Raw genomic sequence first — 112,937 nt, forward strand, 5'->3', positions numbered from 1 at the left:
GACCACGGATGGCAGATCGATCACCTCCCGCCGGAGACCGGCCGTGCCGGCGTCGAACCGGGACACCTCCATCAGATCCTCGACCAGCGCCACCAGCCGGTTCGTCTCCATGATGGCCAGCGTCACCGACTCGCGGGCGTCGGCGTCCATCGCGTCGGCGGCGTCACCGAGGACCTCGACGACGGCGGTGAGCGTGCTCAGCGGCGTACGCAGCTCGTGGGAGACGTCCGCGGCGAACCGCCGCGCCTCGGTCTGCATCCGATGCATCGTGGCCATCGATGTCTGCACCGATGCGGCCATCTCGTTGACGGTGACGGTCAGCTCGGCCAGTTCGTCGGCGCCCCGCGGCGGCGTCCGGGCGCCGAGGTCGCCGTCGGCCAGCCGGCGCGCGGTGTCGCGGAGCTTGGCCACCGGGCGCAGGACGCTGCCCGCGGCCACCAGGGCCAGCAGGACCGCGAGGGCCAGCGCCAGCGCCGCGGTGCCCAGGGTGGAGCGTACGAGGCGGTCGACCTGGCGGTCGACGGCGGTGAGATCGCGGGCCGCGTACACCTGGATCCCGGAGGCGGAACGCGCGCCGTCCGGCGCGGTGATCATCACCGGGGTGCCGATCAGCAGCCATGGCCGGTCACCGGCGACGATCCGCTGGGTCACCAGCCGTTCCCGGGCGGCGACGGCGCCGCGCAGCTCGGCGGTGATCAGGCCGGGCCCGTCGCCGGCCGAGGAGCGTAGCGAGCGGTAGACGACCACCGTGTTCGCCCCGACCGCGGCCCGCAGCCGGTCGAGGCTGTCCTGGGCCGGGGGATAGGTGAGGGTGGGTGCGGTCGCGCCGATCTGCTCGGCGACGCCGCGGACCAGTTGTTGCTGGGCGGAGGCGACCAGGGCGGCACGGGCCGACTGGGCACTGGCCCAGGCCGTCACCACCACGCTGAGCGCCGCCACCAGCGCGAAGGCGACGACCAGCCGCATCCGCAGCCCGCGCGGCCTCACAACGGCCCGAACCGGTACCCGAAGCCGCGTACGGTCTGCACGTAGACCGGTGCCGCCGGGTCAGTCTCGATCTTGGCCCGGAGCCGTTGCACACAGTTGTCGACCAGCCGGGAGTCGCCGAGGAAGTCCTGCTCCCAGACCTCGCTGAGCAGCTGCTGCCGGCTGAACACCCGGCCCGGGGCCCGGGAGATGGTCAGCAGCAGGCGCAGCTCGGTCGGTGTCAGCGCCACCGGCCGGCCGCCCACCGAGACGGCGAGCCCCACGGTGTCGATCACCAGCTCCCGGAACAGTTTGGTGCCGTCCGGCGCGCCGACGCTGCGCCGCAGCACCGCCCGGATCCGCGCGTCCAGGACCGTCGGCTGCACCGGCTTGATCACATAGTCGTCCGCGCCCGCCTCCAGGCCGTCGACCACGTGGAAGTCGTCACCACGCGCCGTGAGCATGATCACCGGCACCTCGCCGGCGGACCGGATCCGCCGGCACACCTCGATGCCGTCCATGCCCGGCAGCATCAGGTCGAGCACCACCAGATCCGGTGGCGCGGACCGGAACTCGTCCAGCCCCGCCTCGCCCGAGCCGGCCGTACGCAGGTCATGACCGTGCCGGGTCAACGCGAGCCGCAGCCCTCGCCGCACCAGCGGATCATCCTCGATGAGCAGCACCGATGCCATCCAGGCAGTATGCCGCCGGCGTGCCAGTCCGCACCGATCCCGGCCGCCGCTGCGACACACCTGCGACATCATCCCGGACCGGCCGGGACACGTGCTCGGCACGCTCGACGCCATGATCAGACGCGACAGGCTCATGCTCGGACTGGCGGCGCTCCTCGTGGTGACGGCGGGCTGCTCGGCCGGAGACGACCGACCGGGCGCGCCGTCCGCCGCCCCTCCGGCCGGACCGACCCGGGTGATTCTGCTCGGCGACTCCGTGGCCGCCGGGCAGGCGCTGCCCCTGAACGTGGCGCTCGGCGCCGCCGGGGTCGAGTTCCACTCGATGGCCTCCGACGGCGGCGGCACCGTGGTCGGCCCCGTCTCCGAACAGCTGTGGCGGACGCTCCCGGACCGTCTCGCCGGCGCCCGGCCCAGCACGGTGATCTACCAGATCACCACCTACGACTGGGGCGGCGAGCAGGAACAGCAGGCCGCTTACGAGCGACTGGCCACCACCGTGGCCCAGTCGGGGGCACGGCTGGTCTTCGTCACCATGCCCCCGATCAAACCGGACGACTTCTACGAGCCACACATGGACGAACTCGCCAACGCGGCCGGTGCCGCCCGGGCGGTCGGCGCCGGCACCGTCGTGCTCGACGCCGCCGAGGTGTGGGGCACCACCTACCAGCGGACCCGCAACGGCGTCGCGGACCGCAGCTCCGACGGGATCCACACCTGCCCGCAAGGCGCCGCGCGCTTCACCAGCTGGCTGCTCCGCGAACTCGCCGAGCTCTACCCCGGTTTCCGCCCGCCCGACCCGGCGACCTGGGCCAACTCCGGCTGGTCGGGCGACCGACGCTTCATCGGCTGCTGACCCGCGCCTGCTTCCTACGCCGCCTCGGGCAGCACCAGGTCGTGGGCCGACCGCACGAATTCGGCGACCAGCGGGTTCGGGTCGGCGGCCCGCACGGCCACGACCACCTGGCACGGCTCGACGTCGTCGAGGGCCACGGTGGCCAGGCCCGGGCGCAGGGTGTGGCGGCGGTCGCCGGCCGGGACGACGGCGATGGCGGTGCCGCCGGCGATGGCTTCGAGCTTGTCCTCGTACGTCTCGGCCAGCGTGGGACCGAGCGGTGCCGGTTCGCTGTCCGGCCGGGGTTCGAGCCGCCAGAACGTCGTCCACCCGGCGCCCATGCCGGTGCAGCCCACCAGCGGCTCGGCGGCGATGTCCGCGGCCGTGACCGCGTCCTTGCCGGCGAACGGGTGCGACGACGGCACGAGCAGGACCCGGGCCTCGTCGTACAGGACCGTCACCTCGATCTTCTCGGCCGGGATGGGCAGCGGGGTGCGGGTGACCAGGGCGTCGACCCGCCGGTCGAGCAGGGTGGCGGCGTCCTGGGCGGCGAGATGACGGGTACGGACGTGCGCGTCCGGGAAGCGGTGGCGCAGGTTGCGGACCGCCGGTGTGACGACGAGATCGTCGGCGTACCCGATGGTGATCGTGCGCGCCGGCGCCGCAGCCACCGCCGCCTGGATCGCCCGCCCGGCGTCATGCAGCAGGCGCTGAGCCTGGGGCAGGAAGGCGGCGCCGGCGGCGGTGAGGCGGCTGCCCTGGGTGGTGCGCTCCAGCAGCCGCACGCCGAGCACGTTCTCCAGACGCTGGATCTGCCGGCTCAGCGACGGCTGGGCCACGCGCAGCTCTTCGGCCGCGCGGGCGAAGTTCAGCCGCTCGGCGACGACCGTGAAGTACCGGACCAGCCGCAGGTCCAGATCGGGAGGCATCGCTCCAGGGTAGCCCCGCGTCATGCGTTTCCCGCATCACGAGGTGCGATACAGGTCTTGGACGACGAAGCCGGCCCGTTGATGTCATTCCCGGTATGACCATCGACAGACTTCTGGCCGGGCGATGACCATGCGCATCCCGGATCAGACGGGCCGCACCGCGATCATCACCGGTGGCAGCAGCGGCATCGGCAAGGCCGCCGCGGCCGCGCTGGCCGCCAAGGGCGCACGGGTCGTCATCGCGGTACGCGACCAGACCCGCGGCCGCGCGGCCGCCGCCGAGATCGGTGCCCGCGCCGAGTCCCGCCCGCTCGACCTCGGTTCCCTGGCCTCGGTGCGTGAGTTCGCCGATACGCTCGACGGCCCGATCGATTACCTGATCAACAACGCCGGCTTCATGACCGCCACCCGCCGCCTGACCGCCGACGGCTTCGAAGGACAGTTCGGCGTCAACCATCTCGGGCACTTCGCCCTGACGAACCTGCTCGTCGGCCGGATCACCGGGCGCGTGGTCACGGTGACCTCGCGGAACTACCGCGACGCGCACATCGGCTTCGATGACCTGCAATGGGAACGGCGGCCCTACCGCCCGTTCGGCGCCTACGGCCAGACCAAGCTGGCCAACATGTTGTTCACCCGCGAGCTGCAACGCCGCCTGACCGAGGCCGGCTCATCGGTCCGGGCCACCGCGGCGGAACCCGGCTGGGCCGCCACCGGATTCACGATGACCACCGGCCGGCGGATCGTCGACCGCGCGCTCGTGCTGGGCACGCGGCTCCTGGCCCAGAGCGCCGAGGGCGGGGCCCGGCCGACCCTGCTGGCCACCGTGGGTGAGGTGCCCGCGGCCAGCCTCTCGGGTCCCAGCCTGTTCGGCGTACGCGGCCCGGCCGCCCTCGAAAAGGTGTCCGGCGAAGCGCTCGACGACGACATCGCGAGACGATTGTGGGACATCTCCGAGAGCCTCACCGGCACCGGATTTCCGCTGCCGGCCGGCATCTGACCGGGAGCGGTCGAGTTCGCGCGCCCACGCCCCCGCAGCTCGCTACCAAGACCGCCGACCAGATCTTTCGACTCCATCAAACGCTACGGCACACGCGTTGACGACTCACGACAATCGGTATCGGTGCGGGTGGCTTAGAGACTCATGCCGGCAAGGAGGGCCGCGGCGGCCACGGGGAGAGCGAGCACAGTCAGGACGGTGAAGGTGAGGATCCGTTCCCGGCGGAGGAGTTTGCGACCGGCGACGAGGAGCGAGTCCACCTCCTCGTCACGGAACTCAGTCCGTGCCGTCGGCAAGCTTCCGAGGTGCTTTCGCAATTCGCTCACTACGATGCTCTCGCTCTCCGGTCCACCGGTGAACTCGTCAAGCGCCGGCAGGTGATGAGCGACGCGAGACGGAGCGCCGGAGGGATGAGACCAGGAGCGCGTACGCCGCCTCCAGGGCCGAATTTTTCCAGTCATATCCCCTTGACGGACCTCGCACCGGAAAGGTTGCTCTCCGCCGGCTCGATCGAGCGCCTGATCGCATCGTGAAGGTGCGTCGCACTCATGCGGTCACTCACGCGCCGCGCAACGGCCTGATCTGGCCGCGGGGCCTTCGCCGCCAGCTGAAGTCACCGGCCGATGGCTCGGCATCGATGGCTCGACCCGGCGGCGTCTACGATGCAGGCGAGAGATCAACTTTTATGGAGGTTCTGTGGACGTCTTCCTCACCGGTGGATCGGGCTTCGCCGGTGCGGCCATCATTCGCAAGCTGGTCGCCGACGGGCATGTGGTGCATGGTCTCGCAAGGTCCTCCCGGGCCGCCGAGGCGGTCGCGGCGGCCGGAGCGTTGCTGGTACGCGGCGATCTGGAGGAACTGGTCGAGCACGATGAGGCCGATTCCGGTGTGCGCCGGCCGAGCCTCGGGGCCGGCTGGGTGGACGTCCTGGGCAAGGTCGACGCCGTTGTCCACGCGGCGGCCCTCATGGCGTTCTGGGGGCCTGATGAGCTGTTCATCGACCGCAACCTGAGACCGGCACTGGCTCTGTACCGTGCCGCCGTCGCCGCCAAGGTCAAGCGATTCGTTCTGCTCTCGGCGGCGAGCGTCTCCACCGGCGGCAACGACGCGAGCGTCGTCGACGAGATCTCCGACACCGGCCGGCCGAACATCGCCTACAGCCGGATCAAACTGCGCACGGAGCAGGAGATGCTGTCACAACCCCATGAGGACACCGCCCTGGTGATCCTCCGGCCGCCGTTCCTGTGGGGCCGCGGGATGAATCTGCGGGGATTCATCGACACGGTGGAGGCCGGCCGGTTCTCCTGGATCGACGAGGGCCGGCACACGATCGATTTCTGCCACGTCGAGAACCTCGCTCACGCCGCCGCCCTGGCGCTCACCCGGGGCGAGCACGGCCTGGTCTGCTATGTGACCGACGACAGCCCCCGTGCTGTCCGGGAGTTCTTCACCCCGTTGCTCGCGACCCAGGGCATCGACGTGAGCAAGGCGGCCAGCTACCCGCGGGCAATCGCGTCGCCACTCGCCACGCTCATGCAGACCTTGGCCAGAGCCCGGCGCAGCGCCACCGCACCGCCACTGACTCAATGGATCATCTCGTTCATGGGGCGGGACCGGGCCTACGACATCACGCGGGCGCGCACCGCCCTGGGTTACACGCCGGCCGTCACCGTGGACGAGGGCCTCCGTCAGATGACTGAGACTCCGACGCCCGGTCAATAGGCCGGTGGCACCGCATGACCGGCGGGCGTGAACCTTCCCGTGACTATCCGGTCCATGTGTTACTGACCGTAGCGGATAAGCCTCCTCGTCAACATCCGGCGCCGCCGCGGGTGGGGATCATTTGGATGATGTCGGCGACCAGGCGGCCGTCGCGGATCTCGATCCGGCGCGGCAGGGCCGCGGCGATGTCGCGGTCGTGGGTGATCACGGCGATCGTGCTGCCCTCGGCGTGCAGCTGCCGCATGAGTTCCAGGACGGCCCGCCCTGTCGCGGTGTCCAGGGCGCCGGTCGGTTCGTCCGCCAGCACCAGCGCCGGTTTGTTCACCAGCGCGCGGGCGATGGCGACACGCTGGCGTTCACCGCCCGAGAGCTGGCCCGGGCGGTGACTCATGCGGTGGGCCAGTCCGACCCGGGCCAGCGCCTCGCGGGCCATCGCGGGACGGCGCCGGCGCGGGATCCCGCAGTAGAGCGCTCCGGTCGCCACGTTCTCCTCGGCGGTCAGCCCCTCGGCGAGGTGGAACTGCTGGAAGACGAAGCCGAGCATGCGCCCGCGCAGCGCGGACAACTCCCGGTCCGTCATGCGGGACGTGTCGTGGCCGCCGAGATGCACCGTGCCGGTGGAGGGGCGGTCCAAGGTGCCCATCAGGTGCAGCAGGGTGGATTTGCCCGAGCCGGACGGTCCGACGATGGCCAGCAGCTCACCGGCTGTGATGCGCAGGGAGACGTCCGCGAGCGCGTCGACCCCGCCCGGGTAGCGCTTTCCGGCGCCGTGCACCGCGAGGACGGTGTCTGCCATCAGGTTGTCCCTCCGGCTCGATCGTTGCTACTGGAACTTGGTGAGCTTCGAGCAGTTCTCGGTGATCTTGGTGACCCGGTCATCGAAGCTGTCACCCTCCTTGTTGAAGGTGATCAACGGGCCGTCTCCGCGGACGGAGACATCGACGCCCGCGTCCTGAATGCACTTGACGAACGCGTGGTAGCGGTCCGCGTACTCCTCGAAGTTCTGTCGTTTGAGGCGCTCCATGGCAATTTCCGGTTGTTTGCCGTGACATGCCGCGAACGCCTCGGGGTGCGTTCCCGACTCCTCCTCCACGGTGGGCTTCCACATGCCGTGGCCCAGGTCCTTCCCGGGCAGGCCGTGGTCGCGCAGGCATCGGTTGTAGACCTCACCCATCCTGCCTACCTCTTCCCGGGAGGTGTCCGCCCTGATCAGCGGGCGCTTGTCCTCCTCGTCGGCGGGCGGTTTGGCCGACGGGGCGGCGCTCTGCAGGGTGGCTACCTTCGGCTTGGCCGACGGTTCGGGGTCCGAGGTCCCGCAGGCGGCGAGGGCCAGAGCCGCGACGATGATGGTGACTGCTTTTCGCATGCGCCTCAGCCTGGACCAGAGGTGTATAGAACCTGTCAATTCGCGGCGAGGGCCTGGGTGGGGGTCAGCCGGGAGGCCCGGACGGAGGGATAGACGCCGGCCACCATGCCGATCAGTACGGCGCCGCCGAGGCCGGCCAGCACCGCGGCGCCGGGTATGACCACGGGCCACCCCTGATACGTCGCATAGCCGAACGTCGTCAGCAGTCCCAGAGCTGTTCCGGCGGCGCCGCCGAGCACCGAGAGCACCACGGACTCGGTGAGGAACTGCCCGCGAATCTGCCCACGGTTCGCCCCCAGCGCCCGGCGCAGCCCTATCTCGGACCGTCGTTCCAGCACCGAGATCACCATGGTGTTGGCCACCCCGATCCCGCCGACCAGCAGGGCGATGCCGGCCAGCCCGAGGAACAGCGCCGCGAACGCGGTCTGGGTGAGGCGTTTGGCCGCCAGCGCTTCGGAGGGCCGGGTGACGATCGCCTTGCCGGGACTCTGCGGGTACACGGTGGCCGGCAGCACGGCGCGTACCGACTCGATCGCGTCCTCCTGCGACTGGACGTACACGACGGTGGGGCGCCCGTCGAAGCCGAGCCAGTCGCGGGCCGCTTCCCAGCCGACCAGCACCGAGCGGTCGAGCTCGGCGGAGAGCGGTATCGGGGCGAGGATGCCGATGACGGTGAACCAGGTGTTCCCGATCAGGATCAGCGGGCCGGGGGAGCCGTCGATCCGGTTGATGCCGAGCCTGGTCGCCGCCACGGCGCCGAGCACCGCCGTGGGGAACGCCGAGGCGGGCGGGGCCAGCCACCGGCCCCGGGCGATCCGGGCGTTGACGCTCTCCGGCAGGTCGAGGCTGCTGGCCAGGACCGCCAGCCCGGAGCCGGCGGCGCCGGCCTGATCGGAGCGGCGGACCACCGCGTGGGTGTTGCCGACCGCGCCCGAACGCAGGATCGGGCCAATACGCTCGACCATGCCGAGCGCCGTGGGCGGGAAGGCGACCGGTGGATCGGCGTCGGGCGGGGTTCGCACCTCCAGCACGTTGGTGCCGAGCGCGGACAGCTCGCGCACGAGCGAGGCCTGGCTCGACGCCGGGATGCCGATCACCACGATCATGGTCGCGATGCCGATGGCGATGCCGATGGCTGACAGCGCCGCCCGTCCCCGCCGGGTCCGGATGCCGATCAGCCCCAGGGCCAGCAGATCAAGCGGTGACAGGCGTACGCGCCGGGTGTCGGTCATGACGCCGTCACCACGCGCATGCCGGCGGTCAGGCCCGCGCCGGTGATTTCGACGTAGCCCTTGGCGTACAGGCCCGTCTTCACCGCGAAGAGCCGGCCGTCCTCGGTCTGTACGGCGTAGCCGCCCTCGGCGAGCGCGAGCAGCGCGTCGACCGGCACGGCCAGCACGTCCCGATGCGTCTCGGCGGTGAAGGTGACCTGCACCTGACCGGCGTCCAGCGCGGCGACCGCCTTCGGATCGTTCACCGTGACGACCACGGTGAAGCCGGGCTCGTCGCCGGATCCCTCAACCGGCGCGGTGGCGCCCACTGAGCTCACCGTGCCGGGGACCTCGTCGTTGTCCGGCATCGTGATCGTGACTCGGTCGCCCTTGTCGATCGCGGCCGCCTGTCCGGGTTCGGCCGCCACCGTGATGACCTTGGCGGTGGTCGAAACGGTCAGCAGAGGCCCGGACGCCGGGGCACCCAACTGCACCGACAGCGAGTTGACGCGGACAGCGCCCGGGAAGACGACGACGTCGGCCGCCTCGATCCGGCCCGTCACCGGCAGCCGCTCGGCGCGCTGCCAGCTCTTCACGGCAGTGATCAATGACCGGGTGTACACGCCCTCACCGCGCCCGACCACCACCGAGCGGGACACCGGCGCGGGAGCCGCCGCCGGCTCCGGCGAATTTGACGGTGCCGGTGACGAAGCCGTGGGTCGGGCGGGAGACTGCTGTGTCACGCGCTCGCCACTCTTCGGCTGACGGCCGATCGGATAGCCGAGCGCCTCGAGGTTCTCGGCGACGACCCGTACGTCGCGGCCCACCGTGCCGGGCTCACTCAGCGTCCGATAGAGCGGCATGCCGCCGAGGAACAACGACACCGCTTCGTCGTCGACCCGGAACATCTGGTCGCCCCGCCCGATGGTGGTGCCGGCCCGCGGCAGCCAGGTGACGACGCCCTCGCGGGTGCCGATGACCGGTCGCGTCGCTCCGAAGCCCAGCTTGCCGGGCAGCGACTCGCTCGTCGACATGGTCTGCTCGACGACCTCCGTGGTGTTGACCGCCACGAAACCGACCGGTTCGCCGGCCGGGGGCTGATGATGGGCCAATCGCATCCCGATGACCACGGCGCCGCCGGTCACGGCGAGGGCCAGTGCACCGTACAGGACGCGCCGGGCCTGGTGAGAAGAGAGCATGACCGCGATTGTGGATGGGAATTGTCCGCTTGCTGTCAACGCGGCTGTGTGATCATCAGCGGCTCCGGCGGTGGGCCGCCCCGACCTATAGTCGCCGCATGTGCGCGTACGTATTGATCGCCGAGGACGACCCGCGGCAGGCCGAGGTCCTGCAGTGGTACCTCGACGCCGAGGGCTACGACACCGCCGTGGCCCTCGACGGCCGGGTCGCGCTCGCCCGGGCCCGGGACCACGAACCCGACCTGCTGATCCTCGACGTGATGATGCCGCACCTCGACGGGCTGACCGTCTGCCGCACGCTGCGCCGCGAAAGCGACGTGATGGTCCTCATGCTCACCGCCCGCGCTGGGGAGGACGACCTGCTGCTCGGCCTCGACGTGGGCGCCGACGACTATCTGACCAAGCCCTACAGCCCACGCGAACTCGTCGCCCGGGTGCGGACCCTGCTGCGCCGCCGGGCACAGATTGCCACGGCCGGCACGCTGCACCGGATCGGCCGGCTCGTCGTCGACCTCGGCCAGCACCGAGCCACCGCCGACGGCGCGGCGATCGACTGTACGCCGGCGGAGTTCGCCATCCTCGCAGCGATGGCGGCGCACCCCGGTCAGGTCTTCAGCCGGGCGCAGCTGATGGAGCACACTCGCGGGTTCGACCGGGAGTCCAACGCCCGCACCATCGACATGCACGTCATGAACCTGCGCCGCAAGATCGAAGCGAATCCGCGGCGCCCGGCGCACCTGCTGACGGTGTACGGGGTCGGCTACCGCCTCACCGACGGCACCTGATGCGCCCGCCGCGGCTACCGCTGCACCGGCGGCTGACCACCCGGCTGCTGACGACCTCGATCCTGATCGCCATCTGTGCGACCCTCTCGACAGCCTGGCTCGTCGCTCGCACCGCGACCAGCGCCGTCCGCCAGGAGCAGGGCCGCTCGCTGGGCGAGGAGAAGAGCGTCTACGACCTGCTGCTCGGCTACGCGGCCACGCATCGTTCCTGGTCCGACGTCGAACCCGTGCTGCGGGAGCAGTCCGCGCGACTCGACCGCCGGATCACCCTGATCGGCGAGGACCAGCGCCTCATCGCCGACTCGGGGCCGGGCCCGTCGCTGCGCACGGCCCGGGCGGCGGCGACCATCGACCCGCTGCACGTCGACGCGGCGCTCACCGACGGCACGGACCGCATCGACCCCCGGGCCGTCGGCCCGTACGCCCTGCCGCCGCTCGAGCGCCTCCAGTTGCGGACCACCGCCGACGCCGAGGTGGCCTGCATGCGCAAGCAGGGCTTCGACGCGACCGTCGATGTCACGCCCAGCGGCCGTCCCGTCGTCCGGCTGCTGAGCGCCGACGCCAAGAACGAAACGGCCGGCTGCCGTACCGATCATGGGCTGGGCTTCGCCACGAGAAGCGAGCAGCAACTTCTCACTGTCCTCGAGCGACAGACGCGGAAGTGCCTGGGAGCGCGCGGCGAGGAGTTCGTGGCGATCCAGCCCGATTTCACCGTCTACGCCGTGCTGCCCGGTGCCAGCTCGGAGCAGATCAGCGACTGCGTGGATCGGGCCCGCCGGGCGCAGTTGCGGCCGTACGTCGCACCGCCCGCCCAGATGTTCGTCACGGACTCGGACACCGGCGCCGCGCAGCCGGCGTTCAACCTCTCCCGCGGCAATCTCGCCACGATCACCCTCGGCACCGCCGCGGTGCTGCTCGTCGCCGTCGGCGCGACCGTCCTGGCGGGTCGCCGCCTGGTCCAGCCGCTGCACGCGCTCACCGAGGCCGCCCGCCAGCCCGTCGACCGGCAGAGCCCGGTGGCGGTGTCCACCCGTGACGAGGTCGGTTACCTGGCCGCCGCGTTCAACGACTTGTCCGAGCGGCGCCGGCAGGTGGAAGAACAGCGCCGGCAGCTCGTCGCGGACGTGGCGCACGAATTGCGTACGCCGCTGACCGTGATCCGTAGCCGGGTCGAGGCGGCGCAGGACGGTCTCACGCCGCTCGGCCCGGCATTGCTGGGCGTGATCCTGGGCGAGGCGAAACTGCTGCAGCACGTGATCGACGATCTCCGCGACTTGGCTGCCGCGGACGCGGACACTCTGCGGCTGCACCCGGAGCCGGTCTGGATCGCCGACAACCTGGAGCAGGTCGTCGAGGCTCACCGCGCCACGGCCGAGCAGGCTGGGGTGACGCTGCGGCAGGACACCGCCGGCGCGGAGCTGGTGCTGGTCCTCGACCCCGTACGCCTGCGCCAGCTGGCCGGCAACCTCGTCACGAACGCGATCCGGCACACCAGGCCGGGCGGTAGCGTCACGATCAGCACGAGGCTCGCCGACGAAGCGCTGACCATCACGGTGGCCGACACCGGGGTCGGCATCGCCCCCGACGACCTGCCCAGGGTATTCGACCGGTTCTGGCGCGCGGACGCCTCCCGCAGCCGCAGCACCGGCGGCACCGGTCTCGGCCTTCCGATCGCCCGCAAGCTCGCGGAGGCGCACGGCGGAACGATCACGATCGAGAGCCGGCTGGGTCACGGTACGGAGCTGACGGTCACCCTGCCTGCGCACCTTCCTGCCAACGGTTCGTGATCCGGCACGAGGCTCAACCTCGTCCCGCGGCGATGAGGCTGTGGCTGTTTCCTGTAGCGCTTTCCTGTAGCGCTGACGAACCCGGACCGTCCGTGCGGGTCCGACAGGCTCAGACGTGTCCGCCGTCGGCGGACAGGTCGATGCCGTTGGCGAGCGGGTTCTCCAGCAGGAACAGGCTGGCGTTGACGATGTCGTCCATGCGGGCGAGTTCGCCGGTGAGTGCTTGCTTGCGCCAGAAGTCCACCATGTCCTTGCGGCTTTCGTCCTGCCAGAACGGGCTGTCTTCGATCGGCCCGGGGTGGATCGCGTTGACCCGGACGGGGGCCAGTTCGACGCTCAGGGTCCGGACCACCCCGGTGACCGCACTGTTGACCGCGGTGACGGTAGTGGAACCGGGGTAGGGGTAGGCCTTGGCCATACCGCCGAAGATGAGGATCGAGGCGTCCTTGGCCATCCGTGGGGCCAGTGCGCTGACCACGGCCGTGTAGCCGACGATCTTCGTGACGGCCAGTTCGGTGGCTTTCGCGATGTCGTATGTCGCCAGCGTGTTGCGGTCTCGGACCGCGCCGACGATGGCGAGGCGGTCGATTCGCTCGGTCGAGGCCAGGACACCAGCTAGTTCGCCCGGCACGCTCAGGTCCAGGGCCATGCCCGAAACGGTCCCGGTCACGTCCTTGGACAGCTCCGCGGCCACGTCGGCGGCCCGCTGCGCGTCGCGCCCCGTGATCACCACGTTCGCACCTTGGCGCGCGTACTCAGCCGCGAGCTGGAGACCGGTTCCCTGTGTTGCTCCGACGATCAGTACTGACTTCATGAATCCGCGAGTCCTTCTGTGGTTGTGCCGGCGGGAGCGACATGTTCGCCGCCGCGAACTGACGTCGGCCGAGTGGTTGTCCGACGAAGTCACGCCGCACGGGCGGCCGGGCCGGCAGACTAGTTAATGTGTGAACCTAGTTCAGTACTGGTTAACGTGTCAACCATCTTCCGGTCACTGAACGAACACAGGGGTCCTGGCGTGCGCTTCACCGGGAGCTCCGTCAGCCCTGCGGACTCTCCAACCCGATTACGAGGTCCGGGCTCATCTCTCGGAAGCGCCCGAACGCCGACTGAGGTCGTTCGAACTGGATCGATTGCTGCCGCGGCGACGAGCGGCGAGATCGCGCCAGCGCCTACGCCGAAGCAGCCTGGACCGCCGCCCTGGAGGCGGTGTAGGTCGCCGGCCGGTTCCACCTCTGGCAGAACCTCGCCACAGAAGGTTGTCCGGTCACTCATGCTCGCCGAGTCACGGGACTCGCACGCGGCGACGAACCGAGCGACCCTGGTCGACGTCTGATCCGACCTCCAGACCAGCCGGACCCGTGCCGGAACCAGGCCGTTGACCCGGACCAGGCGAACCCCGGGCAGCGACGGGATCTCGGCCACCATCGGCAGCGGCACGAACGCGATGCCGTTGCCGGAACGAACGTGCACGATGAGCTGGAGCAGGTCCTCCACCTCGGGCCCGGCCAGGGGCGCTCCGTCCAGCCAGTGATCGCGCTCCGGTCCGGTGGTGCCGGCCCAGCCCAGGACGTGATCCGCGAGAAGCCCGGCGCGGTCGACGACGTCCCGCCCGGCGAACCGGTGGTTCGCGGGCAGTATCGCCACCCGTTCCTGGACGGTGACCAGGGCGGTTTCCAGGGCGGTCTCGTCGAACTCGCCGCCGACCAGAGCGATGTCCACCGCCCCGGAGCGCAACGATGCCAGTTGCGTCCGCCAGTGGGCCATGACCGGCTCGACCTGATGGCCAGGGTTGGCGGTGATCAATTCGCCGAGCAGCTCGTAGTCGCATGCGCGGGCGCTGACCCGGATGGGTGGCTTGCGCACACCGACCTCCCGGGACTGTCGGACGGCGGCGGCGACCTCCCGGTCGATCGCCCGGGCCCGGTCGGCCAGGATGTCGCCGGCGGCGGTCAGGACGGCCCCGCGCGGCAGCCGGTCGACGAGGGCGACCCCCACGGACCGTTCGAGGGTGGCGATGGCCCGGGTCAGGGCGGGCTGGGTCATCCCCAGGCTCGCGGCGGCACGGGTGATGCCGCCCTCGTCGGCGACGGCGATCAGGTAGCGCAACTGGCGAAGCTCGACGTCGGCCACCCCGCCAGTCTGACATGCCCGCCCGGCATGGCCGCGCATGCCGGGATCGGCCTGGCCATGGGGCTCGGGGGCACGAAGGATCGTTGGTCATGACCACAGTCTTCGTTCATGGTGTGCCGGAAACGCCGGCCCTCTGGGACGCCGTCCGGCGTCTGCTCCCGGGTGACAGCGTGGCCCAGCGGCTCCCCGGCTTCGGTTCGCCCCGGCCGCCGGAGCTGATCGACAAGGACGCGTACGCCGTCTGGCTCGCCGACCAGCTGAGGGAGCTCGGTGACGACATCGATCTCGTAGGCCACGACTGGGGCGGCCATCTGGTCATGCGGGTGGTATCTGCCTTCCCCGGCGTACCCGTCCGCAGCTGGGTCTCCGACGTCGCCTACGGCTGGCATCCCGGCTACCGGTGGCATCCGATCGCCACCATGTGGCAACAGAGCCCGGAGGGTGAGCAGTCCCTCGCGTCCGTCCGCGCCGGCACTCCCGGCACCTTCGGTCAGCTGCTGGGCCCGCGCGGCCTGACGGCCGAGGTGGGAGCCGACATCGACGCGGCGCACGACGAGACGATGGACGCCGCGATCCTGGCGCTCTACCGCTCCGCGTGGCCGAACTTCGCCGCCGACTGGAAGGCCGGGCCGATCGACGCTCCCGGCCTGATCCTCATGCCGACCGGCGACGTGATGGACGGCGTCGACCCGGACGAGGTCCGCGCCCAGAACGAGGAGGTCGCCGCGACGACCGGCGCCCTCCTCCGCGAGCTCGACGGTGTCGGCCACTACTGGATGCTGCAGGACCCCGAACGGGCCGCCGACACCCTGCGCGCGTTCTGGGCAACTGTGGCGCGCTAGGGTCCAACGGCCTGAGGCGGTCTGCGCGCCGCTCACGCATGGTGACTGGTAATGGCCCCGTCCCGCAGGCGTCGGCCCGCCCCGCCGATGCCAGGATTCCGGACCTATCTCCGCGGCCTGACGCGCAGGCCGTCGATCAGCGCCGTGAGCCCGAACTCGAAGTGGGTGGCGAAGCCGGGATCGGTCAGTGCCGCGCCGGCGGTTGCCAGCGCGGGATAGGTCCCGGAGTCCAGGGCGGCCCGCAGTCGCATGACGTCGGCCGGGTCGCCGGCGGCCGCTTGCTCCTCGAGGGTGTGCCCGACAGTGAAATGCACGATGGCGAACATCGCCCGTGCGGCGTCGCTGGGCGCGAAGCCGGCCTTGATGAGCGACGCGACGGCGGTCTCGGCGAACTGCAGCGTGTTCGGCCCGACCGAGCGGGTGCCGGCGTAGACGCGGGCGCCGTCGCGATGGGCGAGCAGGCGGGCGCGCAGCCGATGGGCGAGCGCCGTGACGGTCTGCTTCCAGTCCGGGCTGTCGGCGACGTCCCCGCAACCGGCCAGCATCCGCTCGGCCATCGCGGTGAGCAGATCCTGCTTGGTGGCGAAGTACCGGTAGAGGGCTCCGGCCCGCGCGTCCAGCGCATCGCCGAGGCGACGCATCGTCAGCGCGTCCAGCCCGCCCTCGTCCAGGAGCCGCAACGCCTCGTCGATGGTGCGATCGCGGTCGAGCCTGGGCGGCCGGCCGCGGGCGGGACCGGACTGCGGTTCGGGGGTTGCCAAGGAGGCCATGCTCCCCACTATAGTGAACGCCGTTCACGTGAACGCTGTTCAATAATTCAGACGGAGGGGGCATCGGATGGATGCCGAGGTGATCGTCGTTGGAGCGGGCCCCACCGGCCTCATGCTGGCCGGGGAACTGGCCCTGGCCGGCGTCCGCGTGCGGGTCGTGGAGCGGCGCGACTCGCCGCAACGCCACTCGCGGGCCCTCACCCTGCATCCGCGTAGCGTCGAGGTGCTGGACCAGCGCGGGCTGGCCGATGCCTTCCTGGTGGAAGGCAAGCCCGTTCCCGGATGGCACTTCGCGGGACTACCGACGCGGCTGGACTTCGCCGCCTTGGACAGCCGGCACGGCTACACGCTGTTCCTGGCCCAGGCGCAGACCGAGCGGCTGCTGACCGAGTGGGTGCGCGACCTGGGCGTACCGATCTCGCGTGGCTCGGCAGTAACCGGAGTTTCCCAGGACCACGGCGGTGTCACCGTCGCGGTCGGCGACACCGAGCTGACGGCCAAATATGTCGTCGGCTGCGACGGTGGCCGCAGCGTCGTCCGGCGAGCAGCCCGGATCGAGTTTCCCGGAACCGACGAGACCCTCACCGGCATGCTCGGCGACTTCGCCGTCGTCGACGCCTCCACCCTGAGCCGGGCCGAATCCGGTGGCGTGCTGGCCGTTCCGCTCGGCGACGGGACAACCCGCTTTGTGGTTGTCGACCCGCAACGGATGCGGGAGTCGTCGTCGACGCCGGTGACCCTCCACGAATTCCGGACCTCGCTGCTGCGATCCTGCGGAACAGATTTCGGCGTCGCCGAGCCCCGCTGGCTGTCCCGCTTCGGCAACGCCACCCGGCTTGCCATGCGATACCGGGCCGGCCGCGTCCTGCTGGCCGGCGACGCCGCGCACATCCACTTCCCGGCGGCCGGGCAAGGCCTCAACGCCGGGCTGCAGGACGCGGTGAACCTCGGCTGGAAGCTGGCCGCGGCGGTGCACGGGTGGGCGCCGGACGGACTGCTCGACACGTATCACGATGAGCGTCATCCGGTCGGTGCCGCCGTCACCGCCAACACCGAGGTGCAGACCTTGCTGCTGGAGCTGACGCTGGTCGGGCAGTACGAGCGGCCGGCCACAGCCTTGCGCGCTTTGCTCGACGATCTGCTCGGCATCGACGTCGTCAACCGGCGGATCGCCGGCGCGGTATCGGCACTGGACACCCGGTACGGCACGTCCGCGGAACCATTGATCGGCGCCCGTATGCCGGATATCGCGTTGTCCTCCCACGCCAGCGTTTACGAACTGCTCCACGGGGGCTCGTTCCTGCTGCTCACGATGTCCGGCGTAGGTCCGGCGACGGGAGAGGTCGCCGGCTGGGCCGACCGCGTCGTCCTCGGGACCGCCTCGTCCGGATCGCACCCAGCCCTGGCCGGCGTCACCGAAGTCCTCGTCCGCCCGGACGGCCACGTCGCCTGGCTCAGCCGCGACGACCGGCCGGTTGTCGAGCGCACGAACGCGCTGATGGCCTGGGCGGGTCGGCAGACGGAACGTACGGATGGCCGCGGCCAGATCTAGCGACCCGCTCTCCGGCCCCGCCGAGCCCGGCGACGTCTTCCGGGCGACGACGCGTGATCAGCCTGCCACCGGAACGGGAGTGGTCCCGATGGTTCCGCGGTCATCGGTGGGCTCCCGAGGAGATGACGTGGGGATGGCGTTGTCGATGAGGACGGCGGCGATGGCGGCGGCGGTGGGGAAGGAATCGCTGTTGAGGACTCGGGTGCGGGCCGAGGCGCCGTCGATCAGCAGCGCCAGTTGTTCGCCGAGCTGTTCGGGGTTGGTGGCGCCGGCTTCGCGGGCGGTTTCGGTGAGCCGCGCGGCGATGGCGGTCTTGTAGTCGCGTGCGTACCTGGACGCGGGGTGTTGGGGGTCGTGGAGTTCGACGGCCGCCCCGATGTAGGGGCACAGCGGCGTGGACGCGGGCATCTCGAAGGCGGCGAGGAGTCGTTCGCGGGGTGTGAGGTCGGTGCGGTCGAACACCCCGGGCATGACGTCGGGATCGAATCGGCGCAGGTATTCGGCGACGAGTTCGTCCTTGCTGCTGAAGTGCTGGTAGGCCGTGCGCTTGGACACCTGGGCGGCGGCGCAGAGTTGGTCCATGCCGGTGCGGTTGATGCCCTGCTCCCGGAACAGCTGCTGTGACGCGCTGAGGATGCGCTCGTGCGCGCCCCGGCCGCGGCGCCGGCCCAGGGGCCCCTTCTCCAACTCCGTCATGGCCGCAGCATAGCTCGTTCGGTACCGATCGGTCTACATAGATCGCGTTAACCACACCCTGCGCCTGGACCGTGCCCGGCGTCTCACGGCCGAGTGCGGTACCGATCGGTGTACGTAGCTTGTGCTCCCGCCGACCGTCGGGTACGTTACATAAACAGAACGGTGTACCTAACTCAACTCAACGGAGTGATCGTGGGAAAGCTCGATGGCAAGGTTGCGGTAATCACGGGCGCGACAAGCGGGATGGCGCTGGCCGGTGCCAAGCTGTTCGTTGACGAGGGAGCTCATGTCTTCATCACCGGCCGGCGGAAGGACGCGCTGGACGAAGCCGTCAAGCTGATCGGCCGGAACGTGACCGGCGTCCAGGGTGACGCGGCCGACCTCGACGATCTGGACCGCTTGTTCGACACGGTCAAGCGGGAAAAGGGCCACATCGACGTGCTGTGGGCAAGTGCCGGGATGGGAGAGCAGGGCGGGCTCGGCGAGATGACGGCGGAGCACTTCGATGCCCTCTTCTCGCTCAACGCGCGCGGCACGCTGTTCACCGTCCAGAAGGCGCTGCCGCTGTTCAACGATGGCGGCTCGATCTTCATGACCGGGTCGAACGCGTCGCTGCGGGGCTACCCCGGCTGGAGTGCGTACGCAGCGAGCAAGGCCGTGCTGCCCGCCTACGCGCGGGTGTGGGTGTGGGTGTTGCGGGACCGGAAGATCCGGGTGAACGTGCTGACTCCCGGCCAGGTCGCCACGCCGGTTCTGGAGCAGGTGATGGACGCGGAGATGAAGGCGCAGTTCGAATCCGTGATCCCGCGGCGAGAGATGGGCCACCCGGAAGAGATCGCGTCGGTCGCCCTGTTCCTCGCCTCGAACGACTCGAGCTATGTCAATGGCATGGAGCTGGTCGCCGACGGCGGCACCACAGTGATCTGAACCGAAGATTCGCGGTCAACGGGGATGGGCCGCATCTCCTCGACGCGGACGGCAAGGACGCGGACGGCAAGGTTGCCGAGGTGACCATGGTTGGCGTCCGCTGCCGTCCGCCGTCGAGATTCCTCGAGAACGGAAAGAGAGAACACTCATGAGCAGCATCACCCTCATCGGTACGGGAAACATGGCACGCGCCATCGGCACGCTCGCGGTGGCGGGCGGCAACACCGTCGAGGTCATGGGACGTGATCAGGCCAAGGCCGAAGGGCTTCAACACCATCTTCCGTAATGTCCTGGAGAATGGCCGGCCCGACGTGTTCATCGCCGGCGACAACGCGCAGGCCAAGGCGGACGTGGCGGCATTCATCCAGAGCCTCGGGCTGCGCCCGCTGGACGTCGGCGGTCTGAAGATGGCGCACTGGCTGGAAGGAATGGGTCTGGCCACGGTTGGCCTCGCCGGCAACGGGGTCGGCCACTTCGACTTCGCTCTCGGCGTCAACGAGTTCGCCGGCTGAGCGCCCGGGGGAGCAGCCGGCGAACAGGTCGCCGTGCGCCCCGGGCGATGGTTGATGGATCACCGATCCATTGATGTCGGATGTCGAATGTTGGCCAACGATTCTGCCCGAGGAGACTCTCGCGATGAAGCTCGGTTTCGTGATTCCCATTGTCGGGCCCGCCGTCAGCGGCGCCCCGGGCCTGAGCGCGTTCTGCCGCGGACTCGAGGACCTCGGCTACGACACCCTGTGGGTCGGCGATCGCCTGGTCACGCCGATTGATGTGGGCGATGACTACCTGGCCCTCGGGCCGCAGATGACCCGCTCCCTCGATCCGGTGCTGCTGTTGACCGTCGCCGCGGCGGCGACCAGCCGGATGCGCCTGAACGCCAGCACGCTCAGCACGTTCTATTACGAGCCGCCGCACCTGGCCCGGCTGCTGACCACGCTCGACGTGGTCAGCGACGGCCGCCTTGGCGTTGGTGTGGGGCTGGGATGGATGAAGCAGGAGTACGACGTCAGCCGCAGCGCCGACTGGCACCGGCGCGGCAAGATGCTCGATGACATGCTGGCGTTCCTGCACGCGTGGTGGACGACCGATCCCGTGGCCTGGACCAGCGAGTTCTTCACCTTGCCACCGGTACACGCCGGCCTGCGTCCGGTCCAGGTGGGCGGCCCACCCATCTGGATCGGCGGTGCCAGCGAGGCCGCCATGCGCCGGGTCGGCCGCAGCGGGGTCGGTTGGCTCGGGGTCGAGGGGCCGGCGCCTGCCGCGGCCGGCGGGCGGGATGCGGGCGCCGACCGCCTGTGGTCGATCGCGCGCCGAGCGGCGCAGGACGCCGGCCGCGATCCCGACGCGCTGAAGACGGCCATGCGGATCAACCTCGAACCGGGCACGTCCGTCGGCTCGCTGGCGGACAGGTTGCAGCGGTACGCCGAGTCCGGCGTTGACGAGGCGTACTTCGATCCGTTCAGGATGTTCACCGGCCTTGACGAGATGCTCGACTTCGCCGGCCAGGTGATCGCGCGTACCGGCAGGTTATGAGCCCGCGCTCGGGCTGGTCACCGCGTCCACCGCCAGGCGGCTGCGCAACATCGCGGTGTCGCGGCCGGGTGAGATCCCGTACTGCCGGTTGTACTCGCGGTTGAACTGGGTCGCGCTGGCATACCCGACCGCGCCCGCCGCCCCGGCCGCGGTCACCTGCCCGGACACCAACAGCCGGCGCGCCTCCTGCAGGCGCAGTAGTTTTTGGAACTGGACCGGGCTCATCCCGGTCGCCGCCTTGAAGTGCCGATACAACGACGCCACGCTCATCTGACCGGCTGCGGCCACGGCCTCCACTGTCAACGGCTCCCTGAAATGCCGGCGAATCCACTGTGCCGCGGTTCGTACCTGCGCGACGCGCGAGTCGGCCAACGTGAACTGGCGCAGCGTCGGGCCCAGCGGCCCGGTCAGCAGCCGGTACAGGATTTCGCCCTCGATCCGGCCGGCCAGCGCCGGAATGTCCTCCGGCGTGTCCAGCAACCGCACCCAACGCAGAACGGCGTCGATCAGCGCCGGCGTAACCGGCGCACTCGACATCCCGCCGGCGTCGGGTGCTTCTCGCGGCGGCGTGCCGCCCAGTTCGAGCAGGAGGTCCGAGAGCACCCGGCCGTCGAGCCGGAGTACCACCGAGCGGTACGGCACCTGGTCGAACGTGGCCGTGATCGGCACTTCCAGCGAGCTCAGAAACATCGTGCCGGCGCCCGTGCGCCAGCTGAGGTCGCCCGCCTCGATGCGTTTGACGCCCGCGGCCACGAAGCAGATCATCGGCTCATACAGCATGTCGTGGGGGTCGGTCGAGCTGTCCATCCGGACGAGCGTCAACCGGGGAATCATGGTGTCCACCCAGATCGGGACGCTGTGCCGGGCGACAACGTCGGCCAGTTCGTCGAGCATGCGCCGAAACCTTTCGCCGAGAGAATCAGGCAACACTACGCACGTACTGGCCCATGCCGCGGCCGTGAGTCATGCATAGCGTTGCGGCCATGACTAACGGGCAGATGCCAACTCGTCAGCTGGGCTCGCAAGGGTTGCGGGTCGGAGCTGTCGGGCTGGGCACGATGGGCATGACCATGGCTTATGGTCCCGGCGATCCCGGCGGGAGCACTGCGGCGATCCATCGGGCGTACGAGCTGGGGGTGACGTTGTTCGACACCGCGGAGCTGTACGGGCTGGGCACCGGCAGTAGTGAACAGCTCCTCGGCCGTGCGGTCCGGGGCTTCCGCGGTGAGGTCGTGCTGGCTACGAAGTTCGGCTACGACCTCAGCGATCCGGCCAAGATCGGCACGGCGCTGAACAGCCGGCCGCACCACATCCGCGAGGTCACCGAGAACAGCCTGCGTCACCTGGGCACCGACCACATCGACCTGCTCTACCAGCATCGGGTTGACCCGGCCGTGCCGATCGAGGACGTCGCCGGAACGGTGGGTGAGCTGGTTGCCGAAGGGAAAGTGCGGTGGTTCGGCCTCAGCGAGGCCGGTGAGGACGAGATCAGGCGGGCCCACGCGGCTCATCCGGTGTCCGTGCTGCAGACCGAGTACTCGGTGTTCGAGCGCGCGGTAGAGGCCGATGTGCTGCCGGCGTTGCGGGAACTCGGCATCGGCTTCGTACCGTACTCACCCCTCGGTCGGGGATTTCTGACCGGCGACGTGCGGCCGGCGGCAGCGTATCCGCCGGACGACATGCGCAGCTGGGACGATCGCTGGCAGCCCGGAAACTACGAAAGCAACGTGTCGGCCGTCGGTGAGCTGACCGCGATCGCCCGGGAAAAGAACGCCACCGTCGCGCAGCTCGCGTTGGCCTGGCTCCTCGCCCAAGGAGACGACATCGTCCCGATCCCCGGAACCCGTGACCCACGACGGGTCGAGGAGAACGTCCGCGCGGCGTCGCTTGCCCTGACCGACGGGGATCTGAAACGTATTCACGCCGTACTGCCGCACGGCGCGGCCGGCGCCCGCTATCCGGTAGCGCTGATGCCCCACTGGTGATGTGGTGACGCCGGCAGGAGATGCGCCGGCCGCCGCCATCGAAAGGCCTCGGACCGCCCGGGTAGCGGTCCGGGGCCTCTCTCCTCCCCACCGGTGCGCCTGACGGCGCTGTTGCCGCCCTCAGCTCAGCGGAATGGCCTTGGCGAGGGAAACGGCGAACAGCCCGTCGTGGTCGGTCCACCAGTGGTCGAGGGTGAACCCGGCCTCGGTCAGCTCTCTCTGCACGCCTGAACGGCTGAACTTGGCGGACACCTCGGTGCGGACCTCCTCGCCGGCCGCGAAGTCGACGACCAGGTCGGCGCCGGGGATCGTCACGCGCATCGGCCAGCGGGCGCGCAGCCGCATCTCGATCCACTCCTGCTCGGCGTCCCAGAGCGCGACGTGGGTGAACCCGTCCAGATCGAAGTCGGCGTCCAAGCTGTTGTTGAGGACCCGCAGGACATTGCGGTTGAACGCCGCGGTGACCCCTTGCGCGTCGTCGTACGCCGGCACCACGACGCTCGGGCTCTTCACCAGATCGGTGCCGAGCAGCAGGTGCTCGCCGGGCTCGAGCACCGCACGCACCTCGGCGAGGAAAGCCGCCCGCTCGGCCGGCAGGAGGTTGCCGATCGTGCCGCCGAGGAACGCGACGAGACGGTCACCGCCGACCGGCAGGTGCTTCAGGTGGCGGGTGAGGTCGCCGACGACGTTGTGTACCCGCAGACCGGGATAGTCGGCCGTGATCCGGTCGGCGGCCGCGGCCAGCGCGGTGGGGGAGACGTCCATCGGCACGAAGGTCTCGAGGACGCCGGACGCGGTGAGCGCGTCGAGCAGGAGGCGCGTCTTGGTGGAGTAGCCCGAGCCGAGTTCGAGCAGTGACCGCGCCCGGGTGTGCCGGGCGATCTCGGCGGCCCGGTCGGTGAGGATCTGCCGCTCGGCGCGGGTCGGGTAGTACTCGCGCAGCTCGGTGATCTGCTCGAAGAGTTCGCTGCCCCGGGCATCGTAGAACCACTTCGGCGGTAGCCACTTCTTCTCGGCGGTCAGTCCGGTGATCACGTCACTGCGCAGGCTACGGCTGATCTCGTCGTCGTCGAGGTGGACGTCGAGGGCGGGTACGTTCACAGTTCTCCCAGGGTCTTCGTGGTGAGGGTGGCGGCCGTGGCGATCAGCAGGGTCCGGTCGGGGACGGGCTGCCAGCCGGGATCGTCGTCGAACGGCTCGGAGGCCACGACGACGTCGGCCGCGCGGCGCCGGACCGACAGCGAGTGACCGGCGGTGGTGGCCGCGAGCGACGTTCCGTCGGTGAGCAGCATGTTGAGGCGGGAGCCGGGCGCGGCCGGTTCGACCTCGGCCACGACCGAGGCGAGGGCGTCGGCCGGGGTGGCGCCGGCCCGCAGCCGATCGCGGACGAATGCCCAGAGCAGGGCCGCGTCGGTGGGAGCGTCGAGGGTGAGCAGATCGGTCGTGGGCAGGGCCGAGGCCGGTTTCGCCATCGAGCCGGGCCAGCCGGCGACGATCCCGTTGTGACTGAACAGCCACGGGCCCTCACCGAACGGCGCGGCTGCGGTTTCGGTGACGGGCATCCCGACGGTGGCGCTGCGTACGGCGGCGAGCACCGTGGTCGAGGTCACCGTCGCCGCCAGCCCCGCCAGCGTGAGGTCGCTCCAGATCGGGGTGTGCCGCCGGTACCTGACCGCACCGTTCGGCGTGTACCAGCCGATCCCGAACCCGTCGGCGTTGATGGTGCCGCCCCCGCGCATGTCCTTGGGCGCCCACGACTGCCGCACCAGCCCGTGCGGAGGATCGAACAACACCGCCGACAGGGGTACGGGCGGTCCGAGGTACCCGAGGTGACGGCACATCAGGCGTCCCGCGCGCAGCGGAATCCGCTGAAGATCTGCCGGCGGATCGGGTAGTCCCAGTTGCGGAAGGTGCCGCGGCAGGCGGCCGCGTCGGTGCCGAACGATCCGCCGCGCAGCACCTTGTACTCCGGGCCGAAGAAGACCTCCGAATACTCCGAGTACGGAAACGCGACGAACCCGGGGTAGCCGAGGAAGTCGCTGGACGTCCACTCCCAGACGTCCCCGACGAGCTGGTGCACCCCGCTCGGCGAGGCGCCGGCCGGGTACGCGCCCGCGGCGGCGGGCCGCAGGTGCCGCTGTCCGAGGTTCGCGTGGTCGGCGGTGGGTGGCTCGTCGCCCCATGGGAAGCGCCGGGAGCGGCCGGTCGCCGGGTCGAACCGCGCGGCCTTCTCCCACTCGGCCTCGGTGGGCAGCCGCTTGCCGGCCCACGCCGCGTACGCCTCCGCCTCGTAGAAGCAGACGTGCACCACCGGCTCGTCCGGGATGATCCGCGAGATGCGCCCGAACCGCGTGTACGCCCACTCGTCGCCGTCCCGCTGCCAGTGCTGCGGCGCGCTCAGCCCGGCCGTCTGCCGGTGTCGCCACCCCGCCGGGCTCCACCAGCGCGGATCGTCGTATCCCCCGGCGTCGAGGAAGGCGGCGTACTGCCCGTTGGTGACCGGCGCCCGGTCCATGAAGAACGTCGCTACGTCGACCCGGTGGGCCGGGCGCTCGTTGTCCAGCGCCCACGGCTCCGTGCTGGTACCCATCGTGAACGCACCGCCGGGGATCAGCACCTCGCCGCCGACCGGCACCGCCGCGCCGGGCGGTGGTGGCGCCTGCAGCACGGGCGCGCCGGCCCGCAGCTGGTGGGTGGCGAGCATGGTCTCGTCGTGCTGCTGCTCGTGCTGGACGATCATGCCGAACGCAAACCCGTGCTCCACCAGCGGCGTCCCGTCCAGCCGCGAGTGGTCGAGGACGTCGAGCACCTTGTCCCGCACCGTCGCCACGTAGCGGCGGGCCTCGGCCGGCCCGAGCAGCGGCAGTTGCGGGCGGTCGCGGCGCGGATGCTTGAAGGCGTCGTACAGCTCATCGATGTCGTGTCGCACCGGCTCGCGGCCGCCGACGTCGCGGACCAGCCAGAGCTCCTCCTGGTTGCCGACGTGGGCCAGGTCCCACACCAGCGGGGACATCAGCGGTGAGTGCTGCCGGATCAGGTCTTCCTCGTCGACTGCCTCGGTGAGCAGAACGGTGCGGTCGCGGGCCCGATTCAGTTCGGTGGCGACCAGGCTGCGCAGGCGTTCGGTCTCGACGCTCATCGCTGCTCCTCGGTGACATCGGCGCGGCGCAGACGCCGCTGGACGGTCTCGACGACGTGGGTGCTGAGGTCGGCGGGCAGGGACAGCCGGTCCGCGGCCAGCTCGGTGAGGGTCGCGGCGGAGCGGCGCAGTGCCGGGTCGGCCAGCCCGCGGCGGTACGCGCTGCGCCAGCGCCCAGCCACCGGCTGAGCCAGCTCCAGCGCCCGCTCGGTGGTCCGGTGATCGGCGAAGAGGGCGGCGAGCATCGCCACCGGCGCGATCCATTCGTCACCCGGCTGCGCGTCGAGATAGCGAACCTCGAGGTAGCCGTGCGGGCGGACCGGCGGGAAGAGCGTGCTCAGGTGGTACTCGACGTCGCTCGCGGTGGGCGGCCGCGGGAGAACCCCGGTGACCCAGTCGGCGAGGGTCGCTCCGGGCGGTGGATCCCAGCGGCCATCGCCGCGGCGGACGCAGACCAGGGGAGCGGCCAGCGCGTACCGGACCCAGGCGGTGACCGGGTCACCGACCGGCTCGAGCGGCGGATGGGTGAGGCGGGGATCCATGCCCCACCACGCCGCCATGCGGGCTGAGGCCAGGCCGGTGTCCCGACCGGCGTGGCGGGCGGAGTTGGCGAAGAGGGCGATCAACGGCGGGCCGAGCGCGTGTGCGGTGGCCCAGCGGACCCCGAGTTCGGCCGGGGTACCGGCGTCGAGACAAACCTGCAGGCCGGCGGTGCTGCTCATCATGACGCGCCCGTGCGGGCCGCGGGTGTCGAAGGTCCGCTCCATGGCCGCGTAGCGCGGCGTGTCCAGCAGACGGCGGGGTGGGCGGTGCGCATCGATACCGTGCTCGCCGAGGCGCAGACCACCTTCGCTCAGCAGGCTGGTCAGGTGGGCGACGTCGGCGGTCACGGCCGCGTGCAGCGCGGCGGTCGACGGGGCCGGGGCCGAGGAGATCTCTAGTTGCCCGCCCGGCTCGAGGGTGACGCTGCCGCCGGCGGGCAGGGGATCGGGCGAGTGCTCTGGTCGGATGGTGGTCGGTGCGTGCGGGCCGAGGACGCGCCGAACAGCTGCCGGGTGGAGAGGCGCCTGAGGTGCCGTCGCATGGTGCACGGTCCACTCGAGCTCGGCGCCGATCAGCTCCGGCGGTCCCGTCTTGAAACAGATGGCGCGGATGTGTCCCTCGACGGCCTCCAGAGTGCGCAACTCATGGTCGGCGTCGATGGTGTCCCGGTCGAGCGTCGTCATCGGACCGACCCCCGTTACGAAGCTGAACTGCCGTCTACAACATCGGACGTTAGGCCAGAGGTACGACGGAACCCAGCGGACAGCGGCTGATGTTGGGGCGGATGGACCGGCCACAGCCAGCGGATTCGTGCAGAAATATGAGCTGTGTCACTGTGTTCTCGGGGGCGCGTTCCGGAGGTGCCGCTCGAACGCGAGGTGGGCCGGAAGATCCGTCGGTGCCCGTGCGACCGGTGCGCGCGCAGCGGGGTGGCGTCCACGTTGTGGAGGTCGGCACCGCGCGGGACGGCCAGGGAAACGGGCTGCTCCGGTGGGTCACCGCCAAGCCTTTCCTTCTCGACAAAACGTACATTCTTCGGGGTGCGGGCGGCCATGGCCGCGTCGGATCAGGGTCTGTCCCGGGCGTTCGCGGCTAGGAAAGAACCATGCGAATTGTCATCGTCGGCGGCGGCCTCGTCGGGCTGACGACCGGCGCCACCCTGCAGGACGCCGGGCACGATGTCACCGTCCTGGAGCAGGCGGCCGAGATCCGATCGAGTGGCGCCGCCATCAGTCTGTGGAGCAACGCGATGCGTGAACTCGACAGGATCGGGGTCGGACCGGACATCCGCAAGGTGGGTCACGAAATCGTGGGCCGGCTCTTCGACACCGACGGGCGAGATGTTCTCGGTGAAGGACTCGGTGTGTCCGATCGGGCGTTGATGGTGCCGCGATCCGTTCTCATCAAGCTGCTTGCTGAGGCTGTCGGTCCGGCCAGCATCCGTCTCGATGCTCACGTGACCGGCTTCGACGACCGCGGCGACGAGGTTGTCGTAGATGTGGCGGGTGGTCCACATCGCGTCGGGCGGCACACTCGGCATCGAGGACGCCGGTGTGCTGCGCGCGGCGTTGGCGGAGGCGCCGGACACGGGCACGGCGCTTGTCCGGTACGAGGAGGCTCGCATGGCCGGGTTCGATCGTGTCCGCGCGTTCTCGCTCGACCTGGAGCGCGCGTCCGACGCCGCGGAGTACGCCCAACGCTGGGCCCAGTTCAGCCACTGGATGCTGACGACCGCCCCGGTCGCCTGATTCAGGCTCCGCTCCTTCGCAGCAAGCAATGGACATCGCCCGCATCGGAAGTGATACCGCGGTACCACGGCGCCGGCCGAAGACGGTACCGCGGTACCACGGATCGGTGATCACCCGGACCTAGCGTCCTTGGCAGGACGCCGACGACATCGGCGGCGGAACTCCGATGGGGGAGCGATGATCGAGGCGCGACAGCTGACCAAACGGTACGGCGACAAGACCGCTGTGGACGGCGTGGACTTCACCGTCCGGCCGGGCGCGGTGACCGGCTTCCTGGGGCCGAACGGCGCCGGGAAGTCCACCACCATGCGGATGATCATCGGGCTGGACGCGCCGACCTCCGGGACGGTGACGGTCAACGGCCGCCGCTACGCCGGGCATCCCGCCCCGCTGCAAGAGGTCGGCGCGCTGCTCGAGGCTCGGTCGATCCACCCGGGGCGCTCGGCGTTCGACCACCTGAAGGTCCTCGCGTACACCCATGGAATCTCCCGGGCCCGGGTGACCGAGGTGATCGAGCTGACCGGGTTGCAGTCGGTGGCCCGCAAGCGCGCCGGCGTGTTCTCGCTCGGCATGGGCCAGCGCCTGGGTATCGCCGCCGCGCTGCTCGGGGACCCGCAGACGGTCATGCTGGACGAGCCGGTCAACGGGCTCGACCCGGAGGGTGTGCTCTGGATCCGCAACCTGCTCACCGGCCTGGCCGCCGAGGGCCGCACCGTCTTCGTCTCGTCCCACCTGATGAGCGAGATGGCGCTGGTCGCCGACCGGCTCATCATCGTCGGACGGGGCCGGGTCCTGGCCGACACGACCGTGCAGGATCTGGTCCTGCGGGCCGGTGGCGACACCGTCGTGGTCGCCACCGACGACCCGGCCGAGCTGCGCCGGGTGCTGGCCGCGCCGGGTGTCGAGATCTCCGGGCGCCCCGGGTCCGAGCAGCTCAGCGTCACCGGTCTGTCGGCGCGGGAGATCGGGCGCAAGGCGGCCGGCCGCGGTCTCACCCTGTTCGAGCTCACCGCCAAGACCGTCTCCCTCGAGGAGGCGTTCATGGACCTCACCAAGGACTCGGTCGAATACCACGCCACAAACACCCCTGCGAGGGCAGCATGAGCATCGTCACCGACACCCGACCCGCCGGAACCGCGCCGGTGCGGCACGTCGATCGCCACCTGAAAGTGACCGGCCGGCGGGTGCTGCGCTCCGAGTGGGCCAAGCTGTGGTCGTTGCGCTCGACCTGGATCACGCTCGGGCTGGGGCTGCTGTTCCTGCTCGGCTTCGGCGCCATCGCGGCGCTGCGCTACAAGTCGCAGATCGATTCCGGCCAGCCGATGGACCCCGATTTCGCCGACGCCACGACCTACAGCCTGGCGCTCTTCGGAGTCCCGTTCGCCCTGATCGCGCTCGGCGTGCTGGGCGTGCTGACCGCCTCCGGCGAATACACGACCGGCATGATCAGGTCGACGTTGGCCGCCGTGCCGCGACGCCTGCCGGTGCTGTGGTCCAAGGCCGCCGTCTACGGGGCACTCGCCTTCGTCGTCGCGACGGTCGGGGTCTTCGCCGGGTTCATGATCAGCAGTGGGGTCCTGTCCGGCACCCCGCTCGAGATGAGCATCTCGGACGACGGTGTCCTGCGCGGCCTGTTCGGCGCCGGGTTCTACCTGGCCGTGATCGGTGTCATCGGGGTCGCGCTGGGCGCCCTGCTGCGCTCGACCGCGGGCGGCATCTCGGCCCTGGTCGGCACATTTCTGCTGGTGCCGGGTCTGATGTCGCTGCTGCCGAAGTCCTGGCGCGACGATCTCACCCCGTACCTGCCCAGCAACGCCGGCGAGTCGATCTTCGCCCTGCACCACTCCACCGGGACGCTGTCGGCGGGCGCCGGGCTGCTGGTCCTGCTCGGCTGGACCGCGCTGGCACTCGGCGGCGCCGCGTACCGGCTGAAGCGGTCGGACGCCTGATCGCGGCCGGAACACTCGCGCGACGGCATCCGGCCTGACCGGGTGCCGTCCGCCGCTTTGCTGGAGGATGGGCCGGTGAGCAGCGAGGACAGCGCGGTCGGAATCTTGGTCGGGCATCCCGTTGCCGTCCGGTTGCTCCACGCCGCCCAACGCGTGCGGGAGTGGCACGCCAGGCATCGGTGGGTGCTCGACACCGCCACGGTGGTGGTGGTCTTCCTCTGGTTCTGCCTGCCTGACCTGGTTCCCGACCGGGGCCGGCCGGACGACGCGCCGATCGCCTTCACCGAGCGTCCGCTGCCGCAGATGCTGGTGTTGCAGTCGGTGCTGGTGGTGCCGCTGTGGTGGCGGCGCCGCACCCCGCTGGCCGTGTTCCTCACCGTCCTGACGTTCTTCGTGGCGCAGTGGGCGGCGGGGATCATGCTGCGGGCGGACGTCGCGCTGTTGGTCTCGATCTACAGCCTGGTGCTGTACGGCCGGCTGAGCCGCCTGCCCTGGGCCGTGCCCGGTCTGACCGTGGCGGTGGTCCTGGTGGCCGAACGGCTGTCCGACGTCGTCCCGGTGCGGGATGTGCTGTTCTTCGTCGGCAGCGTCGGAACAGCCGCGGTCGCGCTCGGCTTCGCGATCCGGATCCGCCGCGCCCAGCTGGCCGCACTGCGCGAACGTGCCGCCCAACTCGAGATCGAACGCGACCAGCGCCACCGGCTCGCGGTCGCCACCGAGCGGGCACGGGTCGCCCGCGAGATGCACGACATCCTCGGCCACAGCCTCTCGGTGATCATCACCCTGGCCGACGGCGGCGGACACGCGATGAACGCGGTCCCCGAACGCAGCAAGGAGGCGCTCCGGCTGATCGGCGACACCGGCCGCACCTCCCTCGCCGAGCTACGCCGCATGCTGGGCGTGCTCCATGAGGAGACCGACGAGCTCAACCTCAGCCCGCAACCCACCATCGCCGACCTGGACCTGCTGTGCGAGCAGATCCGGGCCGCCGGCCCGCAGGTCGAGTACCAGAGCGCCGGAGCCCTCGGCGCCATCGACTCCGGCGTGCAACTGGCGGCCTACCGCATCGCGCAGGAAGCGCTGACCAACGCGCTCAAGCACGCCGGGCCGCATACCCGCGTCCACCTGACCGTGCTGGTCGACGGTGATCGGCTGCGGATCACGGCTCGTGACACCGGCCGACCCGGCGGCGGCCGTTCTGGTCCCCCCGCTCCCGGGGGCCACGGCATGGTAGGCATGCGCGAGCGCGCCGCTCTCTACGCCGGGACGGTCACGGCCGGCCCGGCGCCCGGCGGCGGCTGGGTGGTAGCCGCCGACCTCGAACTGGGGAGTGAACCGGCATGATCACCGTCCTCATCGTGGACGACCAGCCGTTGCAACGTTTCGGCTTCCGGATGCTGCTGGACAGCAACCCGGGCACCGAAGTGGTCGGTGAGGCCCGCAACGGCGTCGAAGCGGTACGCCAGACCACCGAGCTGCGCCCCGACGTCGTGCTGATGGACGTGCGGATGCCCGGACTCGACGGCATCGAGGCCACCCGGCGGATCGTGGCGAACGGCGGCCGCTCGCACATCCTCATGCTGACGACGTTCGACCTCGACGAGTACGTGCACGCCGCGCTGCGGGCCGGCGCCAGTGGTTTCCTGCTCAAGGACGCGTACCCGGACGAGCTCTTCGCCGGGATCCGCGCCGTCGCCGCAGGCGACGCGATCATCGCTCCCACCCTGACCCGGCGCCTGCTCGACGCGTTCGCCCACCACCTCGGCGGCCCTGCGGCCACCGAACGACCGGCCGCGGACCCGCGACTCGGAACGCTGACGGAACGTGAGCGCGAAATTCTGGTCGCGATCGGCCGGGGCTGGACCAACGGCGAGATCGCCGAGCGGCTGGTGCTCTCCGAATCCACGGTCAAGACCCACGTCGGCCGAGTGCTCGCCAAGATCGGCGCCCGGGACCGGATCCAGGCCGTCATCTTCGCGTACGACCTGGGGCTGACCCGGCCACGCGACCCAGCGTGAGCCCTTCCTGCGTGAAAGAGCACACAAGGATGTCGACCTCACGGTGCAGACCCTGCTGTACGAACGCCTGTTTCGGTTCTCGGCCGGATACCACACAGCTACCGTTTTCGCAGTACGGATCAACTTCGGCGAGACGGCACCGACCATAGAGGACTGTCCAATGCGACTCGACCCCTTCGGCCCGTCCTACAGTCGCGACCCGGCTGCCACGTGGCGGGGGATCAGCACCTCGGGGTCGTTCGTCAGCCACGACACCGATCTCGGCCTGTGGCTGATCGCGGGACACGACAACGTCCGCACCGTCCTGTCCGACACCACGCGATTCAGCAACGTCGCCACCCTCGCTCCGATCATGCCGATCAGCGGCCGGGCGGGCGCGATCCTGGCCGGTCTCGCCGTTCCGCCGGTGGCCATCACGGCCGATCCGCCGGAGCACCATTGCCGAGGTGGCCGCACTGACCCTCATCATCGTCGGTGCGGGCTGGGAGAGCTCCGCAGGGGCGATCGGCCACGCTCTGCGCCACGCCCTCGCCGAGCCGGAACGGTGGGAACGGCTGGCCCATGACGATCAGTACCTCGACGACCACGTCGAAGAAGCGCTCCGGCACAGCCCGGCCATCGACGGGTGGCTGCGCCTGACGACCACCGACGTCACCGTCGACGGCGTCGACATCCCCGGGGGGACCCGGTGCCTGGTCCTGATCGGCACCGCGAACCATGACCCGGCGGTCTTTCCCGAACCGCATGTCTTCGATCCCGGCCGGGCCGGGATCGGCCGGCACCTGGGCTTCGGTGCTGGGCCGCACTACTGCGTCGGCGCGGCGCTGGCCCGGCTCGAGCTGACGACCGCGCTGCGCTCCCTGGCCCGCGGGCTGCCTGATCTTGCCCTCGGCGACGGGTTCCGGGCCGGCTTCAAGCCCAGCGCCGCGCTGCGGCAATACACGGCTCTGCCGGCGCGTCGGCGAGCTGCGGGCCGCTGCCCGGTCAAGATGTTGGCCTGACGAGGTACCTGGCGGCCGTCAACTGAGGTTCGCCCCACGCCGGCCCGGCATTCACGGTGTCCCGCCGCGGTGATCACCGGCGAGATCGCCCGATCGATTCCGGTTCAGACCTTGGTCAGGCGGCCGAGACTCGTGACGATGTGGTCGAGCAGCACCTCGGTCGCCGGCCAGTCGAAGGCCGGGCGCGCCCGGGGTAGCACGACCAAACCGTGTATCGCGACCCAGAGCGCGGCGCCGTCGCGGGCCGGATCGGAGCTGGCCGAGGAGCCGTCCGCGACGCATTCGGCCAGAGCATCGGTGAGGCCGGCGAAGGCGGCGCCGCCTTCGGTCGCCCGGCGCCTCGCCACCGAAGGCGGTGATCCTTCCTGCGAGCCCTCGAACAGGATTCGGTACCGCCCGGGCTGATCGCGGCCGAACCGCACGTACCCGGCGCAGATCGCCCGCAACCGGTCGGCCGGGCTGCTCGCGGTGGCCTTGGCGGCGTGGGTGGCCGCCACCAGCTCAGCGAACGACTCGGCCACGACCGCGTCGATGACCGCGGCCCGGTCGGCGAAGTGCGGATAGACCGACGGTGCGGCGATTCCCGCCTGGCGTGCGATGGCGCGCAATGTCACTCCGGCGTCGGTGCCCGCCTGCCCGAGGAGCGCGATCGCCGCATCCAGGATCTCGCGCCGCAGGTGACTGCCTTGACCGCGCTTGTTGACCGCTCGGCGGATCTCACTCACGACTCAGCCTAACCCTTGTTAGACGAAGACGGTACCTTGAACTAACAATCGTTAGCCGGTGGGCGTATCGCATCGATCCGGTGAGGGCCGGCGCCGAATGCCGATGCGGAGTCCTGCAGTTTCCGGTGAGGATCGGCCACCGGGCCTGGCCGACCGGCCAATCCCACAGAGTTCTCCCAGAGGCTCTGCGAGAGCGGCCAGCCCGGTGGGCCAGCATCGCCGTCATGACAATGATCGAGGTACGCGGACTGACCAAGCGGTTCGGGCTCGAAAAAGTGGTGGACGACTTGTCGTTCACCGTCGAGGCCGGACAGGTCACCGGTTTCCTGGGCCCGAACGGTGCCGGCAAGACCACTCCCCATCGTCGGGTCGGCGAGGTGCTCGCCCGGACCGGGATGGAGAGCATGGAACTGACCCATTGCAGCGTCGAGTACCAGGGGGCGTCCGCATGAGCCGCACGATCCTGGCCGAGTGGATCAAACTCCGCAGTCTGCGCTCCACCTGGTACACGCTGGCATTCCTGTTCGTTGTCAGCCTGGGGATCACCATGATGTCCTCCAGCGTCGCTCAGGAGGCCTATGCGGACGCGGGCGACCTGTGGGATCCGACGGCGTACAGCCTGACGACCTACAAGGTCGGCCAGCTGATCCTCGGTGTGCTCGCCATCCTGGTGGTCACCTCGGAGTTCGCCACCGGCCTGATGCGGACGACGCTGGCCGCCACGCCCAGGCGGCATCGCGTACTGGCGGCCAAGGTGGTGATCGCCGCAACTGTCGCCGTGGTGGCCGGTCAGGTGCTGATGTTCGCCGCCTTCCTCATCGGTCAGGTGATGCTCGCCGGGCAAGGTGTGCCGAACGCGGGGCTCGGCGATCCCGGCGTGCTTTCCGCCGTTGCCGCCGCCGGTCTCTATCTGACCCTCGTCGCGTTGCTGGCCGTCGCGCTCGGCACGATCATGCGAGCCACCGCGGGTGCGCTCGCCACCCTGGTGGGCATTGTCTTCCTGGTACCCGGCCTGGCCCCGCTCTTTCCGTCCTCGATGAGCGGTCTGTTCGACTTCTGGCCGACGCTCGGCGCTGCGGCTGCCATCGCGACCGTCCCGGACCCGGACTTCCCGCATCCTTGGTGGAACATGGCGGGCATGTCCGTCGGGGTCGCCGCGGTGTTGGTCACCGCGTTTGTCCTCCTGCGACGCCGCGACGTGTGATGACGACTCGCGACATCTACCGAGGGCTGGTCGCGGCGGCCGGCGCGCTGTCCGCCATGGCTGGCACCGCGGTGGCCGGCCTGCTCCTGCTGGACGCCGATCGAGCAGGCCGGCTCGGTCGGCTGACCGCGGCAGTGGTCGCGATGGCGGCCGGCGGCCCGGCCACCATCGACGCCGTCCCGGCTGGTGGCCTTCCGATCGCTGTGCAGGGTCAGTTCAAGGTGATGCCACTGGGCGTCTCGCTGGTGGGTGCGGTGGTGCTCGGGACATTGTTGCTGCGCCACGGCCGGTCGGGGCTGCTGGTGCGCGGCATATCGGCGGTGGTCGCCTTCACGGCCGGTGTCGGCGTGGTGGCGATGGCGGCACGTGGAAGGCTGACGCTTCCGTCCGGCAGCGCCCGGGCGGCGGCAGACGGGATGGGTGCGTGCGCGGCGGGCACGGGCACCCCGTTGAACGGCGCTCTTCCCATCGACCAGTTCCAGGCCGGCTTCTCGGTGTCCACCGGCTCCACCGTGGCCGGCGCCGCGGTGGGGGCGATGGCCGTCGTCGGGCTGTGCTGGCTGACCGCACGGTTCTCGGCCATCGCGGGAACGCTGCGCGCCGCGCGCTGGACGATCGCCGGGGCGACCGTCGTGTGTGTACTGGCGGCCTGGGCATGGGTCGGCCCCCAGGCAGCCGGTGGACTACTGCTCGTCCTGCCTCTCGTGGTGAGCGGTGCGCTGCTGCACGGGCTCGGCGTGCCCTGGTCGTTCAGTGCCGACGGCGTGCTCGCGTGCGTCCTCGACGGCGGGTGGTCGCCGCCCGGACGGGGTGCGCCGGCGGTGCTGTCCGCCGTTGTGCTCCTGGCCTGCGGCATCGCCGTCGCCGTCGCCGCACGTACCGGCCGGGACCGGGCCTGCGGCCCGCTACGCCGGGCGGCCGGCCTGGCCGTGCGGCTCGGCCCGGTGGTGGCTGCCGTGCTGGTCCTCCTGACGCTGCTGTCCCGAGTCTCCGCCGAGCTGGGCGTCCGGGCCTTTGTCCTCGCCGTCCCGATCCTCGACGTGCGGTTGACGGCGAACCCGTGGGGTGCGCTGACTCTCGGCCTCGGCGCCGGTGCCATTGCCGGCTTCGCCGGCAGCCTGCTGGTTGACGCTTTCCGGCGCCGGACCTCGGTGGGCCGGCGACCATGACCGCCCGGGTAAGGGAAAGATCAACGGACGCTCACGCAGAGCCGGGCCGGGCACGTCATCGACCCACCGCGATAGTCATCGCGGCGGAGGATCCGGACAGCATCGGGCTGGTCGTAGACGCCGGCAGCGGTCCGGCGAGCATCCAGGGCCGGCCGTAGCGGCCGACGACGGGTGTCAGAGGCAGCCTCTGACACCCGCCGTCGGCCAGGTTCACCGTCTTCCGCCAACCGGTCTGGTGCGCGTTTCTCCATCGGCGCGAGCCGTTTCACGCCTTGCCGGCTCCCGGCCGGTTACCAGGCGACGACGCCCTGGGTGACCGGCTGCAGCGTGCCGATCCGCAGCGACTTCATCGTGATGCCGCTGCTTTCCGGTCGCGGGAAGCCGGACAGCTCAGCGCCCGGGCCACCGGTCGAGCCGTTCACGCTGAACCCGAGTCCGTTGCCCGTGGGGCAGCTTTCGTTGCCCTTGTCGCACGGCGCCCACTTGATGCCCTGGAAGGCGCTCCGCCCCGGACGTAGCGAGATCGCCGTGCCCGCGCCCGGCTCGTTGACCTGCGTGGCGGGCACCTTGACCACCTCGCCGGCGGCGTTGGTCAGCCAGATCATCACTCGCCCCTCGACGCTGCAGGCCCGCTTGCCGGTGTTGGTCACGGCGACCAGTCCTCGGGCGGCGCGGTCGCCGCGGTCCGGCTGGAGTGTCACGGTCACCTGGAGGCCGTCGTTCGCGCAGTTCCTGGCCCGGCCCTTGCCGCCATCATCGGGGGCGAGGTCGGCGGGGCCGGCATCGTCGTCGTATGCCTGACCCTCAGGGGGTGAGGCGTAGACCTGAGTGGTCGGGGAGTCGGCCGGCGCGGTGGACTCGTCGACCGTCTCGGAGGTGGCCGACGGTGCCGGCCCGGCCACGAGGTCCGGGCCGATACCGGCGCAGGCCTGCTGGGTGAGGGCGAGCCCCAAGCCGAACGCGCCGATCATCATGAGCCGGATGTGACGGGTGGTCATCGCTGCCTCCTGTAAGTGGAACTGACCGGCAAACCTTCTCCCGTGAACAAGGCCGGTGGCGCCGGTGCCGTCCCGGCTGGCACGAACGTGGGAGAGATCTTCAGGCGCGTGCGACGACCGACCACATCAGACAGACGCGGGTTCTTGTTCAGGGAAAGCGGATTGCGGCGATCTCGCGCGGCGGATCGCCGCAGGGGGACCGATCATCGGTTCAGCCGCCGGAGGTTGCCGATCAGGTGACCGAGACCCGAGATCACGACCAGCGCTCCCACGGCGACGATGATCCAGCTGAACCAGCCGACGGCCGGCACCCGCCTGGCCTGCTCCGGGTGGGCGGCGCGGTAGGACACCTCGACCGTTGCGCCTACATCGGGGCGGTTGCTGGCGGACGCCGGGTCCTGGAACGACACCGGGTGCCCATCCGCTGCGGTGAAGGTATAGATCGCGCTGTACATCAGCCGGCCCCTGCTGTTCCGGCCGGCGTGGATGTCGGTGATCGTGGCGGTGGCCGAAATGCCGTCGGGGTAGGGCGTCTGCGAGTCGTGAAAGTAGAATCCAGACACGAACAGCAGCAGTCCGCCGACGATGATCATCAGCGATCCGATGAAGCCCGGCCGTTTGCTCCGCATCACGTGCGTATCCTTTCGTCGGCAGAGCTGCGATCGTGGTGGTTGGCGAACGTCAGCGCCAGGTTCTGGCCCGGCCGGACCCGATCTGGTGCCCCAGGAGGAACCGGCTTGTCCCTGGGGCGGATGCCTCCGGCGTGGCGGAAACCTTCCACCACGCCGGACGCCGTTCTCAGCCGCCGATCGGCAGTTTCGTGCCGATGACGCGGGTTTCCGGTAGTGCTTCCTTGCCCGCCTTGCCCACGTTGAAGGACGTGAAGCACGTCGGCGGGTTGTCGGAGGGCGCCCACCGGACGGAGGTGAGGTGGTCGTCCACCGCCGGGTCCGTGAGGTTGGCCGAGAACCCGGCGGGCAGGTAGGCGGTCCACTCGCCGTCGTAGTTGAGGTCCGGGTAGATGCAGAGACCCCGCCCGTGAGACGTGTGGGCGAAGTTCGCCAGGGAACTGACGCTGTCGTCCAGGCCCGTGACGCGCAGATCCGGCAGGTCGGTGGTCGCCCAGATACCGTAGCCGCCACCGTCGGGGTCGGCCCACAGGCAGTAGCGATCCGACGGGCAGTCCGCGAACGCCGCCTGGGCGGCCGACGGCGCCGCGAACACGGTCACCAATCCCGCCGTGGCGGCCATGCTCCAGGCCATGACTTTACGTTTCAGCTGCATTCAGTACCTCCCTGGTGGATTCGTACCACTTTTTGAAACGTTATTAGCGCCTGAGCCACAGCACCAGCGGAAACCATCGCCTGTGGACTTCTGGGACATGACACTGCCTATTCGTACGTAACACGGCCCCGGCCGCCCGAGCCCGCGGCCCTCGGCGATGTCGCGCAGCCAGGTCACCGACCCACTGCGGCAGACGGCAGCCCGAGGGCGGGTGGCGATCGACCGAGCCCGAGCCGCCGGAACGGCGGGTTGACTCGTCCGCGACGCGGCAGGTTCGCACCCGCCTCGGATTCCCGGACAAGGGCTGTGGCCAGGGCTGATCCAGGTTCCTGAGGCTCCGCCGTCCGGCACTTGCGGAGCGCCGTCCCGGAGGCCTCGGCGCTACGTCACGTTGATCGCAATAACTTGACGCTCTGTGTCACACCATTGCATAGTGACGGTCATTCACAGTTTGATCGTCAAACTTTCCCGGGAGCCCTCATGATGGAGACGAACACCACCTCGGGGGGCACCGTGACTGCCACCGAGGTGGTGCTGCCGGGCAAGGTCGAGCCGTCCGGTCTCCGGCTGGTCCGGCGCGTTCTGCCACCGCCGGCGGCCGGCCAGGCCCTGGTCCGCGTCGAGTCGACCGCGGTGTCGTTCGCCGAGAGCGCGATGCGCCGAGGGCGCTACCAGGGGCAGCCCAAGTTCCCGTTCGTGCCCGGCTACGACCTCGTCGGCGTCGTCGAGTCCGTCGGCTCCGGTGTCGACCGGGCGCTGATCGGCCGGCGTGTCGCGGCTCTGACCAAGACCGGCGCCTGGGCCACGGCCGTCCTGCTGACCGCGGCCGATCTGGTGGAGGTTCCCGACGGGGTCGGCGCCGACGACGCGGAGACGCTGATCGTCAACGGGCTGACTGCCTACCAGATGCTGCACGGCAGTGCGAAGGTCGAGGCCGGGCAGACCATTCTCGTGCTGGGCGCCAGCGGCGGTGTGGGAAGCATCCTCGTGCAACTTGCCCGGCTGGCGGGCGTTCGCGTGATCGGTACCGCCAGCCCGCGCCACCACGAGGCGCTGCGCGCCCTCGGGGCCGAGCCGATCGACTACCGCGACCCGAACCTGGCCGCCCGCATCCGGGACTTGGCCCCCGACGGTGTGGATGCTGTGTTCGACCACCTCGGCGGCAAGAGCGTCGACCTCTCCTACCGGCTGCTCAACCGCACCGGCACTCTGGTTTCGTACAGCATCGCCAGCCACCTTGACGACGCCACTCCCGTGCTGCTCACCTTCATGGGCCTACTCAGCAAACTCGCCTACTGGAACTACCTGCCCACCGGTAAGCACGCGAGCTTCTACAACGTCTGGACCGGCGCCGGCAAGCCGGGCTCGGCCAAGCGCGCGGCGTTTCAGGACCGCATCCGTACCGACCTGACGCACGTTTTCACCCTGCAGCGCGACGGCAAGCTCGCCGCGAAGGTCGCCGCCCGTTATCCGCTCGCCGAGGTGGCCGCGGCCATCGAACTGTCCGAGTCCTCCGGCCGCACCGCCCTGGGCAAGATCATTTTGGTTCCTTGATGCGGAACGTGAACCACAGCGGCGAGGCAGTTCCGACCGAGGCAGACGGACCCGCACAGACCAGGGTCTGGGTTGCCCTCGCGGCCGCCGGGAGCGCGCTCGTCCTGGGCGCGCTGGTGTTCATCGTGGGTGAGGCCGTGGCCGCTCAGGCGTGGCCGGCGCCGGGCTACAGCTACGGCAACAACTTCATCAGCGACCTCGGCGATCCGCAGTGCGGCCCGTACGACGGGCGGGTGGTGTGCTCGCCGATGCACTGGCTGATGAATGGAGCGTTCGTCGTTCAGGGCCTGCTGCTCGGTTGCGCGGTCTGGCTGGCCGGGCGGGCGCTCAGCGGCCGGTCCCGGGCGGCGGTGCGGTGGGTCGGCGGTGTCACCGCCGCGGGATTTGTGCTGACCGGTGTTGTGCACAGCTCGCCCGAGGCCACCGAGAACGGCACACTCTGGCTGCACTATCTCGGTGCGACCCAGGCGATCCTGGGCGGCAACGCGACGGCCATCCTCGTCGGCCGGCAGTGGCGGCGGCTGCGGGTCCCCGCCGTGGTCGGCTCCGGCAGCGTCATTCTGGGAACGCTGGGGATCGTGGCCGCGTTGACGTGGCTGGCAACCTTCGGGGTAGCGCCGCCCGGGGTCCTGGAGCGCATCGCCGCCTACGCCTTCGTGCTGTGGCAGGTCATCTTCGGTGGCCTCCTGCTGCACGTCACACAGCCTGTCCGCCTGCTGCTTCGGCGGTCACCGGGGAGAGAAGCGGGGAAGACCCCATGAGGCTTCGCGCTCGATAACAGCAGGGCGGCGTGGCCGAACCCATGTCGTCCGTCGGGCCTTGCCGCAGCACACCCGTCCCTTCCCGCCGCCGTGTCGGCCCGCACCGGCACGGCATGTCGGCCCGGTGGGCCACTGCCGGGTCGCCTCGTGTGGTGCGAGCACGCCATCGGCACTGACTCGTCAAGAGAATCGACCCCGCTAAGGAGCACCACCATGTCATCCGTCACGGCTACCCCACGTCGAACGGTCGCGCGCTGGGGCGGGTTTGCCCTGGTAGCCGCGGTCCTGCTCGAGTTGATCGCAGAGGCGAGCGTTGCCGCCGCGTGGGACCGACGTCCGTACAGCTATCTCGAGGACTACGTCAATTTCCTCGGCAGCCCGTTTGCCGGCGAGTTCCAGGGCATTGTCATCTCGTCGCCGCTGTGGCCGCTGATGAGCGCCACGTGGATCGTCTCCGGAGCGCTCGTCGCCGCGGCGAGCATCGCCATCAGCCGCCGGCTCACCGGCTGGAGGCGACCGACGATCGCCGCCCTCGGCCTCGCGCAGGCCATCGCCTTGGTTCTGTTCGCGGTGTTCCCGCTCGGCCCCGCGCGTTTCGACGACGGAACTTTGGTCCTCTACCTGATCGGAGCGTTCCTTTCCATCATCGCGGGGAACGTCCTCGCCGTCGTCACCGGGTTGTCGAGCATGGCTCTCGGGCTTCCACGATGGCTTGCGAAGGTCAGCATCGTCCTCGGCGGCATCGGGCTGCTCAACATCCCGGTCACCTACGGCTGGACTCCCACCGGACTCGCCGAGCGCATCTCCCTCTACAGCTATCTGGTCTGGGCTCTGATCACCGGCCTCGTGCTCATCCGATCCGCCGCCGGTGACGCTCACGCCCAGAAGTGAACAGTGGTCCGTTTCAACGACGGAGCCCCCTCATGGCCATGACGACCGTGACAGCACCGCCGGAGGGCCCGGCCGGCTCAGAGCAGGGCCGACCTGGACGGGGGCTGTCCCAGAACATGTTCGGCGCAGAAGGACAACACCGTCTCGTAGAAGATCTGAGCGTTGGCGGGGTTGAGGATCCAGTGGTGTTCGGTGGTGAAGCGGAGAAACCGGTGCGGCATGGTGTCCGGTTCGCCTGGCCATCCGCTGACGAGATCCCACCATAGGCGTTGTGCCTCGCTGATCGGGACGTTGTAGTCCCCGTTGCCGTGGGTGACGAGCATCGGCGTCCGGATGCGGCCGGCGAAGCGTTCGGGCGAGTTGGCGGCATACCAGGCCGGATGGTCGTCGCGGGTGCCGAACCAGCTGTTCTTCATGTGTGCGGCGTCGGTGGTGTCGTGATGCTGTTCGAGCGCGTAGAGCCCGGCGTGGGTGACGATGGCACTGAATCTGTCGGTGTTTCCGGCGATCCAGTTCGTCATGAATCCTCCGAACGAGGCGCCGAGGCCGGCGAGCCGGCGCCGGTCCAGGTCTGGGCGGTCGAGGACGGTGTCGAGGAGGGCTTCGATGTCAGCCCACACCCGCGCGGCCCGGTGTGGCCAGGCCCGGTGGATCCACTGTTCGCCGTAACCCGTCGACAGCGCGGGGTCGGGCAGCAGCACGGCCCATCCCTGTGCCACGAAGGCCCAGGGGCTCAGGCGCCATGACCACGAGTTGTGCGAGGCCAGGGGCCCACCGTGGATCATGACGAGCACGGGCGCCTTCGTATCGGTGGACGCGCCGTCCGGCAGGCACAGGTAGCCCTCCACGGATCCGTCGCCGTCCGGCAGGGGACACGACACGCGGAGCAGGTGCCCGTGCAGTGGTGGTTGTGGCGCCGGCTGCGGGAGCGGACTGGACGCCTGGTCGGGCTGATGTGCGTCCAGCCGTACCGGAGCGGGCGGGCTGTCCACCGCGTGGCGCAGGGCGAAGAGCCACCGGCCGTCGGGGGACGGGCACAGTTGCTGGTAAACCGCGTCGGAGGCCAGTTGTGCCCGTTGACGGCCGGTGGCCGGATCGTACGCGCGGACCGCGCCACGGCCGTGCAGATCTCCGGTCACGTAAAGCGTGCGCGCGTCGGGCGCCCAGGTCCACTCGCGCGGGTACAGGTCACCGACCTCGAGACCGACCGGCTCCGCGCCGATGTCACCGGGAACGGCGATGATCAGCAGCCTGTCGCGGACCGGCCGGTCGAACGTCCCCTCCGTGCGGGCCAGCACGGCCACAAGCCGGCCGTCCGGGGAGATGCGCGGAGATATGTACGAGACGTCGTCGGCTGAGGCCAAGGGGGTACGGCGGCCCGTTCCGGTGTCGATGAAGGCCAGCCCGGACGGGAAACCGCCGCCTTCCGTACGTCGGCTCCACTGTGTGACCACCACGCGCCCGGCGGCGTCGATGGAGCATGGGGGACCGGCGAGCGCGTTGGTGAACACCAGGGAGTTGCCGGCGCCGGGAGCGAGATCGCGCAGAGCCGCGGGAGCATCGTCTTCTGGGAGCAGCAGCAGTTGTGGATACTCGATGTCCAGCTCGTAGAACGGGTGCCGAACCGGCATTCCGGTGTGCAGCACCGCACTGACCCCCAGCGCCCGCCGGGTGGCACGCCGTTCGGCGTCATCGTCGGCCGTCGACCCGGCAAGCCGCGAACCGAACACGACAGTCGTGCCGGTCGCCGACGCGACCAACGGCGAGGTGATGCCGCCGGCCTTGGTGGCCAGCAGGCGACACCGGCCGCCCGGCTCCACCACCCACAATGCGGGGGTGCCGTCCACCCCCAGCCGAGCGGACACGAACACGAGCGAGCCGTCGGGCCGGAACACCGGCCTCGAAGCCCCCTCCTCGAAGGTGATCAGTGGCCGGGCGGCGCCGCCGCCGAGGGGGATCTCCCACAGTTGCGGCACGGATCTCGATCCGGCCGCGTTCAGCACCTCGACCGTCGCCACGAGTCGGCGCCCGTCGCAACTCAGCGCCAACCCGGCGACCTTCGGCGAAGCGATCAGGGCAGACCATTCCATCCGTCGATGATCGCGGCACTCCGGCGGCCCGGGCAACCCGGGCGGATCCCTGATGATCAATTGTTGCCGGGAGCTGGATCCGGGGCCGATGGCGCGGCCAAGCGTGCTTCGGCTCGGCGCTGCCACTGTAGGACGCCGGCGGTGCGGTTGGCGTCGATCGCCTGCTGGTACGCGGCTCGTGCAGCGGGCAGGTCGCGCAGTCCGTGCAGGCCGCAGCCGACGAAGTAGTGGATGGATCCGACATGGTCGGCCAAGCCGTGGCAGGCGAACTCGTGGCCCCAGGGAATGATGCGTTCCAGTCCGGCTCGCAGAGCCGCGCTCGGACCCGCCTCGGCGAGGACGTCCACGCGCAGACAGTCGATATAGGTGGAGGTGCTGTCCCAGGCGCCGTGGCGGCGGCTCATGCTGTCCGGATGGAGGATTTTGGAACCGCTGAGCCGATCGCCGCGGAACGCAGCTGTTCGGTTCGAACGGTCAAGGCCATCGTCCAAGGGTCCATGCGCCGGCTGGGACCGCGCAATCGTGCGCACGCCGTCGCCTTCGCCATTCGACACGGTCTGATCTGAGCGCCTCGCGCCGGCTGACGGTACGGATGTCAGGATGAAGGCGACAGATCTGGCTTGACACCGGCCAGGCGCTGGGCGGCCTCGACCACGGCTGCTCGCCGGCGTGCATGTTCGCCCGGCGCGTCGGAATCGCTGCCGGTCAGCATGGTGGCGAGCTGTGGGACGGCGAACCACCAGGCGGCGAGGCCGATGACCATGAACATGAGGTGACCGGCGTCGATCCCGCCGTCGACGACACCGTCCCGCTGTGCTTGCGCCGTCGCGGCGACCTTGCGGTCGTAATGAGTCGTACGCGTCGTCGCGTTCACCGGCGGAGCATTGCGCAGGCCTTCCCACTGGAGCAAGCGGGCCAGTTCGGGGTGTTGTCGGTAGTAGTCGAACGTACGCCCGGCGAACTCGCCCAGATCCTCGAACCGGAGACCCTCCGGAGCGACGGCCCGGGAGAGTTCCTCGAGCGCTTCGGTCAGCACGTCTTCGAAGAGGGCGTCCTTGTCCCCGAAGTAGGCGTAGAGCCGCTCCTTGTTGATCCCGGCCCGGTTGGCGATCCTCGTCACCGTGGTGCCGTCGACGCCGTGCTCGGCGAACTCGGCGTACGCGGCCTTCTGAAGTCGTTGCCGGGTCTCTTCGACGTTGCGCCTCATCCGGAAAGCCTACCGCCACCAACGTTGTCGTTGGTTCGCGGCAGTGCTAGCGTGGCCAAAGCCAACGCCAACGTTGCAGTTGGTTGAGGATGCCCAAGGAGTTGATCGCCCGATGAGAGCAATAGGATTCATGCGCTTCGGAGGGCCGGAGGTTCTCGGCGTTCACCACCTTCCGGATCCTCGTCCCGGCGCCGGAGAGGCCCGGATCCACGTTCGGGCCGCCGCCGTCAACCCGACGGACATCTCACGTCGGACCGGCCTGCTGGGGGTTGGCGACGGGAGCCCGCCCTACATTCCTGGCGCGGAAGCCGCAGGGGTGATCGACGCCGTCGGCGCGGGCAGCAGGTGGCAGATCGGGGACGCGGTCATGGCCATGGCCATACCGATGTCCGAGCATGGAGGGGCGTACGCCGAGTATCTCGTCGCTCCCGACGACTCCATCGCCCGCATACCCGCCAATACATCGTTCGAGCAGGCGTCCACCCTGCCGATGAACGGTCTCACGGCCGCGCAGACCCTGGAGCTGATGTCGTTGCGCCCGGGCCAGAGCATCGCCGTGACCGGAGCCGCCGGGATGGTCGGCAACTATCTGGTCCAGCTCGCCAAGATGCAACGCCTGATCGTGATCGCGGATGCGGGGCCCAAGGACGTTGCCCTGGTCCGGTCGCTGGGCCCGGACCACGTCATTGATCGGGGCGACGACCTTGCGGCCCGGATCCGCGCCGTCTTTCCCGGTGGTGTGGACGCGGTGGCCGACACCGCGTTGTTGCACGAAAAGGTCGTGCCGGCGCTGTGCGACGGCGGCGTATTCGTCTCCCTTCGCCGCTGGAAAGGGAAACCCACCCGGAACATCCGCTTCGAAGCCACCTGGGTTTATGACGACTACCGCTCCTCGGCAAAGCTCGACAGTCTCCGGCGGGCGGCTGAAGAGGGTGTGCTGACGCCACGCGTAGCCGACGTGCTCCCCGCGGAGAAAGCCGCAGATGCGCATCGTCGAGTCGAGGCGGGCGGCGTCCGGGGACGAATAGTCCTCACTTTCTGACGCGAAGGCTGAGTGAAAGGAACCACGTCGTGAGAGCGGTCGCAGTCCACCGTTTCGGTGAGTCTCCACGCCTTGTCGACCTGCCGGAACCCCATGGGGGCCCGGGCGAGGTGCTCGTCGGTCTGCAGTTCGCATCGATCAATCCGGTGGACTGGGCCGCTGCGGCCGGGGCCTTGACCGGGTTCACGAAGAACCGGTTTCCGCTGATCCTGGGCTTCGACGGGACAGGCCGGATCGAGGCCATCGGAGCGGGCGTTCAGCGGTTCGCCGTCGGCGATCTCGTTCACGGTCAGTTCTGGGGCGATGTTCTTGCGTTCGGAACCTACGCGGAGCGTCTGACCATCGTGGAAGAGCCTGTGTTCGGCGCACTGCAAAAGGTTCCCGGCGGCGTCGACCCCCGGCTGGCCGCCGCGCTGCCGACCGCCGGCATGACGGCGGACGGGGCCCTGGAACAGCTTGACCTCCGGGCCGGCCAGAGCCTGCTCATCCTTGGCGCCACCGGCGGGGTGGGCGTCCTGGCAACCCAGCTCGCCGCTCAGGCCGGCCTGACCGTCATCGCCACCGCCCGCGCCGACGCCCACGAACAGATCCGGCGTCTAGGCGCCGCCGACACGGTCGACTACGGCACGCAACCGGTCGATGACCAGCTCGCGTCCATCGCTCCCGGAGGGGTGCACGGGGTGCTCGATCTGGTGGGTGGTGCCGAGAGCCTCGCCGTCGCCGTGCGCCATCTGCGCGACGGCGGACGCGCCGTGTCGATTGCCTCCGGCGTCAGCGAGGAACTCGCCGCGGAACAGCGGATCACTGCGGTCAACTATGTGCTGGACGACAAGCCGGCGCGGCTGCGCCGAGTCAGCGCGCGGCTCGCCGCCGGGCGCCTGGACATCCCCATCGGACGGGAGGTTGCTCTGGACCAGGCGCCGGAGGCCGTCGCGGCCGCTCAGCGGGGCGGGGCCCGCGGCAAGACGGTGATCCGTATTTCGGACTCGGCCGGATGAGGCCTTGTCGTCAGACGGTCGTGCCACTGACAGGGCGAGGACGACGGCGGGCGGGGGCGGCCGGCGGGCCGGCTCCGCGCTTCAGGGGGTGCGTGAAACGTCGACGAGGCCCTCGAGCCAGCGCTGATGGTTGGCGAGCAGGGAGCGGCGTAGTGCCGCGGCTCTCATGCGGGGGATGAGCCCGGTCTGTACTTCCTCGGTGACCACCAGGCAGCCGCCGTCCTGCGTCGGGGTGAGCAGCCAACGGTGATAACCGGCGGAGCCCGGCCCGGTGCCGCTCCAGGCGAGGCGACGAGCCGGCTCGAACTCGGTGACCTGCGTCTTCACGCGGACGCCCAGCGTCGTCCAGGTGAAGGGCGAGTCGGCCGCGAGAACCGCGCCACCGCCCATGATGCTGACCCGGCGAGCGTGCGGGTACCACTGCGGCCAGTTGGTCGCGGTGACCAGCGCGGGCCAGAGCTTCTCCGCCGAGAGGGAGGTGCGGATCTCGTTGCGCGTGTACACCGGCGCCGTCCGAGGATCGAATCCGGCCGGCCAGTCCTCGCTTGATCTCATGGTGCCTCCATCGCCTAACATTTGTTCGGCGATCGTAGCAGGCATCACCTAACAAATGTTAGACGTAGTTGTGCGCGAGAGGCGGAAAGGTCCGCTCGCGGGGTCAGGGTGGCCGGCTGCGGCAGGAGATCTCGCACGCGGCGTTCGTTCCGCTGACGCGCGACGGTCAGTAACAGTGCGAATCATCTCAACGAGATTACGATGCGTCTACTCCCACCGCCAAGGTCACATACCGACCATCGGTGTGCGTCATGAGGGTATGACTTCGAAGAAGCTGTGGCGGGCCTGCTCGTCGGCCTCGCCGCAATCGCCCTGATGGGCGCGGCCGGTGTCGCGTTCGCGGGTGTTTCGCCCGGAGGGCGCGTCACCCTGCCATCTCCGGTGAGTGAACCGCCGACCGGGGAGTCCTCGGTGGCCGAATCCGAAGGCGCCACCGGTCACGGCCGGTGTCAAGTACTGCGCCGGTGACGCCGACACCGAGCCGTGCCTGACCACCATCGGTTCGGACCTGGGCCTCAGCGTGACACCCGGCTTCGACGACGTGACCGGTATCGGCACCCCGACGAATGCCTTCGTCACGGCGTTCCGCCGCTTCTGACCGACCCCGGCGAGCTCGGTGCCCGAGCCGGTCAGCGAGTAGCGAGCTCACCGGTCCGGATCGCGCGGGCTCGGCCCGCGGGGCCGGCGTCAGTCGACCGGCGGCGTCCACGACGGCAGGAGAGTGGTCACCTTGCCGAGCAGGTCGGCCAGCTGTCCGTACTCGTCGTCGCCGAGGCCGCGGCGCAGGTGGTCGTCGAGGTCGGCCATGATGTGGTCCGCGCGGGCGGCCTCGTGCCGGCCGGCGTCGGTCAGGTGTAGCTCCTGCACGGTGGCGTGCCGGGCATGGGTGCGCCGCTCGATCCAGCCGCGCTCCACCAGCTTGGCCACCAGGGGTTGGATCGCCTGCGGCGTCACACCGACGACGCGGGCCAGCTCGGCGGCGGTCGAACCGGGACCGACCTGCAGGTTCACCAGTACGGCGTAGAGCGAGCCGGAATTGCCGATCTTGCGCAGCGGCCGTTCCTTGACGGCCAGCACGGCGAGATCGGCGCGCCGCAGGGCCGAGACGACGCGACCGAGGATCTGGTCGTCGCCGGCGAGCCGGACCGAATCTTCCCTCACGTCTGCTCACGGTACACCAGGCCTTACGTTGATCTAGAGCTTGCTTTGTCTCAGGAGCTTGATGAATATCAAGAACCTGATACGGTGATGTCATTGCACCGATGGAGCATCGGAGAAGACGATGAGCACCGACACCGTGAGCACGGCGGTCACCCGTGACGGCGACCCCGGCGGCACCGCCACCGAAGTGATCACCATCGACCAGACCACCGGCGCCGAGTTCGCCTCCTACCTGGTGGCCGGTGCGGCAGAGGCCCGCCAGGCGGTCGACATCGCCCGCGCCAACACCGGCCCGTGGTGGGAGTTCGGCTTCGCCGGCCGGGCCGAGCGGTTGAGCGCGTGGCGCCTCGACATCGCGCGCGGTGGCGAGGAACTGGCCCACCTGATCCACGCGGAGAACGGGAAGTCGCTGGAGGACGGACGCGCCGAAGTGCTGGCCGCGCTCGGGCACCTGAGCTTCGTGATCGACAACGCGGAGCGGGTGCTCGGCGTACACCCGGTCGAGGTGCCGCCCACCATGTCGCACCAGGACGCATGGGTGGAGCACCTCCCGTACGGCGTGGTCGGCGTGATCGGGCCGTGGAACTTCCCGCTCGGCACGCCGGGCGCGATCGTCATCCACGCGCTGGCCGCCGGCAACGCGGTGATCCTCAAGCCCAGCCAGATCACGCCGGGCGTGGCCGAGTGGCTGGCCCGCTCATGGGAACGGGCGGTGCCGGACGTGCCGGGCGCCCTGCAGACCCTGAACGGCTACGCCGCCACCGGGCAGGCGCTGATCGCGGCGGGCCTCGACAAGGTCGCGTTCACCGGCAGCGTGGCCTCCGGCCGGGCGGTGGCCGCGGCCTGCGCCTCCACGCTGACGCCGATGCTGCTGGAGCTGGGCGGCAACGACGGTGTCGTGGTGGCCGCCGACGCCGACCTCGACCTGGCGGCCGCCCGCATCACCTGGGGCGCCCTGCAGAACACCGGTCTGGGCTGCATCAGCCTGGAGGTGGCGTATGTGGTGGACGAGGTGCACGACGCCCTGGTCCAGAAGATCAGCGCGCTGGCCGCGCGGGTGCACGCCGGCAGCGGCGTCGGCGACCCGATCGGGCCGGTGCCGCTGCCCGGCCAGATTCCGGTGATCCAGGAGCACATCCGGGATGCGCTCGCCCGCGGCGCCACCGCGGCGGTGGGCGGGTCGATCACCGGCGACAGCCGCTATGTGCAGCCGACGATCCTCGTCGACGTCCCGCCGGACGCGCTGGCCGCGACCGAGGAGACCTTCGGCCCGGTGCTGACCGTCGTGCGGGTACGTGACGTCGACGAGGCGGTCGAGCGGATCAACGACGGCCCGTACGGGCTGGGCAGCGCGGTCTTCAGCCGCGACCACGGAGTCGCCCTCGCCCGGCGACTGCGGGTCGGCATGACGAGCGTCAACGACGCGCTGGCGTTCTCGCAGATCCCGGCGCTGCCGTTCGGCGGCCGGGGCGACAGCGGCTTCGGCCGCAAACACGGCGACGAGGGGCTGCGGGAGTTCGCCTACCCGCACGCCATCTCGGTGCGGACCGGAGCAGCGCCGGCGCCGGCTACCGCCTTCGACCGCCCACCGGGCGCGATGGCCGCCGCCCTGACGGCGGTGCGCGACCGGCTGGAGGGCCGGCGATGAGCACCGACGACCGCGCCGAGCTGTCAGTTCGTCGGCGCACCGTGCTCAAAGTGGCCACCGCGGCCGGCGCCGCGGCGCCGGTGATCGGCGCGACCACCTCTCACGACGCCGCCGCCGACGCCGCGCCGGCCACGTCGGTACCGGCCGGGGAGACCGCGGACATCACGTTGTCGGTCAACGGCGCCCAGCACCGGGTTGCCGTCGAGCCGCGGGTCACGCTGCTCGACGCGTTGCGCGAGCGGCTGGGCCTGACCGGCGCCAAGAAGGGCTGTGACCGCGGCGAGTGCGGTGCGTGCACCGTGCTGGTCGACGGCGAACGGGTCAAGTCGTGCCTGACGCTCGCCGTGATGCGCCAGGGCGCCGAGATCACCACGGTGGAGGGGCTGGCCCGCGGCGACCAGCTGCACCCCGTGCAGGAGGCGTTCATCCGGCACGACGCATTCCAGTGCGGTGGCTGCACGCCCGGCCAGATCATGTCCGCGATCGCCTGCGTCCACGAGGGCCACGCCGGTTCCGACGACGAGATCCGCGAGTGGATGAGCGGCAACATCTGCCGATGCGCCGCCTATCAGAACATCGTCGCGGCGGTCCGTCACTCGAATCAGGAGATGCGGCCATGAGGGCCTTCGGATACACCGCGGCGACCAGCGAGGCCGCCGCGATCGCCCTGGCGGCGCAGCCCGGCACGACCTACATCGCCGGCGGCACCGACCTGCTCAACCTCATGCGCGACGGCGCCGAGCAGCACGGTCATCTGGTCGACATCAACCACCTCGGCCTCGCCGGTGTGACCGCCGACAACGGTGGACTGCGGATCGGCGCGCTCGCCCGGATGAGTCAGGTGGCCGCGGATCCCCGGGTGCGCCGAGGCTGTCCGGTGCTGTCCCAGGCACTGCTCGCCTCGGCCTCACCGCAGGTACGGAACATGGCGTCCATCGGCGGGAACCTCTTGCAGCGCACCCGCTGCGGCTACTTCCGTGACCCGGGTTCAGCGTGCAACAAGCGCGATCCCGGCAGCGGCTGCCCCGCGATCGAGGGGCAGAACCGCATCCATGCGATCGTCGGCGGCAGCGGCCACTGCATCGCCACCCATCCGTCCGACCTCGCCGTCGCCCTGGTGGCCCTCGACGCGGTCGTCCAGCTGGCCGGTCCCGGCGGCCCGCGCGCGGTGCCGATCGCCGACTTCCACCTGCTGCCGGGCGACACCCCGGACGTGGAGAACGTGCTGCGCCCGGGCGAGCTGATCGTACGCGTCGACGTGCCGAGCAGCCCGCTGGCCGAGCACTCGCGGTACCTGAAACTGCGCGACCGCGCGACATTCGAGTTCGCGGTCGTCTCGGTGGCCACCGCGCTGCGGGTCCGGCGCCGCCGGGTGGAGGACGTCCGGCTGGCCTTCGGCGGCATCGGGACCAAGCCGTGGCGCTCGCGCGCGGCCGAGGACGCGCTGCGCGGCCGTCCGCTCACCGCGGACAGCATCGCCGACGCCGGCCGCGCGCTGGTGCGCGACGCCGTTCCGCGGCACGACAACGCGTTCAAGGTAGAACTGGTGCAGCGCGCCCTGACCGGCGTACTCAGCGAGCACGGAGGCATCCGATGAGCAAGCTGGTCGGGCGCGATGTCGCCCGCGTCGACGGCCGGGCGAAGGTCACCGGCGCCGCCACCTATGCGGCCGACCATCAGATCACCGGAACCCTGTTCGGGTTCCTGGTGCTGGGCACCATCACCCGTGGCGAGCTGACCGACCTGGACACTGCCGAGGCGAAGGCGATGCCGGGCGTCGTGGCGGTCTATACACACGCGGACATGCCCCGCTTCGACGTCTCCGAGGGGTTCTATCTCAAAGGCTTCGTCCCGATGCAGGACACGACCATCCATCACAACGGCCAGCCGATCGCCATGGTCGTCGCGGCGACCTTCGAACAGGCCCGCGAGGCGGCCGACCGGGTACGCGCCACGTACCGCACCGAGCCGCACGTCCTGTCGGTAACCGCCGCGCGCGACGACGCCTACCTGCCGCCACCGATGTTCGGCGAGCCGAACGAGGTCACCCGCGGGGACGCGGCGGCCGCGCTGGCCTCCGCGCCGGTGCGTCTCGACCGCAGCTACACCGCGCCGACGCATCACCACAATCCGATCGAGCCGCACGCCACCACGGCGGTGTGGGACGGCGACGACCGCCTGACGCTGTTCGAGAGCTCGCAGGCCGTCGTCACGTTCCGGGACACTCTGGCCGGCGCGTTCGGCCTGGCGGCGGGGAACGTCCGCGTGATCGCGCCCTATCTGGGCGGCGGATTCGGCACCAAGGGCGTCGTCTGGCCACACACGCTGATCACCGCGGCCGCCGCGCGGCTGGCCGGCCGTCCGGTCAAGACGGTTCTCACGCGAGCGCAGATGTTCACCGGCACCGGCCACCGCACCGAGTTCCAGCAGCGCATCCGGCTCGGCGCCGGCCGCGACGGACGGCTGACCGCGATCGTGCACGACACCATCGCCCAGCTCACCGCGACCGACGAGAACATGTTCAATTCCAGCATCGCCACCCACACGCTGTACGCCTGCCCGAACGTGCACGTGCGCCAGCTCGGCGTCCGGCTGGACATGCCGACCGGCGCGTGGATGCGCTCGCCCGACATGTCGGCGCAGTTCGCCCTGGAGACCTCTCTCGACGAGCTGAGCTACCAGATCGGTGTCGACCCGCTCGACCTGCGCTTGCGCAACTACGCCCGGACCGACCAGAACACCGGCGACCGGTTCACCGGTAAGCACCTCGACGACTGCTACCGGATGGGCGCCGAGAAGTTCGGCTGGCGGCGGCGCGAGCGGCGGCCGGGCGTCACCCGCGACGGCGACGAGTACGTCGGCTGGGGCATGGCCACCGAGACACACACCTACGGCAACTTCCCGGCCAGCGCCGGTGTCACCCTGGGCGTCGACGGGGCCGCCCGCGTCGCGGTGGCCAGCCAGGACATCGGCACCGGCACCTACACCGTCATCTCGCAGGTGGCCGCCGACGCCATGGACCTGCCGCTGGCGCGGGTCACCACCGTGCTGGGCGACACCATCCTGCCGCCGGCGGGCAGCTCCTCGATCTCGTCCACGATGCCCAGCGTCATCCCGTCGGTCGACAAGGCCGCCCGGGACGTGCGCGCCGCGGTCATCAAGATCACGGTCGCCGACCGGCGGTCGCCGCTGCACGGCGTGCCCGCGGATCGCGTCACCACATCCGACGGCCGGCTCGCCGACTCGGCCGACCCGTCGCGCTCGGACACCTACCGCGATGTGCTGCGCCGTCACGGCAAACCGGTGGAGGTGATCGCCACGGTGGAGAACACGCCGGGTCACACCTACGGGGCCGTCTTCGTCGAGGCGCGGGTGCACCGGCGGTACGGCAACGTGCGCGTCACCCGGGTCGTCGGCGCCTACGACGTCGGCCGGGTCCTCAACCGGCGCACCCTTCGCAGCCAGGTCATCGGCGGCGTCACCTGGGGCATCGGCTACGCGCTGATGGAACACACGCTGGTCGACCAGGCCAGCGGCCGCATCGTCAACCCGAACCTGTCGACCTATCTGGTTCCGGTCAACGCGGACGCGCCGCCGAGGATCGACGCGCTGTTCGTCGACGAGCCCGACCCGGGCAGTGCCGGGCTGGGCGCCAAGGGTTTCGGCGAGACACCGATCACCGGTGTGGCCGTGGCCATCGGCAACGCCATCTTCCACGCCACCGGGCGGCGTCTGCGCGACGTCCCGTTCACCCAGGACAAGCTGTTGTGAGCGACGACATCGGGGCGCGGCGGCACGATCATCTCCCGCGCCTCAACCCAGATAGCAGGCCTTGACCACCCCGGGGATCGGGTCGCCGCCGAACTCGGCGGAGGTGCAGTTCACCGGGCCGGTCTGCCAGCGGGTATAGAAGGCGCCGCGTGCTCCGTAGAGGACGGCTCGGGCTGTCCCGGGTGCGCAGACACCGTTCTCCACCGCGCAGGTGGTCCAGCCCGGCGGGCCGCCCGCAGGGGGCAGATAGCAGCTCTTGAGGACGTTCGGCAGGGGGTCCCGGCCGAAGGCGTCGTTGGCGCAGGCCACCTGTCCGTTGCCGACGAGCCGGTAGGCGTAGGCGCCGGCTGCTCCGTAGGCGATCAGCGTGGGACCGGCGACCGTGCAGCTGCCGCCCTCGCCGGAGCAACTCTGATATCCGGCCGGGCCGCCCGCCGGCGCGACGAAACAGGACTTGAGGACACCGACAGCCGGGTCGCCGCCGAAGGCGACGATGCCACAGTCGATCCCGCCGGTGGCGACCCGGAAGCGGTAGGACCCGGCGGCCGGGCCGACGCCGTAGGCGGCGATTCTGGTGCCCGTGAAGGTGCACCGCTCGGCCTCGCCGGCGCAGCGGCTGAAGCCGGGCGGAACTCCTTCGGCGGTGAAGGCCGGTGTGGCGGAGACGTCGGTGGTGAACTTCAGGTCCCGGCCCGGTTCGCTGGTGAACGACGCGCCGTTGTCGGTGGAGTAGGACTCGGCCCCGGGCGCATAGGGGCCGGAGTCGTTGTACTCCCAGCCGTAGCAGCCGGTGGTGGTGGCGGAGCGCAGCCGCAGCAGGTAGGCGTGCCCGGCGCTGACGGCGACACCGGGATGTGCGGTCAGTGCCGCGGGGGACCACGGCACGCTCGCCGCGGGGAAGTCGGTCCGGCTCAGCAGCTTGCCGTCCTGGGCGTCGAGGACCTCGAGGGTGGCGGGCGCGTTCGGGCCGCCGCTCTGGAAGGTGGTGATCGACGCGACGCTGAGCGTGCCGGTGCGCGACGCGACGAAGCTCTGCTGGCGGACGATCCGGTCGGCGACGTCGCAGTAGTGCCGGAAACCCGCGAAGCCACTGCGTTGGTCGAGATCGGGAGACGCGGCGTAGGCCCCTGCGGCACCGGGCAGCGACAAGGAGAACGACGGCGTGCAGACGATGTCCCGGAGCGCTCCCGTGCTGTCGAAACTCATCGGGCCGACGAAGAAGTTGGCCAGGGATTCGTTGGGTGCGCGGTTGTTCCATCGGTCGGAGACGAAGTAGTAGCCCGTGGTCCCGTCGGCGGCGGTGACCGGGAGGGTTGCCAGGGGCTGCCCTCCGCAGTTGTCGGCATTGACGATCCGGGCACGCCACCGGGGTTCCGCCCGCCCGCTCTGGTGCACCCCGGCGGGGTCGTACCAGGCGCCCGACCATGGGCCCAGCATCGAGGTGGCGGTCATCTCGCCGGTGGAGCCGGAGCAGTATGCGCAGGACGGGTCGGACATCAGCGCGTGGTAGACGCCGTTTCGCTTGAACACGGCGAACGCCTCGACGTCGCCGAGTCCGAGACGCACGTACTGGCCGGTCGTGCGCAGGTAGTCCGGGGTGAGCCGTTCCACCACCATGTCGGCGGTCAGCCCGGCGGCCACCTGGGTGGTGTTGTGGATGACGTACCCGGTGCCGTCGGCGTCGACGAACAACGACTCGTCCACTGCTCCGCCGACCGCCAGCACCGGGTCCGGCGCGGCGGTGAAGATGCCCGTCGGCGCGGTGTTCGTGGCGACCATGTACCGGCCGCCGGCATCGGCCCACAGGACGTACCGGCCGGTCACGGCGTTGTGGACGACATGCGGGCGGAAGCAGTAGCCGCAGGCGCCGGGTGCGACGATGTAGCCGCGATCGGTCCAGTGCACGAGGTCGGGCGAGCTGTACGCCTTGAAGCCGCAGAACTGGCTGTTCTGCTGGTAGCGGTATCCGCACGCGTAGCTCGTGCCGTACTGGTAGAAGGTGTCGCCGACCTGTAGCAACGACCCGTCGTGGGCATCGAGGGCAGTGCCGTCGACATCGAAGCGACTCACCTGGCCGCCGTCCGGCCGGGTGTTCTCGATCGTTACGCCGGCCATGGCCGTGGCCGTGCTCGCCGCGGGCACGACAGTCAGGCAGGCGGAGGCGGCCACCAGAATGACCGAAAGCGTGAAACGTTTCACAGTGATGAAGCTAACATCGATCACCAGAGATCGCCATCCTTCGATGAAACCGGTCGCGCCCATGCACGTCAGGCGCGCATCAGGCCGGTCTGATAGGCGATGACGACGAGCTGAGCGCGGTCGCGGGCGCCGAGCTTGGACATCGTGCGAGCGAGGTGCGACTTGACGGTCAGCGGCGACAGGAAGAGCCGCTCGGCGATCTGCTCGTTCGACAGGCCCTGCGACACCAGGGCCAGAACCTCCCGCTCGCGGTTGGTCAGCCCGCCCAGCTCGGACGCCGCGGGCAGCGCGATCGCCGCCGGCTGGTCCAGGAAGTGCCTGATCAGGCCCTTGGTCGCGGCCGGTGAGAGCAACGCGTCACCGCCGGCCACGACCCGGATCGCGGTGACCAGTTCGGCGGGCTCGACGTGCTTGCCGAGGAAGCCGCTGGCGCCCGCGCGCAGCGCCAGCAGCACGTTGTCGTCGTCCTCGAAGGTGGTCAGGACCAGCACGTGGACGTCGGCCAGGGCCGCGTCCTGGGCGATCCGGCGGGTCGCTTCCAGGCCGTCCATCTCGGGCATGCGCAGATCCATGAGTACGACGTCCGCCCGCTCCGCCCGGGCCAGGTCGATCGCCTCACGCCCGGTGCCGGCCTCGCCGACCACCTCGATGTCGGGTTCGGGGTCGACGAACATCCGGAACCCGGCCCGGATCAGGGCCTGGTCGTCGGCGAGCACCAGCCGGATCATCCGGGCGGCGCCGAGAGCTCGGCATGCACGGCGAAGCCCCCGTCGCGGGACGGGCCGGCGCGGAAGACCCCACCGTTGGCGGCGACGCGTTCGCTCATCCCGAGGATGCCGAAGCCGGAACCGCCGGCCGCGCCCTGCCCGCCGATCGTGTTGGCGATGTCCACCGTGACGCCGCCGCCGTGGTAGGCGACGGTCAGCCGGGCCGCCCCGTCGCCGTGCTTCCGCGCGTTGGTCAGTCCCTCCTGGATGATCCGGTACGCCGCCAGGTCGGCCAGCACCGGCAGCTCGCGCGGCGTACCCGTCTGGTGATGATCGACCCGCAGCCCGGTCGCGCCGAAGTCGTCCAGCAACCCGGCCAGCCGGGCCAGTCCCGGCGTCGGCTCGACGACCAGGCTGTCACGCCCGGCCGTCTGCCGCAGCAGCCCGATCACCGATGTCATCTCCCTCAGCACGGTGTCGGACAGCCGGCTGATGTTCTCCAGCGCCGGGGCCACCTGCTCGGGCCGGTGCGTCAAGATGTTCCGCGCGCCGCTGGCCTGCACCTTGATCGCGGCGATGTGGTGGGCGACGACGTCGTGCAGCTCGCGTGCGATGCGTACCCGTTCGTGGGCGACCCGCAGCCGGGCCTCCTCCTCGCGCGACTGCTCGGCCACGCGGGCGCGTTCCTCCACCTCGGCGATGTAGGCACGGCGGCTGCGGGTGGCGTCGCCGATCGCCGCGCCCACCCCTACCCACGCGATGGAGCCGAGAGCGTCGCCGCCCGCATGGGTCCAGGCCAGTTGGCTCGTGAGCAGGACGGCGGCGACGACCCCGGCGAGGACCCAGGCGGCGCGGCGGCCGACGCTGGTCGTGCAGGTGTAGACCAGCAGGGCGATCACGCCGGTGACCACCGGGTCCTCCGAGCGCTGCAGGACGGTCAGGCCGAGCGCCAGCGCGACCGCCCAGGCCAGCGCGAGGATGGGGAAGCGGCGGCGCAGTACCACCGCGGCCAGCGCCAGCAGGAACACCTGGACGTCCCAGGGCCCGACGCGCGGGCGGACCGGATCGTCGACCACGAGCATGCCGATCCCCGCGAGGAGGAGCGCCAGCGCGAGGAGCGCGTCCTCGACAACCGGGTGCCGCTTCAGCCAAGCCAGGGCCATGACGGTGATGGTAGGCAGGCCTCGCCGCATCCGGCATCGTCCGCCGGTAGTAGCCCGCGCGTACCGCATTGGTCTGTCGGTAGTAGATGGTCTTGCCTTCTCCTGGCGGATTGCCGACCAATCGGCGGCCGGGCGAGGGTCATAGCCCATGAGACCATTGCTGACCGGCGCCGCCCTCGTGGCCATGACCCTGCCCCTGATCACGGCCTGTGCCGCCGACGAGCCCGCCGCCCCGGCCCACGTCCACAGCTCGTCCGCGCCGGCGCCGGCGTTGCCTTTGCGCACCGGTGAACGCTTCCAGGAGATCGAGTACGCGAAGCCGGTCACCCCGGCGCCACCGGCCGGCGGGCTCGACGAGTACCGCTGCGTGATCCTCGACCCCCAGATCACCAAGCCGGTGTTCCTGACCGGCGTCCAGTTCACCCCGCAGAACGTCCCGATCGCCCACCACGCCATCACCAACGTGATCGCGCCCGAGCACGCGGCCGAGGTCCGGGCGATCGACGCCAAGACGCCGGAGGAGGGCTGGACCTGTTTCAGCTCGTTCGGGGTCGGCGACGCGACCTGGGTGGACACCTGGACGCCCGGCGTGCAGGAGACCCCGCTCGACGGTGACCTCGGCTTTCCGCTGAAGGCGGGCAGCCTGATCGTGATGGAGACGCACTACAGTCTGCTCGGCACCGGCGGCAAGCCGGCCGGCAGCGACCAGTCCACCGTGCGGCTGCGTCTCACCGACGGCACGCCGCGGACCACGATCCTCGACACCTCGCCCTTGTTGGTGCCCATCGAGCTGCCCTGTGCGCCGGACGAGTCAGGTCCGCTGTGCGACCGGAGCGCCGCGGCCGCCGACGTCACGAAACGCTTCGGCGCGGTGTCCGGCGCGATGGAGGACAACCTGCTCAAGATGTGCGGCTACGCCAAGCCCAAGCCCGGCAACACACAGACCTGCGACACCCCGATCCCGGGACCGATGACCGTGTACGCCGCCCGCGGGCACATGCACCTGCTCGGCAAGTCGGTCAAGGTCGAACTCAACCCGGGCCAGCCCGACGCCAGGGTGCTGCTCGACGTCCCGGCCTTCGACTTCGACAACCAGGCGCTGCAGGTGCTCCCCGAGCCGGTCAAGGTCAAGGCCGGCGACACCGTTCGGACCACGTGTACGCACGACGCCGGCCTCCGCAAGCAGTTGCCGCAGCTGAAGACCCTGCCGCCCCGATACGTGATCTGGGGTGAGGGAACCGCCGACGAGATGTGCCTCGGCATCCTGACCACGTCGACCGGATCATGAGCCGGTCGCCGGGCCGGGTCCTGCTGCCGCTGCGGATGTTCCTCGGCTTCACCTTCGCGTACGCCGGCATCTCGAAGCTCCTCGACCCGGCCTACTTGGACCCGTCCTCGCCGGCCGGTGTCCGGCAGCAGATGCTGGCCGTGGCCGACACCTCGCCGATCGGTTTCCTGGTGACCCTGAGCGCCGAGCACGCGACGCTCACCGGGCTGGCCATCGCCCTCGGCGAGGCGCTGGTCGGGGTGGCCGTGCTGGCCGGGCTGTTCACCCGGGCGGCGGCCACCGGCGGGCTGGTGCTGGCACTCAGCTTCTTCCTGACCGTCAGCTGGACCGCCGAGCCGTACTACCTGGGCGCCGACATCTTCGTGGCGTTCGCCTGGACGCCGCTGACGATCGCCGGGGACGGCGGCGTGCTGTCCCTCCAGGAGTTCCTGCGCCGGCGCTTCCGCTCGCCGGACACCGACACCGGCCGGCGGGTGCTGATCCTCGGCGGCTCCGCGGCGACCGTGCTCGCGGCCACCGGCACCGCCATCGCGCTGGCCGGCCGCGGCCAGAAAGCAGGGACCGCGATCGTTCCGGCCGTGGGCCTCGCGATCGGCGCGGCGCTGAAGTTCACCGCGCCCGGCGGAACCCCCGCCTACCTGCTGCACCCGGCGGAGGACACCTTCCTCGCGTTCAGCGCCGCCTGCAGTCACCAAGGCTGCCCGGTCGAGCACACCGGCGACGGCTTCCGCTGCCCGTGCCACGGCGGCACCTACGACCAGGAGGGCCGGGTCACCGGGGGCCCGCCTCCGGCGCCGCTGGCCCGGATCCCGGTCCAGGTCATCGACGGCCTGGTCACCACCGCTCAGTCCGGGTGACCCCGCGGGCTTCGAATGCCTTCGCCCTGCTGCGGCGCCCTCGGTTGGCTGCTGTGTCGGTAGAACGTGCTCAACTGTGGCGTGCGGCGGCACCGTTCGCGAGGTGCCACATTTCATCGTTGCCGCATTCCGCGGTGATCTCGGCCGTCGCCTGAGCCGCGGCGAGGAAGTCGTTGACCACCGGTGAGGTGCGCGAGGCCGGCACCGCGAGGCACACCTGGTCAGCCGCCAGATCAGTGACGGGCACATACCTGACTTCCGGATGTGAGTAGAACACGGCTGTCGAGCGGGCCAGGAAGGAGATGCCGCGGCCGGCCGCGACATGTTCGAGCGTCTCGTCCACCCCGCGGACCAGGTATCCGGCGTTGGGATGCGGGCGCTTGGTGGGTTGGGTGCTGATGTCGGGATGCCAGAGCAGCGGTTCACCGGTCAGGTCGGCCTCGGTGATCTGTTCCTTGCCGGCAAATCGGTGACCGGCCGGCAGCACCGCCACCCGCGGCTCGGCGTACAGCGGGGTGACGGTCAGGCCGGTCTCGTCGATGGGCAGCCGCACGTAGGCGACGTCGATGCGGCCGTCGAGCAGCATCACGGCCTGCTCGTCGGATTCGATCCGCTGCACGTCGACGATGACGTTCGGTTGCCGGATGGCGAAATCCCGTACCGCCGCGGACACCGCGATGCCGGCCCGGAAGCCGACCATGAGCCGCCGGTTGCCGCGCGCGGCCGCGGTCACCCGGCCGCGGACCGCGTGTGCGGAGGCCAGCATCGGCCCGGCGTCGGTCAGCAACTGCCTTCCGGCATCGGTGAGTGCCACGCCATGGCTGTCCCTGATCAGCAGCTCGGTGCCAAGATCGTGTTCCAACGCGCGGATCTGCCGGCTCAGCACCGGCTGTGCGATGTGCAGGTCATCGGCGGCGCGGCCGAAATGCAGCCGGTCGGCGACGGCGACGAAGTAGCGCAACTTGCGCAGGTCCAGATCCATGGAGCCCCCTGGTACGGCGATGCCTCGAGGGTATCGCAATCGCTGAAACAGGTCTTGGACAACCTGTTGAGGCCGATACATGCTTCATGGGTACCTGATGGGCCGGAGCGAATTCGCGACAGAACTCGACATCGGGACTCGACGCATTCGATGGCATCGCCGACGCAACCGTTTACCACAACGGGCGGGGCGTGGCGTTCTCATTCAGATTCGATTCCAGAAAGCAGGCACTCCATGAGCAGCATCAGCATTATCGGCCTGGGCGGTATGGGCCGCGCCATCGCCGCCCGCGCGGTCGAGGGTGGCAATGCCGTCGAGGTCATCGGTCGCGACGCGGCCAAGGCCGAAGATCTGGCCGCCGCGCTCGGCGGCGGCGCCACGGCCGGGACATTCGGCGCCGCCCCCACCGGCGACATCGTCATCCTGGCCGTGCCGAACCCCAGCGCCGTGCCGGTCGTCGCCCAGTACGGGGACGCGCTGGCCGGCAAGGTCATCATCGACATCACCAACCCCATGAAAGCTGACGCCAGCGGGCTGACCACCTCGGACGGCACGTCCGCCGCTCAGGAGATCGCCAAGGCGGCCCCGGCCACCGCGCACGTCGTCAAGGCGTTCAACACCGTCTTCGGCCACATCCTGGCCCAGGGCGGCTCGCTGGACGTGCTCATCGCCGGCGACGACGCGCGGGCCAAGGCCGGCGTATCGGCATTCATCGAAAGCCTCGCGTTGCGCCCGCTGGATGCCGGCGGATTGGAAATGGCGCATTGGCTGGAAGGGACAGGTCTGCTGATGGTGAACCTGGCCAGTCACGGCGTAGGGGACTTCAATTTCGCCCTCGGCGTCAACAATTTCCGCTGAGCACACCCGCACCACCACGTCCCACGCCACCTCAATGGTAAGGAACAGCAGAATGCGCGTTTTCGTCACCGGTGGGACCGGCCATTCCGGTTCGTACATCGTGCCCGAGCTCATCGCCGCCGGGCACGAGGTGACCGGCCTGGCCCGGTCGGACACGGCTGCGGCGGCGCTGTCCGCGCTCGGCGCGAAGGTGCGTCGCGGCGACCTCAAGGATCTCGACGGGCTCAAGGAAGCGGCCGCGGACTCCGACGGCGTGGTCCACGTCGCGCACCGTCAAGACCTGCTTTTCTCCGGCGGAGTCCACGCCGTGGCCACGGCGGAGGTCCCGATCATGCTCGCCTATGGCGAGGCGCTCGCGGGAACCGGAAAGCCGTTGGTCGTGGCGGGGAGCATCGGCTCGCCGGGGCAGGGGCTCCTGGGCCGGACGGCCACCGAGGAGGACCCTGCCCTTCCCAGTGACGATGAGCACAAGGGCACCCTGCGGGCTCGTAACGTCGTGGAAACCACCGTGATCGGCCTCGCCGAGCGGGGAGTGCGTTCTTCGGTCGTGCGGATCGCCAACATCGCGCACGACCCGACCGATCGTGCCGGCTTCCTGCCCATCCTGATCGCGCTCGCGAAGGAAAAGGGCTTCATCGGCTACCCCGGAGACGGCGCGAACCTGTGGAACGCCGTGCATCCTCGCGATCTCGCCTCCCTGTTCCGCCTGGCGCTGGAGAAGGGGCCGGCCGGCCGATACTGGCACGCGGTCGACGACGAGGGCATCCCGTTCCGCGAGATCGCCGAGGCCATCGGCAGCCGTCTGGGCCTGCCCGCCGTGAGCGTTCCCCTGGACGAACTGGTGCTGCCGGGATACTTCGGCTTCCTTGCGAACGTCGTCACGCAGAGCTACCCGGCGTCCAACCTCATCACCCGCCAGACCCTCGGCTGGGAGCCCGTTCAGCCCCGCCTGCTCGCCGATCTGGACAACGGACACTACTTCCCCGCCGGCTGACGGCGAGGACGCCATCCGCGCGGCTCTGGCCGGCGCAACGCGGTAACGGACGCCCGTTGACGGTCCGGACGCACATCCACCGGGCGATGATGAAGGTGCGGGCCCGCGACCGCGCCCAGCTGGTCGTCGTCGCCTACCAGCAGGGCTGGTCCGGGTGCGATGAGCGGCGGGCCGGCTACCGCTCCGCGGGCTCCCGGGCCGGCTCGCCGCACCAGTGCAGGAGCGCGGATCGCAGGCCGGTGGTGTCGGCGGGGGAGCCTGACCACGCCGCGTACGCGTCCGGGCGTACCAGAGTGATCCGGTCGCCGGCCGGGGTCGCCCCGGTGAGGGTGACCCGCTCGGACCAGGCGCCGATGTCCAGATCCGGCGTGCCGAGCAGCGCGAACCGGCCGTCGCGCAACGCTTCGTAGAGGCGGCGGCCGTCGGGCAGCGGACCGTCCGGCACCCGGTCCGCGCCGTCGCCGTAGCCGACGCCGACCCCGGAGATCATGATGGCGCTCCTGCGGCGGATCGCCGGCACGCTCAGCGGGATCCGGATCGCCGCCATGCGCAGCGCACGCTGCAAGGACGAACGGGCGATCCCGGACCGGATCAGGGCGCCCGAGGTCTTCACCGCCGTCCGGCCGATCGGGTACCGCTCCGACTCGTAGCTGTCCAGCAGCCGGTCGTGCCCGCGGACCGCGGCGGCCAGCTTCCAGCCGAGGTTGGCGGCGTCCTGGATGCCGGTGTTCATGCCCTGCCCACCGGCGGGGGAGTGGCAGTGCGCGGCGTCGCCGGCCAGGAAGACCCGCCCGACCCGGTAGCTCGGCGCCTGGCGCTCGTCGGAGTGGAAGCGCGACATCCAGCGCGGGTCGTGCATCCCGAAGTCGGTGCCGCACGCCGTGCGGACCGTCGCGCGGATCTCGTCGAGCTCGACCGGCTCGGAGACCGGCCGCTCGTCGCTGTTCCAGCTGAAGATCCGGTACCAGCCGTCGCCGAACGGCGCGATGAAGGCCATGGCGCCGACGGCGGAGCTGACGGTGAGCGTCTCCGCGGGCACCTCGGCCAGCCGCACGTCGGCCAGCATGATCGAGCGCAGCACGGAGCGGCCGGGGAAGGACAACCCGATCGAGCGGCGGACCACGCTGTGCACGCCGTCGCAGCCGACCAGGTAGCGGGCCCGCAGCGTGCGACCGTCGGCGAGGGTGGCGGTGACGCCGCCGGCATCCTGGTCCACCGACTCCACGGCGGCGCCGGAGGTCACCCGGACGCCGCGACCGGCCAGCACGCGCTCGGTCTCGTACTGCGGGGTGACCAGGACGAAGGGGAAGCGGCTGGGCACGCCGGCCAGGCTCACCGTGGCCCGCTTGAAGAGCCGGATGCCGGGGAGTTGCCGGCCCGTCGCGACGAGTTCGTCGGCGACCCCACGCACGTCGAGCTGCTCGAGGGTCCGGGCATGCACCGCGAACGCGCGGGTGGTGTTGGGCTCCGCCGTTCGACGTTCCAGCACCTGGTGGCCGACCCCGGCCCGGGCCAGGTCACCCGCCAGCATCAGGCCGGTCGGACCGGCGCCGACGATCAGGACATCGGTATCCATCGCGATCACCCTCCGCCTGCCAACAACTGTTGGCCCATCCTCCCGGACGCCGGACGGGAGAGTCAACAACTGTTGGCCTACAGTTGTTGGCATGACCGTGGACCGCGATGTGACGCCCCGCCGCTCCGACCGCACCCGGGCGGCGATCCTGGCCGCGGCGCGGGAACGCTTCGCCGCCGACGGGTACGCGAAGGCCACCATCCGCGCCATCGCCGCCCAGGCCGGCATCGATCCGTCCATGGTCATGCGCTACTACGGCTCCAAGGAGAAGCTGCTGGCCGCCGCGGCCGACTTCGGCCTGGAGCTGCCCGACCTGACACAACTCACTCCCGCCGAGCGGACCGGCGCGCTGATCCGGCACCTGCTCGACCTCTGTGAGCGCAACGACACGATGATCGCGCTGCTGCGGGTGGCGGCGACCCAGGAGGCGGCGGCCGAGCGCTCCCGGTTCCTCGTCGCGAACCAGATCGAGCCGCTGATCGCCACGATCGAGCCCGATCCGGAGCTGGCCCGGAAGCGAGCCGGCCTGCTGGCGACGCAGATGCTGGGCCTGGCGCTGACCCGCTACGTGCTGGAACTGCCCCCGGTGGTGGCCATGAGCGCCGATGAGCTGGCGGCGTGGATGTCGCCGGTGCTCCAGCACTACCTCACGGGTCGGCCAGATTGAGACATATTGCATCTGATTCGGTTGAACCCCGGTTAAGGCGCAGGTTGCCGCGTATCAAGGGCGCGTTACGCGATTGGGACGCAAAGTAGTTTCACGTTCCGGACCACCTACCCTGCCGTCGTTTCCGTCAAGGGGGTGTGGCGGATCAATCGAGCGAGCGGAAAGCGCCGAAGTCGCGTCATCGGCGGCCGGGTCGTGGGCGTCGCTGGCTGGCCTGGGTGGCGGCGGCGATCGCCGTGCTGATCGCGGGCGCCGGCGTCACGGTCGCCGTCTACGTGAACTCGGTCGACCTCCCGGCCGATCCCGTCAAGGTGCAGGCGTCGACGCTCTACTACCGTGACGGCAGGACGATCCTGGCCCGGGTCGGCACCCAGAATCACAGTGACGTTCCGTTGTCCGCGGTGCCCGAGCACGTACGGCAGGCGGTCCTGGCCGCCGAGGACCGTGACTTCTACGACCATCCAGGGTTCTCGGTGCGCGGCATCCTGCGCGCCGTGGTGGCGAACATCAGCGGGAAGCGCGAGGGCGCCTCGACCATCACCCAGCAGTACGCCCGCAACGCGTACCTCACCCAGGATGTCTCCCTGGACCGCAAGGCCAAGGAGTTCGCCCTCGCCGTCAAGCTCGAGCGCAAGCTCGGCAAGGACCAGATCCTGGAGCGCTACCTCAACACCATCTACTACGGACGGAACGCCTACGGGATCGCGGCGGCGGCGTACGCCTACTTCGGCGTGACCACGGACCGCCTGACCGCGGCCCAGGGCGCCGTGCTGGCGGCCACCATCAAGGACCCGTTCGGGTACGACCCCGCCAACGATGCCCTGGCGGCACAGGAACGATGGACCTGGATCATCGGCGCCGCCCGGGAGAAGGGCTGGCTGGGTGGCGCGCTGGCGTACCCGGACGTGTCCCGCCCGTCGGCGGCCGACGCGGGGCCGAGCGGCATCGTGATCGACCGGGTGGAGCAGGAGCTGGCCGCCCACGACGTGACCTCGAGGGCGCTGCACACGCAAGGCCTGTCCGTCGTCACCACGCTGGACGCCAAGGCGCAGCAGGCCGGCCTCACCCAGGTCGCCGAACACCTCGCCGGTCAGCCGAAGGATCTGCGGGTGGCGCTGGTCGCGGTCGACCCGCCCAGCGGCGGTGTCCTCGCCTACTACGGCGGCAAGCAGCGGGGCGACTTCGACGACGCCTCCGCCGCCCACCCGGCGGCCTCCACGTTCAAGCCCATCGTGCTGGCCGCCGCGCTGGAGGCCGGGATCAGCACACAGTCGCTGTGGGACGGCAGCTCGCCGCGGCTGTTCCCGGGCCGGCTGGGCGTGCCGCTGCGCAACCACAACGACCAGCAGTGCCCGGCCTGCACGCTGACGGAGTCGATGGTCGACTCGCTGAACACGCCGTTCTACGCGGTCACCGAGAAACTGGGCGCGGACCGGGTCCGCGAGAAGGCCTTCGACCTCGGCATCTCACCCGAGTACGGGAACGCCCGTGCGCTGGTCGACGCCAAGGGCGACCCCAGGCCGGGCCAAACCCGCCCGGACATCGCGATCGGCCGGTACGCGGTCACCCCCGCCGACCTCGCCACCGTGTACGCCACCTTTGCCGGCGCCGGTGTCCGGCACGACCGGCACTTCGTCGATTCGGTCACCGGCGCCGGCCGGCGCCGGCTCTGGAAGGCCGAAGCGCGGCCCCGGCGGGCGCTGGACCGCGCGGCCGCCGCCGACATCACCTCGGTGCTCGCCGCCGTCGTCGACAAACACGCCATGACGCCGGACCGGCCGGCCGCCGGCAAGACCGGCACCCAGCAGTGGGGCAACACCTCGGACAGCCAGGACGCCTGGATGGCCGGCTACACGCCCGAACTGGCCAGCGTGGTGTGGATCGGCAAGGCGAACCCCGGCCCGATCCGTGACAAGCGCGGCAAGGTGATCGACGGCGACACCCTGCCGGCCCAGCTCTGGACGGACTTCACCCGAGAGGCACTGCGCGGCCGCCCGGTGACGCCCCTGCCCGAGCCGGGCAACGTCGGCAAGGCCGGCGCCTTCGATGTCAAACCGCCCGCGCCCGAGAGCGAACCGGGCGGGAAACCCGTCCCGCGCGACCCGGCCACCCGGGACCCGGGGGACCCAGGGGAGGACGCTCGCCGGAAGGACGCGGCGGCAAAGGGCAAAGAGGCGCCTGAGCTGGACACCTCGGAGGAACCGAGCACGCGCCGAAAAGGATAGGCCGGCGTGCCGGCCGGCCTTGCGCCACGCTCAGCGGCGGGCGAGGTCGGCCGGGGTGAAGGTGCCGTCGGCCAGGTGGCGTTCGATCCCTTCGAGGCTGCGGCCGCTCAGCTCGGGCATCTTCCGGTAGAGGAATCCGAACGCGATCAGGTTGAACACCGCGTACATCCAGAAGGTCTGGCCCGTGCCGATGGCCTTCATGGTGCTGAGCAGGGTCAGGGTGATCAACACGTTCGTGCCCCACAAGGACGCCGACTGCACGGCGGCGCCCGCCGCCCGGGTGGCCAGCGGATAGATCTCCGATCCGGTCAGCCACCCCATGAGCTGGATGCCACCGGCGGTGAAGGCCATGAAGGCGATCAGGGTGGCGATGATCCACGGGATCATCGACTTGCCGTCGTTGCCGGTGACGAAGAACGAGCCGAGCACGATGAGCGCGACCGCGGCGCACGGCAGGGTCAGCAGCGTCAGCCGGCGACGGCCGACCCGGTCGATGATGGTCAGGCCGACGAGCTGCGCGATCAGGTAGGTCAACCCGAGCGCGACGGAGACCCGGAGGGCCGTCGACTCGCTGAAGCCGTTGTCGGTGAGGATGGTCGGCGTGTAGTAGACGATCATCTCGATGCCGGACAACTGGGTGAAGATCGCCAGCCCGCAGCCGACCACCAGCGCCGGGCGTACCCATGCCGCCCTGAGACCGGCCCAGCCGCGAGTCTTCGCCTGCTTCTCGGCCTTGACGTTGTCCTCGATCTCGCCGAACTCCTCGTCGAGATCGCTCTCCGGGTAGCGAACCCGGGCCAGTGCCTCCCGCGCACGGTCGGCGTGACCCTCGCGCAGCAGCCAGCGAGGGCTCTCCGGCAGCCGGAACATCAACCCGAACATGATCGCGGCCGGCGCGGCGGCCATGCCGATCGCGACCCGCCAGTCGATCACCTCGGCCGCCCCGACGATGGTGGCGATGACGATGCCGACGCCGATCGCGATCTGGAAGAACAGCACCAGACGCCCGCGGTAGGCGGTCGGGGCCAGCTCGGCGACGTACACCGGGGCGGTCTGGGTGGCGCCGCCGACGGCGAAGCCCAGGACGAGCCGGCTGATCGACAGCGTGACCGGGTCCGGCGAGAGCGAGGCGGCGAGCGAGCCGATCACGAACACGATGCCGACGAGCAGCAGCGTTCCGCGCCGGCCCCGGCGTTCGGCCAGCCGGCTGCAGGTGAGGGCGCCGATGACGGCGCCCACCAGGATCGACGCCGCGATCACCTGTTCCCAGCCGTGGCCGATGTCGAAGTCCTTGCCGATCTGGAGCAGGGCGCCGGAGATGATGCCGGTGTCGTACCCGTAGAGCAGCCCCGAGACGGCGGAGACCAGAGCGACCACGATCACCGAACCGGTGAGCCGGTCCGTACGCCGAGTTTCTTCCTTGATCCGGCTCATCCGGCCAGTTTCAGCGGGCCCGCCGCACCCCGCAACTCGGGCCGCTCAGCGCGCCCGCCCGACGGTCTTGTCCGGCCGAGGCGCTGCCACCTGATGCCATGCAGCGGTCGCTCAGTCGGCGGAACCGTCCGGCCCGGCGCTGTCCGGGTCCTTCACCGGCCGGCCCGGCGAGCGGGACGAGTCGGGCAGGCGTACGAGATCGGAACGGTGGTCGACGAGGGCCTCGGCGAGGGCCGGCTGGTTTCGTTCGCGGATGGCGCGGGCGATGCGAACGTGGACGAGGATGTTCTCGTCGATGACCTTGGCCGCGCCCGAGCCCGAGAACTCCGCCCGGACGAGCGTCCCGCGGACCAGCGTGACGATCGACTCGTACATGCCGGCCAGGACCGGTACGCGCGCGGCGCGGGCCACCGCGGTGTGGAAGCGCAGGTTGACGTCCAGGTAGCGGCGCGCATCCTCGCGCGCCTCGCGCAGCTCCTCGAGGGCCCACTCCATGTCCCGGCAGTCCTCAGGGGTGGCGCGCTCCGCCGCCACGCCGGCCAGGCTGTCCTCGAGCATCGAGCGCGCCTCGAACAGATCCACCGCGTCCACGAGGAGTCCCCGGAACCAGACGTCGATGGCGCCGAGCCGCAGCTGCGGTGGGGGATGGTCGACGAAGACCCCGCCCTGTACGCCCGGCCGCACCTGGATGACCCCGCGCTCGCGCAGGATTCGAAGGGCCTCGTTGATGGCGTTGGCGCTTACCCCGAAGCGCTCGATCAGCTCGGTCCGCAGCGCGAACCGGGCGCCCGCGGCCAGCCGGCGCTGGAGGATCTCCTCCTCCAGGTCGGCGGCGATGCGTTCGGCGACCGACGGCATCAGCCGCGCCCTGACACCCGGTTCATCGCGACATCATCGCATGGGATTGAGGCCGGTCCGCGGTCGCGGCGAGCCCGGCGTCCCCCGGATCCGTGCCGTCGGCCAGGAAGGCGTCGACCAGCCCGGCGAACCGGTCGGCCTGCTCGATCTGGACCCAGTGCCCGCACCGGGGGAAGACGTGCAGTTCGGCGTGCGGGATGAGGTCGAACAGCCGCATCGAGTTGGCCAGCGGGATCACCTTGTCGTCGCGCCCGTGGATCAGCAGCGTCGGATGCGGCAGGGCGGCGATGCGCTCTGGGTTGACGGCGAGAGCGTCGACCATCGCCTGCCGCGGCGCCGGGAACATCGACCGGTACGCCTCGTGCACGCCGGGACGGGTGGCGGCGGCGAGGCGGAGCTCGGCGAGGTCGTCGGTCAGCCGGCTTGTGTCGAAGGTGAACCAGCGCAGAAGCCGGCGCATGGCGTCCAGTGACGGCTCGAAGCCCCACACCGCCTCCAGACCCGGGGTGATCGGGAACGGCACCCCCACGCTCCCCATCAGCACCAGACGGTCCACCCGTTCCGGCGCCTCGATGGCCAGCCGCAGCGCGAGCGCTCCGCCGAAGCTGTTGCCCACGACCGAGACGCGGGGCAGGTCCAGCGCGTCCAGAAAGCCGAGCAGGTGGTCGAGCCAGCTGTCCGGCCCGTAGACCGCCTCGCGCGGGCGCTCGGTGTAGCCGAAGCCGAGGATGTCCGGGGCGATGACCCGGCGCTGCCGCGCGAGCGGCGGCAGGACCGTACGCCAGTTGGCCCACGCCGAGACGCCCGGCCCGGAACCGTGGATCAGCAGGACCGGGGCGCCGTCGCCGCGGTCGTGGTAGTTGGTGCGCACACCGCCGGCATCGACCGTGCGGCCTTCTTCCGGAACCCCTGCGTTCATCGCCCTATAGTTCCACAACTTTTAGAAACATTACAGGTGCGGCGATGTAGATAACGAGTCCAAGCTGTGGTTACACTCACGAAACCTAAGGAAGTTTCGAAGATCCGGCGGTGTAGCCATGCCTCTCATCACGGTCAGCCCGGACGGACCGGCGGTCGACGTCGCGCCCGGCGAGACCATCGTCGAAGGACTGCGCCGCGTCGGGTGGCGCGCCCGCTACCGCTGCCGGGGTGGCGGATGTGGGATCTGCAAGTGCCCCCTCGTGGCGGGCGCCGTCACGTACCTCGGTCCGGTCGCGGAGTCGGCGCTCAGCGCGGCCGAGCGTTCGGCCGGTCTCTGCCTTCCCTGCCGGGCCGTCCCGCTCGGCGACGTCGTCATCGAGCAACGCGAACGACCGTTGCGATCCATGCTGGCCAGTGCGCCCCGCATGGCCGCCCCCACTGTCGAGGAGAGATAGCCATGTCCGTCGTTCGTCTGGGTTACGTCCACGTACGCGTCACCGACCTCGCCCGCGCCCGCGACCACTACCAGAACACCCTCGGCATGGACGCGGTCCACGAGGAGGACGGCCGCGTGTACCTCAAGTCGTGGGACGAGGACGACCACCACTCGGTCGTGCTCGAGGAGGGCGGCGTCGGCCTGGTCAAGTTCGGTTACAAGGTGACCGGTGAGGATTCGCTGGCCGCCCTGGAGAACCGGATCGCCGGTTTCGGCGCCTCGTTCGAGCGGATGAGCAAGGGCGACAACGCCGGCGTCGGTGACGGGCTTCGGGTCACGCTGCCGAGCGAGCACGTCCTCGAGCTGTACTCGGAGGTCGAGTACCTCGGCACCAAGGTCGGGAAGATCAACCCGGATCCGCGGCCCCGCACCGGCCTGCGCGGCATCGGAGTGCCCCGGATCAACCACGCCCTGATCACCACCGAGGACCCGGCGCTGCTGGAACGGTTCTTCGCCGAGGTGCTCGGCTTCCGCCCGGCCGAGCGGCTGGTGTCCGGCGACGAGCCGGCGGACCTGGTCGGCTCGTGGATGTTCTGCGGCGAGAATCCGCACGACATCGCGTTCGTCAACGGGCCCAACGGAAAGCTGCACCACTTCGCGTACCAGATCGACGACTGGAGCGCGCTGCTGCGGGCCGGGGACGTGATGTCGATGGACGAGGTGCCGATCGACTTCGGCCCGGCCCGGCACGGGATCACCCGGGGCGGCACCATCTACTTCTTCGACCCGTCCGGCAACCGCAACGAGGTCTTCTCCGGCGGCTACCGCACCGGGCCCGACTTCCGCCCGATCACCTGGACGATGGACCAGGCCGCGCGTGGGATCAACTACACCCACCGCGAGATCGATCAGGACTTCCTCCGGGTGGTGACCTGAACCGTTATCGGGCCGCGGCGACCAGGTCCAGCGCGATGTCGACCAGCAGGTCCTCCTGGCCGCCGACCAGCCGCCGTCGCCCGGCCTCCAGCAGGATCGCGCGCACATCGACCCCGTACCGGTCGGCGGCGGTCTCGGCGTGCCGCAGGAAGGAGCCGTAGACACCGGCGTAGCCCAGCGTCAGCGTCTCCCGATCCACCCGGACCGGCCGGTCCTGCAGCGGCCGGACGAGATCCTCGGCGGCGTCCTGCAGCGCCGGCAGGTCGCCGCCGTGCTCCCAGCCCCGCAGGTCGGCGACCGCGACGAACGCCTCGATCGGGCAGTTCCCGGCGCCCGCGCCCTGCCCGGCCAGCGACGCGTCGACCCGGGTCACGCCCTCCTCGACCGCGACCACCGAGTTGGCCACCGACAGCGACAGGTTCTCGTGGGCGTGGATGCCGATCTCGGTCGCCGGATCGAGCACGTCACGATAGGCGCGCACCCTTTCGCGTACGCCGTCCATCAGAAGCCGGCCCCCGGAATCCGTGACGTAGACGCAGTGCGCGCCGTACGACTCCATCAGCTTCGCCTGCGCGGCCAGCGCGACCGGCTCGGCCAGATGGCTCATCATCAGAAAACCGGAGACGTCCATGCCCAGCTCACGGGCGGTGGCGACGTGCTGGGCGGCGATGTCGGCCTCGGTGCAGTGGGTGGCCACCCGCACCGAGCGCACGCCGAGCGCGTACGCCCGCTTCAGGTCGGCGATCGTGCCGACCCCCGGCAGCAGCAGCGTGGTCAGCCGGGCGTGCGTGATGCTGGCCGCGGCGACCTCGATCCACTCTTCGTCGGTGTGCGAGCCGGGACCGTAGGTCAGGCTGCCGCCGGCCAGCCCGTCGCCGTGCGCCACCTCGATGCCGTCGGCCCCGGCGGCGTCGAGCGCGCGGACGATCGCGCCGACGGCGTCGGTGCTCATCCGGTGCCGGACGGCGTGCATCCCGTCCCGCAGCGTGACGTCCTGGAGGAACAGCCGGGTCATGAGCGCGTCTCCTTCAGCAGGCCGCCACGTGCGGCGGCCATCCGCTCGGCGACGGCGATCGCGGCCGAGGTCATGATGTCGAGATTTCCGGCGTACGCGGGCAGGTAGTGCGCCGCGCCCTCGACCTCGAGGAACACCGACACCTGATGGGTCACCGTGGCGGCGCCGGCGAGCGTGTGCACCGGCTGGTCCGCGGGCACCGGCGTGATCTGCACGGGTTGCTTGAGCCGATACCCGGGCACGTACCGGGCGACCGCGGCGACCATCTCCTCGACCGAGGACCGGATCGCCTCCCGGGTCGCGGCGTCCGGCGCGTCGACCAGGCACAGCACGGTGTCGCGCATGATCAGCGGCGGCTCGGCGGGATTGAGGACGATCAGCGCTTTGCCGCGGGCCGCGCCGCCGACCCGCTCGACGGCCCGCGAGGTGGTCTCGGTGAACTCGTCGATGTTGGCCCGGGTGCCGGGGCCGGCCGACTTCGAGGCGATCGAGGCGACGATTTCCGCGTACGGCATCGGAGCGAACCGGGAGACGGCGGCGACGACCGGGATCGTGGCCTGTCCGCCGCAGGTCACCATGTTGACGTTGCGGACGTCCCCGGCGGCCAGATGCTCGTCGAGGTTCACCGCGGGCACGACGTACGGCCCGATCGCCGCCGGCGTCAGATCGATCAGAATTTTGCCGTACGGCCGCAGCACGGCCTCGTTGGACAGGTGGGCCCGGGCCGAGGTGGCATCGAAGACGATCTCCACGTCGGCGAATCCGTCGAGCGTGACGAGCCCGCGGGCCCCGTCGGCGGTCGTGGCCACGCCCAGCCGCCGGGCCCGGGCCAGACCGTCCGAGCCGGGGTCGATGCCGGCCATCGCGGTCATCTCCAACGTTTCCGACAGCCGCAGCAGTTTGATCATGAGGTCGGTGCCGATGTTGCCCGACCCGAGAACGGCGACCTTCGTACGCATCAGACCTCCCCGAACCGGGCGGAGACCGTGCCGAGACCGGTGAAGCGGGCGCGGACGTGCATGCCCGGCCGCACCGGCACCATCGGGCCGAGCGCGCCGGCCAGCACCACCTGTCCCGCGCGCAACGGATCGCCGAGATCCCGGGCGGCGCCGGCCAGCCAGGCCAGCGCCGTCAGCGGGTCGCCGAGGCAGGCCGCGCCGGAACCGGTGGATACCACCTCGCCGTCGACGCTCATCTCCATCCGCACGTCGACCGGCTCGACCGCCCCGAGCCCGACCCGCGCCGGACCGAGCACGAACAGGCCGCTGGAGGCGTTGTCGGCGATCGTGTCGGCGATGCTGATGTCCCAGCCGGCGATCCGGCTGTCGACGATCTCCAGCGCCGGCGCCATCGCGCCCACCGCGGCCCGGACGCGATCCGCGGTGACCTCGTCGGCCAGGTCCGTCCGCAGCACGAACGCGACCTCGGCCTCGATCCGCGGTTGCAGCAGCCCGCCCACCGGGATGGCGTCCTCGCCGCTGACGTCCATGTCGTCGAAGAGGACGCCGAAGTCGGGGCGGTCGACGCCGAGCTGGTGCTGAACGGCCGCCGAGGTGAGCCCGATCTTGTGCCCGACGATCCGGGCGCGACCGGCCAGGCGGGCGGCGGTCAGTTCCGTCTGGACCCCGTAGGCCGCCTTGATGTCGTCGGCGCCGATCAGATCACGGACGGGTGGGCACGGAGTCCGGGTTCGCGCGGCGTCGAGCAGGCGTTGTGCTGCGGGCGAAGTCATGCCGCCACCCTGCCCGGCCGGTCGGCGCGCTCACCAGCTTTTTGTTCCGCTATCCGGAACTCAAGGTGGCGCGCCGAGCCAGGACGGCCGCGATGCCGGCCGCCGCGGCCTTCACCGGGCCCAGGTGCTGCCGCGGCTGGAAGCGCCCGACCGGCCCGGCGACGCTGACCGCGGCCACCGCCAGATCGTCGGCGTCCAGGATCGGAGCGCCGACGCAGACGATGCCGACCGCGGACTCCTCCGCCTCGAAGGTCACCCCCGTCTCGGCCGCCCGGTCGAGCTGGCGGCGCAGCAGAGCCGGCGAGGTCACGGTCCGCGGTGCCAGCCGGGCCAGCGGCGCCGCCAGCACCTCGGCGCGGACGGCGTCCGGCGCGAAGGCGAGCAGCGCCTTGCCGATCGCGGTGGCGTGCAAGGGGAGGCGCCCACCGAGCCGCGACGGCGCCCGCGCCTGGCGGTGGCCGCTCACCTTGGCCACGTAGACCACCTCGGCGCCCTCACGCAGACCCAGATGGACCGTCTCGTGGGTACGTTCGTAGAGGTCCTCGAGGAAGGGCGTCGCCACCTCGAGCAGGCCGCGCTCGACCGAGGCGCGCATGCCCAGCGTGAACAGATGCCCGCTGAGGTGGAACCGCCCGTTCACCCGGTCGAGCAGCCGGGCCACGACCAGCTCGGCGGTCAGCCGGTGCAGCGTCGCCTTCGGCAGGCCGGTACGCCGCTGCAACTCCGCGAACCCCAGGCCGCGATCGTCCGCGGTGAAGGCGTCGAGAATGGCCGCCACCTTCGCGATCACCGTCATCTCCGCAGCGTATGCCCGACTGGGCCGCTCTGGAGCACTTCGGTGGCCCGGACGACGACATCGCCCGGCTCATCTCCGACCTACACCTCTCCGAATTCCATCAAGAATCGGTCGCGGCCGACGCGGCCGTTGTGGTGGCGCCCCTGTTCAAGAGAAGGAATGGCCATCGCGCTACCGGTCGAAAGATCCGCAGGATAATCGGACGGCGTTCCTTATGCGGCATGGGACGGAATGCGAACGAGCGCAAGGGTGGCCGCCGGGCTGGGTGGACCGAACCGCGGTCGTCGTCCGGGCGGCTGAGCCGGCCGACGACCTGCCGTCGTCCCTGGGCGTGTCGCGCTTGGAGTCGCTGGCCGCTGCCCACCGCGGTCAGGCTCTGGGCCGGGACGCTGTCACAGCGTGACTCTTCTCGTCGCCCTCGGGACGGTCCAGGAGGGCAGTAGTTACCCGACGTGACAGAACGATTCCTTGAAGTCACAAGCATCGATGTCCGACGGGCTGGTCGAAGGGTCTGTCAGATCGATGCGCCGCCATCGGTGATGTTGCCTGTTGTTACCGCGTCCGCCACTCGATCAGTCGCACTTCCGCGGCTCTGAACACGTACGGTAATCCGCCATTGCGCCGGTTCGCATCAGATCACGACGGGATGGACATCATCCGTACGGGTGGTAATCTTGGCCCCGTTCGCGATGGTTTACTCAGGCCCGATCTGCCTGAGCCGTAAGTGTGTGCCATCGGTCGGCCCGGACTTTTAATCATTGATGTCCCGCGGTGAATTGAACGCTGCGCTAGATCAGCCGGAAACCGTTGGCATGAGCCTGAGAAATCGTCGCTCGGTACGTTCTGTCACGGAAGGGGCAAGCGTTGACGACAACAGCACGGGGGCTGTCGGCCAAGGCGCCGGCGGGGACGTCGAGACCGGTTCGCGACGGCCGGGCGGTGTGTACCGAGGAGGACGGGAGCCCGGTGCTGGTCACCCGGGTGGGCCTGCGCATTCCGGGCGGCCTCACGTACGAGAGCTGGGAACGCGCGGGGCAGCGCCTCGCGGACGTCGTCGATTCGTCGGCCTGGTGTCTCGGTGACTGGCTGATCCACGGTGAACGCGAGTACGGCGACCGCTACCGCCGGGCCGTCGAGGCGGTCGGCCTGGAATACCAGACGTTGCGCAACTACGCCTGGGTCGCTCGCCGGTTCACGATGGACCGGCGGCGGCCGGCGCTCAGCTTCCAGCACCACGCCGAGGTCGCCGGGCAGCCGGACGACGAACAGGACTACTGGCTGAGCCGTGCCGAAGAGAGCCGGTGGTCCAGGAACAAGCTGCGGTCACACGTCAAAGCGAAGCGCCGCGGCGGCGGCGAAAGCGAAAGGCAGGTCTCGCTACCCAGGATCGAGGCCGAGCAGGCGCGGCTCGACCGATGGCGGGCGGCCGCCGACCGGGCCGCGTGCAGCCTGGAGAGCTGGATCATCGCGAGCCTCGACACCGCCGCCGGCATCGTGCTCGAGGAAGGCCGGGCCGGCGCCGTCGCGGTCTGACCCGACACCCACCTCCGTGGAAGCGAAGCTGGCGTGAACGGGCGGGGGGCGGATCCGGTCACGGCGGCGGCCCTCTCGATGGCCTCCTGGGGTCACCCGCCCCGGGCGGCCAGGCGAGGCAGCCGCCGTGCCGGAACCGGAACCGCTACCGGGTGTCCGCCAACCGGCGGCGCACGCTGAGTGGAGTGATATCCGTCCACACCTGGTCGATGTGTTGCAGGCAATCGTCCTTGCCGCCGGTGAATCCCGATGGGCGCCACCCCGTGGGAATCTCGCGGTCGTCCGGCCAGATGGAGTACTGCTCTTCCTCGTTGAGCACGACCTTGTAGGTGCGTTCCTGATCGTTTTCCGTATTGACTGTCGACGTCACTCGAACACCTCCGAAATGAAGTGTAGGGGCGGTGTCCGGTGAAGTCGACAACAGTATCCTAGGTTGAGTCGGAGTCGCGCCTGCTATAGCGTCGGCGGGGATGCCGTTTCTGATAATGGCGATTTCCGTACGCAATTCGACCGTGTGACCGAAGGGTTGTCGACAGTGGCGCGTCAGGAACCTCAGGAATTGACCCAGGAGGCCCGAGAGCTGCTCAGGAGGCGACTGGAGGGCGCGGTGACCGCGGCGCCGACGGTGGCGGAGGCCGCGCCGCGGCGGCCGCCACTGTCGCTGGCTCAGCGCCGGCTCTGGTTCATCGATCGGCTCACCCAGGGCAGTCTCGCCTACAACGTGGCCGCCTCGTACCGGCTCAGCGGTCCCCTCGACCCGGACGCGCTGGACAGCGCGGTGCGGTTCGTGGCCCGCCGCCATGACGTCCTGCGGACGCACTTCGAGGCCGATGGGGACGCGGAGCCGTACCAGGTGGTCTCGGAAGCGCCGCCGCGCGGCCTGGAGCGGCACGACCTGTCGGCCGGGGACGATCCCTCCGAAGGGGCCCGTGCGCTGGCCCGGGCGGCCGCCGACACCCAGTTCGATCTGGACCGGGGACCGTTGTTCCGGACGTGGCTGGCGAAGCTCGGCCCGGCCGACCACGTCCTGGGGCTGGTGGTGCACCACACCCTGTTCGACCGGGAGTCGCTGGAGGTCTGGGCCGGCGAGGTCTCCGCCGCCTACGCCGCCTACGTCCAGCACCTCGAGCCCGGCCTGGCCCCGCTGCCGGCGCAATATGCCGACTACGCCGTCTGGCAGCACCGGTCCATGGCCGGGCCCCGTCTCGACGCCGAGACGCGGCACTGGCGGGAGCGTCTGCGGGGGGTGCCGTCGATCCTCGAGCTGCCGGCCGACCACGACCGCCCGGCGACGCCGACCTATCGGGCCGGTGCTGTTCCGGTCGCGGTACCCGGTGCGGTCGCCGCCGACCTCCGGAAGCTGACCGAGGCGGGTCAGGCGTCCCTCTTCATGACCGGCCTGGCGGCGTTCCAAGGGCTGCTCTCCCGGTACACCGCCAGCGCCGATGTCATCGTCGGCTGTCCCTTCAACGGGCGTACCCAGGTCAGGTTCGAGGGGCTGATCGGCTTCTTCGCGAACTCGCTGCCGATCCACGCGGACCTCGGTGACGACCCCTCGTTCGCCGAGCTGCTCCGGCGTACCCGGGAAACGATGTTGGAGGCCCACGAGCATCAGGACGTCCCCTTCGATCGCATCGTCCAGGAGGTGGCGCCGCCCCGGGATCTCGGCCGTAATCCGCTCTTCCAGGTGTGGTTCGACCTGTCCGGCGGCTCGACCGACGCCGCGTCGGGGCTGCTGGGCCTGGGCCAGGTCGAGGCCAGCTTCTTCAACGAGGGCCGGGTCCGGACCCGGTTCGATCTGGAACTGCACCTGAACGAGGAGTCCGGCGGCGGCCTCGGCGGGCGGCTGCTCTATGCGCGGGATCTGCTCGAGGACGAAACCGCGCGGACCTTTGTGGACCATTACCAGGCTTTCCTCGCCGCCGTCGCGGTGAATCCCCACCAGCGGATCTCCGAGGTTCCGATCTTCTCCGCCGACCAGCTCCGGACGATTCTGGTCGACTGGGGGACGGCTGCGCCCTGAGCTCCGTCCCGCCGGCGAGACACGGCTTGCCCAGGTCTGTCCGTGTATGACAGCCTGGCGGGATTGTCGTGACTACCGCGGGAGAGGTTGAAGCCACTGAGCAGGGGACAGGCCATCCGGGGAAAACTCGAGGTGCTGAGGGAACGCAACTTCCGGGTCTTCCTCCTCGGTTACTCCACGTCGGCTTTCGGAACCTCGATGGCCACGGTCGCCCTGGCGTTCGCGGTTCTCCACGACGGCGGTTCGCTCACCGACCTCAGCCTCGTGCTGGCCGCCCGGATCGTGCCGATGGTCCTCTTCCTCATCGGTGGCGGCGTGCTGGGCGACCGGCTTCCGCGGCGGACGGTGATGTTGTATGCCGACTTCCTGCGCGCCCTCACCCAGGGCACGGTCGCCGTCCTGTTCATCGTGGGAGCACCGCCGCTCTGGGCGTTGCTGGTCCTGGTCGGCGTCGGCGGGCTCGGCGAGGCGGTCTTCCGCCCGTCCTTCGACGGGCTGGTGCCCTCGCTGGTGTCGCCCGGCCGCCTCCAGGAGGCGAACGCGCTTCTGGGTCTGTGCCAGTCGATGGCGAACGTCGGCGGTCCGGCGCTGGCCGGTGTCCTGGTCGCCCTCACCAGCCCGAGTGTCGTGCTGGTGGTGGACGCACTCAGCTATCTGCCGAGCATCGCGTCGCTCCTGATCCTGCGGCTCGCCGACACCCGGCCGAAGTTCACCTCGTCGGTGCTGCATGACCTGCGCTCGGGCTGGCGGCTGTTCTGGTCCTATCCGTGGCTCTGGACGGTCACCCTCCAGTTCACCTTCTTCAACCTGGTGGTCTGGGCGCCGTACCTGGTGCTGGGGCCGCCCAGCGCGGATCGCAGCTACGGCGGGGCGGGCGCCTGGGGCACCATCGTGGCGCTGTACGGCGCCGGCTCGATCGTCGGCGGCCTGTTCCTGCTCGGCCGGCGTCCGCAGCGTCCTCTGGTCGTCACCACCATCGTCACCTTCGCCTGGGCGGCGCCGTCCGCGGCCCTCGCCCTGCACGCCCCGCTGATCGTGGTGTGCCTGGCCGCGATTCCGGCCGGCGTCGCCAACTCGGTCTTCAACGGGCTCTGGATGACCACCATCCAGCAGCATGTGCCGAGCGAGGCGATCTCCCGGGTGATGTCCTATGTGGCCTTCGGCGCCTATTCGGTCGGTCCGCTCGGGCTGGCGCTGGCCGGCCCCATCGCCGAAGCGACCAGCATCTCGGCCGTCCTCGCGGTCGGTGTGCTCTGGCAGTTGCTGGCCAACTCGCTCGTGCTGACGATGCCGGCGGTGCGCGGGCTGCGGAGCCGTCCGGCGCCGGCGGACGAGCCCGCCGAGGCGGCCCCGCGGCGCTGACCGGCCCGGAGCCATGGCGCCGTAAAGTAATGGATACCGAATAGAGCGTCAAGGTCCCTGATCCCGCGCATTGTCTCGCCGGCGGGACAATGGCGATGACTCGATGGATCCCACTAGACTCGGCTCGTCCGGCATTGATTGCACGGACTTCCCGGCGAGCCTTTTCCGCGCCGATCAGCGCATTTATTTCCGGCCAATTCCTGCCGCCCTCGTATTAACGTCGGCAGCCGCGCGATGACCGGACATCCGGCCATCGGCACAGGAGGTGCATAGGTGAACATTCGAACTCCCGGCGAGGAATCGGTGTGGGAGATGGTGCGGGCGGTGGCCGATTCGCAGCCCGATGCCATCGCGATCACCGATGGTCTCGACCGCGTGACGTTCGCCGGCCTGATCGCCGAGGCGGAGCGGATCGGCTCTGCGCTGCGAGGGCTGGGCGTGACCCCGGGCTCGGTGGTCGCGATCTGTGCCGAGCGCTCCGTGCGGCAGGTGGTGACGGCGCTGGGCGTGTTCGCGGCCGGCGCGGCCATCGCCCCGTTCGACGTGCGCGCCGCCGCGGCCACGACCCGGCGCAGCGTCGAGCGGCTCCGGCCGGCCCTGGCGGTGGCCGACGAGGAAGGACGGGCGGTCCTGCCGGACGCGGTCGCACTGGACGATCTCGGACGGCCCGGCGGGTCCGACGTCGGCGCCGGCCCCTCGAACCAGGCGCCCGGGACGCTGGCCTACGTTCTGCACACCTCGGGTTCGCTCGGACGGCCCAAGCCGGTCCTCATCCCGCACTCGGCGGTCGCCAACCGGTTCGCCTGGGGACAGACGCGTTATCCGCTGGGACCGGATGACGTGGTGGCCTACTACGGTTCGCTGGTCTTCGACTGCACGTTCTGGGTGGTGTTCGCTCCGCTCTGCTTCGGCTCCACGCTGCTGGTGGCGCCGCCCGGCATCGAGGCCGAGCCGGAGAAGCTGGCGGATCTGGTGGTCCGGCACGACGTCACCGTGATGCACTTCGTGCCGTCGCTGCTGCGGGAGTTCCTGGCCGGCGGCGGTGGGCCCGGCTTGGCCGGGCTGCGCAACGTGCTGATCGCGGGGGAGCGGCTCACCGGTGACCTCGTGGGTGAGGTGTTCGCGGCCTCGTCCGGCCAGGTGTTCAACCAGTACGGCCCCACCGAGGCGTGTATCGACATCCTCACCTGGCCGTTGCGGCCCGGTGACACCGACGCTGACGCGGTGCCGATCGGGCGGCCCATCGACGGAGTCTCCGCCCATGTGCTGGACGACCGTGGCGAGCCCGTACCGGACGGCGTACCGGGCGAACTCCATGTCGGTGGGGTGTGCCTCGCCTGGGGTTACGGTGCCTCGGGCGGCGCGACGGCGGCGGCCTTCCGGCCGGATCCGTTCTCCGGTGTGCCGGGCGCCCGGCTGTACCGCACCGGCGATCTGGTCAGCCGTCGCCCGGACGGGGTGATGGAATTTCTGGGGCGGGTCGACCATCAGGTGAAGATCCGCGGCGTACGGATCGAGCCCTCCGACGTCGAGCACGCGCTGGTGCAGCACCCGGGGATCGCCCAGGCGGCCGTGGTGGCCGTACCCGGCGTGGGTGAACGGATGTCCCTCGCCGCTCACGTGGTGCCGCTGTCGGAGCCACCGAAGGCGGCGGATCTGCGTCGCTTTCTCGCCGACCACGTGCTGTCGGCCGCCGTACCCGGCACGTTCGCTTTCCACACCGACCTGCCGAGGCTGGCCAGCGGCAAGATCGACCGCCGGGAGCTGCTGCGCCTCTCGGCGGAGGAGGAGGCGGCGACGCGGCCCACGGCCCAGGAGGCCGAGCCGCACGAGCCGCCGCGCACCGCGTCCGAGCGGAAGATCGCGGAGATCTGGGAGTCGCTGTTCGGCGTCACCGGGCTCGGCCGGTCGGCGGACTTCGTCGCTCTGGGCGGCCAGTCGCTGCTGGCCATGCGCATGATCGCCCGGGTACGCGCGGCGTTCGACGTCCGTATCCCGGCGCGGAGCATCTTCGACGCCACGACGGTCCGAGCCTTCGCGCTGGTCGTGGACGACGCCGTGTGGTCGGCCGGTCAGTCCCGATCCGAGCCCGGGGCGAGCGCTGTCACGCCATCGGCGGGGCCCGTCCCGCTCGGTCCGGACCGAGCGGGAACCCCATGACCGCGGACTGTGCCGCGCTCGTCGTCCCGCGGCGGTTCAACGGACCGGCCGGCTCGGCGCACGGTGGCTATCTGTGCGGCCGGCTGGCGTCGATGAGCGCCGCCCAGCACGGTCCGAACGCGGTGGTGACGTTGCTGGAGCCGCCGCCGCTGGAGACGCCGCTACGGTTCGAGCGGGGCACACCGAGATCCCGGTTGACGGTCGGTGACCGGTTGCTGGCCATGGTGGCCACGGCCGGGCCGCCGGTCGTCGAGCCGCCCGCCTTCGTGACGCCCGAGGCCGCCGAGCGCGCGTCGGCCGGGTTCGCGGGGCGCGGCCGGCACCCCTTCCCGACCTGTTTCGCGTGTGGGCCGCGACGGGACGAGGGCGACGGTCTGCGCCTCGCGCCCGGCCGCCTGGAGAGTGTGCCGGACACGGTGGCCTGCCGATGGATCCCGCATCCCGGACTCGGCCGGGGCGGCGTCGTCCCGGCCGAGATCGTCTGGGCCGCGCTGGATTGCCCGGGCGGCTGGATCACCGATCCGGCCGCGAATCCGATGCTGCTCAACCGGATGTCGGCCGTCGTCGATCGGCTGCCGGCGGTGGGCACGCCGTACGTCATCGTCTCCACCCTGCGCGAGCGCAACGGCCGGGTGCTGAGGAACGCCGGCGCCCTCTACGACACGACCGGCGAGCTGCTCGCCCGGGCCACCGCGAGCTGGGTCGTGCTGGCTGCCTCGACCGACGAACGAGAGGGACGCGAGGAATGAGGCTCAGCGTGCCGTCCGGCCAGGAGTCCGTCGACCTGGCGACGGTGGATCTTTTCGACCCGGGGCTGTACGCCTCGGGTGACCCGCACCCGATCTGGACGGCCATGCGTGAGCGGTCGCCGGTGCATCGGCAGACGATGCCGGACGGCCGGTCGTTCTGGTCGGTGACCACGTACGACGAGGTCAATGAGGTGCTGCGCGACCACACGCGGTTCACGTCGCAGCGGGGAACTCTGCTGTCCATCCTCGGCGGCACGGACCCGGCCGGTGGGAAGATGATGGCGGCGAGCGACCCACCGGTGCACACCGCCATGCGGGAGCCGCTCATGAAGGTGCTCTCGCATCGTTCCCTCAAGGGCCGGATGCCGGAGATCCGCCGGTTGGCCCGGCGGATGCTCGCCCCGCTGGCCGACGGCGGCGAGCTCGATCTCGCGGCGGCCGGCGCGGGCTTCCCGATGGCCTTCACCGGCGCTCTCATGGGGTTGCCCGAGCCGGACTGGCCCCGGCTGACCCGGCTCACCACGATGGCCATCGCCGCCGACGACCCGTCGTTCCGGGAGGGAAGCAGCCGGGGCACGCTGGTGGCCGCCCATCACGAACTGTTCGACTACTTCGCCCGGCACGTCCGGGCGGTGACCGCGGACGATCGCGACGACCTCGTCGGCTTCCTGCTGCGGATGGAGGTCTCGGGGCGGCCGCTGGAGCTCGACGAGATCGTCTACAACTGCTACAGCCTGCTGCTGGGCGCCAATGTGACCACACCGCACGCGATCGCCGGCACCGTGCTCGCCTTCGCCGAGAACCCCGGCGAGTACCGGCGCCTGACGGCGGATCCGGCGCTGGTGCCGTCCGCGGTGGAGGAGGGGTTGCGGTGGTCCTCGCCGGCCAACCACTTCCTGCGGCACGCCGTGCACGACACGGTTCTGGGCGGAACGCCGATCGCCGAGGGTGAAGCGCTGGTCGCCTGGCTCGGCTCGGCCAACCGTGACGAACGGATCTTCGAGGATCCCTTCCGGTTCGATGTCGGCCGTACGCCGAACCGGCATGTCGCCTTCGGCTTCGGGCCGCACTACTGCGTGGGCGCCCCGCTGGCCCGGATCGCGCTCCGGGTCTTCTTCGAGGAGGTCGTCGCCGGGGTGGCCGAGTTCCGGATCGCCGGGCCGGTCGAGCATCTGGCGTCCAACTTCGTGGCCGGGATCAAGCGTCTGCCGGTCACCGCAGACCTGCGCGAGAGCGGTGCCGGAGACCTGGCCGACGCGCTGTCCACCGGCGGTCCGCTGACCTTCCCGGCGTCCTGAGATCGACCCTTCGAGCCCGAGAGCGAGGCGAGCCATGGTTTCCGCGGAGCGTCCCAAGCGCTGGCTGTTACGCCGACCCGACCCCGATGCTCCGGCGCGGTTGTTCTGTTTCCCGTACTCCGGGGTGGGCGCGTCGATGTACAAGCGGTGGCCGGGACGGATCGGCGACACCGAGGTCTGCCGGGTCCAGTTGCCGGCCCGGGAGAACCGGGTGCGTGAGCCCCACTACGGCACCTATGAGAAGCTCGCCGAGGATCTCGTCGACGGTCTCCGGCCCTACCTGGACCGGCCGTTCGGCTTCTTCGGTCACTGCGGCGGCGCCCTGCCGGCCTTCGCCACGGCCCTGCTCCTCGCCCGGCGCGACCTGCCGGTTCCCGCAAGGTTGTTCATCTCGTCCCAGGTCGCTCCGCATGACGGCCCGTACGGCCGGTTCCTGCATCTCACCGACGACGAGCTGACCGACGAGCTCAGCGCCTTCGTCGTCGCCATGGGCGGAACGCCACATCCGGACCTGCTGGAGCTGGGACTGAGCACGCTGAAGTCGGACATCGCGGCGAACCGCGCCTATCGGCTGCCGTCGCCGGTGGTGCTGCCGTCCGTGATCCAGGTGCTCGGCTGGGAACAGGACGACGAGGTGCGGCCGGCGCTGATGACCGGTTGGGCGGAGTACGCCCGTCCCGGTGACGTACGCAGCGCGGTGCTCGCCGGCGGCCATCACGCCTTCCTGACCGCGCCGGAGGAACTGCTGAGTCTGCTCGGCGCGGCGATGGACGACGCGGTGGCCGAGGCGGTTCCGGCATGAGCCGCGCCCCGCAGGTCTTTGTAGCGGCACAAGAGAGGAAGCGCGGATGATGACCGGCATCGCAGATGCTCACCCGACGGGGCAGCCCAGGGAGAAGAGCGACCCGGATCCCTATCCGAACTACGCCTGGATGCGCGAGCACGCGCCGGTCAGCCCCGTCTTCAGCCCGTACGCGGCCGGGACGACCTGGTTGGTGACGTCCTACGATCTGGTGCGGGCCAGCCTGGCCGACACCCGGCTGAGCAATGACGACCGGAACTCCAGCGCCCCGCCGGCGCCGTTCGGCAGTGGCGAGTGGGATCCGGCCCGCGGCCTGCTCGACCTCGACCGTCCGGAACACGCGCGGCTGCGGCGCCTCGTGGCCGGGGCGTTCAGCCCGGGCGCGGTGGAACGCATGCGCGGCATGGTGCAGCGGATCGCCGACGAAGCGATCGACTCGTTCGCCGGATCGGGCGCCGTTGACCTGGTGAGCTCGTTCTCGCTACCGGTGCCGGTCGGCATCATCCACGAGGTGCTGGGCGTGCCGGCCTCGGAACGGGAGGCGCCGGCGCGCTGCCTGGATCTGTTCTACCGCGCCGGGATGACCCAGCCGATCGACGTGCCGGCGCTCACCGCGCTGGTGGACTACGTCAAGCGCCTCGCCGACTACAAGCGCGTCAACCCGGGCGACGATGTGGCCGCTCACCTGATCCGCGGGTTCGAGTCCGGCGACCTGCGCGACGAGAACGAGCTGCACAGCATGATCCTGTCGGTGCTCGGCGCCGGGCACGTGACGACCGTGCAGTTCCTCGGCTGCGCCGTCCTGCGCCTCCTCCAGCACCCCGATCAGCTCGCCGCGGTCCGCGAGGGGCGCGTCTCCTGGGCGGCCGTGGTGAACGAGGTGCTGCGGTACGACTCGCCGGTGCAGGCGTCCGCGTACCGCTATGCGAGCGAGGATCTCGAGATCGGCGGCGTCCCGATCGCCAAGGGCGACTCGGTGCTGATCTCGCTGGCCGCGGCCAACCGCGACCCGGAGCGTTTCGAGCAGCCGGACGAGTTCCGCGCCGACCGTGACGCCCGCGGGAACGTGGCCTTCGGGCATGGGACGCACCTGTGCCTGGGAGCGCAGCTGGCACGGCTGGAAGGGGAGGTGGCACTCGAGACCCTCTTCCGCCGGCTGCCGGACCTCAGTCTCGATGTCCGGCCCGACGATGTCGTCTGGGCCTACGGACCGATGCTGCGGGGGCCTCGACGGCTGCCCGTCACGTTCTCGTGCTGACGGTCCGGCCGCCGGCGCCGACACTCTCAACGATCAGGGGGACATCGCATGCTCGAAGCTCAGCAGTCTGCCGGCGGCACCGACCGGAGCACGGTTCTGGACGGTTTCCGGGACTGGGTTGCGAAGACGCCGGACGAGCCCGCCGTCCGATGTGGTGATCTGACCCTCACCTACGCCGAGCTGGACGCCGCGGCCGACCGGTTGGCCGCCGTTCTGGCCGGCCGGGGTGTGGGCGCCGAGTCCGTCGTCGGGCTCGCCGTCCGGCGCGACGCCAACCTCGCGGTCGGGGTGCTGGCCACCGCCAAGATCGGCGCGGCCTACCTGCCGCTGGACCCCGATCATCCCGCCGACCGGATCCGGCTGATGCTGGCCGACGCCGGCGCGTCGATCGTGATGACCCAGGTGGCCGTGACGGCGACGATGGGATCGGCGGGCTGGGGTGAGCGCGTTTCGCCGCTGCATCTGGACGAGCCGATCGCCGGTGATCCCGCCGCGGGAACCGTCGATCCGGCATCGGCGCCGGCCGGTCCGGACAGCCTGCTGTACGTCATCTACACCTCCGGCTCGACCGGCCGGCCCAAGGGCATCGCGATGCAACAGGGCCCGCAGATCGCCCTGCTGAACTGGTGTGTGAACCACTATGCCGAGCGGCCGTGCGCCCTCCAGTACTTCCCGATCACGGCGGACGTCGCCTACCTCGAACTGCTGTCGACCTGGTGGCTGGGCGGCTGCGCGGTGATCGCCACCGAACATGAGCGGTACGACGTCGCCGCCCTCGCCGACCTGATCAGGGACCGCCGGATCAGCAAGGTCCTGCTGCCCGTGGTGGCTCTGGACCAGCTGGCGCGGCACACGGCCGGTCGTCCGTCCGACGTGGCGACGTTGCGCGAGGTCATCACCACCGGCGACCGTCTCGCCATCACACCGGCGGTCCGCGAGATGCTCTCCGCGCTGCCCTCGGCATACCTCGACAACCACTACGGGTCGACCGAGGTCAACGTGGTGACCGCACCCCGGTTGACGTCGCCGGCGGAGTCCTGGCCACAGTTCCCGGCGATCGGCCGGCCGATGTCGGACGCCCGGATCTATGTCCTGGACCAGAACCTGGCGCCGGTGCCGCCGAACGTCCCGGGTGAGATCTACGTGGGTGGCCCGCCGCTCGCCCGCGGTTACCTGGGGCGCGCGGCGCTGACCGCGGCCGCGTTCCTGCCCGATCCCTTCAGCGACCGGCCCGGCGCCCGGATGTACCGGATCGGCGATCTCGGCCGGTGGCGCCCGAACGGTGTCCTGCAGTTCATCGGTCGTGCCGACTTCCAGATCAAGCTGCACGGGTACCGGATCGAGCCGGGCGAGATCGAGGCGCTGCTGTGCGCCCGGGCGGACGTGACCGAGGCGGTGGTGGTCCTGGTGGGGGAGGGCGAGTCGGCGATGCTGGCGGCCTACTTCGTCGCCGCGGATCAGCCACCGGCCGCCTCGGAGCTGCGCGATCAGCTGGCCGGGCAGCTCCCGGCCCACATGATTCCGCAGGCGTTCGTCCCGCTGCCGGAGTTGCCGCTGACCGGCACCGGGAAGGTCGACCGCAAGGGCCTGCCGGCGCCGGCCGAGTTCGGACCGGCCTTCACCGCGCCGCGGGACGACCTCGAACAGCTGATCGCGGAGGTCTTCGCGGACGTGCTCGGCGTCGATCGGATCAGCGTCGACCTCAGCTTCTTCGGCCTGGGCGGACACTCGTTGCTGGTGACCCAGGTGGCGTACCGGATCCGGGCCGCGACCGGTGCGGACCTGCCGTTGAAGTCGGTGTTCGAGCATCCCACCGTCGCGGCCCTCGCCGCCGAGATCCGGCGGACCGGCGGAGAACTGGCGCGACCGGCATGAGGAACGACAGCGCCGGCCCGCCGGCGACGAAGGAATCGCGGACCCGGCCGGTGCTGTCCTTCGCCCAGCAGCGCCTGTGGTTCCTCGACCAGGTCGACCCCGGCCGGGCCGGGTATCTCTCCCCGCGCAGCTGGCTGCTGTCCGGGCCGATGGATCCCGGCCTTCTCCAGGAGGCGTTGCGCGTTGTCGCCGAGCGGCACCACCCCCTGCGGACCCGGGTGGTGGTGACCGGCGGTGAGCCCTGGCCGGTGATCGACCCGGCCGGTTCGATCCGGTTGTCCTACCACGACCTCAGCGCCGGATCGGCGCCCGCCGAGGCCGCCGAGCGGCTGGTGCGTGGCCTGCTCGCCACCCCGTGCGACCTGAGCCGCGGCCCGCTGCTGCGGGCGATTCTGGCCCGGCTCGGACCCGAGTCGTGGCTCTTCCATTACCACGTGCACCACATCGCCTTCGACGGCGTCTCCCGGCCGATCTTCGAGCGCGAGCTGTCGGCCGCCTACGGAGCGCTCGTCGCCGGCGCGAGGCCGCCGGCGGTGCCGGTTCCGCTGGCGTACGGGGAGTTCGCGTACCGGCAGCGCGAGGCGATCGACAGCCCCGAGATCCGATCGCAGCTGCGCTACTGGCGGGAGCGGCTGGCCGGCGTACCCGAGACCCTGGAGCTGCCGACCGACCGGCCCCGGCCGGCGGTCTGGACGGCACAGGGGGAGCAGCACGACTTCACCGTGCCGGCGGCGGTCACCGACCGGCTGCTCCGGGTCGCCGAGCGGCATCGGACCGGCTTGTTCACCGTCACGATGGCCCTGTACCAGCGACTGCTCGGCTGGTACGCCGACGAGGCCGACGTGGTGGTCGGCGTGCCGTTCGCCGGCCGGACCGACGCCGCCGTCGAGGACGCGATCGGCTTCTTCACCAACACCGTGGCGGTACGCACCGACCTGGCCGGCGATCCCAGCCTGGACGACCTGACCCGGGTGGTCCGCGGCGCCGTCCTCGACGCGCTCGACCACCAGGACGTCCCGTTCGAACGGATCATCGACGAGCTGGGCGTCCACCGGCGTCTGGACCGCAATCCGCTGTTCCAGCACTGGTTCGAACTGGCCGACGACTCCCTGGTGGCCGGGGCGCTGCGGTTGCCCGGGGTGCGGGGCACCCTGGTGGAGTTCCCGGAGACCATCGTCCGGTTCGACACCGAGCTGCATCTTCGGCGGGCCGGCGGCGGGTTGGCCGGACGGCTCCTCTACGCCGGCGAGCTGTTCGACGGGAACACCATGGTGGCGTTCGCGGAACACTACGTGCGGCTGCTCGACGCGGCCGGGACCGAACCGGATCGGCCACTGTCCACCCTGCGAGTTCTCTCCGCGCGCCAGGAGCGCGAGCTGGTGACGCTGGGCACGGGCCCGGCGCCGGCCGGCTCCACGGAGACGGTGGATCGCCGTTTCGAGGCGCGGGTGGCGGCGACACCGGACGCGTGCGCCGTCTCCGAGGGAGCGAGGCGGTTGTCGTACCGGGAACTCGACGAGCACGCGGGCCGGCTGGCCGCGGTCCTGCGTTCCCGTGGCGCCGGACCGGAGAGTGTGGTGGCGGTCTGCCTGCCGCGCGGGATCGATCTGATCGTCGCGTTGGTCGCCGTGGTCCGGGCCGGTGCGGCCTACCTTCCCGTCGATCCCGAGTCGCCGGTCTCCCGCGTCCAGTTCCTGGTGGCGGATGCTCGGGCGCGGCTGGTCATCTGTTCACCCCGCGACGGCGCCCGGCTGGAGGTGCCGGCGGAGCGACATGTTCCTCCCGGCGCGAGCCTCCCGGAGGGCCCGCGGTCCGCCGTGCCGGAGCCTGTGCGCCCGATGCCCGACAACGCGCTCTACGTCGTGCACACGTCCGGATCCAGCGGCCGGCCGAAAGGGGTCGCCGTCACCCATCGGACCTTCGACAACCTGCTGCGCTGGCACCTGGCCGCCTATCCGGCCGGACCGGGTGACGTGACCGCCCAGACGGCCAGCGCGTCGTTCGACGCCGCGGGCTGGGAGATCTGGCCGGCCCTGGTCTCCGGCGCCCGGCTCGACATCTGCCCGGACGAGCTGGTCCGGTCCCCGGACGATCTGGTCCGGCGGCTGTCCGGGACGGCGGTGACGTCCACGTTCGTGCCGACGCTGGTGGCCGAGGAATTGATCGGCCGGCCCCTCGCGGCGACCACCAGGCTGCGCCGGCTGCTGACCGGCGGCGATCTCTTCCGGCCCCGGCCCACCGACGATCCGGGTGTCCCGGTGCTGAATCACTACGGGCCCACCGAGAACACGGTGGTGGCCACGGCGACCGGCGAGCTGGGCGCTCCGTGGCCGCGGAACTCCATCGGCCGGCCGATCGCCGGGGTGTCCGCCTATGTGCTGGACGGTTCGCTTCGTCTGGTGCCGCGGGGGGTTCCCGGCGAGCTGTACCTCGGCGGTGAGGGAGTGGCCCGAGGGTACGTCCACCGTGCGGCCCTGACCGGCGGCGCCTTCCTGCCGGACCCGTTCTCGGCCGTGCCCGGGGCGCGGATGTACCGCACGGGGGACCGGGTCAGGTGGTGCGCCGACGGTGGGCTGGCGTACCTGGGGCGGAGCGACCATCAGATCAAGATCAACGGCTATCGGATCGAGCCGGGGGAGATCGAGTCGGCTCTGCGGTCGATGCCGGAGGTGGGCGACGCGGCGGTGGTGGCGCGGACGACCGAGGGGCGCCCGGTGCTGGTCGCCTACCTGACCGCGGCGGGCACCCCGCCCACACCGGCTGGGCTCCGGGCCCACCTGCGCGATCTGCTTCCCGGCTACCTCATTCCCTCCGCCTTCGTCGTCCTGGCCGCCTTCCCGATGACCACCAGCGGAAAGATCGACCGCCGGCGCCTGCCCGACCCGGTCGCGACGGCCGGGACGCCGCGAGCCCCGCGGAACCAGATCGAGGAGGCGGTGCATGCCCTGTGGTGTGACGTCCTCGGTCACCGGGCGATCGGGGTCGACGACGACTTCTTCGCGAGCGGCGGAACGTCGATGAGCGCGACCCGGCTGGTCGCCCGGCTCCAGGAGCGGTTCGCCGCCGGCGTCACCGTCCGGACGATCTTCGATCATCGGACGATCAGTGAGCAGGCCGCGGAGGTGGAGCGGCTGGTGGCCGACGAGATCGCCGCGTTGGCGCCCGAGGAGATCGACCGGCTCCTGCGGGCCGGTGAGTGACTCGGCACCTCGGCGCGCGACGACCCGGGTGCTGATGGCGGAAGTGCATCGGGTGCTTCGGCTGTGGATCGAGGAGGGAACGCCGTGAGTTCTGTGCAGGCCGGTGCTGGACCATCGGTGCACGACGTCGTCGGGCTGGGCTTCGGCCCGGCCAATCTGGCCCTCGCCGTGGCGCTCCGGGAACATGCCGCGACGACGGGCCGTGAGTTGCGATCGGTCTTCCTCGAACGCCAGGCGTCCTTCGGCTGGCACCGCGGCATGCTGATCGAGGGCGCCACCATGCAGGTGAGCTTTCTGAAGGACCTGGCGACCATGCGGAACCCGGTCAGCCCGTTCGGGTTCCTGTCCTACCTGAAGGCCAAGGGCCGGCTGGCCGACTTCGTCAACCACCGGTCGTTCTACCCGACCCGGGTCGAGTTCCACGACTACCTGGAGTGGGCGGCACGGCACTTCGAGGACACCGTGCACTACGCGACCGAGGCGGTCGACGTCCGGCCGGTGGTGGAGGGCTCCGACGTCGTGGCGCTGGATGTGGCGTCCCGGCGCCCGGGCGATCCGGCGGAACGCGTCTATCGGACCCGTAACCTGGTCATCGCCACCGGCCTGGTGCCACGCCTGCCCAGCGGTGTCGAGCGGTCGCCGCGGATCATGCACTCCTCGGAGCTGCTGGGCCGGCTGACCTGTCTCGGCGTCGAGGCGCCGCGCCGCTTCGCGGTCGTCGGCGCCGGGCAGAGCGCCGCCGAGGCGGCCGCCCACCTGCACGAGCGCTATCCGCAGGCGGAGGTCTTCGCGATCCTTCCGCGGTACGGGTACAGCGTGGCCGACGACTCGCCGTTCGCGAACCAGATCTTCGACGCCGGCGCCATCGACGACTTCTTCGAGGCGGCTCCGGTCGTGAAGGAGAAGCTCGACGCGTACCACGCGAACACCAACTACTCGGTGGTGGATCTCGCTCTGATCGAGGAGCTGTACCGCCGCGCCTACCAGGAGTCGGTCACCGGCCGGCGACGGTTGCACCTCAAGCGGATGTTCCAGGTGATCGCGGCCCGGTCCGACCGGGACCGGGTCAGCTTGTCACTGGTGCGGGCGCCCGGCGATCCCGTGACGAAGCTGGACGTGGACATCGCCGTGTACGCCACCGGCTACCGGCCGATGGATCCGTCGCCGCTGCTGAGCGGGATCGCCGGCATGTACAAGCAGGACAGCAGCGGCCGGTTGCGCGTCGGCCGTGACTACCGGGTGGAGACCCGCCCGGGCAGCCCGGTCGGCATCTACCTCCAGGGCGGCACCGAGCACACCCACGGGATCTCATCATCCCTGCTGTCGAATCTGGCCGTGCGGGCGTGGGACATCGTCGAGTCGGTGAGCGCGTCGAGCGCCGAGCCGAACATCCCGGCGGCGGCCGGCGCGGACGGAGGACACCGTGTTCGTTCCTAAGCTGTACCGCACGCCCGATCCGTCGTGGGCGTTGGCCCTGATGCGCGGTCACCCGCTCGCCATGCTCGTCGGCAACGGCGCGGACGGCCCGCTCGTCACCCATCTGCCGGTCATCCCCGACGAGACGACCCTGGCCGCCGGCACGGGCGAGACCGGCCTGGTCGGAACCACGCTGCTGGGGCACCTCAACCGGGCGAACCCGCACTGGAAGGCGCTGGCCGCGGAGGATCCGGTCACGCTCGTCTTCCATGGCCCGCACGGATACGTGTCACCGACCGTCTATCAGACCTCGCCGGCCGCCCCCACCTGGAACTTCACCGCCCTGCACGTGCATGGCACGGTGGAGCTGATCACCGGGCTGGACGCCACCCTGTGGGTGGTGCGGGAGACGGTGCGGATCCTGGAGCGCGATTTCGGGACCGGCTGGGATCCGACCACCTCGCTGTCGTACTTCGAGCAGATCGGGCCCGGGGTCGGCGCCTTCCGGATCAGGGTCACGGCGGCCGAGGCGATGTTCAAGCTGAGCCAGGAGAAGGCGCCCGAGGTGCGCTCGCGGGTCGCCCGGTCGTTCAACGCCGATCCCTCGGGCCTGCGACGCGAACTGGCCGAGACCATGATTCGTTGGTCCTGACTTGCCCGCACGGTCCGTCGTCCGGGTCGTCGTCGTGGACGACCACCCGGCGTCCCTGGCCGGCATCCGAGCCGCCTTCGCGGGCGTGGCGCACATCGAGCTGGCGGGCGAGGCACGGTCGGTGCACGAGACTCTGCGGCTGCTCTCCGGGATGCGGTCGCCGGCCGAGGTGCTCGTGGTCGAGCCCGGTCTGCCCGGCGGGGCGGGGCTCTCGCTGATCCGAAGCGTCGCCCGAACCGGGCCGGCGGTGCTTGCCGTCTCGCACGCCACCACCGACGACGCGATCCTCGATGCCCTGCGGGCCGGCGCGAAGGGCTACCTCACCAAGGGGGCGTCGACGTCCGAGCTGCTCCGGGCGATCACCGTGGTGGCCGAGGGCGGCGCGGTGTTCAGCCCCGCGGTCGCCGCCCGCCTCACCGCGTTCTTCTCCGCGCGGCACCTCGGACCGGGACCGGCGGCACTCGCCGACCTCACCGAGCGGGAGCTCGAGGTTCTCGACCGGCTCGCCCGGGGGTGGAACAACCAGCGGATCGCCAAGGACCTCGTGCTGACCGAGAAGTCGGTGCGCAACTACGTCTGGCGGGTGATCGCCAAGCTGAAGGCCGGACACCGGGCGAGGGCGGCGGCGCTGGCCCGGGAGGCGGGACTGGGCAGCGCCGAGCGGTGAGCCCGGGTCCCCCCGCCGCTCATCGCCGGGTGAGCCGGACCGCCAGCATCCGGTGGAAGAGCGTCATGTCCTCGGCTTCGCCGACCGCGCTGCCACCGGCCTCAACCCACGCGTGCGCCCGGAACGGGCGGGTACGCACGCCGGTGTACCAGTCGGGCCAGTACCCGGTCGCGCGGCACCAGAGGCAGATGGCGACCGAGCGTTGCAGACAACCATGGCCGGCGGCGCACCGCGCGCTGACCGTCACGACCACCTGCCGTGCTCGCGTGGCGCGGCCGGCGTCGGCCGGTCGTGCGCCGCGGCTGATGAGCTGAAGGACGCGGCGCAGCCGGCGCGGCGGCGCCTTGGTCAGGGCCCAGGCCACGACGACGACCACCCGCGCGGTGACATGCTCGTGCCAGCGCAGCGGGACCGATTCTTCCGGAGCGACCGGCACCGTCATCGCGACGTCACCAGTTTCGCTTTCCGCAGGAGAGCCATCAGACGCTCCACATCGGTGAGTGCCGCCGGCTCCGTGACGGCGGAGCTCTGCGCTATCCGGGCTGCCGTCTCCTGCGGGGTGCGCCCGTCGAGCAGCATCCGTAGCATCGCCGCACCGCTGCGGTTGAGGTGCCAGTACCGGCCGGAGCGCTGATCCAGCAGGACCAGCCCGTCCTCCGTGTCCGTGGCGCTGACGTCGGACCGCATGGTGAGCGTCATCTCCGGCCTCCTGTCGTGCTCCGGCCGGCCGGTGCTCCGGCCGAGTTCAGCCGCAGCCAGCTTTCACACGCGATGGTGCTTTCGAACGGCATGAGGTCGTGGCGGTGCGGATGGGAGCCGAGCAGGGCGGAGCGCAGCGCGTCGGCGTTCACCAGCCCGAGCCGGGTCAGGTGCAGATCGTCGCACCAGTCGACCAGCATCCGCCGGCTGCGGCGCAGGCCGCTCTCGGCCTCCGCGCTGAACTCGCCCTTGCTGCGCCGCTCCACCAGCCGGTCCGGGACGAGGCCGCGGACCGCGGCGGCGAGCACCGGTTTGTACCGGCCTCGCATTCCGCGTTCACCGACCGAGACCCGCAGCGCCGCCTCGACGACCTGGTCGTCCAGGAACGGCGCCTCCCACCGGACTCCGGTCGGCGAGAGCGCGGTGTTGGCCTCCCGCAGCGCGCCGCCGGTGGCCAGCACCGCGTCGAGGAGCTGATGTTGGGCCCGGTGCGGATGCAACGGCTCGACCCCGCGCCCGGCGGTGGCCAGGATCAGTTCGCGTACCGCGTCGGTGGCTCCGGCCGTGCTCCAGCGCGGCATCCGGAGCTCGCCGCCCCAGTTCATGCCCAGGCCGGCGGTGCGAAGCGGCGGAGCGGTGAGACCGTCCGCGGCGCGCGCCAGCCAGGCGTCGAACGGGCCGTTGTCCACCAGGGCGGGTGCGAGATCGCGCCAGCGCCATCGGTTCATCACCCGGGCCCGGCGCACGGCGGAGAAGGCTCGCCGGGGGTTCTCGCGCCAGCGCGACCACAGGACGACGGGGCCGGCGGAGAACAGCTCGTCACCGCCGACGCCGGTCAGATGCAGTCGTGAGCCTTCGGCGGCCATCGCGCGGGCGGTGTGAGCCAGCTGGACGCGGTTGCGGTGCCAGGCCATCGGGCCGTCGGTGAGCGCCGCCGCGTCGATGACGTCGGGATGCTCGAACCAGGCGGGCCCGTCGTCCGGAGACCTGTAGCGATGTTCGGCCCGCGGCAGTTGCCCGGCGACCCAGCGCGCCCATCGGGCGTCGTCGTTGGCCGGATCCAGCGGCAGCAGGTGATGGGTCACCAGGGCCGCGCCGGTGGACGCCGCGAGGAAGCACAGGGTGGAGGAATCGAGGCCACCGGAGAGGTCGGCGCTGATCGCCGTGCCGTGCGGCCGCGCCTCCACCGCCCCGACCAGAGCCGCTCGCACGCCCTCCGCGCCCGGCCGCAGGGACAATGTGGCATCCGGGGGAGACCACCATCGGTGAACCCGGTGGCTGCCGTCGTCCCGCACGTCCAACCAGGATCCGGCGGGCAGTGTCTCCACCCCCGCCCAGAATGCGTCCTGCTGGAGCGGCCAGGGCGCGCCGGGGAACAGCAGCCGCATGGCCAGCGCCTCGGTCCGCGGTCCCGTCCCGGCCAGGCCGGCGAGGATCCGCTGGCTGCTGCCACCGACCGTGAGGCCGTCCACCGTGGTGTAGAAGATCTGCCGGGCCGTCGACAGGGCGCCCTGACTCCGGGTGCGGCCGTCGAAGGACGCCAGCAGGTGCGGACTGCCCCGCAGCGGGCGGAACACCCGGTCGAGATCGGCGGGCGTGCCGGCCCGGGCCAGCTGGCCGCTCAGCGCCGGGACGGACACGCGGGTGTTGCCGAACAGCGCCAGACGACGGGTTCCGGCGCTGACGATCACGGCCTCGTCGCTCCGCCAGTCGCCCAGGATCCATGGACGGCCCGAGGCATGGGTGACGACCTGAGCGTCGGCGCCCAGGCCCAGCGCCGCCATCTCGGCCAGGCCGGCGGCGCGTTCGGTGTCGGCCAGGACCACAAACCGCACTTCTCCTCCAGTTCGGACGCTGACGGCAGACGCCGCGGTGAAGCCGCCGGAGCAAACGCCGGTCGGCCTCACCGCAGCCCGATCAATTCCTTACCGGGTGACTCAGAACGGTGCGAAGAACCACTGCGACAAGTCCCAGTTGAGGCCGAACCAGGTGCCGAGGGTCAGCTCCTTGAAGTCGCCGAGGTCAGTCAGGGCCGGGGGTTCGTAGACGTCGTTCTGCTCCGTCATTTCACGACCTTTCTCGATGTACGGAAGACGGGTACCGACAATTTCCGAGGTACCGTCCGGATGCTTCCAACCTAACTCAACAATCATTGTCGGCGCGTTGCGCGAATGTCCTCGATTTGTCCTCGGAGGCGGTAATCAGGCTCCAATAGGTCGCCTTATTCATATCCCATCGGCGGTGCAACGGATCGCGTACCGATCGTATGAGCAATGCGATCGGTGTCAGCAGAAGGTAATAGAGGACGCCCAGCATCATCCGGCGCATGTCCCGCTCCATGATCTCTCGAGGCCGAGCTGATCCGTACGGTGGCGATCAGTCCATCGGAATGTCGGCACGCCAGTCGTCGTCGCCCGCGGGCACCGGCTGTTCGGCCTTGTCGAGCAGGAACGGGCCCAGCGCCAGCATGTCGATGTTCGTCCGCATGAAACAGGTGTAGGCCTCGTGCGGGGTGTTCACGATCGGCTCGCCGCGCACGTTGAACGACGTATTCACCAGGACCGGGCAACCGGTTGCCTCCTTGAATGCCCGGAGCAGCCGGTGATACGCCGGGTCGGTTTCCTCGGCCACCGTCTGCACCCGGGCCGAGTAGTCGACGTGGGTGACCGCGGGAATGTCCGAGCGAGGCCGCCGGAGCAGTTCCAGACCGGTCGCTGCGGGTCCGTCCGCCGCGATCCGCCTGGCCTCGGCGATCGGGCTCACGATCAGCATGTACGGGCTTTCCTGCTTCAGGTCGAAGTAGTCCTTCGCGTCCGCGGCGAGGACCGACGGGGCGAACGGACGGAACGATTCCCGAAACTTGATCTTCTGGTTCATCACCGACTGCATGCCGGGGTCGCGTGGATCGCCCAGGATCGAGCGCGCCCCCAGCGCCCGAGGCCCGAACTCCATCCGCCCCTGGAACCACCCCACGACCCGGCCGGCCGCCAGGTGCCGGGCGACCTCGGTGGCCTGGGCGGACGGTTCCCACCGCCGATGGGGTATCCGGTTCTCCCGCAGATAGGCCTCGATCTCGTCGTCGGCGTACGCCGGGCCGAGCAGCGCTCCCGACATGCCGTCGCCGCCCCCGGCCAGGTGGTCGCGCGATCCTCCCCGCGCCGCGGACACCGAGAGCGCGGCGCCCAGCGCCCCACCGGCGTCGCCGGCCGCCGGTTGCACCCAGATCTCGTCGAAGATCTGGTTGTCGACCAGCTTGCCGTTCGCGACACAGTTGAGGGCCACGCCGCCGGCCAGGCACAGCGTCCGTTCACCGGTCAGGTCGCGGGCGGTCCGGGCCAGCCGGTCGACCACCTGCTCGGTGACCGACTGCACCGACGCGGCGAGGTCGAACTCTCGCGGGGTGAGCGGGCTCTCCGGCTGCCGGCGGGGACCACCGAAGAGGCTCTCGAACCCCCGGCCGGTCATCACCTGCCCCCGGAGGAACTCGAAGTACCGCAGGTTCAGCCGGAAGGAGCCGTCGGGCCGGATGTCGATGAGCCGCTCGCGGATCACCCGCTCGTAACGAGGCGTGCCGTACGGCGCCAGTCCCATCAGTTTGTACTCGCCGGAGTCCACCTTGAAGCCGCAGAAGTAGGTGAAGGCCGAGTACAGAAGGCCCAGCGAGTGGGGAAAGCGGAGCTCCGCGAGCTGTCGGAGGCCGTCCTCGGTCCCGTGCCAGATGGTGGTGGTGGCCCATTCCCCGACGCCGTCGATGCACAGCACGGCCGCACGGGGATAGGGACTCGGATAGAACGCCGACGCCGCGTGGGACTCGTGATGCCGGCGGACCTCGATCGGGGGAACCGGGCCGGCGCCGGCCAGTTCCCGCCGCACGGTTCGCAGGGTGCTCAGCTTCCAGCCCAGCCATTGCGGCGCCGAGTCCCGGAAGGAGGCGAACCCGCCGGGTGCGGCGCCGAGATAGGTGGCGAGGACCCGACGGAACTTGAGCGCCGGATCCTCGTAGAACGCCACCGCGTCGACGTCCTCGAGCGAGATGCCGGACTCCCGCAAGCAGTAGTCCACCGCCCGGCGCGGGAAGGCCGGATCGTGGCGCCGGCGGGTGAATCGTTCTTCCTGCGCCGCCGAGACCACCCGCCCGTCCCGGACGAGCGCGGCGGCGCTGTCGTGGTAGAACGCTGACAGGCCGAGGACGAGGTTGGACACGGGCATACTCCTCAGCCGAGCTCGGACAGCTTGCGGGCGTGGCGTTCGGCGCGGCGGGCGGCCCGGCCGTCCGGCGGGTTGAGCGACCGGAAGCCGATCCGCACCCGCCGCCAGACCTCGTCCCGTTCGCCGCCGGTGAGCGCGGGCAACGTGCTCAGATAGGTGTCGATCGCCTTGGCGGCCCACGCGGAATGGCCGGTGGCGACGTTGTCGATCGTGTTGTGGATGTCCACGAACCGGGTGCTGAACCCGTGCGCTCGCAGCGCGATGCGGGCCCGCCGGTAGCTTCCGCCCACCCCGGACAGCTCCATGGCGAGGTTGAGCCCGAGAACCTCGGCCAGGAACGTCCTCGGGAAGCGCCCGATGGAGAGCCAGTAGACCGGCAGCTCGAACGAGCGGTCGAGAAAACGCGGCCAGCGAGCGAACTCGATCGACGCGGTCGCCGGCGGGGTGGCGTCCATCTCGGCCAGCACCTCGCGGTAGATGATCGGATGGTTCAACGTCGGCACACCGTTGCCGAGCTCGTCCCAGTAGGTGTCGAAGAGCGCGAAGCCGACCGGGGAGGACGCGAGGCCGGCGTCGGTGAAACCGTGCAGCCAGGATCCGTCGATCAAGGTCAACGGCGCCAGTTGTACGGTCGACTCGACGACCTCGGCCCGGGAGGGCAACGGGTCGTCGCTGGTCTGATCGAACGACCGGGCATGCCGATCGTGCTGCTCGCCCAGCCACCCGCGAAGTCCCTCCTCGGGCCAGCGCGCCGGCAGGGGCGAGTCGCCGTCACCCATCCGGTGCGCGCTGCGGGCGAGCCAGCCCTGGACGTAGCCGCGGGCGAAGCGATGGGTGCCCGGATCCCCGGTGCGGTGCAGCAGCCGGTGGAATGCCTCGCGAAGGTCGGCCGGCCCGGGTCCCGGTAGCGGCTCGGCCGGCGCGGGCAGCGTCGGCGGATGTGACCGCCCGGCCGGCCCCGGCCCCGGCCCCGTCGCGGCGCCGCCGCCCGCCGGGAGCGAGTTGATCCAGTTCCGCAGCACGGTCAGGTCCGGCGGCGAGAAGATCCGGAACATCGGTCCGCGTTCGCCGATCAACCCGTTCAGCAGCGGGCTCCGGTCGGCGTCGCCGGGCCGGACCAACCGGCTCCCGGCGAGCGCCGTCAGCAGGGGATGGGGGTCGGTGCGGGATTCCGCGAGCCACTGCGTCAGCGGCCGGCCGCTCAACAGGTAGTCATGGTGGTAGATGACCGCCTCGGCCGACCGGGCGCGCAGGAGCTCGGCCATCTCGTACGTGGGATCCCGGGCCGCCGCCAGCTCCGCGAACAGGTTGTCGTCCCAGGCCGACAGGACCTCGAACGCCCAGCGGAAGCCCTGTCGCGCCCCGGCCGCCATCGCGGGGCGGCCGGCGATCAGCTCCTCCACCACGGCCAGGGAGCGCTGGACGGCGGCTGGCTCGCCCTCCTGCCGCGCGCTCGAACCGTCGAGGGCGGTCCAGGCCGCGCAGTCGGGGTGGTGGTGCCGGATCAGGGTGAGAGCCGGGAGCAGACCCACCGCCCGCACGCAGAGGTCCGCGCCGATCAGCTCCGCCCGGAAGGCCTCCGGGCGGCGGCTCGCGGTCATCAGGACGGCCGGCAGGTGGAACGCGGGCTCGCCGATCCGGTCGTCGAGGGCGACCGCCGCGGTGGGCACGGCGTACTCGGCATGGCGCAGGGTTCGAAGCATGGCGAGGTACGCGCTGCCCCGGGAGTCGTGGGGCCGCCCCACGCCGACGTCGGAGGCGTACAGCGCCAGCAGACGCAGCGAGACGGGATCGTCCGCGCGGCCGGGGCTGCTCAGCCATTGCAGCCACGCGCCCTGAACCAGCCCCAGCGGCATGCAGCCGAGCGCGGCCCGGCGGACCAGGGACGGTACCGCGTCAGGCGCGGTCTGCTCGGCCAGCGCGAGATAGCGCGCCGCCCGCGCCGCCGACCACGCGGACACCTGTTGCCGGCTCCCGGCCGGGGACCAGGGCTCGTCGGCGGATTCCGCGCCCTGGCCCGGCCCGGGGCGGGCGAACTCGGCGTGGAGGCTGTCGACCAGCGGTCCGTCGGGTATGAAGTACTCCGGATCGCAGGCTCGTTGGTACGCCACGCGAAGAGCATCGGCGGGCGGCGAGCTCATCGGGCCTCCTGGTGGGCGTCGGTCCGGGTCAGAACATCGGATAGATCGAGGCGTCGTTCTTGGGTTTGGGCTTACGGCGGAAGAGCCGCCCGATCAGCCGTCGCAGGAATGACACGGTCCTACCTCCTGATCAGTGCAGGTCCAGATGCTCGGCGAGCAGGCGGGCGACCTTGTCGTGGCCGGCGTCGGTGAAATGGCATCGGTCGACGAAGATCCACTCGTCGGGGTCCGCGTCGCCGGCCAGCACGACGTTGAGGTCGAGGAACCGCACACCCTCCTTCTCGCACCCGGCTTCCAGAGCGGCCGCATAGGCCCGGCCCACCTGCGGTGCGATGACGTCACCGAACATCTCCGTGAAGCTGAACAGCTCATCGAGCTCGTCGAAGAGCCTCGCCTCCTCGGGCGCGGGCTCCGCTCGCACCCAGGGCGCCATCGGCTGGAGCACGTAGGACAGGCGGGCGCCGAGCGCCCGCGCGAGGAGTTGCCAGCTGCCGAGATGGCGGACGGTGAGCTCGGTGGCGTGGGCGATCTGCTGCGCCGGGTCGGTGGTGTGAGCGTCGGCGGCGGCCGGCGCGGGCGGCTGGCGCCGGAACGGGCCCCCTGACTTCTTCGGCGGCTTGCGCAGTTCGGCGATCTTCTCGAAGTACTCGTTGCAGAGGAAGAACGCGCCGTGGTCACCCTGCACGTCGGCCGGCAGCCGGGCGAGCGACAGGTTGTTGAACCCCGAGACGATGACGATCTCCTCGACGGGTGGCAGCAGGTGCCGGTAGAGCAGGAAGAGCAGCAGTTCCTGGGTCGAGTTGTGGCTGCGGCCGCCGAAGTTGAGCCACGGCCGGCTCGGCGCGTGCTGGGACCATAACCGGGACGGCAGGGTGGCCTCGTCGCGGGTGGTTCCCACGCCGAACACCGAGGAACTGCCGACCAGCAGATTCACCGGCTCGGAAGGCATCTGCCCACCGGGTGAGGCGGACGAGTCGCGGCCATGTGAGATGCGGAATCCCAGGCTGTCCGTATTCACCACGTCGGATTGATAGCCGGCCGGATGAAAATACATCAGATAAGGAAGCCAGCGGAAAGTTCCATCTTCGTAGAGTTTCTCAGAATAATGCGTCATCTGAGGAGTGAGAAGTGCTCGCTGAGATCCCATAAAGGTCCCTCCCGGCATACTTTCGGCCAGGCTAGTCAGCCTGATTACCACTGTCAATCAATAGCGTCTGGGACGCCTATTCACAACGGGTGGTGCACCCGCGATCGAGGCGGCCGGCTGTTCGCGGAGGGACGCAGGTCCGATACGGCATAACAGCGACGCAACCAGCGGTCCGCGCCGTCGTAGCGGGGCTCGAAACCGGTGCGCCCGTGCACCGCCAGCCGGTTGTCCACGACCAGCAGGTCGCCGGGGCTCAGACTGATCGCGGTGAGCCGACTCAGCAGCAGCCGGGACAGGGCCCGGAGTGCCGCCGCGCCCTCGTCGTCGAGCGCCTCCATGGCGTGCAGGTCGATGCACAGCTCCGGATCCTCCACGGGGCCGGACAGCACCGGCAGCGGCGCGCAGTAACGGGCCGGCCCGGTGCCGGCGAACGACGACGAGAGCCGGATGTGGAAGGCGGTCCGGCGAAGCGCCTCGCGGTGCCGCGCGGGGAGGGCCGGAAGGACCGCACGAACGCCTCCCGCGACGGTGAGCGCCCGTCCTTCCTGGTCGCCACGCAGGCAGAACAGGCTGAGGAAATCGGGCTTGTGCGGGTGGAAGCCGTCCTCGGTATGCAGTTCCAGCAGCGTGCTGCCGGTGTTCTCCTGCCGTTGCTCGGCGCCCGGGACGGGACAGACGTCCTGGATGAGGCGGCCCCGCTTCTCGTCGGCGTAGGCGATCACCTCGCCCAGCAGCGACATCACCATCAGCTGGACCGCCGAGCTGACGGCCAGCTCCTGCCAGGGTCCGTGGTGCGCCCCGGACCCTGGCGTGTCCGGCAGCGGCCGGTCGACGGGCAGCCCTCGCACGGCCAGCACGCCGGAGGTGCTTCCGGAGACCCGGAAGTCGACGATGCGGTGGACCAGCGCGGGGCTGATCCGCCGGGCCGCGGTCTCCGCCGACACCAGGAAGAGCGGGTCGTCGAAGCGGCGATCGACCTCAGCCGCGTCCAGCCGCGCCTTATGGGCGGACGTCAGATCGGTGGCGATACGCATGATCTCCGCCGATTCTTCGGCGTCGCAGACGACCACGTCGGGATGGCCGGTGGTCAACATTTCGGGGTCTTTCATGAGCTTGGCCGAAACTTCGACGGTGTCCATGACTTCGGGCTCTCCATTGATGGGGCGCAGCGTGCGTGGAAGCGCCGGTCGAGGAGTGATCGGAATGGTAGCTTCGTGTCTCGCCGGCGGGACAATCCGACTTTCTGACATGACTATTGCCCGGCCGGACGCTCAATGGCAACGATGCTCGGACGTGATGTCCGGAAGAATGTCGCGCATCATATCCATGGAGAGGATCGAGCAGATGTCTGATCCCGCACCCTTGCTGGTCGTGTACGACCGCGGCGCGGCGTCCCCGGGTGAGCTCGGTCCGGCCTTGGCGAGGCTCGGGCCCCTGGTGTTCGCCGTGCCGGACACCGAACACGTGCGGCTGGTGCGCCCGGTCCTCGCGGAACTCGGCCGGGTCGTCGACCTCAGCGGGGACGAGGCGACCGACGTCGCCCGGGTCGCCTCCCTGCGACCACGCGGCGTCGTCACCTATGCCGAGCAGATGCTGCGGTGCGCCGCGGCGTTCACCGAGTCGCTGGGGCTGCCGGGGCACAGCCGGCCGACCGCGGACCGGCTCACCGACAAGCACCAGCAACGTGAGCGGCAACGAGCCGCCGGCGCCGACAACGTACGCAGCCGGCTGATCGCCGAGCCCGGACAGTGGACGGACGCGCTCGGCCAGGTCGGCTTCCCGGCGGTCGTGAAGCCGGCTCGCGGGCAGGCCAGCCGCTCGACCTACCCCGTGCTCGGCCCGGCCGACGCCGATCAGGTGCGCTCGCGGATCTTCGGACCCGCGGCGGCGGGCGGCGACCGCTGGGTGGTGGAGGAGATGCTGGTCGGCCGGCCGGAGCTGCCGCACGGGGACTACGTCTCGGTGGAGAGTCTCTCGGGGCCGTGGGGGACCCGGCCGATCGCCGTGACCGGCAAACATCCACTGCGTCGGCCGTTCCGCGAGACGGGGCACTTCTGGCCGTCGCACCTGTCCGCTCCGGAGCAGGCTCAGCTCATCGCTCTTGCGACCGCGACCGTGACGGCCCTCGGGGTGACCACGGGCATCACCCAGACCGAGATCAAGCTGACCCCGAACGGTCCGCACGTCATCGAGGTCAACGGCCGTCTCGGCGGGCACATCGCCGAGCTGGCGCGGCGCTCGTGCGGCGTCGACCTGATCCGGCTCGCGGCGTTGTCCGCGCTGGGCCTCGCGGAACCGCCGGCCCTGCTGCGGCCGGACCGGGTGTACTTCCAGTACAACGTCCCGGCGCCGGTCGGATCGGCGGTGTTCCTGGGCGTGCACGGCGCGGCCGACGTTCGGAGGATTCCCGGCATCACCGGTTACCGGCCCTATGTGCGCCCGGGGGACCGGCTGGATCACGGCGTGATGACCTACCAGCTCGACCTGCTGTGCGGCGACACGGCGAGCCACCCCGAGATGGCGCATGCGATCGAGGCGGCGCTCGAGCGCCTCGAGTTCGAGTACCTGGACGACATCGGCCGGCGCCACCGGTCCCGGATGGTCATGGTCGATGAGTGAGCGGCCGCGGGCCGGGCCGGCGGGCTCGAGCCGGAGACTATTGACCGAGGATGTCGGAGGCTGCGGCATCGAGTCGCTGGACGATCCACGACTCCAGCGAGCACTCCTCCTCGCTGGCCGCCGCGCGCCAGCGATTGAGCTGGTCGTCCTGGACGCTCAGCTGAGGAAGCGCGGGCGCGTTCCTGGTGACCTGGTCCCGGTGGCCGCGTACGTGCTGACGGAGTTGATTGCGTGACCAGCCGTGCTCGGCGGCTCGGGCGAGCCAGTAGTCCTGCTCGGCCGCCGGAAGCGCGGCGACCTCGGCGTGGTGCTGGAAGCTGAGCGTGTCTCGCCGGCGAGACAGGTCGAACCGGCGGGCGACCCACGCGTAGTTGCGAAGGGTCTGGTAGTCGAGCCCCGCTGTCTCGACGGTGCGGCGGTAGCGGTCGTGGTAGCGGTCCTGTCCGAAGATCAACCAGTCGCCCAGGCACCAGGCCGAGGAGGTGGCCAGGGTGGAGAGCCGCCGGCCGGCCGTTTCCCACTCGTCGTAGTCGATCGTGGAAGGAAACCGCAGTCCCACTCTGGTGACCATGATCTTTTCGGTTGGTCGGACCGGGCCAATGGCGTTCGAAGTTTCGGCCGGCCGCAAAGTCGTCAGTCTGGTCACGAAAGCCTCCCCGTTAGCTTTGGCCATCCCACCGTACCCGAGCGGGCGGATCGGTTGCATCGAGCCAAATGCGTCCCGGAGGTCTATTAAAGGCGTCGGCTGATGTAATAATCGGCAAATGCGGCCGGACTGCGGTTCGCCTTTCGCGGCACTTCCCATATTCCGGCGATCTCCGACCGAGCTGATTGTCGTCAATGGTCTTCCGATACGGAAAAGTGATGGCTGATCGCTGCCCGCGGGTGGCTGAGCAGGAACCAGAAGGAAGAGGCATGATCCAGGCTCAGGGAACACCCGCCCGGCCGGCGCCGGCGCAGTGGGTCGAGAGCGCGCCGGCGACCATCCACAGCAGGTTCGCCGACCAGGCACGGGCCACCCCGGACGCGGTCGCGGTCAGCGCAGGCTCGCGTGAGTTGAGCTATGCCGAACTGGAGGCCCGCGCCAACCGGCTGGCCCATCGGCTCCACGCGCTCGGCGTGGATGTCGAGACACCGGTCGGTATCTGCCTGGAGCGGTCGGCGACCGTCGTCGTCGCCCTGCTCGCGGTGCTGAAGGCGGGCGGTCACTACGTCGCGCTGGAACCGGAGAACCCGGCGCCGCGCACCGCCGCGATGCTCCGTGACGTCCGGGCCGAACGGGTGCTGACCAGCCGGGCCCTCGCACGCCGGTTGCCCGGCGACGTGACGGCGATCATCATCGACGAGGCCGAGCGTGACGCGCGCGACTACCCGGCGACAGCGCCCATGGCCATGGTCACGGCGGAGAACACGGCCTATGTCGCCTACACCTCCGGCTCGACCGGGAAGGCGAAAGGGGTCGCGGTGCCACACCGGGCCGTACTGCGCCTGGTCGGGCCGAGCGATTTCCTGACGCTGACGACCGGCGACGCGATGCTTCAGCTGGCGCCGCTGGCCTTCGACGCCTCGACCCTGGAACTGTGGGCACCGCTGCTGGGGGGTGCCCGGCTGGCGGTTCATCCGCCGGGTGACGCCACCCCGACCAGCATCCGGCAGGCGGTGAGCGAGCATGGTGTGACCGCCATGTGGTTGACGGCCGGGCTCTTCCACCAGGTCGCCGAGCGGGCGGGCGAAGGTCTCGACAGCCTCCGAGTCCTGGTGGCCGGAGGGGACGTCCTGTCCGCGTCCCACGTCAATCGCATGCTCGCCGCCCACCCGGGACTGCGGGTGGTGAACGGCTACGGCCCGACCGAGAACACCACCTTCACCTGCTGCCACGTGATGACCGCCCCGGTGGGGACGGACTTCGTGCCGATCGGCCGGCCGGTGCCGGCCACCGAGGTCCGGGTCCTCGACGATGCGCTGCGAGCGGTGCCGCCCGGCGAGGCCGGCGAGATCTACGCCGCCGGCCGGGGCGTGGCGAACGGCTACCTCGGGCAGCCGGCCGTGACGGCCGCGCGGTTCCTGCCCGACCCGGCCGGGCGTGAACCCGGGGCGCGAATGTACCGGACCGGCGATCTGGGGCGCCTGCTGCCGGACGGGACGATGCAGTTCCTCGGGCGGGTGGACGATCAGGTCAAGATCCGCGGCTATCGGGTCGAACCCGGTGAGATCGAGACCACGCTACGAAGCCATCCGGGAGTGCTCGACTGCTCGGTCGTCCCGCAGGAGGAGCCCTCCGGACGCCGGCTGGCGGCCTTCGTGGTCTGCGAATCCCACACCGAGCTGCCCGACCTGCGCCAGTACCTGGCCCGGTCCCTGCCGCGGTATTCCCTGCCGAGCGTGTACTTCCGGCTCGATCGGCTGCCGCTCACCCCGAACGGCAAAGTGGATCGAGCGTCGTTGTCGGCCCGGCGAAGCCATTCCCGGCCGGACTCCGACGTCGAGTACCGGTCGCCCGCGACCGACCTGGAGCGGTGGCTCACCGAACTCTGGGGAGACCTGATGGCGGTCGAGGGAATCGGCGCCGACGACGACTTCTTCGAGCTCGGTGGCCACTCCCTGATGGCCACCGCGATCACCGAGCGGATCGCCACCGAGCAGGAGGTGAAGGTTTCTCCCCGCGCTTTCTACGAGAACCCCACGATCGCCGAGTTGGCCCAGCTCATCGCACGGCTGCGACAGACCGCCCCGGTCGAGTGACACCCGTCCGCCGAAGGCCGGCCGACGCTCCGCATTCCGAGGAGACGCTCATGCCCCACCTCGATTCGTCGATCGGCGTTCCGACCCGGCCGGGCGCCGTCGCGGCCGACGCGTCGGTTGTGGACCTCCTGCGGCGGCTCTTCACCGCCGAGCTGGGTGTGGAGGTGGCCGCCGAGGACGACTTCTACGCGATGGGCGGTGATTCGCTGATCGCCCTGCGGGTCGTGGCGGCGGCGGTCGACCGCGGCCTGCCGGTTCGGCTCATCGACCTGCTCACCTATCCCAACGCGGCGGAGCTGGCCGAACACCTCTCGTCCGAGGAGCCACACTCCGGCGGCGAGGATCCGTCGGCCGGCCCCGACCGGACCGGCGCGACTCCGCGGCCGGGGGAGGTCACCATGTCGCCGGCCTCGGCCCTCCAGGTCGGGATGATCTACCTGTGCGAGACGGCCGGCGACACGGCCCTGTACAACGACCTGATCGGGATGCGGGTCGATGCCACCTTCGACGAGCAGAGGTTCCGCTCCGCCCTCCGGCGCCTGGCCGACCGGCATCCGGCCCTGCGCACCTCCTTCGACCTCGCGACGTACGACGACGCCATGCAGGTCATCTGGACCACCGCCGAGGTCCCGCTGGACCTGCGGCATCAGTCCGACGGTGATGAGGTGGCGGCCGACGAGCTGGTCGCCCGGTGGCGCGCTCATCAGCTGGACACCCCGTTCGACTGGGACCGCGCCCCGCTCGTGCGATGTCAGGTGGTGGCGCTGCCCGGGTCCTTCCGATTGACCGTGGCGATCCACCACGCCGTCATGGACGGCTGGAGCTTCGCCCGGATGCTGGTCGACCTGCTCACCCTGTACGACGCGGAGCTGAACGACGGCGACGCCGGTCTCCCGCCGCTGCCGGAGGACGGTCTCGCCCGGTTCGTCGAGGCGGAAAGGGCCGCCGCCGCTGTGCCGGAGGCCGCCGCCTTCTGGCAGCAGCGGGCCGACCTGCCGCCGTTGCTGCTGGACCGCTCGCGGTTCTCGGGTTCGGCGAATCCCGACGGGTACGCGGCGCTCCGGATGGAACCGGAGCTCCTGGCGGCCTTGCGCCGATCCGCGGCCGCCGCCCGCGTGCCACTGAAGAGTTTGCTGATCGCCGTGCACGGCCGGGCCCTCGGTGAGTGGACGCGGAACGAGAGCGATGTGGTGACCGGCCTGGTCATGAACGGGCGACCCGAGGTGGACGGCGCGGACCGGCTGGTCGGGCTGTTCCTGAACACCGTCCCGTTGCGGATCGGCCCGGTCACGGCCGACCACGCGGATCTGGCGCGGGCGGCTCTCGCGGGTGAGCGTGCCGCGATGCCGTACCGCCGCTATCCGCTGGCTCTGATCGAACAGAATCTGGGCCGGCGGGCCTACGACGTCGTCTTCAACTTCACCGACTTCCATGTGTACGACGAGCTGGCCGGACTCCGGTCCGTCAGGGTCGGCGGCTGGTGGTCCACCGACAAGGCCAGCGACCCGGTGACCTGCGACTACACGATCGACTTCCCGGGATTCGGCACGGGTGTCACCGTCGCCTACGACCAGGATCTCGTCCCTCCGGCGCGGATCGAGGAACTGCTGGGCCGCATCGACGCGGGCCTGCGTCTGGCCGCGGCGCCGGGCCGGTCCCGCCGGCGGGACGCGGGTCGCCCTGCCGGTCCGGCCCGCGGCGGTACGGGATAACGTCGTCGCATGTCCCGAACGCGCCCGGACGAAGTTCTGCGGATCCTCCAGGAGTTCGTCAACCGCATCGACCAGTTCGACCCCGACGCGCCTGAGCTGGGCGCCCTCGAGATCGGCTGGCGCGGCGCCACCGAACGGCTGACGATCCGCCCGCCGGTCGCGCACGCTCTGGCGGAGGCGCTGGCCGCCTACCACGACCCGCGTGACAACGGGGCCTGCGCGCACTGCGCCACGGGGCGTCTGGACAGCAACCTCATGTGCCGCTCCTGCGGGATCGTGCACGGCGTCTTCGGTCAGACGCTCGCCCGGTTCGCGCAGGAACAGACCGCCCTCGACGACCCGCGGCCGAACCGGCCCGCGCTGGAGGGCCCGTCCCACGATCGTTGACCATGGCCGAAGCCGGTAACTACGATTGTCGTCGATGGGTGGCAGAACGCCCCATCGTCATTGACGATCGCCGCCGGTTTCCATTGTCTTCCCCGTTCTCCGGGTAAAGCGCGGCGAAATCTCGACAGCTGACTGGCCATACGCCGGAGGGTTGGGCCGAATGCGCGCGCCTGCACCGAGAAAGAACTCGCCGCCGTGCCTGCTGCGAGATCCGTCCGAGACCGCCCGCGCCCGCCTTTTCTGCTTCCCCTATTCGGGCGGTGGCGCGTCCATGTTCTCGAGCTGGCCACACCAGGTGGACGATGTCGAGATCTGTCCCGTGCAGCTGCCGGCCCGGGAGAACAGATTCCGTGAGCCGCATTTCGGCACGTACGAAGAACTCGCTCAGGCCTTGGTGGATCCGCTGTTGCCGTACCTCGATCGGCCTTTTGCCTTCTTCGGCCATTGCGCGGGCGCCCTCCCGGCCTTCGAGGTGGCCCGCCGGCTGCATCAGGAGGGTCTGCCGGCGCCCCGGGCGCTGATCGTCTCCGCGCAGGTCGCGCCGCACGACTGCCCGTTCGACCGGTACCTCGGCCTCGGCGACGACCAGCTCATCGAGGAGCTGGCCGCGCTGACCCGGTCCCGTGGCGGCGAACCGCATCCGCTGGTGCTCGGCATGATGCTGGACGTGCTGCGCCAGGACCTGGAGTCGAACCGGGTCTACCGGCGGGCCGAGCCGGTGATCCTGCCGTCCCGAGTGGTCGTGCTGCACTGGGCGGCGGACGCGGAGATCCGGCCGGAGCAGATGCACGGTTGGTCCGCGTACGGCGACCAGGTCTCGTACGAGGTGCTCGACGGCGGCCACTTCGCCTTCCTGGACGCGCCGGATCCCCTCCTGACGCTGGTGACCGAGCTGTTGCGTCCGGAGTGACCCGTCGCATCGCGGCTGAGAGGACGAGTGTGCTGACCCGGACCCCGATCCCCAGTGACGACCCGGCGCGGGTGAACCTGCTCGACCCGGCCGTGCATCGCGACCACGATCTCTCCGCCCTCTGGCGCCGGCTGCGCGCGGGCGCCCCGGTCTGGCGCCATCCGCCGGCCGGCACCGCCCCCGGATTCTGGGTGCTGAGCAAACACGGCGACGTCATGGCGGCCTACCGGGACGCCGAGCGGTTCCGGTCGATGAGCGGCAACATGCTCGGCACCCTGACGCGCGGCGGCGACTCGGCCGGCGGACGGATGCTCGTGGTGACCGACGGCCGTCGGCACACCTCGCTGCGCCGGCTCATGCAGACCGGGTTCGGCCCGCGCGTCCTCGGCGTCGTCGGCGATTACGTCGAGCGGGCGACGGCCGGCGTGGTGGCGGCCGCGGTCGAGCGTGGCGAGTGCGACTTCGCCGAGGACGTGGCTTCGGTCATCCCGCTGGCCGCGATCTGCGAGCTGCTCGACGTGCCCGTGGCGGACCGTCCGCGGATCTTGGGGCTGACCCGGTCGGCGCTGGAGACCGAGCACGGCGAACAGCAGTCGTTGGAGTCCCGCCTGGCCCAGAGCGAGATTCTGCTCTACTACACCCGCCTGGCGGCCGAGCGGCGGGACTCCCCGGGCGCCGACGCGGTCAGCCTGCTCGCCACCGGCCTGGTCGAGGATCGCCCGCTGACCGCCGAAGAGGTCGTGCTGAACTGCTACAACCTGATCATCGGCGGCGACGAGACCGCTCGACTGTCGATGACGACCGGGCTGCTCGCGCTGATCGAGCACGAGGGGGAGTGGGACCGTCTGGTCAGCGGCGAGGCCGGTGTCCCGCAGGCGGTCGAGGAGATTCTGCGCTGGACCACGCCGGCCATCCACGTCGGCCGGGTGGCGGCCACCGACGTGCCGATCAGGGGCACCACGATCCCGGCCGGGGACATCGTGACCATGTGGAACGTGTCGGCCAACCGCGACGAGGACGTCTTCGACCGGCCGGATGAGCTGATTCTGGACCGGTCACCGAACCGGCACATCACCTTCGGCCACGGACCGCATTTCTGCCTCGGCGCCCATCTGGCCAAGGTGGAGCTGCGGGCCATGCTGACCACCTTGCGCGAGTCGGTCGCGGCGGTGGTCCCCTCCGGGCCGGTCCGGTGGCTGAGCTCCAATTTCCTCAACGGCGTCGAAAGCCTTCCCGTCGTCCTCAAGCCCAAGGCACGGGAGGCCGCATGACGTTCCCGACGGTCCCGGCCGCGTTCGACGCGGTCGCGGAGGCCGGTCCGGAGGCCGTGGCGCTCGACAGCGCCGCCG

107 protein-coding genes and 3 pseudogenes (2 of these 110 cut by a window edge) are annotated in these 112,937 nt (G+C 70.6%); 62 read left to right on the plus strand and 48 right to left on the minus strand.

From position 1 onward, the window contains the following. On the minus strand, positions 1–966 hold the 5' portion of the coding sequence (locus tag AB0O15_RS29200) for a HAMP domain-containing sensor histidine kinase (RefSeq protein ID WP_364324567.1). Its footprint begins 414 nt before the window's first position; only the first 966 of its 1,380 coding nucleotides appear in the window; its start codon is at positions 964–966; its stop codon lies beyond the left edge, outside the window. A gap of 17 nt (positions 967–983) precedes the next feature. Beyond that, positions 984–1,658 (minus strand): response regulator transcription factor, encoded by a 675-nt coding sequence (locus tag AB0O15_RS29205; protein ID WP_364324570.1) that lies wholly within the window; start codon positions 1,656–1,658, stop codon positions 984–986. Between the two features lie 112 nt (positions 1,659–1,770). On the opposite strand from AB0O15_RS29205, the gene AB0O15_RS29210 reads away from it, so the two are divergent. Continuing rightward, complete coding sequence (locus AB0O15_RS29210) at positions 1,771–2,511, plus strand: SGNH/GDSL hydrolase family protein (protein WP_364324574.1); 741 nt, start codon at positions 1,771–1,773, stop codon at positions 2,509–2,511. A 14-nt stretch (positions 2,512–2,525) separates the two neighbouring features. Here AB0O15_RS29210 and AB0O15_RS29215 read toward each other — a convergent pair whose 3' ends face one another. Further along, a complete protein-coding gene (locus AB0O15_RS29215; protein ID WP_364324577.1) occupies positions 2,526–3,419 on the minus strand; it encodes a LysR family transcriptional regulator in 894 nt (297 codons plus the stop codon). Between the two features lie 124 nt (positions 3,420–3,543). Here AB0O15_RS29215 and AB0O15_RS29220 point away from each other — a divergent pair, with 124 nt between their 5' ends. Next, positions 3,544–4,419 (plus strand): oxidoreductase, encoded by an 876-nt coding sequence (locus tag AB0O15_RS29220; protein ID WP_364324580.1) that lies wholly within the window; start codon positions 3,544–3,546, stop codon positions 4,417–4,419. Positions 4,420–5,115: 696 nt separating this feature from the next. Further along, entirely contained in the window at positions 5,116–6,141 is a 1,026-nt protein-coding gene (locus tag AB0O15_RS29225) for an NAD(P)-dependent oxidoreductase (RefSeq protein WP_364324583.1), read from the plus strand. A gap of 88 nt (positions 6,142–6,229) precedes the next feature. On the opposite strand, the gene AB0O15_RS29230 is transcribed toward AB0O15_RS29225, so the two are convergent. The 4 genes from AB0O15_RS29230 to AB0O15_RS29245 are packed head-to-tail and all read right to left on the minus strand — an operon-like array spanning position 6,230 to position 9,917. Continuing rightward, entirely contained in the window at positions 6,230–6,937 is a 708-nt protein-coding gene (locus AB0O15_RS29230) for an ABC transporter ATP-binding protein (protein ID WP_364324586.1), read from the minus strand. A 27-nt stretch (positions 6,938–6,964) separates the two neighbouring features. Beyond that, positions 6,965–7,507 carry a hypothetical protein gene (locus AB0O15_RS29235; RefSeq protein WP_364324589.1) on the minus strand — a complete coding sequence of 181 codons (543 nt, stop codon included), beginning with the start codon at positions 7,505–7,507 and terminating at the stop codon, positions 6,965–6,967. A gap of 35 nt (positions 7,508–7,542) precedes the next feature. Then, positions 7,543–8,739: an ABC transporter permease gene (locus AB0O15_RS29240; RefSeq protein WP_364324592.1), complete on the minus strand. Its 1,197-nt coding sequence runs from the start codon at positions 8,737–8,739 to the stop codon at positions 7,543–7,545. Beyond that, positions 8,736–9,917, minus strand: a complete 1,182-nt coding sequence (locus AB0O15_RS29245) for an efflux RND transporter periplasmic adaptor subunit (RefSeq protein ID WP_364324595.1) — start codon at positions 9,915–9,917, stop codon at positions 8,736–8,738. The genes AB0O15_RS29240 and AB0O15_RS29245 overlap by 4 nt, the downstream gene beginning before the upstream one ends. 98 nt (positions 9,918–10,015) lie before the next feature. Between AB0O15_RS29245 and AB0O15_RS29250 the strand changes: the two genes are divergently transcribed. Continuing rightward, on the plus strand, positions 10,016–10,702 hold the full coding sequence (locus tag AB0O15_RS29250) for a response regulator transcription factor (RefSeq protein WP_364324598.1): 687 nt from the start codon (positions 10,016–10,018) through the stop codon (positions 10,700–10,702). Next, a complete protein-coding gene (locus tag AB0O15_RS29255) occupies positions 10,702–12,489 on the plus strand; it encodes a HAMP domain-containing sensor histidine kinase (RefSeq protein ID WP_364324601.1) in 1,788 nt (595 codons plus the stop codon). The genes AB0O15_RS29250 and AB0O15_RS29255 overlap by 1 nt, the downstream gene beginning before the upstream one ends. Before the next feature lie 109 nt (positions 12,490–12,598). On the opposite strand, the gene AB0O15_RS29260 is transcribed toward AB0O15_RS29255, so the two are convergent. Together AB0O15_RS29260 and AB0O15_RS29265 are read right to left on the minus strand one after the other, a co-directional pair. Continuing rightward, positions 12,599–13,303 carry an SDR family oxidoreductase gene (locus AB0O15_RS29260; RefSeq protein WP_364324604.1) on the minus strand — a complete coding sequence of 235 codons (705 nt, stop codon included), beginning with the start codon at positions 13,301–13,303 and terminating at the stop codon, positions 12,599–12,601. 119 nt (positions 13,304–13,422) lie between these two features. Further along, entirely contained in the window at positions 13,423–14,619 is a 1,197-nt protein-coding gene (locus AB0O15_RS29265; protein ID WP_364324607.1) for a LysR family transcriptional regulator, read from the minus strand. A gap of 89 nt (positions 14,620–14,708) precedes the next feature. Between AB0O15_RS29265 and AB0O15_RS29270 the strand changes: the two genes are divergently transcribed. Continuing rightward, complete coding sequence (locus tag AB0O15_RS29270; protein WP_364324610.1) at positions 14,709–15,461, plus strand: alpha/beta hydrolase; 753 nt, start codon at positions 14,709–14,711, stop codon at positions 15,459–15,461. Between the two features lie 104 nt (positions 15,462–15,565). On the opposite strand, the gene AB0O15_RS29275 is transcribed toward AB0O15_RS29270, so the two are convergent. Then, positions 15,566–16,231, minus strand: a complete 666-nt coding sequence (locus tag AB0O15_RS29275; RefSeq protein WP_364324613.1) for a TetR/AcrR family transcriptional regulator C-terminal domain-containing protein — start codon at positions 16,229–16,231, stop codon at positions 15,566–15,568. Between the two features lie 79 nt (positions 16,232–16,310). Here AB0O15_RS29275 and AB0O15_RS29280 point away from each other — a divergent pair, with 79 nt between their 5' ends. Then, positions 16,311–17,783, plus strand: coding sequence for an FAD-dependent monooxygenase (locus AB0O15_RS29280; protein WP_364324616.1), 1,473 nt, complete (start codon positions 16,311–16,313; stop codon positions 17,781–17,783). A gap of 57 nt (positions 17,784–17,840) precedes the next feature. Here the strand turns inward: AB0O15_RS29280 and AB0O15_RS29285 are convergent, their stop codons facing one another. After that, positions 17,841–18,479, minus strand: coding sequence for a TetR/AcrR family transcriptional regulator (locus tag AB0O15_RS29285; RefSeq protein WP_364324619.1), 639 nt, complete (start codon positions 18,477–18,479; stop codon positions 17,841–17,843). 192 nt (positions 18,480–18,671) lie between these two features. Between AB0O15_RS29285 and AB0O15_RS29290 the strand changes: the two genes are divergently transcribed. From AB0O15_RS29290 to AB0O15_RS29305, 4 genes are all read left to right on the plus strand, one after another. Next, entirely contained in the window at positions 18,672–19,406 is a 735-nt protein-coding gene (locus AB0O15_RS29290) for an SDR family oxidoreductase (protein WP_364324622.1), read from the plus strand. Between the two features lie 148 nt (positions 19,407–19,554). Beyond that, the gene (locus AB0O15_RS29295) at positions 19,555–19,692 is read left to right on the plus strand and encodes an NAD(P)-binding domain-containing protein (protein ID WP_364324624.1); all 138 of its coding nucleotides are present in this window, start codon (positions 19,555–19,557) and stop codon (positions 19,690–19,692) included. Next, positions 19,649–19,918 carry a hypothetical protein gene (locus AB0O15_RS29300; RefSeq protein ID WP_364324627.1) on the plus strand — a complete coding sequence of 90 codons (270 nt, stop codon included), beginning with the start codon at positions 19,649–19,651 and terminating at the stop codon, positions 19,916–19,918. Before AB0O15_RS29295 ends, AB0O15_RS29300 begins: the two co-directional genes overlap by 44 nt. 73 nt (positions 19,919–19,991) lie before the next feature. Next, positions 19,992–20,942, plus strand: a complete 951-nt coding sequence (locus tag AB0O15_RS29305; protein WP_364324630.1) for a TIGR03619 family F420-dependent LLM class oxidoreductase — start codon at positions 19,992–19,994, stop codon at positions 20,940–20,942. Here the strand turns inward: AB0O15_RS29305 and AB0O15_RS29310 are convergent. Beyond that, positions 20,937–21,764: an AraC family transcriptional regulator gene (locus AB0O15_RS29310; protein WP_364324633.1), complete on the minus strand. Its 828-nt coding sequence runs from the start codon at positions 21,762–21,764 to the stop codon at positions 20,937–20,939. The genes AB0O15_RS29305 and AB0O15_RS29310 overlap by 6 nt on opposite strands. A gap of 176 nt (positions 21,765–21,940) precedes the next feature. Here AB0O15_RS29310 and AB0O15_RS29315 point away from each other — a divergent pair, with 176 nt between their 5' ends. Next, the gene (locus AB0O15_RS29315; RefSeq protein WP_364324912.1) at positions 21,941–22,927 is read left to right on the plus strand and encodes an aldo/keto reductase; all 987 of its coding nucleotides are present in this window, start codon (positions 21,941–21,943) and stop codon (positions 22,925–22,927) included. A gap of 120 nt (positions 22,928–23,047) precedes the next feature. Here AB0O15_RS29315 and egtD read toward each other — a convergent pair whose 3' ends face one another. Genes egtD through egtA form a run of 4 tightly spaced genes read right to left on the minus strand, consistent with a single transcriptional unit; the run spans position 23,048 to position 27,292 of the window. Next, positions 23,048–24,028: an L-histidine N(alpha)-methyltransferase gene (gene egtD, locus AB0O15_RS29320; protein WP_364324636.1), complete on the minus strand. Its 981-nt coding sequence runs from the start codon at positions 24,026–24,028 to the stop codon at positions 23,048–23,050. After that, positions 24,025–24,768, minus strand: coding sequence for an ergothioneine biosynthesis protein EgtC (gene egtC / locus AB0O15_RS29325; RefSeq protein ID WP_364324639.1), 744 nt, complete (start codon positions 24,766–24,768; stop codon positions 24,025–24,027). Before egtC ends, egtD begins: the two co-directional genes overlap by 4 nt. Then, positions 24,768–26,066 (minus strand): ergothioneine biosynthesis protein EgtB, encoded by a 1,299-nt coding sequence (gene egtB / locus AB0O15_RS29330; protein ID WP_364324642.1) that lies wholly within the window; start codon positions 26,064–26,066, stop codon positions 24,768–24,770. The genes egtC and egtB overlap by 1 nt, the downstream gene beginning before the upstream one ends. After that, a complete protein-coding gene (egtA, locus tag AB0O15_RS29335) occupies positions 26,063–27,292 on the minus strand; it encodes an ergothioneine biosynthesis glutamate--cysteine ligase EgtA (protein ID WP_364324645.1) in 1,230 nt (409 codons plus the stop codon). Before egtA ends, egtB begins: the two co-directional genes overlap by 4 nt. A 422-nt stretch (positions 27,293–27,714) precedes the next feature. On the opposite strand from egtA, the pseudogene AB0O15_RS29340 reads away from it, so the two are divergent. From AB0O15_RS29340 to AB0O15_RS29370, 7 genes and pseudogenes are all read left to right on the plus strand, one after another. After that, positions 27,715–28,053 (plus strand): annotated as a pseudogene (locus AB0O15_RS29340) (FAD-dependent oxidoreductase); the annotation flags it as partial. Between the two features lie 52 nt (positions 28,054–28,105). Further along, complete coding sequence (locus AB0O15_RS29345; RefSeq protein ID WP_364324918.1) at positions 28,106–28,357, plus strand: hypothetical protein; 252 nt, start codon at positions 28,106–28,108, stop codon at positions 28,355–28,357. Positions 28,358–28,534: 177 nt separating this feature from the next. Continuing rightward, positions 28,535–29,461 (plus strand): ATP-binding cassette domain-containing protein, encoded by a 927-nt coding sequence (locus AB0O15_RS29350; protein ID WP_364324648.1) that lies wholly within the window; start codon positions 28,535–28,537, stop codon positions 29,459–29,461. Next, the gene (locus AB0O15_RS29355; RefSeq protein WP_364324651.1) at positions 29,458–30,306 is read left to right on the plus strand and encodes an ABC transporter permease subunit; all 849 of its coding nucleotides are present in this window, start codon (positions 29,458–29,460) and stop codon (positions 30,304–30,306) included. Before AB0O15_RS29350 ends, AB0O15_RS29355 begins: the two co-directional genes overlap by 4 nt. A 75-nt stretch (positions 30,307–30,381) precedes the next feature. Next, complete coding sequence (locus AB0O15_RS29360; protein ID WP_364324654.1) at positions 30,382–31,650, plus strand: histidine kinase; 1,269 nt, start codon at positions 30,382–30,384, stop codon at positions 31,648–31,650. After that, a complete protein-coding gene (locus AB0O15_RS29365; protein ID WP_364324657.1) occupies positions 31,647–32,324 on the plus strand; it encodes a response regulator transcription factor in 678 nt (225 codons plus the stop codon). The genes AB0O15_RS29360 and AB0O15_RS29365 overlap by 4 nt, the downstream gene beginning before the upstream one ends. Before the next feature lie 446 nt (positions 32,325–32,770). Continuing rightward, a complete protein-coding gene (locus tag AB0O15_RS29370; protein WP_364324659.1) occupies positions 32,771–33,325 on the plus strand; it encodes a cytochrome P450 in 555 nt (184 codons plus the stop codon). A gap of 104 nt (positions 33,326–33,429) precedes the next feature. On the opposite strand, the gene AB0O15_RS29375 is transcribed toward AB0O15_RS29370, so the two are convergent. Continuing rightward, the gene (locus AB0O15_RS29375) at positions 33,430–34,050 is read right to left on the minus strand and encodes a TetR/AcrR family transcriptional regulator (RefSeq protein WP_364324662.1); all 621 of its coding nucleotides are present in this window, start codon (positions 34,048–34,050) and stop codon (positions 33,430–33,432) included. Positions 34,051–34,280: 230 nt separating this feature from the next. On the opposite strand from AB0O15_RS29375, the pseudogene AB0O15_RS29380 reads away from it, so the two are divergent. From AB0O15_RS29380 to AB0O15_RS29390, 3 genes and pseudogenes are all read left to right on the plus strand, one after another. After that, positions 34,281–34,406: pseudogene (locus tag AB0O15_RS29380) on the plus strand (ATP-binding cassette domain-containing protein); the annotation flags it as partial. A 92-nt stretch (positions 34,407–34,498) separates the two neighbouring features. Continuing rightward, complete coding sequence (locus tag AB0O15_RS29385; protein WP_364324665.1) at positions 34,499–35,254, plus strand: ABC transporter permease; 756 nt, start codon at positions 34,499–34,501, stop codon at positions 35,252–35,254. Beyond that, positions 35,254–36,423, plus strand: a complete 1,170-nt coding sequence (locus AB0O15_RS29390) for a streptophobe family protein (protein WP_364324668.1) — start codon at positions 35,254–35,256, stop codon at positions 36,421–36,423. The genes AB0O15_RS29385 and AB0O15_RS29390 overlap by 1 nt, the downstream gene beginning before the upstream one ends. A 290-nt stretch (positions 36,424–36,713) precedes the next feature. On the opposite strand, the gene AB0O15_RS29395 is transcribed toward AB0O15_RS29390, so the two are convergent. The 3 genes from AB0O15_RS29395 to AB0O15_RS29405 form a co-directional block, all read right to left on the minus strand. Next, positions 36,714–37,421: a DUF4232 domain-containing protein gene (locus tag AB0O15_RS29395; RefSeq protein ID WP_364324671.1), complete on the minus strand. Its 708-nt coding sequence runs from the start codon at positions 37,419–37,421 to the stop codon at positions 36,714–36,716. A gap of 203 nt (positions 37,422–37,624) precedes the next feature. After that, entirely contained in the window at positions 37,625–38,050 is a 426-nt protein-coding gene (locus tag AB0O15_RS29400) for a DUF3592 domain-containing protein (RefSeq protein WP_364324914.1), read from the minus strand. 169 nt (positions 38,051–38,219) lie between these two features. Further along, positions 38,220–38,705 (minus strand): peptidase inhibitor family I36 protein, encoded by a 486-nt coding sequence (locus AB0O15_RS29405; protein WP_364324674.1) that lies wholly within the window; start codon positions 38,703–38,705, stop codon positions 38,220–38,222. Between the two features lie 480 nt (positions 38,706–39,185). On the opposite strand from AB0O15_RS29405, the gene AB0O15_RS29410 reads away from it, so the two are divergent. The 3 genes from AB0O15_RS29410 to AB0O15_RS29420 all read left to right on the plus strand — a co-directional run bounded on the left by AB0O15_RS29410 (position 39,186) and on the right by AB0O15_RS29420 (position 41,911). Next, the gene (locus AB0O15_RS29410) at positions 39,186–40,259 is read left to right on the plus strand and encodes a medium chain dehydrogenase/reductase family protein (protein WP_364324677.1); all 1,074 of its coding nucleotides are present in this window, start codon (positions 39,186–39,188) and stop codon (positions 40,257–40,259) included. Next, complete coding sequence (locus tag AB0O15_RS29415; RefSeq protein ID WP_364324680.1) at positions 40,259–41,020, plus strand: DUF998 domain-containing protein; 762 nt, start codon at positions 40,259–40,261, stop codon at positions 41,018–41,020. The genes AB0O15_RS29410 and AB0O15_RS29415 overlap by 1 nt, the downstream gene beginning before the upstream one ends. Positions 41,021–41,233: 213 nt before the next feature. Then, entirely contained in the window at positions 41,234–41,911 is a 678-nt protein-coding gene (locus AB0O15_RS29420) for a DUF998 domain-containing protein (RefSeq protein ID WP_364324683.1), read from the plus strand. Positions 41,912–41,988: 77 nt separating this feature from the next. Here AB0O15_RS29420 and AB0O15_RS29425 read toward each other — a convergent pair whose 3' ends face one another. Genes AB0O15_RS29425 through AB0O15_RS29435 form a run of 3 tightly spaced genes read right to left on the minus strand, consistent with a single transcriptional unit; the run spans position 41,989 to position 45,208 of the window. Then, on the minus strand, positions 41,989–44,001 hold the full coding sequence (locus AB0O15_RS29425) for a prolyl oligopeptidase family serine peptidase (RefSeq protein ID WP_364324686.1): 2,013 nt from the start codon (positions 43,999–44,001) through the stop codon (positions 41,989–41,991). Positions 44,002–44,057: 56 nt separating this feature from the next. Next, complete coding sequence (locus tag AB0O15_RS29430; RefSeq protein WP_364324689.1) at positions 44,058–44,555, minus strand: hypothetical protein; 498 nt, start codon at positions 44,553–44,555, stop codon at positions 44,058–44,060. A 41-nt stretch (positions 44,556–44,596) separates the two neighbouring features. Next, on the minus strand, positions 44,597–45,208 hold the full coding sequence (locus AB0O15_RS29435; protein ID WP_364324692.1) for a TetR family transcriptional regulator: 612 nt from the start codon (positions 45,206–45,208) through the stop codon (positions 44,597–44,599). 130 nt (positions 45,209–45,338) lie between these two features. Between AB0O15_RS29435 and AB0O15_RS29440 the strand changes: the two genes are divergently transcribed. Beyond that, positions 45,339–46,250, plus strand: a complete 912-nt coding sequence (locus tag AB0O15_RS29440) for an NADP-dependent oxidoreductase (protein ID WP_364324695.1) — start codon at positions 45,339–45,341, stop codon at positions 46,248–46,250. Positions 46,251–46,360: 110 nt separating this feature from the next. After that, positions 46,361–47,248, plus strand: a complete 888-nt coding sequence (locus AB0O15_RS29445) for an NADP-dependent oxidoreductase (RefSeq protein ID WP_364324698.1) — start codon at positions 46,361–46,363, stop codon at positions 47,246–47,248. An 81-nt stretch (positions 47,249–47,329) separates the two neighbouring features. Here AB0O15_RS29445 and AB0O15_RS29450 read toward each other — a convergent pair whose 3' ends face one another. Next, complete coding sequence (locus AB0O15_RS29450) at positions 47,330–47,803, minus strand: SRPBCC domain-containing protein (protein WP_364324701.1); 474 nt, start codon at positions 47,801–47,803, stop codon at positions 47,330–47,332. Between the two features lie 385 nt (positions 47,804–48,188). Between AB0O15_RS29450 and AB0O15_RS29455 the strand changes: the two genes are divergently transcribed. After that, the gene (locus tag AB0O15_RS29455) at positions 48,189–48,401 is read left to right on the plus strand and encodes a hypothetical protein (protein WP_364324704.1); all 213 of its coding nucleotides are present in this window, start codon (positions 48,189–48,191) and stop codon (positions 48,399–48,401) included. Between the two features lie 89 nt (positions 48,402–48,490). On the opposite strand, the gene AB0O15_RS29460 is transcribed toward AB0O15_RS29455, so the two are convergent. After that, the gene (locus tag AB0O15_RS29460; RefSeq protein ID WP_364324707.1) at positions 48,491–48,964 is read right to left on the minus strand and encodes a MarR family winged helix-turn-helix transcriptional regulator; all 474 of its coding nucleotides are present in this window, start codon (positions 48,962–48,964) and stop codon (positions 48,491–48,493) included. Positions 48,965–49,085: 121 nt separating this feature from the next. On the opposite strand from AB0O15_RS29460, the gene AB0O15_RS29465 reads away from it, so the two are divergent. The 4 genes from AB0O15_RS29465 (at position 49,086) to AB0O15_RS29480 (ending at position 54,383) form a co-directional block, all read left to right on the plus strand. Further along, a complete protein-coding gene (locus tag AB0O15_RS29465; RefSeq protein ID WP_364324710.1) occupies positions 49,086–50,612 on the plus strand; it encodes an aldehyde dehydrogenase family protein in 1,527 nt (508 codons plus the stop codon). Positions 50,613–50,773: 161 nt separating this feature from the next. Continuing rightward, positions 50,774–51,232, plus strand: a complete 459-nt coding sequence (locus AB0O15_RS29470; RefSeq protein WP_364324916.1) for a (2Fe-2S)-binding protein — start codon at positions 50,774–50,776, stop codon at positions 51,230–51,232. Further along, the gene (locus AB0O15_RS29475; RefSeq protein WP_364324713.1) at positions 51,229–52,209 is read left to right on the plus strand and encodes a xanthine dehydrogenase family protein subunit M; all 981 of its coding nucleotides are present in this window, start codon (positions 51,229–51,231) and stop codon (positions 52,207–52,209) included. The genes AB0O15_RS29470 and AB0O15_RS29475 overlap by 4 nt, the downstream gene beginning before the upstream one ends. Next, positions 52,206–54,383: a xanthine dehydrogenase family protein molybdopterin-binding subunit gene (locus AB0O15_RS29480; protein WP_364324716.1), complete on the plus strand. Its 2,178-nt coding sequence runs from the start codon at positions 52,206–52,208 to the stop codon at positions 54,381–54,383. Before AB0O15_RS29475 ends, AB0O15_RS29480 begins: the two co-directional genes overlap by 4 nt. A 42-nt stretch (positions 54,384–54,425) precedes the next feature. On the opposite strand, the gene AB0O15_RS29485 is transcribed toward AB0O15_RS29480, so the two are convergent. The 3 genes from AB0O15_RS29485 to AB0O15_RS29495 form a co-directional block, all read right to left on the minus strand. After that, on the minus strand, positions 54,426–56,582 hold the full coding sequence (locus AB0O15_RS29485) for a family 43 glycosylhydrolase (protein WP_364324719.1): 2,157 nt from the start codon (positions 56,580–56,582) through the stop codon (positions 54,426–54,428). Between the two features lie 68 nt (positions 56,583–56,650). Further along, positions 56,651–57,310, minus strand: coding sequence for a response regulator transcription factor (locus AB0O15_RS29490; RefSeq protein ID WP_364324722.1), 660 nt, complete (start codon positions 57,308–57,310; stop codon positions 56,651–56,653). After that, positions 57,307–58,452 (minus strand): histidine kinase, encoded by a 1,146-nt coding sequence (locus AB0O15_RS29495; protein ID WP_364324725.1) that lies wholly within the window; start codon positions 58,450–58,452, stop codon positions 57,307–57,309. The genes AB0O15_RS29490 and AB0O15_RS29495 overlap by 4 nt, the downstream gene beginning before the upstream one ends. A gap of 148 nt (positions 58,453–58,600) precedes the next feature. Between AB0O15_RS29495 and AB0O15_RS29500 the strand changes: the two genes are divergently transcribed. Both AB0O15_RS29500 and AB0O15_RS29505 read left to right on the plus strand, forming a co-directional pair. Further along, positions 58,601–59,740, plus strand: coding sequence for a monooxygenase (locus tag AB0O15_RS29500; RefSeq protein WP_364324728.1), 1,140 nt, complete (start codon positions 58,601–58,603; stop codon positions 59,738–59,740). Further along, a complete protein-coding gene (locus tag AB0O15_RS29505; protein ID WP_364324731.1) occupies positions 59,737–60,597 on the plus strand; it encodes a TQO small subunit DoxD in 861 nt (286 codons plus the stop codon). The genes AB0O15_RS29500 and AB0O15_RS29505 overlap by 4 nt, the downstream gene beginning before the upstream one ends. A 70-nt stretch (positions 60,598–60,667) precedes the next feature. Here AB0O15_RS29505 and AB0O15_RS29510 read toward each other — a convergent pair whose 3' ends face one another. Continuing rightward, the gene (locus AB0O15_RS29510; protein ID WP_364324734.1) at positions 60,668–61,579 is read right to left on the minus strand and encodes a LysR substrate-binding domain-containing protein; all 912 of its coding nucleotides are present in this window, start codon (positions 61,577–61,579) and stop codon (positions 60,668–60,670) included. A 234-nt stretch (positions 61,580–61,813) separates the two neighbouring features. Here AB0O15_RS29510 and AB0O15_RS29515 point away from each other — a divergent pair, with 234 nt between their 5' ends. The 3 genes and pseudogenes from AB0O15_RS29515 to AB0O15_RS29525 form a co-directional block, all read left to right on the plus strand. Beyond that, positions 61,814–62,437 carry an NAD(P)-binding domain-containing protein gene (locus AB0O15_RS29515; RefSeq protein ID WP_364324736.1) on the plus strand — a complete coding sequence of 208 codons (624 nt, stop codon included), beginning with the start codon at positions 61,814–61,816 and terminating at the stop codon, positions 62,435–62,437. A gap of 52 nt (positions 62,438–62,489) precedes the next feature. After that, positions 62,490–63,431, plus strand: a complete 942-nt coding sequence (locus AB0O15_RS29520; protein ID WP_364324739.1) for an SDR family oxidoreductase — start codon at positions 62,490–62,492, stop codon at positions 63,429–63,431. Positions 63,432–63,484: 53 nt separating this feature from the next. Further along, positions 63,485–63,577 (plus strand): annotated as a pseudogene (locus AB0O15_RS29525) (DNA-binding response regulator); the annotation flags it as partial. A gap of 29 nt (positions 63,578–63,606) precedes the next feature. Here AB0O15_RS29525 and AB0O15_RS29530 read toward each other — a convergent pair. Beyond that, the gene (locus tag AB0O15_RS29530; protein ID WP_364324742.1) at positions 63,607–65,007 is read right to left on the minus strand and encodes an FAD-dependent monooxygenase; all 1,401 of its coding nucleotides are present in this window, start codon (positions 65,005–65,007) and stop codon (positions 63,607–63,609) included. Between the two features lie 91 nt (positions 65,008–65,098). Here AB0O15_RS29530 and AB0O15_RS29535 point away from each other — a divergent pair, with 91 nt between their 5' ends. Both AB0O15_RS29535 and AB0O15_RS29540 read left to right on the plus strand, forming a co-directional pair. Next, positions 65,099–65,674 carry a TetR family transcriptional regulator gene (locus AB0O15_RS29535; protein WP_364324745.1) on the plus strand — a complete coding sequence of 192 codons (576 nt, stop codon included), beginning with the start codon at positions 65,099–65,101 and terminating at the stop codon, positions 65,672–65,674. A gap of 218 nt (positions 65,675–65,892) precedes the next feature. Continuing rightward, entirely contained in the window at positions 65,893–67,899 is a 2,007-nt protein-coding gene (locus AB0O15_RS29540; protein WP_364324748.1) for a transglycosylase domain-containing protein, read from the plus strand. A gap of 30 nt (positions 67,900–67,929) precedes the next feature. On the opposite strand, the gene AB0O15_RS29545 is transcribed toward AB0O15_RS29540, so the two are convergent. From AB0O15_RS29545 to AB0O15_RS29555, 3 genes are all read right to left on the minus strand, one after another. After that, entirely contained in the window at positions 67,930–69,333 is a 1,404-nt protein-coding gene (locus AB0O15_RS29545) for a sugar porter family MFS transporter (RefSeq protein WP_364324751.1), read from the minus strand. 111 nt (positions 69,334–69,444) lie between these two features. Continuing rightward, positions 69,445–70,191, minus strand: a complete 747-nt coding sequence (locus AB0O15_RS29550) for an FCD domain-containing protein (RefSeq protein ID WP_364324754.1) — start codon at positions 70,189–70,191, stop codon at positions 69,445–69,447. 22 nt (positions 70,192–70,213) lie between these two features. Then, positions 70,214–71,110: an alpha/beta fold hydrolase gene (locus tag AB0O15_RS29555; RefSeq protein ID WP_364324757.1), complete on the minus strand. Its 897-nt coding sequence runs from the start codon at positions 71,108–71,110 to the stop codon at positions 70,214–70,216. Between the two features lie 118 nt (positions 71,111–71,228). On the opposite strand from AB0O15_RS29555, the gene AB0O15_RS29560 reads away from it, so the two are divergent. Together AB0O15_RS29560 and AB0O15_RS29565 are read left to right on the plus strand one after the other, a co-directional pair. Next, entirely contained in the window at positions 71,229–71,567 is a 339-nt protein-coding gene (locus tag AB0O15_RS29560; protein ID WP_364324760.1) for a 2Fe-2S iron-sulfur cluster-binding protein, read from the plus strand. A gap of 2 nt (positions 71,568–71,569) precedes the next feature. Next, positions 71,570–72,484: a catechol 2,3-dioxygenase gene (locus AB0O15_RS29565; RefSeq protein WP_364324762.1), complete on the plus strand. Its 915-nt coding sequence runs from the start codon at positions 71,570–71,572 to the stop codon at positions 72,482–72,484. 4 nt (positions 72,485–72,488) lie between these two features. Here the strand turns inward: AB0O15_RS29565 and dmpG are convergent, their stop codons facing one another. From dmpG to AB0O15_RS29585, 4 genes are read right to left on the minus strand one after another with little or no spacing between them, the layout of a single operon-like run. Beyond that, complete coding sequence (dmpG, locus tag AB0O15_RS29570) at positions 72,489–73,499, minus strand: 4-hydroxy-2-oxovalerate aldolase (RefSeq protein ID WP_364324765.1); 1,011 nt, start codon at positions 73,497–73,499, stop codon at positions 72,489–72,491. Continuing rightward, positions 73,496–74,458, minus strand: coding sequence for an acetaldehyde dehydrogenase (acetylating) (locus AB0O15_RS29575; protein WP_364324768.1), 963 nt, complete (start codon positions 74,456–74,458; stop codon positions 73,496–73,498). Before AB0O15_RS29575 ends, dmpG begins: the two co-directional genes overlap by 4 nt. Then, positions 74,458–75,231, minus strand: coding sequence for a fumarylacetoacetate hydrolase family protein (locus AB0O15_RS29580; RefSeq protein WP_364324771.1), 774 nt, complete (start codon positions 75,229–75,231; stop codon positions 74,458–74,460). The genes AB0O15_RS29575 and AB0O15_RS29580 overlap by 1 nt, the downstream gene beginning before the upstream one ends. 49 nt (positions 75,232–75,280) lie before the next feature. Beyond that, a complete protein-coding gene (locus tag AB0O15_RS29585) occupies positions 75,281–76,027 on the minus strand; it encodes an IclR family transcriptional regulator (RefSeq protein ID WP_364324774.1) in 747 nt (248 codons plus the stop codon). Between the two features lie 265 nt (positions 76,028–76,292). Here AB0O15_RS29585 and AB0O15_RS29590 point away from each other — a divergent pair, with 265 nt between their 5' ends. Further along, positions 76,293–76,430, plus strand: coding sequence for a hypothetical protein (locus AB0O15_RS29590; protein WP_364324777.1), 138 nt, complete (start codon positions 76,293–76,295; stop codon positions 76,428–76,430). Positions 76,431–76,891: 461 nt separating this feature from the next. Continuing rightward, complete coding sequence (locus AB0O15_RS29595; protein ID WP_364324780.1) at positions 76,892–77,560, plus strand: LmbU family transcriptional regulator; 669 nt, start codon at positions 76,892–76,894, stop codon at positions 77,558–77,560. A gap of 145 nt (positions 77,561–77,705) precedes the next feature. Here the strand turns inward: AB0O15_RS29595 and AB0O15_RS29600 are convergent, their stop codons facing one another. Further along, complete coding sequence (locus AB0O15_RS29600; RefSeq protein ID WP_364324783.1) at positions 77,706–77,930, minus strand: MbtH family protein; 225 nt, start codon at positions 77,928–77,930, stop codon at positions 77,706–77,708. A 165-nt stretch (positions 77,931–78,095) separates the two neighbouring features. Between AB0O15_RS29600 and AB0O15_RS29605 the strand changes: the two genes are divergently transcribed. The 12 genes from AB0O15_RS29605 to AB0O15_RS29660 all read left to right on the plus strand — a co-directional run bounded on the left by AB0O15_RS29605 (position 78,096) and on the right by AB0O15_RS29660 (position 95,022). After that, positions 78,096–79,583, plus strand: coding sequence for a condensation domain-containing protein (locus AB0O15_RS29605; protein WP_364324786.1), 1,488 nt, complete (start codon positions 78,096–78,098; stop codon positions 79,581–79,583). A gap of 132 nt (positions 79,584–79,715) precedes the next feature. Further along, positions 79,716–80,945 carry an MFS transporter gene (locus tag AB0O15_RS29610; protein WP_364324789.1) on the plus strand — a complete coding sequence of 410 codons (1,230 nt, stop codon included), beginning with the start codon at positions 79,716–79,718 and terminating at the stop codon, positions 80,943–80,945. A 273-nt stretch (positions 80,946–81,218) separates the two neighbouring features. Next, on the plus strand, positions 81,219–83,105 hold the full coding sequence (locus tag AB0O15_RS29615) for a non-ribosomal peptide synthetase (protein ID WP_364324792.1): 1,887 nt from the start codon (positions 81,219–81,221) through the stop codon (positions 83,103–83,105). Next, positions 83,102–83,854: a hypothetical protein gene (locus AB0O15_RS29620; protein WP_364324795.1), complete on the plus strand. Its 753-nt coding sequence runs from the start codon at positions 83,102–83,104 to the stop codon at positions 83,852–83,854. The genes AB0O15_RS29615 and AB0O15_RS29620 overlap by 4 nt, the downstream gene beginning before the upstream one ends. After that, positions 83,851–85,152: a cytochrome P450 gene (locus AB0O15_RS29625; RefSeq protein WP_364324798.1), complete on the plus strand. Its 1,302-nt coding sequence runs from the start codon at positions 83,851–83,853 to the stop codon at positions 85,150–85,152. The genes AB0O15_RS29620 and AB0O15_RS29625 overlap by 4 nt, the downstream gene beginning before the upstream one ends. Positions 85,153–85,186: 34 nt before the next feature. Beyond that, a complete protein-coding gene (locus AB0O15_RS29630) occupies positions 85,187–85,954 on the plus strand; it encodes a thioesterase domain-containing protein (protein WP_364324801.1) in 768 nt (255 codons plus the stop codon). 46 nt (positions 85,955–86,000) lie between these two features. Beyond that, entirely contained in the window at positions 86,001–87,212 is a 1,212-nt protein-coding gene (locus tag AB0O15_RS29635; RefSeq protein ID WP_364324804.1) for a cytochrome P450, read from the plus strand. A gap of 48 nt (positions 87,213–87,260) precedes the next feature. After that, a complete protein-coding gene (locus AB0O15_RS29640; protein ID WP_364324806.1) occupies positions 87,261–89,087 on the plus strand; it encodes a non-ribosomal peptide synthetase in 1,827 nt (608 codons plus the stop codon). Next, the gene (locus AB0O15_RS29645; protein ID WP_364324809.1) at positions 89,084–92,287 is read left to right on the plus strand and encodes an amino acid adenylation domain-containing protein; all 3,204 of its coding nucleotides are present in this window, start codon (positions 89,084–89,086) and stop codon (positions 92,285–92,287) included. The genes AB0O15_RS29640 and AB0O15_RS29645 overlap by 4 nt, the downstream gene beginning before the upstream one ends. Positions 92,288–92,371: 84 nt before the next feature. Then, complete coding sequence (locus tag AB0O15_RS29650; RefSeq protein WP_364324812.1) at positions 92,372–93,724, plus strand: SidA/IucD/PvdA family monooxygenase; 1,353 nt, start codon at positions 92,372–92,374, stop codon at positions 93,722–93,724. After that, positions 93,711–94,355, plus strand: a complete 645-nt coding sequence (locus tag AB0O15_RS29655; RefSeq protein ID WP_364324814.1) for an FMN-binding negative transcriptional regulator — start codon at positions 93,711–93,713, stop codon at positions 94,353–94,355. Before AB0O15_RS29650 ends, AB0O15_RS29655 begins: the two co-directional genes overlap by 14 nt. A gap of 1 nt (position 94,356) precedes the next feature. Next, positions 94,357–95,022: a response regulator transcription factor gene (locus AB0O15_RS29660; protein ID WP_364324817.1), complete on the plus strand. Its 666-nt coding sequence runs from the start codon at positions 94,357–94,359 to the stop codon at positions 95,020–95,022. 19 nt (positions 95,023–95,041) lie between these two features. Here AB0O15_RS29660 and AB0O15_RS29665 read toward each other — a convergent pair whose 3' ends face one another. From AB0O15_RS29665 to AB0O15_RS29705, 9 genes are all read right to left on the minus strand, one after another. Beyond that, positions 95,042–95,464, minus strand: a complete 423-nt coding sequence (locus AB0O15_RS29665; RefSeq protein WP_364324820.1) for a lasso peptide biosynthesis B2 protein — start codon at positions 95,462–95,464, stop codon at positions 95,042–95,044. Then, positions 95,461–95,721: a lasso peptide biosynthesis PqqD family chaperone gene (locus AB0O15_RS29670; protein ID WP_364324823.1), complete on the minus strand. Its 261-nt coding sequence runs from the start codon at positions 95,719–95,721 to the stop codon at positions 95,461–95,463. Before AB0O15_RS29670 ends, AB0O15_RS29665 begins: the two co-directional genes overlap by 4 nt. Continuing rightward, the gene (locus AB0O15_RS29675) at positions 95,718–97,556 is read right to left on the minus strand and encodes an asparagine synthase-related protein (RefSeq protein ID WP_364324826.1); all 1,839 of its coding nucleotides are present in this window, start codon (positions 97,554–97,556) and stop codon (positions 95,718–95,720) included. Before AB0O15_RS29675 ends, AB0O15_RS29670 begins: the two co-directional genes overlap by 4 nt. A 102-nt stretch (positions 97,557–97,658) precedes the next feature. Next, entirely contained in the window at positions 97,659–97,787 is a 129-nt protein-coding gene (locus tag AB0O15_RS29680) for a lasso RiPP family leader peptide-containing protein (RefSeq protein ID WP_364324829.1), read from the minus strand. Positions 97,788–97,863: 76 nt separating this feature from the next. After that, the gene (locus tag AB0O15_RS29685) at positions 97,864–98,049 is read right to left on the minus strand and encodes a hypothetical protein (protein WP_364324832.1); all 186 of its coding nucleotides are present in this window, start codon (positions 98,047–98,049) and stop codon (positions 97,864–97,866) included. A 48-nt stretch (positions 98,050–98,097) separates the two neighbouring features. Then, complete coding sequence (locus AB0O15_RS29690) at positions 98,098–99,924, minus strand: carbamoyltransferase (RefSeq protein WP_364324835.1); 1,827 nt, start codon at positions 99,922–99,924, stop codon at positions 98,098–98,100. Between the two features lie 11 nt (positions 99,925–99,935). Beyond that, positions 99,936–102,071: an iron-containing redox enzyme family protein gene (locus AB0O15_RS29695; protein ID WP_364324838.1), complete on the minus strand. Its 2,136-nt coding sequence runs from the start codon at positions 102,069–102,071 to the stop codon at positions 99,936–99,938. A 130-nt stretch (positions 102,072–102,201) separates the two neighbouring features. Next, positions 102,202–103,020: an SGNH/GDSL hydrolase family protein gene (locus AB0O15_RS29700; RefSeq protein WP_364324841.1), complete on the minus strand. Its 819-nt coding sequence runs from the start codon at positions 103,018–103,020 to the stop codon at positions 102,202–102,204. Positions 103,021–103,298: 278 nt separating this feature from the next. Beyond that, on the minus strand, positions 103,299–104,357 hold the full coding sequence (locus AB0O15_RS29705; protein WP_364324844.1) for a TauD/TfdA family dioxygenase: 1,059 nt from the start codon (positions 104,355–104,357) through the stop codon (positions 103,299–103,301). Positions 104,358–104,562: 205 nt separating this feature from the next. Between AB0O15_RS29705 and AB0O15_RS29710 the strand changes: the two genes are divergently transcribed. Then, positions 104,563–105,837, plus strand: coding sequence for a hypothetical protein (locus tag AB0O15_RS29710; protein ID WP_364324847.1), 1,275 nt, complete (start codon positions 104,563–104,565; stop codon positions 105,835–105,837). Between the two features lie 37 nt (positions 105,838–105,874). Here the strand turns inward: AB0O15_RS29710 and AB0O15_RS29715 are convergent, their stop codons facing one another. Then, positions 105,875–106,396, minus strand: coding sequence for an LmbU family transcriptional regulator (locus tag AB0O15_RS29715; protein WP_364324850.1), 522 nt, complete (start codon positions 106,394–106,396; stop codon positions 105,875–105,877). 356 nt (positions 106,397–106,752) lie between these two features. Here AB0O15_RS29715 and AB0O15_RS29720 point away from each other — a divergent pair, with 356 nt between their 5' ends. The 6 genes from AB0O15_RS29720 to AB0O15_RS29745 all read left to right on the plus strand — a co-directional run. Next, positions 106,753–108,579: a non-ribosomal peptide synthetase gene (locus AB0O15_RS29720; RefSeq protein ID WP_364324853.1), complete on the plus strand. Its 1,827-nt coding sequence runs from the start codon at positions 106,753–106,755 to the stop codon at positions 108,577–108,579. 50 nt (positions 108,580–108,629) lie between these two features. Further along, positions 108,630–110,291, plus strand: a complete 1,662-nt coding sequence (locus AB0O15_RS29725) for a condensation domain-containing protein (protein ID WP_364324856.1) — start codon at positions 108,630–108,632, stop codon at positions 110,289–110,291. A gap of 9 nt (positions 110,292–110,300) precedes the next feature. Further along, positions 110,301–110,678, plus strand: coding sequence for a hypothetical protein (locus AB0O15_RS29730; RefSeq protein ID WP_364324859.1), 378 nt, complete (start codon positions 110,301–110,303; stop codon positions 110,676–110,678). Positions 110,679–110,838: 160 nt separating this feature from the next. Further along, positions 110,839–111,588 carry a thioesterase domain-containing protein gene (locus tag AB0O15_RS29735; protein ID WP_364324862.1) on the plus strand — a complete coding sequence of 250 codons (750 nt, stop codon included), beginning with the start codon at positions 110,839–110,841 and terminating at the stop codon, positions 111,586–111,588. Between the two features lie 29 nt (positions 111,589–111,617). After that, the gene (locus tag AB0O15_RS29740; protein WP_364324865.1) at positions 111,618–112,859 is read left to right on the plus strand and encodes a cytochrome P450; all 1,242 of its coding nucleotides are present in this window, start codon (positions 111,618–111,620) and stop codon (positions 112,857–112,859) included. Then, positions 112,856–112,937: the start of a non-ribosomal peptide synthetase gene (locus tag AB0O15_RS29745; protein ID WP_364324868.1), read on the plus strand. The gene runs 1,670 nt beyond the window's last position; 82 of the gene's 1,752 nt are visible here — the first part of the coding sequence; its start codon is at positions 112,856–112,858; the stop codon falls past the right edge of the window. The genes AB0O15_RS29740 and AB0O15_RS29745 overlap by 4 nt, the downstream gene beginning before the upstream one ends.

The sequence above is a fragment of the Actinoplanes sp. NPDC089786 genome (assembly GCF_040684855.1).
In the GTDB taxonomy this organism is placed as follows: Bacteria; Actinomycetota; Actinomycetes; order Mycobacteriales; family Micromonosporaceae; genus Actinoplanes.

Excerpts from the sequence above, each read along its gene's own strand:
- AB0O15_RS29205 (WP_364324570.1), bottom strand. The coding sequence starts at position 1,658 with ATGGCATCGGTGCTGCTCATCGAGGATGATCCGCTGGTGCGGCGAGGG.
- AB0O15_RS29210 (WP_364324574.1), top strand. The coding sequence starts at position 1,771 with ATGATCAGACGCGACAGGCTCATGCTCGGACTGGCGGCGCTCCTCGTG.
- AB0O15_RS29215 (WP_364324577.1), bottom strand. The coding sequence starts at position 3,419 with ATGCCTCCCGATCTGGACCTGCGGCTGGTCCGGTACTTCACGGTCGTC.
- AB0O15_RS29220 (WP_364324580.1), top strand. The coding sequence starts at position 3,544 with ATGACCATGCGCATCCCGGATCAGACGGGCCGCACCGCGATCATCACC.
- AB0O15_RS29230 (WP_364324586.1), bottom strand. The coding sequence starts at position 6,937 with ATGGCAGACACCGTCCTCGCGGTGCACGGCGCCGGAAAGCGCTACCCG.
- AB0O15_RS29235 (WP_364324589.1), bottom strand. The coding sequence starts at position 7,507 with ATGCGAAAAGCAGTCACCATCATCGTCGCGGCTCTGGCCCTCGCCGCC.
- AB0O15_RS29240 (WP_364324592.1), bottom strand. The coding sequence starts at position 8,739 with ATGACCGACACCCGGCGCGTACGCCTGTCACCGCTTGATCTGCTGGCC.
- AB0O15_RS29245 (WP_364324595.1), bottom strand. The coding sequence starts at position 9,917 with ATGCTCTCTTCTCACCAGGCCCGGCGCGTCCTGTACGGTGCACTGGCC.
- AB0O15_RS29250 (WP_364324598.1), top strand. The coding sequence starts at position 10,016 with ATGTGCGCGTACGTATTGATCGCCGAGGACGACCCGCGGCAGGCCGAG.
- AB0O15_RS29255 (WP_364324601.1), top strand. The coding sequence starts at position 10,702 with ATGCGCCCGCCGCGGCTACCGCTGCACCGGCGGCTGACCACCCGGCTG.
- AB0O15_RS29260 (WP_364324604.1), bottom strand. The coding sequence starts at position 13,303 with ATGAAGTCAGTACTGATCGTCGGAGCAACACAGGGAACCGGTCTCCAG.
- AB0O15_RS29270 (WP_364324610.1), top strand. The coding sequence starts at position 14,709 with ATGACCACAGTCTTCGTTCATGGTGTGCCGGAAACGCCGGCCCTCTGG.
- AB0O15_RS29275 (WP_364324613.1), bottom strand. The coding sequence starts at position 16,231 with ATGGCCTCCTTGGCAACCCCCGAACCGCAGTCCGGTCCCGCCCGCGGC.
- AB0O15_RS29285 (WP_364324619.1), bottom strand. The coding sequence starts at position 18,479 with ATGACGGAGTTGGAGAAGGGGCCCCTGGGCCGGCGCCGCGGCCGGGGC.
- AB0O15_RS29295 (WP_364324624.1), top strand. The coding sequence starts at position 19,555 with ATGAGCAGCATCACCCTCATCGGTACGGGAAACATGGCACGCGCCATC.
- AB0O15_RS29305 (WP_364324630.1), top strand. The coding sequence starts at position 19,992 with ATGTCGGATGTCGAATGTTGGCCAACGATTCTGCCCGAGGAGACTCTC.
- AB0O15_RS29315 (WP_364324912.1), top strand. The coding sequence starts at position 21,941 with ATGCCAACTCGTCAGCTGGGCTCGCAAGGGTTGCGGGTCGGAGCTGTC.
- egtC (WP_364324639.1), bottom strand. The coding sequence starts at position 24,768 with ATGTGCCGTCACCTCGGGTACCTCGGACCGCCCGTACCCCTGTCGGCG.
- egtB (WP_364324642.1), bottom strand. The coding sequence starts at position 26,066 with ATGAGCGTCGAGACCGAACGCCTGCGCAGCCTGGTCGCCACCGAACTG.
- egtA (WP_364324645.1), bottom strand. The coding sequence starts at position 27,292 with ATGACGACGCTCGACCGGGACACCATCGACGCCGACCATGAGTTGCGC.
- AB0O15_RS29345 (WP_364324918.1), top strand. The coding sequence starts at position 28,106 with ATGTGGCGGGTGGTCCACATCGCGTCGGGCGGCACACTCGGCATCGAG.
- AB0O15_RS29350 (WP_364324648.1), top strand. The coding sequence starts at position 28,535 with ATGATCGAGGCGCGACAGCTGACCAAACGGTACGGCGACAAGACCGCT.
- AB0O15_RS29355 (WP_364324651.1), top strand. The coding sequence starts at position 29,458 with ATGAGCATCGTCACCGACACCCGACCCGCCGGAACCGCGCCGGTGCGG.
- AB0O15_RS29365 (WP_364324657.1), top strand. The coding sequence starts at position 31,647 with ATGATCACCGTCCTCATCGTGGACGACCAGCCGTTGCAACGTTTCGGC.
- AB0O15_RS29385 (WP_364324665.1), top strand. The coding sequence starts at position 34,499 with ATGAGCCGCACGATCCTGGCCGAGTGGATCAAACTCCGCAGTCTGCGC.
- AB0O15_RS29390 (WP_364324668.1), top strand. The coding sequence starts at position 35,254 with ATGACGACTCGCGACATCTACCGAGGGCTGGTCGCGGCGGCCGGCGCG.
- AB0O15_RS29395 (WP_364324671.1), bottom strand. The coding sequence starts at position 37,421 with ATGACCACCCGTCACATCCGGCTCATGATGATCGGCGCGTTCGGCTTG.
- AB0O15_RS29400 (WP_364324914.1), bottom strand. The coding sequence starts at position 38,050 with ATGCGGAGCAAACGGCCGGGCTTCATCGGATCGCTGATGATCATCGTC.
- AB0O15_RS29405 (WP_364324674.1), bottom strand. The coding sequence starts at position 38,705 with ATGCAGCTGAAACGTAAAGTCATGGCCTGGAGCATGGCCGCCACGGCG.
- AB0O15_RS29410 (WP_364324677.1), top strand. The coding sequence starts at position 39,186 with ATGATGGAGACGAACACCACCTCGGGGGGCACCGTGACTGCCACCGAG.
- AB0O15_RS29415 (WP_364324680.1), top strand. The coding sequence starts at position 40,259 with ATGCGGAACGTGAACCACAGCGGCGAGGCAGTTCCGACCGAGGCAGAC.
- AB0O15_RS29420 (WP_364324683.1), top strand. The coding sequence starts at position 41,234 with ATGTCATCCGTCACGGCTACCCCACGTCGAACGGTCGCGCGCTGGGGC.
- AB0O15_RS29425 (WP_364324686.1), bottom strand. The coding sequence starts at position 44,001 with ATGGAATGGTCTGCCCTGATCGCTTCGCCGAAGGTCGCCGGGTTGGCG.
- AB0O15_RS29435 (WP_364324692.1), bottom strand. The coding sequence starts at position 45,208 with ATGAGGCGCAACGTCGAAGAGACCCGGCAACGACTTCAGAAGGCCGCG.
- AB0O15_RS29440 (WP_364324695.1), top strand. The coding sequence starts at position 45,339 with ATGCGCTTCGGAGGGCCGGAGGTTCTCGGCGTTCACCACCTTCCGGAT.
- AB0O15_RS29450 (WP_364324701.1), bottom strand. The coding sequence starts at position 47,803 with ATGAGATCAAGCGAGGACTGGCCGGCCGGATTCGATCCTCGGACGGCG.
- AB0O15_RS29465 (WP_364324710.1), top strand. The coding sequence starts at position 49,086 with ATGAGCACCGACACCGTGAGCACGGCGGTCACCCGTGACGGCGACCCC.
- AB0O15_RS29475 (WP_364324713.1), top strand. The coding sequence starts at position 51,229 with ATGAGGGCCTTCGGATACACCGCGGCGACCAGCGAGGCCGCCGCGATC.
- AB0O15_RS29480 (WP_364324716.1), top strand. The coding sequence starts at position 52,206 with ATGAGCAAGCTGGTCGGGCGCGATGTCGCCCGCGTCGACGGCCGGGCG.
- AB0O15_RS29490 (WP_364324722.1), bottom strand. The coding sequence starts at position 57,310 with ATGATCCGGCTGGTGCTCGCCGACGACCAGGCCCTGATCCGGGCCGGG.
- AB0O15_RS29495 (WP_364324725.1), bottom strand. The coding sequence starts at position 58,452 with ATGGCCCTGGCTTGGCTGAAGCGGCACCCGGTTGTCGAGGACGCGCTC.
- AB0O15_RS29500 (WP_364324728.1), top strand. The coding sequence starts at position 58,601 with ATGAGACCATTGCTGACCGGCGCCGCCCTCGTGGCCATGACCCTGCCC.
- AB0O15_RS29505 (WP_364324731.1), top strand. The coding sequence starts at position 59,737 with ATGAGCCGGTCGCCGGGCCGGGTCCTGCTGCCGCTGCGGATGTTCCTC.
- AB0O15_RS29510 (WP_364324734.1), bottom strand. The coding sequence starts at position 61,579 with ATGGATCTGGACCTGCGCAAGTTGCGCTACTTCGTCGCCGTCGCCGAC.
- AB0O15_RS29515 (WP_364324736.1), top strand. The coding sequence starts at position 61,814 with ATGAGCAGCATCAGCATTATCGGCCTGGGCGGTATGGGCCGCGCCATC.
- AB0O15_RS29520 (WP_364324739.1), top strand. The coding sequence starts at position 62,490 with ATGCGCGTTTTCGTCACCGGTGGGACCGGCCATTCCGGTTCGTACATC.
- AB0O15_RS29530 (WP_364324742.1), bottom strand. The coding sequence starts at position 65,007 with ATGGATACCGATGTCCTGATCGTCGGCGCCGGTCCGACCGGCCTGATG.
- AB0O15_RS29535 (WP_364324745.1), top strand. The coding sequence starts at position 65,099 with ATGACCGTGGACCGCGATGTGACGCCCCGCCGCTCCGACCGCACCCGG.
- AB0O15_RS29545 (WP_364324751.1), bottom strand. The coding sequence starts at position 69,333 with ATGAGCCGGATCAAGGAAGAAACTCGGCGTACGGACCGGCTCACCGGT.
- AB0O15_RS29550 (WP_364324754.1), bottom strand. The coding sequence starts at position 70,191 with ATGCCGTCGGTCGCCGAACGCATCGCCGCCGACCTGGAGGAGGAGATC.
- AB0O15_RS29555 (WP_364324757.1), bottom strand. The coding sequence starts at position 71,110 with ATGAACGCAGGGGTTCCGGAAGAAGGCCGCACGGTCGATGCCGGCGGT.
- AB0O15_RS29560 (WP_364324760.1), top strand. The coding sequence starts at position 71,229 with ATGCCTCTCATCACGGTCAGCCCGGACGGACCGGCGGTCGACGTCGCG.
- AB0O15_RS29565 (WP_364324762.1), top strand. The coding sequence starts at position 71,570 with ATGTCCGTCGTTCGTCTGGGTTACGTCCACGTACGCGTCACCGACCTC.
- dmpG (WP_364324765.1), bottom strand. The coding sequence starts at position 73,499 with ATGACCCGGCTGTTCCTCCAGGACGTCACGCTGCGGGACGGGATGCAC.
- AB0O15_RS29575 (WP_364324768.1), bottom strand. The coding sequence starts at position 74,458 with ATGCGTACGAAGGTCGCCGTTCTCGGGTCGGGCAACATCGGCACCGAC.
- AB0O15_RS29580 (WP_364324771.1), bottom strand. The coding sequence starts at position 75,231 with ATGACTTCGCCCGCAGCACAACGCCTGCTCGACGCCGCGCGAACCCGG.
- AB0O15_RS29585 (WP_364324774.1), bottom strand. The coding sequence starts at position 76,027 with ATGACGGTGATCGCGAAGGTGGCGGCCATTCTCGACGCCTTCACCGCG.
- AB0O15_RS29620 (WP_364324795.1), top strand. The coding sequence starts at position 83,102 with ATGACCGCGGACTGTGCCGCGCTCGTCGTCCCGCGGCGGTTCAACGGA.
- AB0O15_RS29625 (WP_364324798.1), top strand. The coding sequence starts at position 83,851 with ATGAGGCTCAGCGTGCCGTCCGGCCAGGAGTCCGTCGACCTGGCGACG.
- AB0O15_RS29630 (WP_364324801.1), top strand. The coding sequence starts at position 85,187 with ATGGTTTCCGCGGAGCGTCCCAAGCGCTGGCTGTTACGCCGACCCGAC.
- AB0O15_RS29635 (WP_364324804.1), top strand. The coding sequence starts at position 86,001 with ATGATGACCGGCATCGCAGATGCTCACCCGACGGGGCAGCCCAGGGAG.
- AB0O15_RS29640 (WP_364324806.1), top strand. The coding sequence starts at position 87,261 with ATGCTCGAAGCTCAGCAGTCTGCCGGCGGCACCGACCGGAGCACGGTT.
- AB0O15_RS29645 (WP_364324809.1), top strand. The coding sequence starts at position 89,084 with ATGAGGAACGACAGCGCCGGCCCGCCGGCGACGAAGGAATCGCGGACC.
- AB0O15_RS29665 (WP_364324820.1), bottom strand. The coding sequence starts at position 95,464 with ATGACGGTGCCGGTCGCTCCGGAAGAATCGGTCCCGCTGCGCTGGCAC.
- AB0O15_RS29670 (WP_364324823.1), bottom strand. The coding sequence starts at position 95,721 with ATGACGCTCACCATGCGGTCCGACGTCAGCGCCACGGACACGGAGGAC.
- AB0O15_RS29680 (WP_364324829.1), bottom strand. The coding sequence starts at position 97,787 with ATGACGGAGCAGAACGACGTCTACGAACCCCCGGCCCTGACTGACCTC.
- AB0O15_RS29685 (WP_364324832.1), bottom strand. The coding sequence starts at position 98,049 with ATGCGCCGGATGATGCTGGGCGTCCTCTATTACCTTCTGCTGACACCG.
- AB0O15_RS29695 (WP_364324838.1), bottom strand. The coding sequence starts at position 102,071 with ATGAGCTCGCCGCCCGCCGATGCTCTTCGCGTGGCGTACCAACGAGCC.
- AB0O15_RS29700 (WP_364324841.1), bottom strand. The coding sequence starts at position 103,020 with ATGCCTTCCGAGCCGGTGAATCTGCTGGTCGGCAGTTCCTCGGTGTTC.
- AB0O15_RS29705 (WP_364324844.1), bottom strand. The coding sequence starts at position 104,357 with ATGGACACCGTCGAAGTTTCGGCCAAGCTCATGAAAGACCCCGAAATG.
- AB0O15_RS29710 (WP_364324847.1), top strand. The coding sequence starts at position 104,563 with ATGTCTGATCCCGCACCCTTGCTGGTCGTGTACGACCGCGGCGCGGCG.
- AB0O15_RS29720 (WP_364324853.1), top strand. The coding sequence starts at position 106,753 with ATGATCCAGGCTCAGGGAACACCCGCCCGGCCGGCGCCGGCGCAGTGG.
- AB0O15_RS29725 (WP_364324856.1), top strand. The coding sequence starts at position 108,630 with ATGCCCCACCTCGATTCGTCGATCGGCGTTCCGACCCGGCCGGGCGCC.
- AB0O15_RS29730 (WP_364324859.1), top strand. The coding sequence starts at position 110,301 with ATGTCCCGAACGCGCCCGGACGAAGTTCTGCGGATCCTCCAGGAGTTC.
- AB0O15_RS29735 (WP_364324862.1), top strand. The coding sequence starts at position 110,839 with ATGCGCGCGCCTGCACCGAGAAAGAACTCGCCGCCGTGCCTGCTGCGA.